At 60.4% G+C, this 91,907-nt stretch carries 81 protein-coding genes and 1 tRNA gene (1 of these 82 cut by a window edge); 38 read left to right on the plus strand and 44 right to left on the minus strand.

Annotated features, from left to right (window positions below; genetic code table 11):
* Window positions 1-2,024, minus strand: the 5' portion of a protein-coding gene (locus tag JBE38_RS25195) for a malate synthase G (RefSeq protein ID WP_205345396.1). It extends 154 nt beyond the left edge of the window; only the first 2,024 of its 2,178 coding nucleotides appear in the window; the start codon lies at window positions 2,022-2,024; the stop codon falls past the left edge of the window.
* 267 nt (window positions 2,025-2,291) lie between these two features.
* Between JBE38_RS25195 and JBE38_RS25200 the strand changes: the two genes are divergently transcribed.
* Window positions 2,292-2,804 (plus strand): glycine cleavage system protein R, encoded by a 513-nt coding sequence (locus JBE38_RS25200; RefSeq protein WP_060753339.1) that lies wholly within the window; start codon window positions 2,292-2,294, stop codon window positions 2,802-2,804.
* 223 nt (window positions 2,805-3,027) lie between these two features.
* Here JBE38_RS25200 and rarD read toward each other — a convergent pair whose 3' ends face one another.
* From rarD to JBE38_RS25225, 5 genes are all read right to left on the minus strand, one after another.
* Window positions 3,028-3,912, minus strand: coding sequence for an EamA family transporter RarD (gene rarD, locus JBE38_RS25205; RefSeq protein ID WP_205345397.1), 885 nt, complete (start codon window positions 3,910-3,912; stop codon window positions 3,028-3,030).
* Between the two features lie 175 nt (window positions 3,913-4,087).
* Window positions 4,088-5,062, minus strand: coding sequence for a serine/threonine protein kinase (locus JBE38_RS25210; RefSeq protein ID WP_090368385.1), 975 nt, complete (start codon window positions 5,060-5,062; stop codon window positions 4,088-4,090).
* Window positions 5,063-5,228: 166 nt separating this feature from the next.
* Window positions 5,229-7,127 (minus strand): PhoX family protein, encoded by a 1,899-nt coding sequence (locus JBE38_RS25215; protein ID WP_205345398.1) that lies wholly within the window; start codon window positions 7,125-7,127, stop codon window positions 5,229-5,231.
* 81 nt (window positions 7,128-7,208) lie between these two features.
* Window positions 7,209-7,973 carry a TOBE domain-containing protein gene (locus tag JBE38_RS25220; RefSeq protein WP_205345399.1) on the minus strand — a complete coding sequence of 255 codons (765 nt, stop codon included), beginning with the start codon at window positions 7,971-7,973 and terminating at the stop codon, window positions 7,209-7,211.
* Window positions 7,974-8,030: 57 nt separating this feature from the next.
* Window positions 8,031-8,768, minus strand: a complete 738-nt coding sequence (locus JBE38_RS25225) for a ComF family protein (RefSeq protein WP_205345400.1) — start codon at window positions 8,766-8,768, stop codon at window positions 8,031-8,033.
* Window positions 8,769-8,860: 92 nt separating this feature from the next.
* Between JBE38_RS25225 and bioB the strand changes: the two genes are divergently transcribed.
* The 10 genes from bioB (at window position 8,861) to JBE38_RS25275 (ending at window position 21,235) form a co-directional block, all read left to right on the plus strand.
* The gene (gene bioB / locus JBE38_RS25230; RefSeq protein WP_060753333.1) at window positions 8,861-9,916 is read left to right on the plus strand and encodes a biotin synthase BioB; all 1,056 of its coding nucleotides are present in this window, start codon (window positions 8,861-8,863) and stop codon (window positions 9,914-9,916) included.
* Window positions 9,917-10,066: 150 nt separating this feature from the next.
* Entirely contained in the window at window positions 10,067-11,248 is a 1,182-nt protein-coding gene (gene bioF / locus JBE38_RS25235) for an 8-amino-7-oxononanoate synthase (RefSeq protein WP_205345401.1), read from the plus strand.
* The gene (locus JBE38_RS25240) at window positions 11,241-11,972 is read left to right on the plus strand and encodes an alpha/beta fold hydrolase (protein ID WP_090368396.1); all 732 of its coding nucleotides are present in this window, start codon (window positions 11,241-11,243) and stop codon (window positions 11,970-11,972) included. The genes bioF and JBE38_RS25240 overlap by 8 nt, the downstream gene beginning before the upstream one ends.
* A complete protein-coding gene (gene bioC / locus JBE38_RS25245; protein WP_205345402.1) occupies window positions 11,965-12,777 on the plus strand; it encodes a malonyl-ACP O-methyltransferase BioC in 813 nt (270 codons plus the stop codon). Before JBE38_RS25240 ends, bioC begins: the two co-directional genes overlap by 8 nt.
* Window positions 12,774-13,454 (plus strand): dethiobiotin synthase, encoded by a 681-nt coding sequence (gene bioD, locus JBE38_RS25250; RefSeq protein ID WP_205345403.1) that lies wholly within the window; start codon window positions 12,774-12,776, stop codon window positions 13,452-13,454. The genes bioC and bioD overlap by 4 nt, the downstream gene beginning before the upstream one ends.
* A 105-nt stretch (window positions 13,455-13,559) precedes the next feature.
* Window positions 13,560-13,841: a hypothetical protein gene (locus JBE38_RS25255; RefSeq protein WP_060753328.1), complete on the plus strand. Its 282-nt coding sequence runs from the start codon at window positions 13,560-13,562 to the stop codon at window positions 13,839-13,841.
* Window positions 13,842-14,171: 330 nt separating this feature from the next.
* Window positions 14,172-15,977: a phenylacyl-CoA dehydrogenase gene (locus JBE38_RS25260; RefSeq protein ID WP_060757251.1), complete on the plus strand. Its 1,806-nt coding sequence runs from the start codon at window positions 14,172-14,174 to the stop codon at window positions 15,975-15,977.
* Window positions 15,978-16,183: 206 nt separating this feature from the next.
* A complete protein-coding gene (locus JBE38_RS25265; protein WP_060757252.1) occupies window positions 16,184-17,473 on the plus strand; it encodes a GGDEF domain-containing protein in 1,290 nt (429 codons plus the stop codon).
* 90 nt (window positions 17,474-17,563) lie between these two features.
* Window positions 17,564-19,336 carry an acyl-CoA dehydrogenase C-terminal domain-containing protein gene (locus JBE38_RS25270; RefSeq protein ID WP_205345404.1) on the plus strand — a complete coding sequence of 591 codons (1,773 nt, stop codon included), beginning with the start codon at window positions 17,564-17,566 and terminating at the stop codon, window positions 19,334-19,336.
* Between the two features lie 120 nt (window positions 19,337-19,456).
* Complete coding sequence (locus tag JBE38_RS25275; protein WP_090368405.1) at window positions 19,457-21,235, plus strand: acyl-CoA dehydrogenase C-terminal domain-containing protein; 1,779 nt, start codon at window positions 19,457-19,459, stop codon at window positions 21,233-21,235.
* A 226-nt stretch (window positions 21,236-21,461) separates the two neighbouring features.
* Here JBE38_RS25275 and JBE38_RS25280 read toward each other — a convergent pair whose 3' ends face one another.
* On the minus strand, window positions 21,462-22,361 hold the full coding sequence (locus JBE38_RS25280; protein WP_090368407.1) for a LysR family transcriptional regulator: 900 nt from the start codon (window positions 22,359-22,361) through the stop codon (window positions 21,462-21,464).
* 209 nt (window positions 22,362-22,570) lie between these two features.
* On the opposite strand from JBE38_RS25280, the gene JBE38_RS25285 reads away from it, so the two are divergent.
* From JBE38_RS25285 to JBE38_RS25295, 3 genes are all read left to right on the plus strand, one after another.
* Complete coding sequence (locus JBE38_RS25285; RefSeq protein WP_205345405.1) at window positions 22,571-23,833, plus strand: aminotransferase class III-fold pyridoxal phosphate-dependent enzyme; 1,263 nt, start codon at window positions 22,571-22,573, stop codon at window positions 23,831-23,833.
* A gap of 289 nt (window positions 23,834-24,122) precedes the next feature.
* Entirely contained in the window at window positions 24,123-24,443 is a 321-nt protein-coding gene (locus JBE38_RS25290) for a helix-turn-helix domain-containing protein (RefSeq protein WP_060757257.1), read from the plus strand.
* Between the two features lie 95 nt (window positions 24,444-24,538).
* Window positions 24,539-24,697, plus strand: a complete 159-nt coding sequence (locus JBE38_RS25295; RefSeq protein WP_003228885.1) for a YqaE/Pmp3 family membrane protein — start codon at window positions 24,539-24,541, stop codon at window positions 24,695-24,697.
* 5 nt (window positions 24,698-24,702) lie between these two features.
* Here the strand turns inward: JBE38_RS25295 and pqqE are convergent, their stop codons facing one another.
* The 14 genes from pqqE to rpsU all read right to left on the minus strand — a co-directional run bounded on the left by pqqE (window position 24,703) and on the right by rpsU (window position 42,287).
* Window positions 24,703-25,833, minus strand: a complete 1,131-nt coding sequence (gene pqqE / locus JBE38_RS25300) for a pyrroloquinoline quinone biosynthesis protein PqqE (RefSeq protein WP_060757258.1) — start codon at window positions 25,831-25,833, stop codon at window positions 24,703-24,705.
* Window positions 25,826-26,101 carry a pyrroloquinoline quinone biosynthesis peptide chaperone PqqD gene (gene pqqD, locus JBE38_RS25305; protein ID WP_060757259.1) on the minus strand — a complete coding sequence of 92 codons (276 nt, stop codon included), beginning with the start codon at window positions 26,099-26,101 and terminating at the stop codon, window positions 25,826-25,828. The genes pqqE and pqqD overlap by 8 nt, the downstream gene beginning before the upstream one ends.
* Window positions 26,098-26,835, minus strand: coding sequence for a pyrroloquinoline-quinone synthase PqqC (gene pqqC, locus JBE38_RS25310; protein ID WP_205345406.1), 738 nt, complete (start codon window positions 26,833-26,835; stop codon window positions 26,098-26,100). The genes pqqD and pqqC overlap by 4 nt, the downstream gene beginning before the upstream one ends.
* Before the next feature lie 120 nt (window positions 26,836-26,955).
* Window positions 26,956-27,867, minus strand: a complete 912-nt coding sequence (gene pqqB / locus JBE38_RS25315) for a pyrroloquinoline quinone biosynthesis protein PqqB (protein WP_205345407.1) — start codon at window positions 27,865-27,867, stop codon at window positions 26,956-26,958.
* A gap of 71 nt (window positions 27,868-27,938) precedes the next feature.
* Window positions 27,939-28,013 carry a pyrroloquinoline quinone precursor peptide PqqA gene (pqqA, locus tag JBE38_RS25320; protein WP_003194766.1) on the minus strand — a complete coding sequence of 25 codons (75 nt, stop codon included), beginning with the start codon at window positions 28,011-28,013 and terminating at the stop codon, window positions 27,939-27,941.
* Window positions 28,014-28,171: 158 nt separating this feature from the next.
* Entirely contained in the window at window positions 28,172-30,541 is a 2,370-nt protein-coding gene (gene pqqF / locus JBE38_RS25325; RefSeq protein ID WP_205345426.1) for a pyrroloquinoline quinone biosynthesis protein PqqF, read from the minus strand.
* 59 nt (window positions 30,542-30,600) lie between these two features.
* Complete coding sequence (locus JBE38_RS25330) at window positions 30,601-31,395, minus strand: carbon-nitrogen hydrolase family protein (RefSeq protein WP_205345408.1); 795 nt, start codon at window positions 31,393-31,395, stop codon at window positions 30,601-30,603.
* 10 nt (window positions 31,396-31,405) lie between these two features.
* Entirely contained in the window at window positions 31,406-33,112 is a 1,707-nt protein-coding gene (locus tag JBE38_RS25335; RefSeq protein WP_161548718.1) for a flavin monoamine oxidase family protein, read from the minus strand.
* A 146-nt stretch (window positions 33,113-33,258) separates the two neighbouring features.
* Window positions 33,259-33,705: an Lrp/AsnC family transcriptional regulator gene (locus JBE38_RS25340; protein ID WP_060757265.1), complete on the minus strand. Its 447-nt coding sequence runs from the start codon at window positions 33,703-33,705 to the stop codon at window positions 33,259-33,261.
* Window positions 33,706-33,792: 87 nt separating this feature from the next.
* Window positions 33,793-33,869 (minus strand) — tRNA-Ile (locus JBE38_RS25345).
* A 15-nt stretch (window positions 33,870-33,884) separates the two neighbouring features.
* Window positions 33,885-37,625, minus strand: a complete 3,741-nt coding sequence (locus JBE38_RS25350) for a bifunctional diguanylate cyclase/phosphodiesterase (RefSeq protein WP_060757266.1) — start codon at window positions 37,623-37,625, stop codon at window positions 33,885-33,887.
* Window positions 37,626-37,746: 121 nt separating this feature from the next.
* Window positions 37,747-39,594: an RNA polymerase sigma factor RpoD gene (gene rpoD, locus JBE38_RS25355; protein WP_060757267.1), complete on the minus strand. Its 1,848-nt coding sequence runs from the start codon at window positions 39,592-39,594 to the stop codon at window positions 37,747-37,749.
* Window positions 39,595-39,661: 67 nt separating this feature from the next.
* Window positions 39,662-41,635, minus strand: coding sequence for a DNA primase (dnaG, locus tag JBE38_RS25360; RefSeq protein ID WP_205345409.1), 1,974 nt, complete (start codon window positions 41,633-41,635; stop codon window positions 39,662-39,664).
* A 436-nt stretch (window positions 41,636-42,071) separates the two neighbouring features.
* The gene (gene rpsU, locus JBE38_RS25365; protein WP_002551877.1) at window positions 42,072-42,287 is read right to left on the minus strand and encodes a 30S ribosomal protein S21; all 216 of its coding nucleotides are present in this window, start codon (window positions 42,285-42,287) and stop codon (window positions 42,072-42,074) included.
* 202 nt (window positions 42,288-42,489) lie between these two features.
* Between rpsU and tsaD the strand changes: the two genes are divergently transcribed.
* Complete coding sequence (gene tsaD, locus JBE38_RS25370; protein WP_060757269.1) at window positions 42,490-43,515, plus strand: tRNA (adenosine(37)-N6)-threonylcarbamoyltransferase complex transferase subunit TsaD; 1,026 nt, start codon at window positions 42,490-42,492, stop codon at window positions 43,513-43,515.
* A 33-nt stretch (window positions 43,516-43,548) separates the two neighbouring features.
* On the opposite strand, the gene plsY is transcribed toward tsaD, so the two are convergent.
* Window positions 43,549-44,118, minus strand: coding sequence for a glycerol-3-phosphate 1-O-acyltransferase PlsY (gene plsY, locus JBE38_RS25375; RefSeq protein ID WP_060757270.1), 570 nt, complete (start codon window positions 44,116-44,118; stop codon window positions 43,549-43,551).
* Window positions 44,119-44,192: 74 nt separating this feature from the next.
* Here plsY and folB point away from each other — a divergent pair, with 74 nt between their 5' ends.
* Together folB and folK are read left to right on the plus strand one after the other, a co-directional pair.
* Window positions 44,193-44,546 (plus strand): dihydroneopterin aldolase, encoded by a 354-nt coding sequence (gene folB / locus JBE38_RS25380; protein ID WP_060757271.1) that lies wholly within the window; start codon window positions 44,193-44,195, stop codon window positions 44,544-44,546.
* Entirely contained in the window at window positions 44,537-45,055 is a 519-nt protein-coding gene (folK, locus tag JBE38_RS25385; protein ID WP_090368488.1) for a 2-amino-4-hydroxy-6-hydroxymethyldihydropteridine diphosphokinase, read from the plus strand. Before folB ends, folK begins: the two co-directional genes overlap by 10 nt.
* 75 nt (window positions 45,056-45,130) lie before the next feature.
* On the opposite strand, the gene JBE38_RS25390 is transcribed toward folK, so the two are convergent.
* The 11 genes from JBE38_RS25390 to JBE38_RS25440 form a co-directional block, all read right to left on the minus strand.
* Window positions 45,131-46,360: a multifunctional CCA addition/repair protein gene (locus JBE38_RS25390; protein WP_090368490.1), complete on the minus strand. Its 1,230-nt coding sequence runs from the start codon at window positions 46,358-46,360 to the stop codon at window positions 45,131-45,133.
* A gap of 63 nt (window positions 46,361-46,423) precedes the next feature.
* The gene (locus JBE38_RS25395; RefSeq protein WP_060757274.1) at window positions 46,424-47,989 is read right to left on the minus strand and encodes a SpoVR family protein; all 1,566 of its coding nucleotides are present in this window, start codon (window positions 47,987-47,989) and stop codon (window positions 46,424-46,426) included.
* Window positions 47,986-49,257, minus strand: coding sequence for a YeaH/YhbH family protein (locus JBE38_RS25400; protein WP_060757275.1), 1,272 nt, complete (start codon window positions 49,255-49,257; stop codon window positions 47,986-47,988). The genes JBE38_RS25395 and JBE38_RS25400 overlap by 4 nt, the downstream gene beginning before the upstream one ends.
* A 113-nt stretch (window positions 49,258-49,370) precedes the next feature.
* Window positions 49,371-51,293 carry a PrkA family serine protein kinase gene (locus tag JBE38_RS25405; RefSeq protein WP_090368492.1) on the minus strand — a complete coding sequence of 641 codons (1,923 nt, stop codon included), beginning with the start codon at window positions 51,291-51,293 and terminating at the stop codon, window positions 49,371-49,373.
* A 284-nt stretch (window positions 51,294-51,577) separates the two neighbouring features.
* Window positions 51,578-51,907, minus strand: coding sequence for a thiosulfate sulfurtransferase GlpE (gene glpE, locus JBE38_RS25410; protein ID WP_205345410.1), 330 nt, complete (start codon window positions 51,905-51,907; stop codon window positions 51,578-51,580).
* A gap of 9 nt (window positions 51,908-51,916) precedes the next feature.
* Window positions 51,917-52,768 (minus strand): symmetrical bis(5'-nucleosyl)-tetraphosphatase, encoded by an 852-nt coding sequence (locus JBE38_RS25415; protein WP_090368496.1) that lies wholly within the window; start codon window positions 52,766-52,768, stop codon window positions 51,917-51,919.
* Window positions 52,768-53,148 (minus strand): Co2+/Mg2+ efflux protein ApaG, encoded by a 381-nt coding sequence (apaG, locus tag JBE38_RS25420; protein ID WP_060757279.1) that lies wholly within the window; start codon window positions 53,146-53,148, stop codon window positions 52,768-52,770. The genes JBE38_RS25415 and apaG overlap by 1 nt, the downstream gene beginning before the upstream one ends.
* Before the next feature lie 129 nt (window positions 53,149-53,277).
* Window positions 53,278-54,090 carry a 16S rRNA (adenine(1518)-N(6)/adenine(1519)-N(6))-dimethyltransferase RsmA gene (gene rsmA / locus JBE38_RS25425; protein ID WP_090368498.1) on the minus strand — a complete coding sequence of 271 codons (813 nt, stop codon included), beginning with the start codon at window positions 54,088-54,090 and terminating at the stop codon, window positions 53,278-53,280.
* Window positions 54,087-55,076 carry a 4-hydroxythreonine-4-phosphate dehydrogenase PdxA gene (pdxA, locus tag JBE38_RS25430; protein ID WP_090368499.1) on the minus strand — a complete coding sequence of 330 codons (990 nt, stop codon included), beginning with the start codon at window positions 55,074-55,076 and terminating at the stop codon, window positions 54,087-54,089. The genes rsmA and pdxA overlap by 4 nt, the downstream gene beginning before the upstream one ends.
* Entirely contained in the window at window positions 55,073-56,413 is a 1,341-nt protein-coding gene (locus tag JBE38_RS25435; protein WP_081087108.1) for a peptidylprolyl isomerase, read from the minus strand. Before JBE38_RS25435 ends, pdxA begins: the two co-directional genes overlap by 4 nt.
* Window positions 56,388-59,231, minus strand: coding sequence for an LPS-assembly protein LptD (locus tag JBE38_RS25440; RefSeq protein ID WP_205345411.1), 2,844 nt, complete (start codon window positions 59,229-59,231; stop codon window positions 56,388-56,390). The genes JBE38_RS25435 and JBE38_RS25440 overlap by 26 nt, the downstream gene beginning before the upstream one ends.
* 130 nt (window positions 59,232-59,361) lie before the next feature.
* On the opposite strand from JBE38_RS25440, the gene JBE38_RS25445 reads away from it, so the two are divergent.
* From JBE38_RS25445 to JBE38_RS25455, 3 genes are read left to right on the plus strand one after another with little or no spacing between them, the layout of a single operon-like run.
* On the plus strand, window positions 59,362-60,387 hold the full coding sequence (locus tag JBE38_RS25445; protein ID WP_205345412.1) for an aminoglycoside phosphotransferase family protein: 1,026 nt from the start codon (window positions 59,362-59,364) through the stop codon (window positions 60,385-60,387).
* Window positions 60,384-61,058, plus strand: a complete 675-nt coding sequence (gene murU, locus JBE38_RS25450; protein ID WP_205345413.1) for an N-acetylmuramate alpha-1-phosphate uridylyltransferase MurU — start codon at window positions 60,384-60,386, stop codon at window positions 61,056-61,058. The genes JBE38_RS25445 and murU overlap by 4 nt, the downstream gene beginning before the upstream one ends.
* A gap of 1 nt (window position 61,059) precedes the next feature.
* On the plus strand, window positions 61,060-61,827 hold the full coding sequence (locus JBE38_RS25455) for a TerB family tellurite resistance protein (RefSeq protein ID WP_090368507.1): 768 nt from the start codon (window positions 61,060-61,062) through the stop codon (window positions 61,825-61,827).
* A gap of 3 nt (window positions 61,828-61,830) precedes the next feature.
* Here the strand turns inward: JBE38_RS25455 and JBE38_RS25460 are convergent, their stop codons facing one another.
* A complete protein-coding gene (locus JBE38_RS25460) occupies window positions 61,831-62,802 on the minus strand; it encodes an alpha/beta hydrolase family protein (protein ID WP_060757287.1) in 972 nt (323 codons plus the stop codon).
* Window positions 62,803-62,879: 77 nt separating this feature from the next.
* Here JBE38_RS25460 and JBE38_RS25465 point away from each other — a divergent pair, with 77 nt between their 5' ends.
* The 10 genes from JBE38_RS25465 (at window position 62,880) to trpE (ending at window position 74,450) form a co-directional block, all read left to right on the plus strand.
* Entirely contained in the window at window positions 62,880-64,874 is a 1,995-nt protein-coding gene (locus JBE38_RS25465; protein WP_205345414.1) for a PAS domain-containing sensor histidine kinase, read from the plus strand.
* A gap of 18 nt (window positions 64,875-64,892) precedes the next feature.
* Window positions 64,893-65,522, plus strand: a complete 630-nt coding sequence (locus tag JBE38_RS25470; protein WP_060757289.1) for a response regulator — start codon at window positions 64,893-64,895, stop codon at window positions 65,520-65,522.
* Between the two features lie 226 nt (window positions 65,523-65,748).
* The gene (locus JBE38_RS25475; protein WP_060757290.1) at window positions 65,749-66,861 is read left to right on the plus strand and encodes an ABC transporter ATP-binding protein; all 1,113 of its coding nucleotides are present in this window, start codon (window positions 65,749-65,751) and stop codon (window positions 66,859-66,861) included.
* Between the two features lie 43 nt (window positions 66,862-66,904).
* Window positions 66,905-67,945: an ABC transporter substrate-binding protein gene (locus tag JBE38_RS25480; protein WP_060757291.1), complete on the plus strand. Its 1,041-nt coding sequence runs from the start codon at window positions 66,905-66,907 to the stop codon at window positions 67,943-67,945.
* Between the two features lie 78 nt (window positions 67,946-68,023).
* Window positions 68,024-69,256, plus strand: a complete 1,233-nt coding sequence (locus tag JBE38_RS25485) for an ABC transporter permease (RefSeq protein ID WP_161548729.1) — start codon at window positions 68,024-68,026, stop codon at window positions 69,254-69,256.
* A 12-nt stretch (window positions 69,257-69,268) separates the two neighbouring features.
* Window positions 69,269-70,093, plus strand: coding sequence for an ABC transporter permease (locus tag JBE38_RS25490; RefSeq protein ID WP_060757293.1), 825 nt, complete (start codon window positions 69,269-69,271; stop codon window positions 70,091-70,093).
* An 85-nt stretch (window positions 70,094-70,178) separates the two neighbouring features.
* Window positions 70,179-71,327 (plus strand): iron-containing alcohol dehydrogenase, encoded by a 1,149-nt coding sequence (locus tag JBE38_RS25495; RefSeq protein WP_060757294.1) that lies wholly within the window; start codon window positions 70,179-70,181, stop codon window positions 71,325-71,327.
* Window positions 71,328-71,410: 83 nt separating this feature from the next.
* Window positions 71,411-72,085 (plus strand): ribulose-phosphate 3-epimerase, encoded by a 675-nt coding sequence (gene rpe, locus JBE38_RS25500; RefSeq protein ID WP_205345415.1) that lies wholly within the window; start codon window positions 71,411-71,413, stop codon window positions 72,083-72,085.
* Entirely contained in the window at window positions 72,082-72,900 is an 819-nt protein-coding gene (locus tag JBE38_RS25505) for a phosphoglycolate phosphatase (protein WP_205345416.1), read from the plus strand. The genes rpe and JBE38_RS25505 overlap by 4 nt, the downstream gene beginning before the upstream one ends.
* A gap of 68 nt (window positions 72,901-72,968) precedes the next feature.
* Window positions 72,969-74,450 (plus strand): anthranilate synthase component I, encoded by a 1,482-nt coding sequence (trpE, locus tag JBE38_RS25510; RefSeq protein ID WP_060757296.1) that lies wholly within the window; start codon window positions 72,969-72,971, stop codon window positions 74,448-74,450.
* Between the two features lie 135 nt (window positions 74,451-74,585).
* On the opposite strand, the gene estP is transcribed toward trpE, so the two are convergent.
* Window positions 74,586-76,505: an esterase EstP gene (gene estP / locus JBE38_RS25515; protein ID WP_205345417.1), complete on the minus strand. Its 1,920-nt coding sequence runs from the start codon at window positions 76,503-76,505 to the stop codon at window positions 74,586-74,588.
* A 422-nt stretch (window positions 76,506-76,927) separates the two neighbouring features.
* Between estP and JBE38_RS25520 the strand changes: the two genes are divergently transcribed.
* The 4 genes from JBE38_RS25520 to JBE38_RS25535 are packed head-to-tail and all read left to right on the plus strand — an operon-like array spanning window position 76,928 to window position 80,111.
* Entirely contained in the window at window positions 76,928-77,521 is a 594-nt protein-coding gene (locus tag JBE38_RS25520; protein ID WP_205345418.1) for an aminodeoxychorismate/anthranilate synthase component II, read from the plus strand.
* A 9-nt stretch (window positions 77,522-77,530) separates the two neighbouring features.
* Complete coding sequence (gene trpD, locus JBE38_RS25525; protein ID WP_060757299.1) at window positions 77,531-78,580, plus strand: anthranilate phosphoribosyltransferase; 1,050 nt, start codon at window positions 77,531-77,533, stop codon at window positions 78,578-78,580.
* Window positions 78,577-79,413, plus strand: a complete 837-nt coding sequence (trpC, locus tag JBE38_RS25530) for an indole-3-glycerol phosphate synthase TrpC (protein ID WP_205345419.1) — start codon at window positions 78,577-78,579, stop codon at window positions 79,411-79,413. Before trpD ends, trpC begins: the two co-directional genes overlap by 4 nt.
* Entirely contained in the window at window positions 79,413-80,111 is a 699-nt protein-coding gene (locus tag JBE38_RS25535; RefSeq protein WP_205345420.1) for a lipoate--protein ligase family protein, read from the plus strand. Before trpC ends, JBE38_RS25535 begins: the two co-directional genes overlap by 1 nt.
* Here the strand turns inward: JBE38_RS25535 and crp are convergent.
* The gene (gene crp, locus JBE38_RS25540; protein ID WP_060757312.1) at window positions 80,108-80,752 is read right to left on the minus strand and encodes a cAMP-activated global transcriptional regulator CRP; all 645 of its coding nucleotides are present in this window, start codon (window positions 80,750-80,752) and stop codon (window positions 80,108-80,110) included. The genes JBE38_RS25535 and crp overlap by 4 nt on opposite strands.
* 247 nt (window positions 80,753-80,999) lie before the next feature.
* Here crp and JBE38_RS25545 point away from each other — a divergent pair, with 247 nt between their 5' ends.
* A complete protein-coding gene (locus tag JBE38_RS25545; RefSeq protein WP_005792019.1) occupies window positions 81,000-81,422 on the plus strand; it encodes an OsmC family protein in 423 nt (140 codons plus the stop codon).
* Between the two features lie 64 nt (window positions 81,423-81,486).
* Here JBE38_RS25545 and coq7 read toward each other — a convergent pair whose 3' ends face one another.
* From coq7 to hemJ, 6 genes are all read right to left on the minus strand, one after another.
* Window positions 81,487-82,134 (minus strand): 2-polyprenyl-3-methyl-6-methoxy-1,4-benzoquinone monooxygenase, encoded by a 648-nt coding sequence (coq7, locus tag JBE38_RS25550; protein WP_123717337.1) that lies wholly within the window; start codon window positions 82,132-82,134, stop codon window positions 81,487-81,489.
* A 117-nt stretch (window positions 82,135-82,251) separates the two neighbouring features.
* On the minus strand, window positions 82,252-82,590 hold the full coding sequence (locus tag JBE38_RS25555) for a histidine triad nucleotide-binding protein (RefSeq protein ID WP_060757303.1): 339 nt from the start codon (window positions 82,588-82,590) through the stop codon (window positions 82,252-82,254).
* A gap of 46 nt (window positions 82,591-82,636) precedes the next feature.
* Entirely contained in the window at window positions 82,637-83,425 is a 789-nt protein-coding gene (locus tag JBE38_RS25560) for an SDR family NAD(P)-dependent oxidoreductase (RefSeq protein ID WP_205345421.1), read from the minus strand.
* 64 nt (window positions 83,426-83,489) lie between these two features.
* Window positions 83,490-84,452, minus strand: coding sequence for a DUF805 domain-containing protein (locus JBE38_RS25565; protein ID WP_205345422.1), 963 nt, complete (start codon window positions 84,450-84,452; stop codon window positions 83,490-83,492).
* A 69-nt stretch (window positions 84,453-84,521) separates the two neighbouring features.
* Window positions 84,522-85,484: an NAD(P)H-dependent flavin oxidoreductase gene (locus JBE38_RS25570; protein WP_060757306.1), complete on the minus strand. Its 963-nt coding sequence runs from the start codon at window positions 85,482-85,484 to the stop codon at window positions 84,522-84,524.
* 25 nt (window positions 85,485-85,509) lie between these two features.
* Entirely contained in the window at window positions 85,510-85,938 is a 429-nt protein-coding gene (gene hemJ, locus JBE38_RS25575) for a protoporphyrinogen oxidase HemJ (RefSeq protein ID WP_060757307.1), read from the minus strand.
* 135 nt (window positions 85,939-86,073) lie between these two features.
* Between hemJ and argC the strand changes: the two genes are divergently transcribed.
* Together argC and erpA are read left to right on the plus strand one after the other, a co-directional pair.
* Complete coding sequence (gene argC, locus JBE38_RS25580) at window positions 86,074-87,108, plus strand: N-acetyl-gamma-glutamyl-phosphate reductase (protein ID WP_003210935.1); 1,035 nt, start codon at window positions 86,074-86,076, stop codon at window positions 87,106-87,108.
* Between the two features lie 165 nt (window positions 87,109-87,273).
* Entirely contained in the window at window positions 87,274-87,624 is a 351-nt protein-coding gene (gene erpA / locus JBE38_RS25585) for an iron-sulfur cluster insertion protein ErpA (protein ID WP_003176443.1), read from the plus strand.
* 75 nt (window positions 87,625-87,699) lie between these two features.
* Here the strand turns inward: erpA and JBE38_RS25590 are convergent, their stop codons facing one another.
* Together JBE38_RS25590 and JBE38_RS25595 are read right to left on the minus strand one after the other, a co-directional pair.
* Window positions 87,700-88,791 carry an anhydro-N-acetylmuramic acid kinase gene (locus tag JBE38_RS25590; RefSeq protein WP_205345423.1) on the minus strand — a complete coding sequence of 364 codons (1,092 nt, stop codon included), beginning with the start codon at window positions 88,789-88,791 and terminating at the stop codon, window positions 87,700-87,702.
* A 3-nt stretch (window positions 88,792-88,794) separates the two neighbouring features.
* Entirely contained in the window at window positions 88,795-90,207 is a 1,413-nt protein-coding gene (locus tag JBE38_RS25595) for a peptidoglycan DD-metalloendopeptidase family protein (protein ID WP_205345424.1), read from the minus strand.
* A gap of 209 nt (window positions 90,208-90,416) precedes the next feature.
* Here JBE38_RS25595 and tyrS point away from each other — a divergent pair, with 209 nt between their 5' ends.
* Window positions 90,417-91,616: a tyrosine--tRNA ligase gene (gene tyrS / locus JBE38_RS25600; protein WP_205345425.1), complete on the plus strand. Its 1,200-nt coding sequence runs from the start codon at window positions 90,417-90,419 to the stop codon at window positions 91,614-91,616.
* Window positions 91,617-91,907 lie beyond the last annotated feature (291 nt).

The raw sequence follows: 91,907 nt of genomic DNA on the forward strand, positions 1-91,907 counted from the left end.
GCATCCCCGGCGTTCTGGCGGTCGACCACCGGCGCCATGCGCTTGAGGCTTTCCAGCACCTGGGCTTCATTGACGATGCCGTGGCGCAACCAGTTGGCGATGTGCTGGCTGGAGATACGCAGGGTGGCGCGGTCTTCCATCAGGCCCACATCGTTGATGTCCGGCACTTTCGAACAACCGACGCCCTGGTCGATCCAGCGGACTACATAACCCAGGATGCCCTGGGCGTTGTTGTCCAGCTCGTTGCGGATTTCTTCGTCGGACCAATCGGTATTGGCTGCCAGAGGAATGGTCAGGATATCGTCCACCGAAGCGCGCTCGCGCTTGGCCAGTTCGGCCTGGCGTGCGAACACATCAACCTTGTGATAGTGCAGCGCGTGCAGCGCCGCCGCCGTCGGCGACGGCACCCAGGCGGTGTTGGCACCGGCCAGTGGGTGGGCGATTTTCTGTTCGAGCATCGCCGCCATCAGGTCGGGCATCGCCCACATGCCTTTACCGATCTGCGCACGCCCTTGAAGGCCGGTGCTCAGGCCGATATCGACGTTCCAGTTCTCATAGGCGCCGATCCATTTTTCCGCCTTCATGGCCGCCTTGCGCACCATCGCGCCGGCTTCCATGGAGGTGTGGATCTCGTCGCCGGTGCGGTCGAGGAAGCCGGTGTTGATGAATACCACGCGCTCGCTGGCCGCCTTGATGCAGGCCTTGAGGTTGACCGTGGTGCGGCGTTCCTCGTCCATGATCCCGACCTTGAGGGTGTTGCGCGGCAGGTTCAGCACGTCTTCGATGCGGCCGAACAGCTCGTTGGTGAACGCGGCTTCTTCCGGGCCGTGCATCTTCGGCTTCACGATATAGACCGAACCGGTGCGGCTGTTCTTGCGGCTGCTGTTGCCGTTGAGGCTGTGGATCGCCGCCAGGCTGGTGATCAGCCCGTCGAGGATGCCTTCGGGTACTTCATTGCCGGCTTTGTCGAGAATCGCGTCGATGGTCATCAGGTGGCCGACGTTGCGCACGAACAGCAGTGAACGGCCGTGCAAGGTCACGTCCTGGCCATTCACGCCGGTATAGACGCGGTCAGGGTTCATCGTACGGGTGAAGGTCTTGCCGCCCTTGGCCACTTCTTCGGCCAGGTCGCCCTTCATCAGGCCGAGCCAATTGCGGTAGATCACCACTTTGTCATCGGCATCGACGGCGGCGACGGAGTCTTCGCAGTCCATGATGGTGGTCAGCGCCGCTTCCATCAGCACGTCTTTGACGCCGGCGGCGTCGGTCTGGCCGACCGGCGTGCCGGCGTCGATCTGGATCTCGAAGTGCAGGCCGTGGTGTTTGAGCAGCACGGCAATCGGCTGGGCGCTGTCGCCCTGGAAGCCGATGAGTTGCGAGTCGTCGCGCAGGCCGCTGTTGCTACCGCCCTTGAGGCTGACGATCAGCTTGCCATCGACGATCTTGTAGCCAGTGGAGTCGACATGGCTGCCCGCCGAGAGTGGCGCGGCTTCGTCGAGGAACGCGCGGGCAAAGGCAATCACCTTGTCGCCCCGCACTTTGTTGTAGCCCTGGCCCTTCTCGGCGCCATTGGCTTCGCTGATGGCGTCGGTGCCGTACAGCGCGTCATACAGCGAGCCCCAACGCGCATTGGAGGCGTTGAGGGCGAAGCGGGCGTTCATCACTGGTACGACCAGTTGCGGGCCGGCCATGCGGGCGATTTCGTCATCGACGTTTTGGGTCGTGGCCTGGAAGTCTGCGGCTTCTGGCAGCAGGTATCCGATGTCTTGCAGGAAGGCTTTGTAAGCCACCGGGTCGTGGGCCTGGCCGGCGTGGGTCTGGTGCCAGGTGTCGATCCGCGCTTGGAAATCATCGCGTTTGGCGAGTAGGGCTTTGTTCTTCGGTGCCAGGTCGTGGATAACCTTGTCGGCACCGGCCCAGAACTGGTCGGCAGTGATGCCGGTACCGGGAATGGCTTCGTTGTTCACGAAGTCGAACAGGACTTTGGCGACCTGCAGGCCACCGACTTGAACGTGTTCAGTCATTGCTTGCCTCACTCTGCGGAGCTTATGCGCTTTTTCAGATTTTCATTATGTAGTGCACGGGTTTGCATACTACATGATGACTTGCGGTTGTGAAAATTAGACTAAATACGTCGTTTAGCGACCCACTTTGGTCGTACGGTCACAGCGGAGAACGTGATGTTCTCAAAAAACGATTGGATTGTTCCAGATAAATATAAAAATGGTACACGATTTGTTTTCGAGGGCGCCTGCGTCCACCTTGTAGATTGAATTCCTGAGGGCTTCGCCATGGACCATCTTGTACTCACAATTATCGCCGCCGACAAACCCGGCGTCGTGGAACGCATCGCGCATACCATCGCCACCCACGGCGGTAGCTGGCAGGAAAGCCGAATGGCGCATATGGCCGGGCAATTCGCCGGTATCCTGCGGGTCAGTGTGCCTGCTGAAAACCGTCAGCACCTGATCAATGCGCTGGAGGACTTATCCACACACGGCATTCGCGTGCTGGTGGGTGAGGGCAGTAGCGGGCAGGCAGCGACGTCCAAGTCGATCGTGATGACCCTGGTGGGCAATGACCGCTCGGGCATCGTGCGCGAGATCACAGCGTTGTTGAGCCGGCAGGGCGTGAACCTGGAGAGCCTGAGCACGGACGTACGCCCGGCCCCCATGAGCGGTGACCCGTTGTTCACGGCCGAGGCGCTGTTGCAGGTGCCGTCGACGTTATCCCTGGATACCTTGCAGGCGTCGCTGGAAACCTTGGCGGATGACTTGATGGTGGAATTGCACAACGAGGAATGATCAACCCACAGGGTTATGCATGGAAAACTTGCATGGGCTTGTGGATAACCTGTAGAGACTCGACGCCAGGCCGCGCCGGCGTTGGCTCTCCGCCTTCTGCGCAAAAAACGAGCAGTTTCAAGGGCTTGTGCACAAATGGCGGGGATCAGGTTGTGGATAACCTTGGGGTTGATGGCTGCAAGCCACGTGCTGCATGGCTTGCAGAGGTTTGTACGTTATTTGATCAGCGCTTGCGCACGCTCATCCAGGCATCCAGGCTGTACACCACCAGCCCCGCCCAGATAAAGGCGAAGGCAAGCAGGGTGCTCGACGCCAGGTGTTCGCCAAACAGCAGCACGGCTTCCAGCAGCACGAGAGTCGGTGCCACGTACTGTAAAAAGCCCAGTGCGGTGTAGGGCAAATGCCGAGCGGCAGCGTTGAAACATACCAGCGGGATCAGCGTCACCGGGCCGGCCGCCACCAGCCACCAGGCTTCGGGGGTGCCCCAGAACTCCAGTTGTGCGCTGTGGGCCGAGGGGTTGAACAGCAGCCATGCGATGGCGATCGGCACCAGCATCCAGGTCTCTACGACCAGCCCAGGCAGCGCTTTGACGGGCGCCTGTTTGCGGATCAGCCCGTAGAAGCCGAAGGTCAGCGCCAGCGCCAAGGACACCCACGGCAAACTGCCCACCTGCCACACCTGTTGCGCCACACCCACCGCCGCCAGCCCGACGGCGACCCACTGCAGGCGGCGCAAGCGCTCGCCCAGGATCAACATGCCCAGCAGTACATTGACCAGCGGGTTGATGTAGTAGCCCAGGCTCGCTTCCAGCATGCGCCCGCTGTTCACCGACCATACGTAAGTCAGCCAGTTGGCCGCAATCAATGAGCCGCTGAGTGCCAGGATAGCCAGGCGCTTGGGGTTGTCGCGCAGTTCGCGCAGCCACCCCGGGTGTTTCCACACCATCAACAGCAAGCCACCGAACAGCGCCGACCACAACACGCGGTGCACGATGATTTCGGCGGCGGGGACGCTGGCGATGGCTTTGAAGTAGAGCGGGAACAGACCCCAGATGACATAGGCGCTCAGGCCCAGGATGTACCCCTTGCGGGGGTTGGCGGCTTGCATTGCAGAATCCTTGCTTAGGCAGCTAACAAAGGTGTGATTGTAAGGACATTTGCCTGCCAATGGGATCGGCTTCACTTTTGTGGGAGGGGGCTTGCTCCCGATAGCGGTGTGTCAGATATCTATTCATCAACTGACAGACTGTCATCGGGAGCAAGCCCCCTCCCACATAAGGCGGTCAGAACAGCTTCAGGGGTTCTTCGTTGAGGGCGGCCAGTTGCTCGCGCAACGCCAGCACCTGATCGCCCCAATACCGTTCGCTGCCAAACCAGGGGAAGCTGTGGGGGAACGCCGGGTCATCCCAGCGCCGTGCGAGCCAGGCGCTGTAATGCATCAGGCGCAGGGCACGCAGGGGTTCGATCAGGGCCAGTTCCCGTGGGTCGAAGTCGTGGAACTCCTGGTAGCCGTCCATCAGTTCCGACAGTTGGCCAAGGCATTCTTGCCGGTCACCGGCGAGCATCATCCACAGGTCCTGCACCGCCGGGCCCATACGGCAGTCGTCGAGGTCGACGATATGGAACATCTCATCGCGGCACATCATGTTGCCGGGGTGGCAATCCCCGTGCATGCGGATGTTCGTGTGCGGGGTGGCTTTGTATACCTCTTCCACGCGCTTGAGCAGGTCGCGGGCGACGGACTCATAGGCCGGCAGCAGGCTTTTGGGAATGAAATTGCCTTCGAGCAGCGTGGTGAGGGAGTCGTGGCCGAAGTTCTTCACACTCAGGGCTTCGCGGTGTTCGAACGGGCGGGTGGAGCCTACGGCATGCAAACGGCCGAGCAGTTGCCCGAGGCGATAGAGTTGGTCGAGATTGCCCGGCTCCGGCGCGCGGCCACCCCGCCGGGGAAACAGGGTGAAACGGAAGCCTGCATGTTCGAACAGGCTTTCACCGTTGTGGATCAATGGGGCGACCACCGGCACCTCGCACTCGGCCAGTTCGAAGGTGAAGCGATGTTCTTCGAGGATGGCCTCGTTGCTCCAGCGCTGGGGGCGATAAAACTTGGCGATCAGCGGCTCAGAGCCTTCGATGCCCACCTGATACACGCGGTTTTCGTAGCTGTTGAGCGCCAGCACACGGGCGTCGCTGAGGAAACCGATGCTCTCGACCGCGTCGAGGACCAGGTCAGGGGTGAGTGTTTCAAACGGGTGGGCCATACGAACTCCTGCGCGCAGCAGGGCGCCGCGTCCGGCCGGGTATGGTAACGCACCAGGCTTGAGATAGGGCGCCTGTGCCATCGCTATCGGGAGCAAGCCCCCTCCCACAATTGCCGGCGTACACGCGGTCAACTGTGGGAGGGGGCTTGCTCCCGATGACATTTTATCAAGCGCCGATAATGCCGCCGTCATCCCGCCGAATCGCCATCACCGAAGACCTCGGCTTGCCGTTGGGCAGATGTTCCGGCCAGGTCGAACCGCCGGTTTCGCCGGGATGCTGGATCCCCACAAACAGCGTCTTCTGGTCCGGCGAAAAGCTGATCCCGGTGACTTCACACGCCACCGGCCCGACCATGAACCGGCGGATTTCTCCGGTGGCCGGGTCGGCACACAGCATCTGGTTATTGCCCATGCCCGCGAAGTCACCGGCATTGCTGTAGTCGCCGTCGGTCAGGATCCACAAGCGCCCGGCCTGGTCGAACCCCAGGCCGTCGGGGCTGTTGAACATGTTCTGCGGGTTGATGTTGGAGGAACCGCCCTTGGGCGTACCGGCGTGTACGCCTGGGTTACCGGCGACCACAAACAGGTCCCAGGTGAATTCGTGGGCGCCGTGGTTATCCTGATCAGCTTTCCAGCGCAGGATCTGACCGTAGACGTTTTTCTCCCGTGGGTTGGGCCCGCCCACTGGTTGGCCGTCTTCCCCGCGTTTGGCATTGTTGGTGAGTGTGCAATAGACCTGGCCATCAATGGGGCTGACCACGATCCACTCCGGGCGGTCCATGCGGGTGGCTTTCACCACGCTGGCGGCCAGGCGCGCATGGATCAGCACCTCGGCCTGGCTGGCGAAACCGCTGCCGGCATCAATACCGTTTTTGCCATGGGTCAGCTCCACCCATTGGCCCTTGCCCTTGGGGTGGTCGGCGTTGCCATCGCCCGCGTCGAAGATCGCCACATATAAGGTGCCGTGGTCGAGCAGGTTTTTGTTGGCCTTGGGGTTGTTGTGGTTGATCGGGTCACGGCTGACGAACTTGTAGATGAACTCACCGCGCTCATCGTCGCCCATGTACACCACGGCGCGGCCGTCGCGGGTTTCAGCCAGCGCCGCGTTCTCGTGTTTGAAACGGCCCAGGGCGGTGCGCTTGACTGGGGTGGATTGCGGGTCGAACGGGTCGATTTCCACCACCCAGCCGTGACGATTGAGTTCGTTGGGGTTCTTGGCCATGTCGAAGCGCGGGTCATGCTGATGCCAGTTGATGTCTTTGCTGGCCGCTGCCACGCCATAGCGTTTTTGCCCGGCGTCGAAGCTTTGTTGTGGGTTGCTGCTGCCGAAGCAGTCGGTGAAGTTCTCTTCGCACGTCAGATAAGTGCCCCACGGTGTCTTGCCGTTGGCGCAGTTCTGAAAGGTACCGAGGACTTTTTTGCCCGACTTGTCGGCACTGGTTTGCAACCAGGCATGACCCGCGGCCGGGCCGCTCAGGCGGATTGGCGAGTTGCCGTGGATGCGGCGGTTATAGCGCGAGTCCTGGACGAACTGCCAGGTGTCACCTTTGCGCCGCACTTCGATGACCGAAACGCCTTCGCTGGCCTGGGCCTTGCGCACCTCTTCAGCCGATTGCGGCGCGCCGCCGTGGGCGTAGAGGTAGCGATAGTTGGTGTATTCGTTGTTGATCGCCATGAGCGCACGGTTGTTGTCGCCGGGGAAGGCGAACAGGCTCATGCCATCGTTGTTGTCACCGAACTGTTGCTCCTGGGCTTTGGCGGTCCCGTTGCCGGAAGGGTCGAAAGCCGGCGCGCCCTTGTGCAACGGCTGGCCCCAACTGATCAGCACCGACGCGCTGTAGCCCGGCGGCAAGGTGATGGTGTCGCTGCTGGCGGCGGCGATGCCGGTAAACCCCAGCAACGGGCTGGCGGTGGTCGCGTTAATGGCCAGGGCACTGCGGCTGAGCAGGTTGCCGCCCAGGAACATCGCGGCACCGCAGAGGGCACCGGCACCGATGAAGCGGCGGCGGGTGAGGCCGACCATCTGTTCCAGGTCGGTGGCTTGGTTTTCTTCTAACAGGCTCATTTCAGGCTCCCTCTGCGGTTTTTGCAGACACCTTAAGGAGCCCTCATGACGAATTTGTTGCAGTTTGAGGGCGTGGCCGCGTTATACCGGCGTGCCCAGCAATACATTGTTCGGGGCGAACTGCACCTGGATGGGCTGGTTCTCGGAAGCGCCCAACGCTTCGAGCGCGGCAGGCTGCGCCAAAGCGCATAACACCAGGCCGTTGGGCAAGGTGATGCGCACTTCGCTGGGGCCGTCATCGGCGGCGAGAATCGTGTCGATAATGCCGCTCATGCAATTGTGTCCAGGTGTTGCAGCTTGCCCGATAGCGAGCACTTCCAGCCAACCGGCCTTGATCAACGCGACCACTTCCACACCCACCGCCAGTTCCAGCCGCCGGGTACTGTCGTGAGTGATCTGCGCGTCGATATTCAAGCCAGCGGCCAGTTGCAGGCGAATGGTGTCGTTGCGGCCATGCTGTTCAATGGCGATCACCTGGCCATGCAATTGGTTACGTGCGCTGGTGCGCAGCATCAAGCGTCCCAGCAGATTGAAGTCGCTGGCGTCCTCGTCGGAGCCGAGCACTTGGGCCTGCAGCGCCTGCAAGCGCTGGTAGAGGCGCAATACGCGTTCACCTTCGGCGGTCAACTTGGCTCCGCCGCCGCCTTTACCACCGACGCTGCGTTCCACCAGCGGCTTTTGCGCCAAGTTGTTCAGCTCATCGATGGCGTCCCAGGCGCCCTTGTAACTCAGGCCGGCGCTCTTGGCGGCGCGGGTGATTGAGCCTTGCTCGGCGATATGCGCCAGCAAGGCAATGCGCTGTGGACGGCGGACAATGTGTTGGCTGAGCAGGGTGGGTAGCGACATGGGAACACACTTCGATGGAATGGGTGGACGTTGCCGCCCCGGTGCCAGGGAGTCAAGTTACGCGCCCGGTTTGGGGGTGCGGGCCAGGCAGTACACGTCGACCTGACGCGCCCCGGCGTCCCTCAACAATTGTGCGAGGCTGTGCGCGGTAGCGCCGGTCGTCAGTACGTCGTCCACCAGGGCGAAATGCCGGCCTTGCACCTGGGCGTCAGCGGCCAAGGCGAAGGCGCGAAACAGGTTGCGCTTGCGCGCCTTGGCGTCGAGCGCCTGTTGCGCCACGGTTTCATGGGGGCGCAATAACAGGTGTTCGTCGCAGCTGAGGTTGAGGGCGTTACCGAGCCAGCGGGCCAGCAACAACGCCTGATTGAAACCGCGCTCGCGCAAGCGGTGACGTGCCATCGGCACGGGCAGCAGGCAGTCGGGCCGGATGATTTCAGCGTTGTCGAGACGATGTTGCACGTGGTGCCCCAGCAAGCGCGCAAGCATATGGCCCAGTGGCCATCGCGACTGGTGCTTGAAGCGGCTGATCAAGGTGTCTACCGGGAAGCCGTAGGTCCAGGGCGCAATCACCTGTTTAAAGGCGGGCGGATGTGTCTGGCATTGGCCGCAGGTCAGCCCCTCCATCGACAGCGGCAGGGCGCACACGTTGCACTGTTCCATCAGCCACGGCAGCTGGGTTTCGCAGGCGTTGCACACACAATCGGCTGATTCGGTCGCCTCATCGCAGATTAAACAGGTGTGTATGTTTTTTGACCAGATGTAAACTTGGTGTTTGTGGTCTGGTTGACAGTGCATGATTCTTCCTTAAATATGCCGAGCATCCGTGTCGCGCCTGTGGGTATTGCCCTTCCCGCAGCGCTTGCCAAAGCATAATCAAGGAATCGCCCATGAGCGCCAGCACCTCTGCCACCCTGCGTCACGACTGGTCTTTAGCCGAAGTTAAAGCACTGTTCGTGCAACCATTCAATGACCTGTTGTTCCAGGCGCAGACCGTGCACCGCGCGCATTTCGATGCCAACCGCGTGCAGGTGTCGACCCTGCTGTCGATCAAGACCGGCGCCTGCCCGGAAGATTGCAAATATTGTCCGCAGTCGGGCCACTACAACACCGGCCTGGAAAAAGAAAAACTGATGGAGGTGCAGAAGGTCCTTGAAGAGGCCGCCCGCGCCAAGGCCATCGGCTCCACGCGCTTCTGCATGGGCGCCGCGTGGAAGCACCCGTCGGCCAAAGACATGCCCTACGTGCTGCAGATGGTCAAAGGCGTGAAGGCCATGGGCCTGGAAACCTGCATGACCCTCGGTCGTCTCGACCAGGACCAGACCCAAGCCCTGGCCCAGGCCGGCCTTGACTACTACAACCACAACCTCGATACCTCGCCGGAGTTCTACGGCTCGATCATCACCACCCGCACCTACAGCGAGCGCCTGCAAACCCTGGCCTATGTACGTGATTCGGGGATGAAGATCTGCTCGGGCGGCATCCTCGGCATGGGCGAGTCCCTCGATGATCGTGCCAACCTGTTGATCCAACTGGCCAACCTGCCGGAGCACCCGGAGTCGGTGCCGATCAACATGCTGGTGAAGGTGGCCGGTACGCCGTTGGAAAACGCTGACGACGTCGACCCGTTCGACTTCATCCGCATGCTCGCCGTGGCACGCATCCTGATGCCGCAGTCCCATGTGCGGCTGTCGGCCGGGCGTGAGGCGATGAACGAGCAGATGCAGGCCCTGGCGTTTTTCGCTGGCGCCAACTCGATCTTCTACGGCGACAAACTGCTGACCACCGCCAACCCGCAGGCCGACAAGGACATGCAACTGTTCTCGCGCCTGGGCATCCTGCCGGAAGCCCGCGAAGAGCACGCCGATGAAGTGCATCAGGCGGCGATCGAGCAGGCGCTGGTCGAGCAAAAGAGCAGCGAACAGTTCTATAACGCTGCCGTCTGATTGAAATGCAATCCAAATGTGGGAGGGGCTTGCTCCCGATAGCGGCCTGTCAGTAGCAGATGTGCTGGCAGACCCACCGATATCGGGAGCAAGCCCCCTCCCACATTTGATCGCGCTCAGTCTCCAGTCTTTGAGTCTACCGAGGCCTGCATGTCTTTCGATCTCGCCGCGCGCCTCGCTGCCCGCCGTGCCGAACACCTCTATCGCCAACGCCCGCTGCTGGACAGCCCCCAAGGCCCGCAAGTGGTGGTCGACGGCCAGCCGCTTCTGGCGTTCTGCAATAACGATTACCTGGGCCTGGCCAACAACCCTCAAGTGATCGAAGCCTGGCGCGCCGGAGCGTCCCGCTGGGGCGTGGGCGGCGGCGCTTCGCACTTGGTGGTTGGCCACGCCACACCTCACCATGCATTGGAAGAAGCCTTGGCCGACCTCACCGGTCGCCCACGGGCCTTGCTGTTTACCACCGGCTACATGGCCAACCTCGGCGCGGTCACGGCGCTGGTGGGGCAAGGCGATACGGTGCTGGAAGACCGCCTCAACCACGCTTCGCTGCTGGATGCCGGCTTGCTCTCGGGTGCGCGTTTCAATCGTTACCTGCACAACGATGCCGATAGCCTTGCCAAGCGCTTGGAGAAGGCGACCGGCAATACCCTGGTGGTCACCGACGGCGTGTTCAGCATGGACGGCGATCTGGCGGACCTGCCCGCATTGGCCCGTGCAACCCAGGCCAAGGGCGCCTGGCTGATGGTGGATGACGCCCATGGCTTCGGCCCGTTGGGCGCCCACGGCGGTGGGATCGTCGAGCATTTTGGCTTGAGCCAGGCAGACGTGCCGGTGTTGGTGGGCACCCTGGGCAAGGCGTTCGGCACTGCCGGGGCTTTTGTGGCCGGTAGTGACGACCTGATCGAAAGCCTGATCCAATTCGCCCGCCCGTACATCTACACTACCAGCCAACCGCCGGCCCTGGCTTGCGCCACCTTGAAAAGCCTCGAGCTGCTGCGCACCGAACATTGGCGGCGTGAGCACCTCAACGGCTTGATCCGTCAGTTCCGCCAGGGCGCCGAGCAGATCGGCCTGGCGTTGATGGACAGCTTCACGCCGATCCAACCGATCCTGATCGGCGACAGCGCCAAGGCCATGCGCCTGTCGCAGATGTTGCGCGAGCGCGGCTTGATGGTCACCGCGATCCGCCCACCCACCGTGCCGGTCGGCAGTGCACGTTTACGCGTCACGTTGACGGCGGCCCACAGCGAGGCCCAGGTGCAGCTATTGTTAACGGCGTTGGAAGAGTGTTTCCGCTTGTTAGGCGCCACGGAGCCCGACCATGCGTGATCGACTGATATTGCTGCCCGGTTGGGGCCTCGGCGTGTCACCGCTGGAGCCTCTGGCCGCCGCTTTGCAGGGCCTCGACGAGCACCTGCAGGTGCAGATCGAACCGTTGCCGGTACTGGACTCCAGCGAGCTGGATGACTGGCTCGACGAACTCGACGCCACGCTGGCGGACAACGCCTGGCTGGGCGGTTGGTCCCTGGGCGGCATGCTGGCTTCCGAATTGGCGGCGCGGCGCGGTGAGCGCTGCTGTGGTTTGCTGACGTTGGCGAGCAACCCGTGTTTTGTCGCCCATGCCGGCTGGCCGAGCGCGATGCCCGGCGAAACCTTCGATGCGTTCCTCGCCGGTTGCCATGCCGACTCCCAAGTCACCCTCAAACGCTTCGGCCTGTTGTGCGCCAAGGGCGCCGAAGACCCTCGCGGGTTGTCGCGTTTGCTGGTCAGTGGCGCGCCGCATACACCTTCCAGCGTGTTGATGCCCGGTCTTGAACTGCTCGCCCGGCTTGATACCCGCGCCGCTTTGCAGGCTTTTCGCGGTCCGCAGTTACACCTGTTTGCCGGCCTGGACGGGCTGGTACCGGCCGAAGCGGCCGGCGATCTATTGGCCTTGCTGCCCGATGTTGAAATCGGCCTGATTGAACAGGCCGGCCACGCTTTTCTTCTGGAAGACCCTCACGGTGTTGCGGGGGCCATCCAGGCTTTTTTGCATGAGTGCGTTGATGACTGATTTATCCCTGCCCCCATTGCCGGGCGGCTTGCCGGACAAGCGCCAGGTGGCCGCGTCGTTTTCCCGCGCAGCCGCCAGTTACGACAGCGTGGCCGAGTTGCAGCGTGCGGTGGGCACCGCATTGTTGGCTCGCCTTCCGCTGGCCCTAACGCCACAGCGCTGGCTGGACATGGGTTGTGGCACCGGTTTTTTCAGCCGTGTGTTGGCTGAGCGGTTGCCCGACAGCCAGGGCGTGGCGCTGGATATCGCCGAAGGTATGCTCAATCACGCCAGGCCCTTGGGCGGCGCGGGGTATTTCATTGCCGGGGATGCCGAGCGCTTGCCGCTTAAAGCTCAGAGCCTGGGGCTGATCTATTCCAGCCTGGCGGTGCAGTGGTGTGCGAATTTCGACGCGGTGCTCAGCGAGGCCCATCGCGTGCTGCAACCCGGCGGCGTGCTGGCGTTCGCGAGCCTGTGTGTGGGCACATTGCATGAGTTGCGCGAAAGCTGGCGAGCGGCGGATGGCCTGGTGCACGTCAACCGTTTCCGTGCCTTCGAGACGTATCAACAGCTCTGCGCCGCCAGCGGCCTGCGCGTCGTCAGCCTGGAGCGCCAACCCCATGTGCTGCACTACCCGGACGTACGTAGCCTGACCCACGAACTCAAAGCGTTGGGCGCGCACAACCTCAACCCGGGCCGCCCGGGAGGGTTGACGGGCCGCGCGCGGATTGCTGCACTGGTGAACGCTTACGAGCAGTTCCGTCAGGCCCAGGGCCTGCCTGCCACGTATCAAGTGGTGTACGCCGTACTGGAGAAACCTCTATGAACGCCGCTTACTTCATCGCCGGTACCGACACGGATGTGGGCAAGACCACCATTGCCGCGGGCCTTTTGCATGCCGCCCGCCTCGCGGGCAAAAGCACCGCTGCGGCAAAGCCGGTCGCCTCGGGTTGCCAGATCACGCCCAAAGGGCTGCGCAATAGCGACGCCCTGGCGCTGTTGGCTGAATGCTCGTTGCCGCTGACCTATGCCGAGGTCAACCCGGTGGCATTCGAACCGGCCATCGCGCCCCATCTGGCGGCGCGGGAGGCCGGTGTTGCGCTGACGGTGCAGTCGCTGTTGCAACCGATGCAGCACATACTGGCGCAGCAGGCGGATTTCACCTTGATCGAGGGCGCGGGTGGCTGGCGGGTGCCCTTGGCCGATCAGGCCAACCTGTCGGACTTGGCCATGGCCCTGAAGTTGCCGGTGATCCTGGTGGTGGGGGTGCGTCTGGGCTGCATCAGCCACGCCTTGCTCACCGCCGAGGCGATTGCCCGCGATGGGTTGCCGCTGGCGGGGTGGGTAGCGAATATCATCGATCCGAAGACCTCTCGTCTGGAAGAGAACCTTGCCACCCTGGCTGAACGCTTGCCGGCGCCATGCCTGGGGCGGGTGCCGAGACTCAAGCAGGCCGGGGCCGAAGCGGTTGCCGCGCACCTGGAACTGGATCTGCTTGACTGATTTTGGCTATAACAGGGCAATAGGCCATTAGTGTTTTTGACGGGCCTTTTGCCGGAATGTCTGCTTCAATTCATCTTCACGATTCTCTAAAGGCAGGCTTACGCCATGGAAATCTCCGGAAGCAGCGCGTTTTATTCGGGACTGAGCACCATCCAGACCGGGCAGAACCGTGTCGACCAGGCCGCCGGCAACATTGCCAGCGCCGCGACGACCCAGCCCTCGGACGCCCAACGCGACCGTTTGCAAGCCAACGGTCGTGCCCAGCCCACCAACTCGGCGAGCGATATGGTCGAGATGGCCCAAGGCAAGTTTCAAGTGGAACTGGGCGTGAAAGTCGCCAAGGCTTCGGACGAAATGCTCGGCACCTTGATCGATACCTACGCTTAATCCTTGTGCCTATCTGCTCTTCTGTGGGAGCGGGCTTGCTCGCGAAAGCGGTGGATCAGTCTTTGATGGATTGACTGACACACCGCTTTCGCGAGCAAGCCCGCTCCCACATTTGTTCTGCGTCATCCTGACGAACTTCTAAACTCCTTTGACAGTGGCAACACGCCGCAGGCCCTGCCGTGCGTGTCGTTGATGCGTGTCATGACAAATGGCGCCTGGACGATGCTTGACAACCCCAGGTCGTAAACGTATGTTTCAAACACCTGTTTGACCGCCACAACAAATCCACGCGGTTGTTCATCCCAGATACATCAGCAGAGGTTTATCGCTATGCCTGACTACAAGGCCCCCTTGCGTGATATTCGCTTCGTTCGTGACGAACTGCTCGGTTATGAAGCGCACTATCAGAGCCTGCCGGCTTGCCAGGACGCTACCCCGGACATGGTTGACGCCATTCTTGAAGAAGGCGCCAAGTTCTGTGAGCAAGTGCTGGCACCGTTGAACCGCGTGGGTGACATCGAAGGGTGTACCTGGAGCGAGTCAGGCGTTAAGACCCCTACTGGTTTCAAGGAAGCCTACAAGCAGTTCGTCGAGGGCGGCTGGCCAAGCCTGGCCCATGATGTGGAGCACGGTGGCCAAGGCCTGCCGGAGTCCCTGGGCCTGGCCGTGAGCGAAATGGTCGGTGAGGCCAACTGGTCGTGGGGCATGTACCCTGGCCTGTCCCACGGTGCGATGAACACCATCTCCGAACACGGCACGCCTGAGCAGCAAGAGGCTTACCTGACCAAGCTGGTATCGGGCGAGTGGACCGGCACCATGTGCCTGACCGAACCGCACTGCGGCACCGACCTGGGCATGCTGCGCACCAAGGCCGAACCTCAGGCTGATGGTTCCTACAAAGTTTCCGGCACCAAGATCTTCATCTCGGCCGGTGAGCACGATATGGCCGATAACATCGTCCACATCGTCCTGGCGCGCCTGCCGGATGCACCGGCAGGTACAAAAGGTATTTCGCTGTTTATCGTGCCCAAGTTCCTGCCGAATGCAGACGGCTCGATCGGTGAGCGCAACGCCGTGACCTGTGGTTCTCTGGAACACAAGATGGGCATCCATGGCAACGCTACCTGCGTGATGAACTTCGACGCGGCCACCGGTTTCCTGATCGGCCCGGCGAACAAAGGCCTGAACTGCATGTTCACCTTCATGAACACCGCTCGCCTGGGGACCGCACTGCAGGGCCTGGCCCATGCTGAAATCGGCTTCCAGGGCGGCCTGAAATATGCGCGTGATCGCCTGCAAATGCGCTCCCTGACCGGCCCGAAAGCGCCGGACAAAGCGGCCGACCCGATCATCGTGCACCCTGACGTGCGCCGCATGCTGCTGACCATGAAAGCCTTCGCCGAGGGTAACCGTGCGATGGTGTACTTCACCGCCAAGCAAGTGGACATCGTCAAGTACGGCACCGACGACGAAGCCAAGAAACAGGCCGATGGCCTGCTGGCCTTCATGACTCCAATCGCCAAGGCGTTCATGACCGAAGTCGGTTTTGAAGCGGCCAACCACGGCGTGCAGATCTACGGTGGCCACGGCTTCATCGCCGAGTGGGGCATGGAGCAGAACGTTCGCGACAGCCGCATCTCGATGCTGTACGAAGGCACCACCGGCATCCAGGCGCTGGACCTGCTCGGCCGTAAAGTGCTGATGACCCAAGGCGAAGCGCTCAAGGGTTTCACCAAGATCGTGCACAAGTTCTGCCAGGCCAACGAAGGCAACGAAGCCGTCAAAGAGTTCGTCGCACCGCTGGCTGCACTGAACAAAGAGTGGGGCGAGTTGACCATGAAGGTCGGCATGGCCGCGATGAAAGACCGTGAAGAAGTCGGTGCCGCCTCGGTGGACTACCTGATGTACTCCGGTTACGCGTGCCTGGCTTACTTCTGGGCCGACATGGCGCGCCTGGCCGCCGAAAAACTGGCTGCCGGCACCACCGAAGAGGCGTTCTACACCGCCAAGCTGCAGACTGCGCGCTTCTACTTCCAGCGCATCCTGCCGCGTACCCGCACTCACGTTGCAACCATGCTGTCGGGCGCCAACAACCTGATGGACATGAAAGAAGAGAACTTCGGCCTGGCTTACTAAGCCTTACCGGGTTCTGCTGAAAACCGCCGCTCCTTCGGGAGTGGCGGTTTTTTATTGGGTGCGATAAAAAACACAGCGCAGCACTTAGGGATTGGGGTTGGCTGCCGTTACAGTGATGGCAATGTGATACAGGTCACATTGAATGTGCTTAACTGTGCGCAGTGAAGGCACTGTGCCATCTTTATCGGCGGGTCGGAGCTTTACCCTTGTCACGCGTGTCCGCTGTACGTTTCAGCCATTTTCTCCCCTCGTTGCTGCTATTGCTGGCCGGGCTCTCGGCTGCGTATGTCAAAGACCTCAATGTCTTCTTCACTTCGCTGTTCAACGTGCTGCCGACCTTGGTGCTGTTGCTCGGTGGTTCGTATTGCGCGGTGTATCGGCGTCAGCGTGAACTGTTCCTGATGATCACGGTGTATATCACCTACTTCTTGCTGGACACCCAGACGGACTTTTACCGCGATAATGGCCGCGTGCGTGAAGATGCCGCCGTGGTGTTTCATCTGTGTTGCCTGCTGTTGCCGCTGTTGTTCAGCATCTACGCGCTGTGGCAGGAGAAGACCCACCTGTTTCGCGACTTCGTTGCCCGGTGTGCGGTGCTGATCGCCGTGGGCAGCGTTGCGCTGGCCCTGGAGCAGAGTTTCCCGCAGGCCTTGCTGAACTGGCTGGCAGAAATTCGTTGGCCGGCGCTGCATGGCAGCTGGATGAGCCTGATCCAACTCTCTTACCCGATGTTCCTGGTCGGCTTCCTGACCCTGGCCGCCCAGTACTGGTACCAGCCGCGTCCGTTGCACGCCGCGCAGTTGGTCGGGTTGTTGGGAATGTTCTGGATGTTGCCGCAAACCTTCATCCTGCCGTTCACCCTGAACATCATGTGCAGCCAGGTGATGTTGATGATTGCCGCCGGTGTGGCCCATGAGGCCTATCAAATGGCGTTTCGCGATGAGCTGACCGGCTTGCCCGGGCGGCGCGCGCTCAACGAACGCATGCAGCGACTGGGGCGCAACTATGTGTTGGCGATGAGCGACGTCGACCACTTCAAACGCTTCAACGACACCCATGGCCACGACGTGGGCGACCAGGTCCTGCGGCTGGTCGCCAGCAAGCTGTCCAAGGTCAATGGCGGCGGGCGTGCCTACCGTTATGGCGGTGAAGAATTTGCCGTGGTGTTTGCCGGCAAGACCCTGGATGAGTGCATGCCGCACCTGGAAGAGATCCGCGAGATCATTGCCAACTACGACATCAAGCTGCGCAACCCGGACCGTCCCCATGACGATCATCAGGGCCGTCAGCGTCGCACAGGCAGCGGGGCGTCCAGTGTGTCGGTGACCGTCAGCATCGGCGTGGCCGAGCGCCAGGCCGAGCAGCGCACGCCGGAAGAGGTGCTCAAATCCGCCGACGAAGCCCTGTACTCCGCCAAGGGGGCCGGGCGTAATTGCGTGGTCGCGGCCGGGCAGACCCGGCGTGGCGCGGTGCGTATGGAGCGCGCTGCCGGTTGAGTGATGGCGCTGTATTCAGCGGTTCTACAGTGATTGTTTGCAGTCTTGGCCGGCAGTAGGTTGAAAGTATCTGCTGCCGGAGACATCGCCATGCCTGACTACAAAGCTCCCCTGCGCGACATGCGCTTTCTGATCGACAACGTGTTTGATTTCCATGGCCACTATGCGGCGCTGGGGGCTACGGATGCCACGCCGGACATGGTCAGTGCGATCCTCGAAGAAGGCGCCAAATTCTGCGAAAACGTGCTCGCACCGCTCAACCGCAGCGGTGATGAAGAAGGCTGCCATTTCGACAATGGCGTGGTCACCACCCCCAAGGGCTTCAAGGAAGCCTTCGCCCAGTACGTGGACGGCGGCTGGCACGGCGTGGCGGCCGATCCGGCCTACGGCGGCCAGGGCCTGCCGCCATCCTTGGGCCTGGTGCTGAGCGAAATGATCGGCTCCAGCAACACGTCCTGGGGCATGTACCCCGGCCTGACCCATGGTGCCATGACGGCGATCCACGCCCATGGCACCGACGAGCAGAAAGCCACTTACCTGAACAAACTCACCGCCGGCGAGTGGACCGGCACGATGTGCCTCACCGAAGCCCACTGCGGCACCGACCTGGGCCTGATCAAGACCCGCGCCGTGCCGCAGGCGGACGGCAGCTATGCGGTCACCGGCAGCAAGATCTTCATCTCGGCCGGCGAGCACGACATGAGCGCCAATATCATCCATCTGGTACTGGCCAAGCTGCCGGATGCGCCAGCGGGCACTAAGGGTATTTCCTTGTTTATCGTGCCCAAGTTCCATGCGGAATCGGGTGAGCGTAACGCGGTGCACTGCGGCTCCATCGAACACAAGATGGGGATCAAGGGCTCGGCCACGTGTGTGTTGAACTTCGACGGTGCCAGGGGCTTTCTGATTGGCGAGGCCAACAAAGGCCTCAACTGCATGTTCACCATGATGAACCACGCACGGCTGGGCACCGGCATGCAGGGCTTGTGCAACGGTGAAGCGAGTTTCCAGGGCGCGATCAAATACGCCAACGACCGCCTGCAAATGCGCTCGCTGACCGGCGCCAAGGCACCGGACAAGGCCGCCGACCCGATCATCGTGCACCCCGACGTGCGGCGCATGCTGCTGACCATGAAAGCCTTCAACGAGGGCAACCGCGCATTGACCTACTTCACCGCGCAATTGCTCGACACCGCGCATCTGAGCCACGACGCCGAGCAGCGCCAGGCCGCTGAAGACCTGCTGGCCTTCCTTACCCCGATCTGCAAAGCCTTCATGACCGAGACCGGGCTGGAGGTGACCAACCACGGTATGCAGGTGTTCGGCGGCCATGGCTACATCCGCGAGTGGGGCATGGAGCAATTGGCGCGGGATGCGCGGATTGCACCGATCTATGAAGGCACCAACGGCATCCAGGCGCTGGATTTGCTGGGGCGCAAGGTGCTCGGCAGCCAGGGCAAGTTATTGCGTGGCTTTACCCGGATCGTGCATCAGTTCTGCGCGGCGCATGCCGAACATCCGCAGCTCAAGGCCCATGTGGAGCAACTCGACCAGTTGAACCAGCAGTGGGGCGAGTTGACGATGAAGGTCGGTATGGCGGCGATGAAAAACCCGGATGAAGTGGGCGCTGCGGCCGTGGATTACCTGATGTACAGCGGTTACATCATTCTGGCGTACCTGTGGCTGCGTATGGCCATTGCCGCGCAAGCGCAAGACGACATCGAGTTCGCCAAGGCCAAGCTGGGCACCTGCGACTTCTACTTCAAGCGCCTGCTGCCCCGTACAACGGGCCACCGCGCCGCCGTGGAAGCCGGCAGCGAGTGCCTGATGAGTCTGTCTGCGCAAGCATTTGCATTGGAGTGACTTAAAAATACCAATCAGTCACAAGTGGACCCTATGTGTCTTAAAAGTTGTTCGGGTACACTCGGGGCTCATAAAACCGATCCCTATCGAATCACTTTTCACGTTCTCACGAGGTTTGCCATGGCTGATTACAAAGCGCCGCTGCGTGATATGCGCTTCGTCCTCAACGAAGTGTTTGAGGTCGCCAATACTTGGGCCCAATTGCCGGCATTGGCGGACACCGTGGATGCCGAAACCGTTGAGGCCATTCTCGAAGAGGCCGGCAAGGTGACCGCCAAGTCCATCGCGCCGCTCAGCCGGGGTGGCGACGAGCAAGGCTGCCGCTGGGCGGACAGTGCGGTGAGCACGCCGGATGGATTCCCACAGGCCTACAAAACCTACGCCGAAGGCGGCTGGGTGGGTGTCGGGGGTGACCCTGTCTTCGGCGGCATGGGCATGCCCAAAGCCGTGTCGGCGCAAGTCGAAGAAATGATCAACTCGTCGAGCCTGGCGTTCGGCCTGTATCCGATGCTGACTTCCGGCGCCTGCGTGTCGATCAATACCCATGCCAGTGAAGAGCTGAAAGCCGCTTACCTGCCGAAGATGTATTCCGGTGAGTGGGCCGGCTCCATGTGCCTGACCGAAGCCCATGCCGGTACGGACCTGGGGATGATCCGCACCAAGGCCGAGCCTCAGGCGGACGGTTCCTACAAGGTCAGCGGCACCAAGATCTTCATCACCGGTGGCGAGCACGATCTCACCGAAAACATCATCCACCTGGTACTGGCCAAGCTGCCGGATGCACCGGCGGGGCCCAAGGGGATTTCGCTGTTCCTGGTGCCGAAGTTCATGGTCAATGCCGACGGCAGCCTGGGCGCGCGTAACCCGGTGACTTGCGGCTCGATCGAACACAAGATGGGCATCCAGGCGTCTGCGACCTGCGTGATGAACTTCGACGAAGCCGTGGGCTACCTGGTCGGCGAGCCAAACCGTGGCTTGGCGGCGATGTTCACCATGATGAACTACGAGCGTCTGGGCGTGGGTATCCAGGGCCTGGCGTCCGGCGAGCGCTCCTACCAGAACGCGATCGAATACGCCCGCGATCGCCTGCAAAGCCGTGCACCGACTGGCGCCCAAGCCAAAGACAAGGCCGCCGACCCGATCATCGTGCACCCGGACGTGCGGCGCATGCTGCTGACCATGAAGGCCGCGAACGAAGGCGGCCGTGCGTTCTCCACCTATGTGGCGACGCAGTTGGATATCGCCAAATTCAGCGAAGATGCCGCCGCTCGCGAACGCGCCGATAACCTGGTGGCGTTGTTGACCCCGGTTGCCAAGGCGTTTCTCACCGACCTGGGCCTGGAAACCACCGTACTCGGCCAGCAAGTGTTCGGCGGCCATGGCTACATCCGCGAGTGGGGCCAGGAACAATTGGTGCGCGACGTACGCATCACCCAGATCTACGAAGGGACCAATGGCATTCAGGCCCTGGACCTGATGGGGCGCAAGATCGTGGGCAGCGGTGGCAAGTTCTACAGCCTGTTCGCCGACGAAGTCCGTCAGTTCATCGCCACGGCGAATGCCGAACTGGCCGAGTTCACCCGCCCACTCAGCGCAGCGGTGGATAACCTGGATGAATTGACCGCCTGGGTGCTGGACCGCGCCAAGACCAACCCGAATGAGATCGGCGCGGCGTCGGTGGAATATCTGCACGCGTTTGGGTACATGGCCTACGCCTACATGTGGGCACGCATGGCCAAGGCAGCGCTGGGCAAGGAGGCTGAGGAAGATTTCTACGCCAGCAAACTGGGCACGGCGCGCTTTTACTTTGCACGCCTGTTGCCGCGTATCCACTCATTGAGCGCGTCGGTAAAAGCGGGCAGCGAATCGCTGTATTTGCTGGATGAGGCACAGTTCTAAAGGCTTGGAGGGCGTGTAAGCAATCTCTTACATGACGTGCTGCTATTCGTCCTCTATCGCCAAATTGGATCCACCGATAATCTACTTCACATGGACGTCGCGCAGGAAGCGCAAAGCAACAACACGGACACGTAGGATTCTGCCAGGACGGCGGAGTGAAATGGATGTCAGGGAAACAGTCTGCAAAGCCCCGCTTCGGCGGGGTTTTCTTTTGCCCGCGAAAAAGTCAGGCGCTTGCCTGCGGGGCATTCATCACGCCTTCCAGCAGCGTGCGCAGCAAGGCCACGGTCGCCTGCTGTCGTTGTAGATCACGGCACACCAAGCCCACTTTCAGTGGCACCCTGGGTTCACTCAAGGGTTTCCACAACAAGGCCTTGCTGTTGTGCTCGTCCTGGGAGCGCCCTGGCAGCACCGTGGCCAATTTACTGTGGGGCAGGCTGTCGAGAATGCCCACCATGGTGTTGAGCTCTGCCTGCACTTGCGGGCGCCGCCCAAGGTTGGACAGTTGGCCTTGCCAGATCTGGCGCACTTGAAACTCTTCGCCCAACAGCAACATTGGCAATTCGGCCGCCTGCTTCAGCGAGACTTTCTTGAACTCGCGCAGCGGGTGGTCCTCGGGGATCACCACCTTCAATTCATCCTCATACAGCAGCGTGCCGTGCAGCCCCGGCTGGCGTGGCGGCAGATAGCTGATGCCAATGTCCAGCGAACCGTTGAGCAGGCGCCGTTCAATTTCAAGCCCCGTCAGTTCGTAGATTTGCACGACCAAATGAGGCTGCGCCTTGCGCACACGCTCCAGCATTTGCGGAACCAGGCTGGTGTGCACCGTCTGCAGCACGCCGATGGCCAAGGTACGCATCGCCTGGCCCTTGAAGTTGCCCAAGGCTTCAACGGCTTGCTGCATGCCATCGATCAGCGGCAAGGCATGGTTGTACAACGTATGAGCGGCCAAGGTAGGTAACAGGCGCTTGCTGCTGCGCTCGAACAGGCCCACATCCAGGTTCTGTTCCAGCTGGCGGATTTGTTGCGACAACGCCGGTTGAGAGATCGAAAGGCGTTCAGCGGCACGGCCTACGTGGCCTTCCTCATACACCGCGACGAAATAACGCAGTTGCTTGAAATCCATAAGACTTACTTATCGAAAAAGCTGGAAAATCGAAATGGCCGTCGGCCCTGCAGACGCCTAGTCTAGCGCCTATTCACAGGGCGTACAGGGCCGGATCGGGCAATGAACAGCGTTTATGTTGATAGCGTTTACATAGGCAAGACAAAAAACCGCAAGGCAGTGTCGGCACCCTGCACCGATCAAGGTCGGGTTGCTATTGGAGGTGAGCTGTGAATCTGTTCCGTCGCCCCGCGCCGAGCCTGGACGATCTGATTCTGGACACTGCCGGCAATGACCTTTCCAGCGCGCGCCTGATGCCCACCGTTGCGCGCCCGCCACAGGTGTTCGTGCGTGGCCAGGGCTCCTGGCTCTGGGACAGTGATGACCGCGCCTACCTCGATTTCAGCCAGGGCGGTGCCGCCAATAGCCTCGGCCACAGCCCGCAGGTATTGATCAAGGCGCTCTCGGATCAGGCTCAAGCACTGATCAACCCGGGTAATGGCCTGTACAACCGCCTGCAACTCAACCTCGTCGAGCGCCTGTGCGAACACACCGGCAGCGACCAGGGCTACCTGCTCAACAGCGGCGCGCAAGCCTGCGAAGCGGCGATCAAGCTGGCACGCAAATGGGGCCAACTGCATCGGGGTAGTGCTTACCGCATCATCACCGCGGGCAACGGCTGCCATGGCCGCAGCTTCGCGGCCATGTCGGCGTCGTCGGGCGGCTGTGACAACCGTTTCGAACCGCAGTTGCCTGGGTTCAGCCATGTGCCGTTCAACGATCTACCCGCGCTGCACGCCGCGGTGGATGCAGGGACCGTCGCGATAATGCTGGAACCTATCCAGGCCGAAGCCGGCGTAATTCCCGCCACCGAGCACTACCTCAAGGGGGTTGAGCGGTTATGCCGTGAGCTGGGCATCCTGCTGATTCTTGATGAAGTGCAAACGGGCATCGGTCGCTGTGGCGCCTTACTTGCCGAACAGCAGTACGGTATACGCGCCGACATCATCACCCTCGGCAAGGGCTTGGGCGGTGGCGTGCCGCTGGCGGCCTTGTTGGCGCGCGGCAAAGCCTGCTGCTTCGAAGTCGGCGAGCTGGAGGGCACCCATCATGGTAATGCGTTGATGGCATCGGCCGGTCTGGCGGTTCTCGATACGGTGCTGGAGCGCGGTTTCCTGGAGCATGTGCATGAATCTGGCTGTTACCTCGGCGAAGGTCTCGCCCGCCTGGCTTACCGTTACGACCACGGCCAATTACGCGGCCAGGGCCTGATGTGGGGCCTGACGTTGTCGGATGATTCCGCGGATGCCGTCGTAAAGGCCGCCCTGCACGAAGGTCTGATCCTCAATGCCCCGCAACCCAACTGCCTGCGCTTCACTCCGGCGCTGACGGTGAGCAAAAGCAACATCGACGAAATGCTCCTGCGCCTGGCCCGCGCCTTTTCTCGCGTGCGTACCGCACAACTGCAATGCCGCAAGGGCATCGCCGTTTAATCCCTTATTCCTGAACCGTCTCGCGGCCTACGCGGCGCCTCCAGCCTGATTCTTTTGGCTGGGGGCGTTTTTTTGTCTGCGAAATTTTTGGACTGAAATTGTTGATTGAGCATCAGTGAAAACAATGGCTTTTTGGCAAGCGTCGGCAAGGACTGCCGACGAGGGGGCAGAGAGATTTTGCGTGCCCGCGTTTCTAGTCTATACCACTGAGTGGTATGTTTGTGGGAAGCTTTAAGCGCGGCACAAGTCCAGCAACTACTGGACCTCAAGGAGTTTGTGGAGATACATCATGATCAAAAAGTATGAAAGTGAAGCGCTGGAATCTGTTCATAAATCGGCCCAGGCGCTGCACTCGATAGGGGCAATCAGCAAAACCACTCTACGTGAGTTCGACGAGATGTGCCTTGCAACGGTCCCGGCGCAAATTCCAGCCGAACAGATCAAGCAGCTGCGTGAAAGCAGCCATGTGAGCCAACCTGTTTTCGCGCGTTACTTGAACACCAGTGCCTCCACGGTCAAAAAATGGGAATCTGGTGAGAAACAGCCCAGCGGCATGGCGCTCAAGTTGCTGAGCATCGTAAAGAAGCACGGGTTGGAAATTCTGGCTTGAAGATGGCCCAATGCCAGAACCCACTGAACCCTCGCAAACCCCCACGGTCGATTAGCTACACGGCTCACACGAGCCGATTTTCTGGAGCTGACCCTATGGATTTCATTCGTATCATCATTGCCATCCTGTTGCCGCCACTGGGCGTGTTCCTGCAAGTGGGGTTCGGTGGCGCGTTCTGGCTGAATATCCTGCTGACCCTGTGCGGCTACATCCCGGGCATCGTGCATGCGGTGTACATCATCGCCAAGCGCTGAGGCCGTCAGCCTTTGGCGATGAGTCGTGAGTTGCGCTCGTTGCGAAAGGCCAGTTGCTCAATGGTCTGAGTAGCGTGTTCGGCCTCCTCCCGCGCCTGCAGGATGATGCCGTGCTGCTCGGACTTGCTGCATACCGGGTCGGCATTGCTCGCATCCCCGGTCAGCATAAAGGCCTGGCAGCGGCAGCCGCCGAAGTCCTTTTCCTTTTCGTCACACGAACGGCACGGTTCGGGCATCCAGTCATAGCCGCGAAAGCGGTTGAAGCCGAACGAGTCGTACCAGATGTGCTGCATGCTGTGATCGCGCACATTCGGAAATTGCACCGGCATCTGTCGGGCGCCGTGGCAGGGTAGGGCGGTACCGTCCGGTGTCACCGTCAGAAAGAGACTGCCCCAGCCGTTCATGCAGGCTTTTGGGCGCTCCTCGTAGTAGTCCGGGGTCACGAAGATCAGCTTGCAGGGGTGCCCTTGGGCTTCAAGCTTGGCACGGTATTCGTTAGTGATGCGCTCGGCGCGCACCAACTGCTCTTTAGTCGGCAGCAACCCCACGCGATTGAGTTGTGCCCAGCCATAGAACTGGCAGGTGGCGAGTTCGACGAAGTCGGCTTCCAGCGCGATGCACAGCTCGATGATACGGTCGATCTTGTCGATATTGTGCCGATGGGTGACAAAGTTCAGCACCATCGGATAGCCATGGGCCTTGACCGCACGGGCCATTTCCAGTTTTTGCGCGAAGGCTTTTTTCGAGCCGGCCAGCAGATTGTTCACCTGTTCATCGCTGGCCTGGAAGCTGATCTGGATATGGTCCAGGCCGGCTTTTTTGAAGTCGCTGATTTTCTGTTCGGTGAGGCCGATGCCGGAGGTGATCAGGTTGGTGTAGAACCCCAACTGGCGTGCCTCGGCGATCAGCTCTGCGAGATCCTGGCGCACCAGCGGTTCACCGCCGGAAAACCCCAATTGTGCCGCACCCATTTCCCGCGCTTCGCGAAACACCTTGATCCACTGCTCGGTGCTCAGCTCCTTGCCCTGCTCGGCGAAATCCAGCGGGTTGGAGCAATACGGGCATTGCAACGGGCAGCGGTAAGTCAGCTCGGCGAGCAGCCATAGCGGCAGGCCGACAGCGGGTTTTTCAGGCAAGGTTGATCCAGTGCTCAGCACGGGCGACCTCCATGAATTGCTCGATGTCTTCACCGAGTTCAGGCACACCGGGAAATTGTTTTTCCAGCTCGGCGATGATGGCCGCGACGTCGCGCTCACCGTCGATCAAGCCACCGATCAAGGCGGCGCTGTCGTTGAGCTTGATCATGCCTTCAGGATAGAGCAACACATGGCCTTTTTGCGCAGGCTCGTACTGGTAGCGATAGCCTTGGCGCCAGGTCGGTTTTTTGCTGCGATCAAAGCTCATAGGGTGATCCCTTTATGCCACACCCGTTGCTCGGTCACGCTGTGATAGGGCGGGCGGTTGAGTTCATAGGCCATGCTCATGGCGTCCAGCATGCTCCACAAAATATCCAGTTTGAACTGGAGTATTTCCAGCATGCGCTCCTGGCCTTCGCGAGTCGTGTAGTGCTGCAGGGTGATCGCCAGCCCGTGCTCCACATCGCGACGGGCCTGGCCCAGGCGCGTGCGAAAATATTCGTAGCCGGCTGGATCAATCCACGGGTAATGCTGCGGCCAACTGTCGAGGCGCGACTGGTGGATCTGCGGGGCGAACAGCTCGGTCAGCGAACTGCTGGCGGCTTCTTGCCAGCTGGCGCGACGGGCGAAGTTGACGTAGGCATCCACCGCAAAACGCACACCGGGCAACACCAATTCCTGGGAGCGCAGTTGATCGGGGTCGAGGCCGACCGCCTGGCCCAGGCGCAACCAGGCTTCGATCCCGCCGTCTTCGCCGGGTGCGCCGTCGTGGTCCAGCAGGCGTTGAATCCACTCGCGACGGATCTCGCGGTCCGCGCAGTTGGCCAGGATCGCCGCGTCTTTCAGCGGGATATTCACCTGATAGTAGAAGCGGTTGGCGACCCAGCCCTGGATCTGCTCGCGAGTGGCTCGGCCTTCATACATCGCCACGTGGTACGGGTGATGGATATGGTAGAAGGCGCCCTTGGCCCGCAGGGCCTTTTCAAATTCTGTGGTGCTCATCGGTCTTTCAGTCACAAGAGTTCTCCTGCAGGAGCGAGCTTGCTCGCGAAGGTGGTTAATGAGGACGGGGCATTCTGAATGAGCGCATTGCCCTTGAATTTTTCGCGGGCAAGCCCGCTCCTACAGTTCGATGCTCATGCCGTCGTAAGCCACTTCGACATTGCGCCGCGCCAACTCGGCCCGCTCGGGGGAATCCTCATCGAGAATCGGGTTGGTGTTGTTGATGTGGATAAGTACCTTGCGCTGTTCAGGCAACTGCGCAAGCACTTCGAGCATGCCGCCGGGGCCGTTCTGCGCAAGGTGGCCCATCTCGCGGCCGGTGCGAGTGCCGACGCCACGGCGTTGCATTTCATCGTCATCCCACATCGTGCCATCCACCAACAGGCAATCGCTACCGGCCATGATCTCCAGCAACGGCGCGTCGACCTTGCCCAGCCCCGGGGCGTAGAACAGTTTGCCGCCGGTGCGCAGGTCTTCGACGATCAGGCCGATGTTGTCGCCTGGGTGCGGGTCGAAGCGGTGTGGCGAGTAGGGCGGCGCAGCGCTGCGCAGTGGCAACGGGGTAAAACGCAGGTTTGGGCAGGCCGGGATGGTGAAGCCGGTGTCCAGCTCGATGCGGTTCCTGACCAGGCCGCCGTTCCAATGGGTGAGCATGGTGAACAACGGGAAACCGGTGCTCAGGTCCTCAAAGACCATGTCGGTGCACCACACCTGGTGCGGGCAGCCTTCACGCAGGCTCAGCAGGCCGGTGGTGTGGTCGATCTGGCTGTCCATCAGGATGATCGCGCTGATGCCGGTGTCGCGCAGGGCACGGCCGGGTTGCATCGGGGCAAAGCCTTGCAGTTGCGCCCGGATATCCGGCGAGGCATTGCACAGTACCCAGTTCACGCCATCGTCGGAGATCGCGATGGACGACTGGGTGCGGGCCTGGGCCTTTAAGCTGCCATCACGAAAACCTGCGCAGTTCACGCAGTTGCAGTTCCACTGTGGGAAACCACCGCCGGCGGCGGAACCTAGAATCTGGACAAACATGGTCGCTCCATCAAGCAAAGCTCAAAACAAAAACGCCCCGGGCGAACCGAGGCGTTGTATTACCCAGCGGATTAACGGCTGGCGAAGTACATGGTGACTTCGAAACCGATGCGCAGATCAGTGTAAGCAGGTTTGGACCAGGTCATATTCATACTCCTACCAAAGGATGGGACGTTCACTACCAACTACTACATATAGTCCACCTCCTGTCGGAGATGTTCAGATACTGCGTATGAATATTACGCAATTCTTCTCAAGTTAGCGCTGTCTCGAAAGAAAAAGCCTTTTGCAGGCCTGGCAATGATCAGCCTGCGGCTTGCCAGTGATCGCTGATACGTGGGCCGTTGGCGACACAGCGCCAGCCGCCCGAGGCATTGTTGAGTTGCCGGGCGGCCTGCAGTAAATCTTCACGCGTGCGAGATTGGATGAGTTGTTCAAGCCGCTCCAGATATCCCGACGAATGGCCGGCCAACTGCGCGTGCCAAAGCTGCTCGGCGGCTAGGGCGACAGAAAGTGCCGTGAGCTGCCGGGCCAGGTCCTGGCCCCCCAGGTCGGCGCTGCCCTCGATCAACGACGGCAGTTGTGTCAGAAAGGTTTGCAGGTGTTCGACGATACCGGCGAGGGAAACGCTGGGGGACTGCACGCCAAACAGCAGCCCGGTTTGCCCGTTGATCTGTCGCACGCCGCTGAATACGGCGTAGCCGACTTGCAGCTCGACGCGCAAGCGTTGGTAGAAAGGCCCCTGCAACAGATGCCCGAGCAGGCGCCACGCGGCCTCGTCCTCCAGGGATTGTGTGGGTGCCGGGCAAAACAGCAGTAATGCCGCTTCGTCGGACGCCGTTGCCATCGCGTGCCAGAGACGTTGACCACCGATGGGCGGGTGTTGGTACTCGATGCTCGCGGGCTGCCCAGGCAAACGAGCGGCAGCGGTTTTGATCGCGGCTTCGCATGCGGCAGGCAACCCCAGGCCCAACCCTTGCCAGCGGGCGGTGTTCCACGCTGCCGGCGTCACGCGGGGTTCGCTGCGTGCACCGGCACAGCAAGCCGGGAGCGCCTTGAGCAGTGCTCGGATAGCAATCAGCGGCGCTGCGTTGGAGGGCGTCTCATGGGCCACGGGCAGGTTAAGGTTATGCGCCAAGGCTTCGAGCACGGCCGGCATCGGCTCGTGGAGGCCGGTCATTTTCACCCACCAGTCATTGGCGAGGGTTTCGAACGATAACTCGACGCCCGCCTGATGGGCGTTGTCCCGCAACGGCTGCAATGCGCTTTCCAGCCCGGCAGGGAGGCTTGAATCAAACTGCCAATGCAGATAGAGCGCACCTTCCTCGGTGTCATCAGCCAAGGCTTTGCTGAACGTCAGCGCGGAGGCTTCGCGTCGGCCTCGGGAACGATCCTGGGCAAAGGTGCGCAGGCCGCGATGGGCGCTGGTTTGGCCGCGAATCAGGCCGGCGCGTTCTTCTTTGACGGGCGGGCGCAGGAACGGGTTGCCGGGTGGCAACTGCCAAGTGTGCTGGGCGGGCTTCAGCTGAAGTGAATCAAGCAGGGCCTTCAAGGCACTGACGCTGTGCTCCGACAGCGCTTGGCTTTCGTACCGCGCCAACGCCAGGGCGCCTTGGACCTGAAGTTGACGCGCCGCCAGCAGGGCGAATTCTTCGCGCAGTGACGTCCAGTCACTGTGGGCGAAAAAGCTCAGCCAGTCGTGCAACAACATCTCGATCAGCGCCGCCGAATCAGCGTGGGTGTCGAGAGCAAAGTCGATATCCAGCAGTGCTTGCCCAGCGAACTGATAAAGCACCGAGGCCTGCAATGTGCTGGCCAGCTTTCGAGTTTTCAGTTCAGCCAGCAACCCGCCGGGCGCTGCGCTGTTGAGCCAGGTACAGAGAAACTCCAGGGCTTCGCGTGGTACATCGCAGGCAATGACGTGGTGCAGGTGACCATTGGCAGTGTGCTGATAACTCATGGCCTGGTCGCGCATCAGCGCCGGCGGAGCGGCCTGTGGGTGGCCAGCCCCGGCGGCCAGCTGTTCGCTGAACCGCCGCGCCTGCGCTTCGAGTTCGTCCCACGGCTGGGGGCCGACAAGGCTCAGGGTCATCTGCCCACTCTGATAGAAGTCGGTGTGGAATGCCCTCAGCGCTTGCTGAAACAGCTCACTTTCCACGGGCAGGCTGTCGCGATTACCGGCATGAAAACCCCGCAGCGGATGATCATCGGCCAGACCTTCGAGCAGTGCGACCTGCCGTTGCGCTTGGGCATCCTGCGACCAGGCGACGAACTCCGCGTGCAGCACTTCGCGTTCACGCAGTTGATCTTCAATTGCCAGGCGTGGATGAGCGAGCATCTCGGCCAGTCGCTCAAGCCCCTCGGCGAAGGTCGACACCGGCAACTCGAAAAAGAAGTCGGTGGTGCGCTCCCGGGTACTGGCGTTGACCTGGCCGCCGTGACGCTGCACGTACGCCATCAAGGCGTCGTTCGCGGGAAAACGCTTGGTGCCCAGAAACAACAAATGCTCCAGAAAATGCGCCAATCCCGGCCACGCCAAAGGCACATCATGGCTGCCGACGGCCACCCGCAAGGCTGCGGCGCAACGCTTCAAGCGCGGTGCATGGCGTAGAGAAACCTGCAGGCCATTGGCCAGGGTCAGATGACGATGATGAGGGTGGGCCGGGGCAGGCATGGACACTTCCGAAACGTAGGGTGTGGCCATGTTAACAAACCGCCGGCAAACCGGCTGGCTCAGGGTTTGTTCAGCACGCCGTAGAGCTCCGGGCGACGGTCTTGCAGGTAGTGATTGGCGGCGCGGGCGTCCAGGATTGAGCGGCGATCCAGCTCGCCCACAATCAAGGCTTCATCCAGCTCGGCCTGGGCGATTCGCTGACCGTTCGGCGCCGCAATGCTGCTTTGCCCGCAATATTGAATCTCGTCTTCATGCCCGCAATAGTTGGCGTAAGCCACATAGCATTGGTTTTCGAAGGCCCGCGCCCGCACGGTGACGTCGGCGACAAAGTCGAATGGCACCATATTGGCGGTGGGCACCAGGATCAGCTCGGCGCCGGCCAGGGCCAGACGCCGAGTGTTTTCCGGAAACTCCAGGTCGTAGCAGATCAGAAACCCCAGCTTCCAGCCATTCAGTTCCACCACCGGGAAATCATCCTCCCCGGCACTGAACATCGAGTGGTCCAGATCACCGAACAGGTGAGTCTTGCGGTAGTTGCACAGGCGCTGGCCGTGGGCGTCGATCAACTGCACGGCATTGTAGATCTGCCCGTCATCGGCGCGCTCCGGGTAGCCATACAGAATCGCCAGCCCGGCGCTTTTGGCCAGTGCGGCGATTGCCTGTGCCGACGCGCCGTCCTGGGCTTCAGCCAGTGCGCCAACGGCTTCGGCGCCGATGTTGTAGCCGCTGAGAAACATCTCCGGCAACACCAGCACATCGGCGCCCGAGGCCTCGTGTGCCACTTGGTGCAGGCGCTTGAGATTGGCGGCCACATCCAGCGGTCGTGGTGGGCATTGGTACAGGGCGACACGCATGCTTGACTCCTTAATCCGCTAAAGCAATCGGTCCGATTTCATCGAACACATCACCCGGGCCTGGGTTTTCCGGATGAGTGCGGCCGCCGAAGTGAGTCATGATGCCCCACACCGCGTTCAGCGAGGTCTGAACCGCGCCTTCCACCCAGGCCGGGGTCCAGGATACATCGTCGCCGGCGATAAAAATCCCACGTTGTTCGGCGGGCATGTCCTTCTGCATGAAGTGCGCATACATGCGCTGGTTGTAGCGATAGTGGCCGGGCAACGCGCCTTTGAAGGCCCCGAGGAAATGCGGGTCGGCTTCCCAGGACACGGTAATCGGGTCGCCGATGATGCGCGCCTTGATGTCGACCTTCGGGTAAATCTTCTTCAGGGCGTCGAGGGCCAGTTTTACGCGCTTATCGATGGGCTGCGGGAGCATTTTCAGCGCGTCGCTCATCCAGGAGTACGACAGGCAGATAACCCCCGGTTTATCGTCGCCGTTATCGAACAGGTAAGTGCCCCGGGTCAGGCGGTCGGTCAGGGTCATGCTCATCAGGTCGCGGCCGGTTTCCGGGTCTTTGTCTTTCCAGAACGGGCGGTCGACCATGACGAAGGTTTTCGACGATTGCATGTAGCGGGTGCGGTCCAGGGCCATCCACATTTTTTGCGAGAACAGGCTTTCGTCGCACTCGATCTGGGTGGTCAACAGCCAGCTTTGGCAGGTGGTCAGCACCGCCGCGTATTCGCGGGTGTCGCCGTAGTTATCCGTGACGGCGAAACGGCCATCGGCGGCGTGGGCAATACGCTTCACCCCGGCCCGTGGCGCGCCCCGGTGCAGCGAGCTGAGGCTGGTACCCGCCGGCCAGTGGGCGCAGCGCTCCGGTACATGACGCCAGATACCCATGGGCACCTGCGCCACACCACCGACCACCAAGTGTTGGTGATCGTCGCAGTTGGTCATGACCACACGGAAGATTTCCAGCATGGAGTTGGGAAAGTCCGAGTCCCAGCCACCGGTGCCGAAGCCCACTTGGCCGAAGACTTCGCGATGCAGGAACGACAGCTTGGCGAAGGCCTTGGAGGTGGCGACGAAGTCGTAGAAAGTGCGGTCGTCCCACAGCGGCACCAGCTTATTCCACAGCTCCTTGAGACGCGGTACGTCGCGATCACGGATAGCTTGTTGGATATCACCGAACTGCGAGCCGGCTTCCAGGGCATCGGCCCAGGCGTCGGCAACTTCCTGGAACAGCACCGGCAGGTCGGAGAGTTTTTGCGCGTAGTGGGTCTGGCCTTCGAGGTCGATCACGGTGCTGCCGGAGGCCGGAGTCAGCGGGTTGGGGAAGGGTTTGGTTTCCAGGCCCAGTTTGTCCACATAGTGGTAGAACGCGGTGGAGGACACCGGGAAACGCATGCCGCCCAGTTCGGCGATGATGCCCTCGGCGCCTTCAAACGCTTGGGAGCGCAGGCGGCCGCCCATCTTCGAGGCTTCGTATACCACGGGTTTCAGGCCCAGTTTCATCAGCTCGTAAGCGGCCACCAGCCCGGCGATCCCGGCGCCGACAATGGCGACTTCAGCCCCATGCTGGGCGGCGGGAATACTGCCCAGCCCGGCGGGGTGTTCGATCCAGTCGTCAAAGGCAAACGGGAAGTCCGGGCCGAAGATGGTGATGGGCTTTTTGCCGTCTGCAGGGTGGCGATTGGGCTTTTGGAAAGTCTTTTGGTTGGCTTCGTTCATGGCACACCTGGCTGGCGACTCGGCGGGGCACGTCCCGTGGAGTATAGGAAAAGATGGCAGCCAGTTTAGGGAGCGCAGTGTTCGTTAATAAGACCCAAAGTGTCGTCGGATTGAATTGTTTTTAGTCAAGGTGACGAAGCAAGTGGTCAGATTGGCTGGCCGCGGTCCAATTTACTGCTGAGGATGATGGAGGTGGTGGTTTTCTCGACACCGTCGACGCTGCCGATCTGGTCCAGCAATTGATCCAGTTGTTCCGGCGAATCGGTGCGCAGCCACGCCACGTAATCGAACTCACCGCTGACCGCACACAACTGCTGGACCTGCGCCATGGCACTCAGCCTGCGCAACACATCCTTGCCCGAGCGCGCTTGCACAGTAATCCCCACATAAGCCTGCAAACCGCCGTCCACTACCCGCTGGCCCAGGCGCACGCCATAACCAGTAATCACTTGGGTCTTCTCCAGGCGTGCCAGGCGCGACGTCACCGTGGTGCGCGCGATACCCAGCTGCCGCGCAAGCATCGCCACGCTTTCACGAGCGTTGATCTGCAGGGCGGCGATCAGTTGGCGGTCGATTTCATCGAGGACGGGCAAAGTGGGCACTCCAGTGCTGACGGCAGTGGGCTACATGTTACAGACTTCCAGACACACAAAAGCCGCGCAATGCGCGGCTTTTGGAGTTGGTGGGCCCACACGGACTTGAACCGTGGACCAAAGGATTATGAGTCCTCTGCTCTGACCAACTGAGCTATAGGCCCTTAACAGGTCGCGGATTATAACGATGGATTCTCCGCTGTGCCATCCGAAAACTCTGAAACACGCAGGTGAAGGTGGCTTGCGGCAAAAAGCTCCGGCGGCAGGGGTAGGCTGACGATGTAGCCTTGCATTTGCTCACAGCCCTCGGCGGCCAGGAAGGCTTGCTGCGCGGGGTTCTCCACGCCCTCGGCGATGATGGTGAATTGCATGCTGTGGCCCAGGGCAATGATGGCGCGCACGATGGCGGCATCGTGAGGGTCATCGGGCAGGCCGCGCACGAAGGACTGGTCGATTTTCAGGAAGTCCAGCGGCAGGCGCTTGAGGTAGCTGAGGGACGAGTAGCCGGTGCCGAAGTCATCAATGGCCAACTGTACGCCCAGGCGCTTGAGTTGATGCAGCACCTCCAGCGCTTCTTCGGCCTGGCTCATGATGAAGTTCTCGGTGATCTCCAGTTGCAGGCGCCCCGGCTCCAGGCGGTAGTCGCGTAGCAGCTGTTCAATGCGCCCCAGCAGGTTGGGATGGCGCAACTGTGCGCCGGCAAGGTTGACCGAGAGTGGGCCGAAGTCTTCGAAGGCTTCTTTCCACAGATGCATCTGGCGGCAGGCTTGCTCCAGGACCCAATCGCCGATCTGCAAGATCATGCCGTTCTCTTCGGCCAGGGCGATGAAGTGTTCAGGCGGGACATCGCCGAAGGTCGGGTGGTGCCAGCGAATCAGCGCTTCGGCGCCGATCACTTCTTGCGTCGAGAGGCTGAGTTTTGGTTGGTAGTACAGGCTCAGTTCGTCGCGCTCCATGGCGCGGCGCAATTCGTGTTCCAGCGCCACACGTTCGTTGGCCTGTGCGGTCAGGTCGCGGGTATAGCTTTCGACCCGGTTGCGCCCCTTGGCTTTGGAGCGGTACATCGCAGCATCGGCGTTCTTGACCAGGGTGGCGACATCAGTGCCGTCCTGGGGGTACAGGCTAGTGCCGATGCTGGCGGTAATAAAGAACTCGTGCTCACCGGCCTGGAACGGTGGGGTAAAGCAGGCCAGCAGTTTATTGGCCAGATGCTCGGCATCGCTGGCTTGCTGCAGGCCGGGCAGCAGGATGATGAATTCGTCGCCGCCTAGCCGGGCGACGGTGTCGATATCGCGCAGTTGTTCCTTGAGGCGTACGGCGATGTCCTTGAGCAGCAGGTCGCCGATGGGGTGACCGAGGCTGTCATTGATGTGCTTGAAACGGTCCAGGTCGAGGAAAAGCACTGCGCCCTGGTTGCCGATTTCCTGTTGGGTGTTGAGCGCCGCCTGCAGGCGGTTTTCAAACAATGTGCGGTTGGGCAGGCCGGTCAGCGGGTCATGGTGCGCCTGGTAGTCGAGGCGGGCCTGGGCGTGCTTGAGGCTGGAAATGTCAGCAAACACCGCGACGAAATGCGTGATCAGTTGCTCGCGGTTGCGCACGGCACTGATGGTCAGCCAACTGGGGTACAACTCGCCGTTCTTACGGCGGTTGGAAATCTCGCCCTGCCAATGCCCATGCGCGGTCAACTGATGCCACATCGCCGCGTAGAACGCGCTGTCGTGCAGGCCGGAGGCGAGCAGGCGCGGAGTCTGGCCCAGGGCTTCGGCTTCGCTGTAGCCGGTGATTTCGCTGAAAGCACGGTTCACGGCGCTGATGTTCTGTCGGGTGTCGGTGATCAATACCCCTTCGGCGGTGCTTTCGAACACGGTGGCAGCCTGTTGCAGTTTTTCCTGCATCAACTGGCGCTCGGTGATGTCGCGGGCGATGGTCAGCATGCAGTCTTCACCGCCGATGGGCAGGGGCCGGCTGGATAATTCACATAGGCGAATCAAACCGTCGGCGCGGCGGATGTGGCAGATAAAGTCGCGCACAAACCCGTCACGCTGCATGAGCTCCAGCATGTGCTTGCGTTCGTTGAGGTCGACCCAGATGCCCAGGTCCAGGGATGACTGGTCAAGCGTCGCGCTGGTGAAACCGGTCAACCGGCTGAAGCCTTCGTTCACTTCAATCAACACACCATCGCGCTGGCGGCTCAACAGCAAGCCATCTGGAGAGGCGTGGAATGCCTTGGCGAATTTCTCTTCAGAGGTTTGCAGTTGTTGTTGAGTTTCTTTGAGTTGGCTGATGTCACGCACCACCACCACCAGGGCTGCGGTGGTGTCGAGTTGGAAGGGTTCGGCCGAGATCAGCCCGGTAAACGCCTGGCCATTGCTGCGCAGGAAGGTCATCTCCAAGTTGCGGATGCTGGTGTTCTGCGCCCTTTGCAGCAGGTCGGGACCGACGCCTTGGACGCCCCAGATATTCAGCTCGGTGGCGGTTTTGCCCACGACCTCTTCGGCCGTCAGGCCAATTTGGTCCTCGAACGCCTTGTTGACCTCCAGCAGGCAGCCATCGGACATCCGTGCGATCACCAGGATGTCCGGGCATTGCTGGAACACAGAGGCAAACTTTTGCTCAGACAGCTGCAGCGCTTCTTCGGTGCGCTTGGCTTCGCTGATGTCGATCATCAGGCCGCGCAGTACTGGCTCATGGCCGTGTTCGATCAGGCTGACAATGTCACGCACCCACAGGCAGCGGCCGTCGGCGGTGATCACGCGATAATCCACGCTATGGTCGCGGTTGGCGCGGGTTTCGCGGTAGCAATAGGCTTCGGCGCGTGTCAGGTCGGCGGGGTGGATGATGTTGCGCCAGAAGCCGGGGATCAGCCAGTGGGCGCGGGGGTAACCCAACAGGTCTTCGGCATGGGGCGATACGTAGCTGTAGGTGAAGTCGGTGATGCTGGCTTCCCAGGCAATGGCGGACAGGCTCTCCACCAGGCCGCGATAGTGGTATTCGCTGCTGCGCAGTTCTTGTTCAAGGGCGACTCGCCGGGAAATTTCCGAACTGAGCCGACGATTGATCCGAATCACGATGGCCAGGACTGTGCTCAGCAGCAGCACGGCGGGCAGGCCGTACGTCAGCAAGTCGACCCAGAAAGTCCGGTGATCGGCGACGCTGCCTACCCAATGTTGCTGGATCGCGTCGGTTTCATCGGGACTCAAGTCGGCGAGCACCTTGTCGAGTATGCCCACCAGTATTTTTTCATCCCGTGGTACGCCCATCGCCAGTTGATAGCGGTAGGGCGTTTCGCCGCTGACGTACAAGCCGTCAAGCTTGAGCTGGCGCAGGCTCCAGACGCTGGAAGCCAGATCGCCGACCACGGCATCCACTTCGTCGGTGGCCAGGGCCTGCAGTGTCGAGCTGACGTTGGGCATCGCCACCAGGTTGAGGTCGGGGTGGTGGGTACGCAGCAGTTCGTGGGGCGCATAGTTTTCCACCACGGCAATCTTCAGCCCGTACAGACCCTTGAGGTCGCGTGGTTTGGCACCCCCTACATGGGCGAGGATGACGATGGGGAAATCCAGATAGGGGCGCGTAAAGGCCATGTAGCTTTGCCGCTCCGGGGTGGACATGATGCCGGGCAGCAGGTCGAGCTGGTTGTGTTTGGCCTGTTCAAGCACGGCGGTCCAGTTCGCCGGCTCAATCAGATTGATCCGCACGCCCAGGCGGTCCTGGATCAGGCGCACATAGTCGGCAGCCAGTCCCTGGTAGCGACCGTTTTCGTCGCGATATTCGAAGGGGGGCCAAGAGGCATCCACCCCAAGGCGCAGCTCCTGATGGTCCGCCAGCCAGCTACGCTCATCATCAGAAAGAGTCAACGCGCCAGCCGTTGCGGTCCAGGTCAGCAGCGACAGCAGTAACACAGTCGGCAGTCTGGGCATAACGGTCTCGTTATGGCACGGGGAATGTTTCGAGTGTAGACGGGCATTGCGGGGGAGGGAGGAGACAGAGTGTTTTATCTGTAGAAAGCAAAACCCCCGGCCTGGGCCGGGGGTTCTGGCATCACTCGTCGAGGAAGGAGCGCAGATGCTCGCTTCGCGTCGGGTGGCGCAGCTTGCGCAGCGCCTTGGCTTCGATCTGACGGATCCGCTCACGGGTCACGTCAAATTGCTTACCGACTTCCTCAAGGGTGTGGTCGGTATTCATGTCGATGCCGAAACGCATGCGCAGTACCTTGGCTTCACGGGCAGTAAGGCCGGACAGTACGTCGCGAGTCGCTTCTTTGAGGCTCTCAACGGTGGCGACATCGATTGGCGACTGCATGGTCGAGTCTTCGATGAAGTCACCCAGATGGGAGTCTTCGTCATCACCAATCGGCGTTTCCATGGAGATCGGCTCTTTAGCGATCTTCAATACCTTGCGGATTTTATCCTCAGGCATTTCCATGCGTTCGCCCAGCTCTTCCGGGGTCGGTTCGCGACCCATTTCCTGCAACATCTGCCGGGAAATGCGGTTGAGCTTGTTGATGGTCTCGATCATGTGCACCGGAATACGGATGGTGCGGGCCTGGTCGGCGATCGAGCGAGTGATCGCCTGACGGATCCACCAGGTGGCATAAGTCGAGAACTTGTAGCCGCGACGGTATTCGAACTTGTCCACAGCCTTCATCAGGCCGATGTTGCCTTCCTGAATCAGGTCGAGGAATTGCAGGCCGCGGTTGGTGTACTTCTTGGCGATCGAGATCACCAGACGCAAGTTCGCTTCAACCATCTCTTTCTTCGCGCGGCGGGCCTTGGCCTCGCCGATCGACATGCGACGGTTGATGTCCTTGATTTCAGCAATGGTCAGGCCGGTTTCGGTCTCAAGCGCGGTCAGCTTCTGCTGGCAGCGAATGATGTCCGGTTGCACGCGACCAATGGCTTCAGCGTATTTCGCCTTGCCCTTGGCCAGTGCGTCGGACCAGCTTTCGTCAACTTCGTTGCCTGGGAACTGGCGCAGGAAGTCGGCGCGCGGCATGCGTGCATCACGTACACACAGTTGCATGATTGCGCGTTCTTGAGCACGCAGACGCTCAAGTGCACTGCGAACACGTTCAACCAGACCTTCGAATTGCTTCGGTACCAGCTTGATCGGCATGAACAGCTCAGCCAGCGCCAGCAGCTCGGCAATTGCCTGCTTGTTGGTGCGACCGTGCTTCTTCAGGGCCTTGCGGGTGATTTCCATTTGATCGGAAACCGCACCGAAACGCTGGGCAGCGATGATCGGGTCTGGACCGCTTTCGGCTTCTTCTTCGTCGTCGCTGGATTCAGCTTCGTCGTCGTCGGAGTCGTCGTCCGCTTTTGCAACCTTGGCATCGACAGGCGGCGGCACTTCGGCAGCCGGCGGCGCAATGCCGTCGTCCGGGTCGATATAACCGCTCAGGACGTCCGACAGGCGGCCACCTTCGCTGGTAACGCGGTTGTACTCGGAGAGAATGTGGTCAACCGTGCCAGGGAAGTGCGCGATTGCGCCCATCACTTCACGGATACCCTCTTCGATACGCTTGGCGATTTCGATTTCGCCTTCACGTGTCAGCAGCTCGACGGTACCCATTTCACGCATATACATGCGCACAGGGTCGGTGGTACGACCGATATCGGTCTCCACAGCAGCCAGCGCGGCAGCCGCTTCTTCAGCGGCAGCCTCGTCGGTATCGGCGTCGGCCAACATAAGGGCGTCCGCATCCGGAGCACTCTCGTGTACGGGGATCCCCATGTCGTTAATCATGCGGATGATGTCTTCCACCTGCTCAGGATCTGAAATATCCTCGGGCAGGTGGTCGTTGACCTCGGCGTAAGTCAGATACTTCTGCTCACGACCCAGTTTGATCAACTCAATAATACGAGACTGCTGTTGCGCTTTTCCGGACATAACACCCTATCCACTGAAGGTCTTGGCGGGCAAAAAACAAGCCGAGGATTATACCCGAGCTATGACCTCACACGCCAGCTGAGGTCGGGTTTGATGCGCAAACGTTCTGTTTTAAGAGGTCGCGCATCTGTTTTGCTATCTGAATTTGCTCTTCAGCCGACAATCCCGGCTGCCTTGCTCTTTTGATGAGGTCATCGAGGGTCTGCGTGTGCTGACCCGCAGATAACCTAGTAATGGTGTCTAAAAATTGTTGTTCAAGGTTATCGCCGTCAATTAGCCACTCCTTTTCCGCGAGTGCTCTCAAGAGGCGCCCCTGTTCGGTGCCATGCCAACGAGCCATCAATTGAATTGAGTTTAGCTTGGGATTTTTCTGCACCGCCTCGATCAAGGCGATCAGTACCTGAGCATAGCTGTTACTTTCATTGGCGAAGTGGTCGGCGCTTTCAACCTTTCCCGCCAGTTGCGGGTGATGAATAAGCGTGCGCAACGCGATAAGCATGGGCGCCTCAACCGCTACCGGAGTACGTGGCGCATAGGCTTCATCGCGGTCGCCGCGCTTGCCGTTCTTGCTCCAGGGTTTCTTGTTGTCCCATTTCTTGCCGCCGGCGCCGGGTTTCTTCGGTGTCCACTCCTGCTGGGGCGTGTAGGCCTCCTGCGGTTGGTGGAAATCGGAATAATCCGGCATGGCGTCGTAATCCATGCCTGGGTCATAGGCCGGCGGTGCGTCCGGTGGCGCGCTGTGCACCAGCTGACTGACGGCATCCCCGCTCAATCCGGTGATTTCCAGCAGGCGCATGCGCATCAGTGATTTCAGGTTGGCGCCTGGGACTTTGTCGATCAGCGGTGCCGCGAGGGTGGCCATGTGCGCCTTGCCTTCGAGGGAGCGCGGGTCGGCTTCTTCGGTCAGTTGCTGGAAGAAATAATCCGCCAGTGGCTGGGCGTGCTGATTGATGCGTGCGCGAAACGCGTCGGTGCCTTCGGAGCGAACCAGTGTGTCCGGGTCTTCGCCTTCGGGCAGGAACAGAAAGCGCGCCCTACGCCCATCCTGCAAGCTCGACAGCGTGGCTTCGAGTGCGCGCCAGGCGGCATTGCGCCCGGCTTGGTCGCCGTCGAAGCAGAACAGCACGCTGGGCACGACGCGAAACAGGCGTTTCATGTGTTCTTCGCTGGTGGCGGTGCCCAGTGTCGCCACGGCATTGCGCAGGCCTTGCTGGGCCAGGGCGATGACGTCCATGTAGCCTTCAACCACGATGATTTCATCAAGGTTGCGGTTGTGCTTGCGCGCTTCGAACAGGCCGTACAGCTCCTGGCCTTTGTGGAATACCGGCGTTTCCGGCGAGTTCAGGTACTTGGGTTTGTCGTCCCCCAGTACCCGGCCACCAAAGGCGATGATCCGGCCGCGGCTGTCGCGGATCGGAAACATCACGCGGTCGCGGAAGCGGTCGTAACGCTTGCCGGTCTCGGCGTTTTCCACCAGCAGGCCAGCATCAATCATGGCCTTTTGCTGCAGCGTATCGCTGCTCAGGTGCTTGTACAGATTGTCCCAGCCGGGGGGGGCAAAGCCCAGGCCGAAATCGCGGGCGATCTCGCCGGTGAGGCCGCGCCCCTTGAGGTAATCGACGGCGGCCTTGCGCTGCGGGTGGCTTTTAAGTGCCTGGCGATAGAAGTCGGCAGCGGCGGTCAGCAGCGGGTAGAGCGGTGAGTCTGTAGGCTGTCGGGGTTTGTGCGCGCGGCCACTTTCTTCACGGGGGATTTCCATGCCGGCGGCTTTCGCCAGTTCCTCGACGGCCTGGGGGAAGTCCAGGTTGTCGTGGTCCATGATGAAGCCGAGGGCGTTGCCGCCTGCGCCGCAGCCGAAACAGTAGTAGAACTGTTTGTCGGGGCTGACGCTGAACGACGGAGTCTTTTCTTTGTGGAACGGGCAGCAGGCGGTGTAGTTTTTACCCGCCTTCTTCATTTGCAGGCGCGAGCTGACAACATCGACGATGTCGGTGCGGTTCAGAAGGTCGTCAATAAAGCTCTGGGGAATTAGCCCGGCCATGGCGTTCTCGTCATCACTGCGTGTAAATGAGGGTCCATCAAGCGCTCAAGCACAGGGATTCACGGCTTGATCAACAATTGTCTGCTTGGGCTGTCAGGGAGTGTATCTGCCGAGCATTCACTGACGTTAATTTCTATCAGTCTTCGGCTTGGAAATGTTGCCCGGGTTTCCGGTCTTGGCCAATGACGGGCCTCGGAAAAGGGGCGCAGCCGATACGATTGATCGTCTGTTGAAAAATAAGTGTGCTCGTCAGTAGCCTTGTTAGGCTCGTCAGAAGAGACGTGCACCGCTGGCAAAAGAGCCAGTCCTGACGTGTGAAGCTATGTATCGGTCGCGTGTGCGGCGTCAACAGTGAAGCATCAAGCGATATCCGCAAATGCCAGCAGCCCGGCTGAAGGCCGGGCTTTGGCAGAAGCTTGCTACGATCGTCTGTGTATTAGTACAGACGAACGGCGCGGCGCTGTTCGCGCTGAACTTTCTTGGCGTGACGCTTAACAGCGGCTGCTGCTTTGCGCTTACGCTCAGAAGTTGGCTTCTCGTAAAATTCGCGGCTACGAACTTCAGCCAGTACACCGGCTTTTTCGCAGGAGCGCTTGAAACGACGCAGAGCTACGTCGAAGGGTTCGTTCTCTTTAACTTTGACGGCTGGCATCCAGAGCTACCTTCTTTCATTACCGGGATCAACGTTCTCGTCGCAAAACATTCGCGGCTGAGGTCGTCGGTTTTTAAGGGTTGCGGATGTTAACCCCTCATTGCCCGGAATGCAAAGCCTCTGATCGAAAACCGCTAGTCGGGAGGGGGAGTGGCGACTATTATGCGCGCCTTCGAATTCAGCCTCTACAAGGCGCAAACCCATGCTAGTACTGGGACTTGAAACCTCCTGCGACGAAACCGGCGTCGCACTTTACGACAGTGAACGCGGGCTTTTGGCCGATGCACTGTTCAGTCAGATCGACCTGCATCGTGCCTATGGCGGCGTGGTGCCGGAGCTGGCCAGCCGCGATCACGTCAAACGCATGCTGCCGTTGATTCGCCAGGTGTTGGATGAGGCCGGCTGTGTGCCGACCGAGATCGACGCAATTGCTTACACCGCAGGCCCCGGATTGGTTGGAGCCTTGCTGGTTGGGGCTTCTTGCGCTCAGGCGCTGGCCTTTGCCTGGGGCATTCCAGCCCTCGGTGTGCACCACATGGAGGGCCATTTATTGGCCCCCATGCTGGAAAAAACACCGCCAGAGTTTCCGTTCGTCGCTTTGTTGGTTTCCGGCGGCCATACGCAGCTGGTTCAGGTCGATGGCATCGGCCAATACACGCTTTTGGGCGAATCGCTGGATGATGCTGCTGGTGAGGCTTTCGACAAGACCGCGAAGATGATGGGCCTCAACTATCCCGGTGGCCCTGAAATTGCGCGTCTGGCCGAAAAGGGCGTACCGGGTCGTCATACGTTTCCGCGCCCGATGTGCGATCGCCCTGGCTTGATGTTCAGCTTCAGCGGCTTGAAAACCTCTGCGCTCAATACCTGGCAGCAAAGCGTCAGCGCCGGGGACGACAGTGAACAAGCCCGTTGCGACATTGCGCTGGCGTTCCAGCAGGCCGTGGTGGAGACTTTGACCATCAAGTGCAAGCGCGCCCTGAAACAGGCAGGGATGAAGCGCCTGGTGATTGCAGGCGGCGTCAGCGCCAACAAGGCATTGCGTATCTCGCTGGAAAAAATGCTCGGCGACATGCAGGGCGACGTGTTCTATGCGCGGCCAGAGTTCTGCACCGACAACGGCGCGATGATCGCCTATGCCGGTTGCCAGCGTCTGCAGGCCGGGCAGCATGAGAGCCTGGCCATCAGCGTGCAGGCGCGTTGGCCGATGGAGCAGCTTTCACCGTTGTAAGGGGGCGGTGCGAGCCGGGTTCATCGACAGCATTTAAAAATGCCGTTCGCGCCCGGCAAACAGGTCGCGTAAATTGCCGCGGTGACGCCAGACAATCAGCAGCGTCAACACGCTCATCGGCAACAGCGCCGCAGGCTCCTGCCATGCGAGCAGGGGCAGGGTGAGCGGTGTGGCGATCAGCGCGGCCAGCGAGCTGGTGCGGGTCAGGTAGAAGGTCAGTAGCCAGGCCAGTACGGCCAGCAACGCAGCCGGCGGGTAGATCCCCAGCAGCATGCCGGCTGCCGTGGCAACACCTTTACCGCCGCGAAAACGAAAGTACAGTGGAAACAGATGGCCCAGCACGGCACACACGCCTACCCAGGCTTGCTGTTGCAGGGAAAGACCGACAAGGCTGGCGATCAGCACGGGCAACAGGCCCTTGCAGAGATCGCCGAGCAACGTCAGCACGGCGAGTTTCTTGCCGGCCAGGCGCAACATATTGGTGGCACCGGCATTGCCTGAGCCACTCATTCGCGGGTCGGGATTTCCCGTCAGGCGGCTGAGCAAAATGGCAAAGGACAGCGAGCCGAGCAGGTAGGCGAGAATCGCCAGTGACCAAAACATGCTAACTATTCCGGGCGAGGACGCCCTGATTCTAACGGGGCATCGCGCCCTTGTCGTGCTGCGGAGAAGAGTGCTTGGACAGAGTGTTTATCGAAGGCCTGGAAGTCGACACCGTGATCGGGGCCTACGACTGGGAGCGCGGCATCAAGCAATGCCTGCGCCTGGACCTGAGCTTCGCCTGGGATAACCGCCCGGCTGCGGCCGGCGACGACCTGACCCTGGCGCTGGATTACGCCAGCGTATCCGCACGTATCCAGGCATTTGCCGAGCAGGCTCAATTCCAGCTGGTGGAAACCTTTGCCGAGCGCTTGGCCGAAGTGCTGATGAGCGAGTTCCAGATTCCCTGGCTGCACCTCAAACTGACCAAGCCGGGTGCCGTGCCGGCCGCCAAGGGCGTGGGTGTGGAGATCGAGCGCGGATGTCGCTAACTCAGGTTTACCTTGGTCTTGGCAGCAATATCGAGCGCGAAACCCACTTATGCGCCGGCCTGGACGCGCTGGCGGGTTTGCTGGTCGATATGCGTTGTTCGGCGGTGTTCGAAAGCCAGCCGGTGGGTATCAAGAGCGGGCCGTTCTTCAATCTGGTGGTGTCGGGCTACACCGATCTGCCATTGATGGAGCTGGACCGTCGTTTGAAATTCATCGAGGCCGACAATGGCCGCTATGCGCCTGATCGCAAGGGCTTGCCGTTAGATATTGACGTGCTGCTGTATGGCGAGCTGGTGGGTAATTTCGATGGTTTGATCCTGCCGCGGGCAGAAATACTGAAAAACGCCTTTGTATTGTGGCCGTTGTCGTTGATGGCCCCCGATCGTGTGCATCCGGAGGCGGGCAAGCCGTTGGCTGAGCTGTGGCGTGATGCGCGGATCGAGCAGGTACTGGCGCCTGTCGGGTTTGAATGGCAGGGCCAGCAACTCACTTCGGACGTTCTTCTGTAAGCGCCGAGCTTGCTCGCGCAAGAGGCGAGTTAATCCAGGCAGTCGGTGTGACGATCCTCACGGGCAAGCTCGCTTCTACACTGAATATTGCTCTTTGTAGTGCTTCAACGCCTTGAGCCGTTCGCGCTTGAGGGCTTCGCCCAGCTCCGGGCCCTTGAAACCTTTCTCCAGCAGGGGCGCTACCGCCACTTCGCGCGCTGCCTTTGCCGCGCCGCGTAAGTAGTCGGCCTGTGGATAACTACGCTGCTCGAAACCCTTGCGGCCGCGCGCATCCATTTCACATGCCACCACAAACTCCTCGAAGCGCTGGGGTCGACGGTACACATCGAAACTTTGCAGCAACTCCAATAACGTCGAGGCTTTCAGCTCAAGTGCACGATGTCCGTGAGTGTGGTACTGGCCAACCAGCAGCGCCAAATCCTGGCAATCCCTCGGCACTTTGAAACGTTCGTTGACCGCCTTGATCAACTTCAGGCCCTTGTGCTCGTGAGCGATATGCTGTGGCAACTTATCCACAGGCGTCAGGCCCTTGCCCAGGTCATGCAGCAGGCAGGCCCAGCGCACCGTCAGGGGTTGTTGATGCCGGGCGGCCTGTGCCAGCACGCTCAAGGTGTGTACGCCGGTGTCAATTTCGGGGTGATGGGCTTCAGGCTGTGGTACGCCGAACAACGCGTTCACTTCCGGCATCAAGGTTTTCAGCGCATCACAGTCGCGCAGTACCTGGATAAACACCTCTGGCTGATCCTCCATCAGCGCCCTGGATATTTCCTTCCAGCTACGCTCCGGGGTCAGCGCTTGCAGTTCGCCGGACTCGCTGAGCTGACGCATCAGTTCCAGTGTGTGCGGCGCCACGGTAAAACCCAAATGAGCGTAACGCGCGGCAAAGCGTGCAACACGCAGCACACGGAGGGGATCTTCAGCAAAAGCTGGGGAAACGTGACGCAGGATGCGCGCAGCAAGATCGCTTTGGCCGCCGTAGGGGTCGGTCAGGTTGCCTTCATCGTCCTCTGCCATGGCATTGATGGTCAGGTCGCGCCGAATCAGGTCTTCTTCCAGCGTGACCTCGGGGCTGGCGTGAAACACAAAGCCGCCGTAGCCCCGGCCGCTTTTGCGCTCGGTGCGGGCGAGGGCATATTCGTCACCGTTTTTCGGGTCCAGGAACACCGGAAAGTCAGCGCCCACAGGCTTATAACCCTTGGCGAGCATTTCTTCGGCGGTTGCGCCCACCACAACGCGGTCGATGTCGGTGACCGGTATGCCCAGCAAGCGGTCACGTACCGCACCGCCGACTTTGTAGATTTTCATGAAAAAGCCTCCATTAGCCGCACAGGATACCGCCTGTGCCGGACCAATGGAGGCTTTGCCGTTTCAGAGGTGAACGACGGCCAGGTCCAGGCGGCCGTAGTCGTTGTCGTTGTGATCGGTGCGCGGAGGCACATGGTGAGTCTTCATCACTTGATCGCCCTGCAGGGTTTCCAGGTGAATGTCGAAGCCCCACAGCCGATGCAGATGCTTGAGCACTTCTTCGGTGGACTCGCCCAAGGGTTTGCGATCGTGCTGCTGGTGACGCAGCGTCAGCGAGCGGTCACCGCGCACGTCGATGCTGTAGATCTGCACGTTAGGTTCGCGATTGCCCAGGTTGTACTGCGCCGCCAGGGTTTCGCGGATGGTGCGGTAACCCGGTTCATCATGGATGGCCGGGACTACCAGGTCATCCTTGAGGTCGTCATCGAGAATGCTGAACAATTTGAGGTCACGAATCACCTTGGGTGACAGGTACTGCAGGATAAAGCTCTCATCCTTGAAGCTGCTCATGGCGAACTTGATGGTCGACAGCCAGTCGCTGCCGGCGATTTCCGGGAACCAGCGGCGGTCCTCCTCGGTGGGGTGCTCGCACATGCGGCGGATGTCGCGGTACATGGCAAAACCCAGCGCATAGGGGTTGATGCCGTTGTAATACGGGCTGTCGAAGCCCGGCTGGAACACCACGCTGGTGTGCGAGGTGAGGAACTCCATCATGAAGCCGTCAGTGACCAGCCCCTCGTCGTACAGGTCGTTCATCAAGGTGTAGTGCCAGAACGTTGCCCAGCCCTCGTTCATCACCTGGGTCTGGCGCTGTGGATAAAAATACTGGGCGATCTTGCGCACGATGCGCACGATTTCCCGCTGCCACGGCTCCAGTAGCGGCGCATGTTTTTCCAGGAAATACAGGATGTTTTCCTGAGGTTCGGCGGGGAAGCGCGCATTGTCTTTGTCGCTGTTTTTACCGGCACGTTTGGGAATGGTGCGCCACAGGTCGTTGATTTGCTTCTGCAGGTGCTCTTCGCGCTCTTTCTGGCGCAGGCGTTCTTCTTCGGCGGAGATCGGATACGGGCGTTTGTAGCGATCAACGCCGTAGTTCATCAGGGCATGGCAGGAGTCGAGCAAATCCTCTACCGCATCGATGCCATGGCGTTCCTCGCACTGCATGATGTACTGCTTGGCGAACACCAGGTAATCGATGATCGAGCTGGCATCGGTCCAGGTGCGGAACAGGTAGTTGCCCTTGAAGAAGCTGTTGTGCCCGTAGCAGGCGTGAGCCACCACCAGCGCCTGCATGCAGATGGTGTTTTCCTCCATCAGGTAGGCGATGCACGGGTCGGAGTTGATGACGATCTCGTAGGCCAGCCCCATCTGGCCACGGGTGTAGGATTTCTCGGTGCTAAGGAAGTGCTTGCCGTAGGACCAATGGTGATAGCCCAAGGGCATGCCCACCGAGGCATAGGCATCCATCATCTGTTCGGCGGTGATCACTTCGATCTGGTTGGGGTAGGTGTCCAGGGCATAGCCCGCCGCGATACGGCTGATTTCCCGGTCATAGGCCTGGATCAGTTCAAAGGTCCACTCGGAGCCCGTGGATATGGGTTGGCGTTTTTGCTCTTTTTTGGCGGTCATGTCACTAACCTGCGCTGGAAGAGTTCACGGAAGACCGGGTAGATATCGCCGGCCGAGACCAGTTGCTGCTGGGCGAAAGTGTCGGCAAAGGCTTCGCCGATGCGTTCGTATTCGAACCACAGGGCCTGATGCTCACGGGGGGTGATTTCAACATAAGTGTAGTACTGCACGAACGGCATGATCTGGTTGATCAGGATGTCGCGGCAGATTGGCGAGTCGTCATTCCAGTTGTCACCGTCGGAGGCTTGGGCGGCGTAGATGTTCCACTCATTGGCTGGATAGCGCTCGGCCATGATCTCCTGCATCAGTTTCAAGGCGCTGGACACGATGGTGCCGCCGGTTTCCCGTGAGTAGAAAAACTCTTCTTCGTCCACTTCCCGCGCGCTGGTGTGATGTCGAATGAACACTACGTCGATCTTGTCGTAGTTCCGCTTGAGAAACAGATACAGCAGGATGAAGAAACGTTTGGCGATGTCCTTGGTGGCCTGGGTCATGGAGCCGGACACGTCCATCAGGCAGAACATCACGGCCTTGGAACTGGGGTTGGGCTGTTTCACCAGCAGGTTGTATTTGAGGTCGAACGTATCGAGAAACGGCACACGGTGAATACGCGCGCTGAGTTTCTCGATTTCCGCCTCGATTTCCTGAATATCGCCGAAGTTGTCTGGCTCTTCACGCTTAAGACGAGCCAGTTCCTCCTTGGCTTCCTTCAGTTTTGCGCGACTGCTGCCCGACAGGGCAATACGCCGGGCATGTGCCGAGCGCAGGGTGCGAATGATATTGATGCGGGACGGGTTACCTTCGTTACTGACGCCGGCGCGCACGGTCTTGAAGGTGTCGGTGCCGGTCAGGTTGCGTTTGACCAGGTTAGGCAGTTCCAGGTCTTCGAACATGAATTCGAGGAATTCTTCCTGGGTGATCTGGAACACGAACTCATCCATGCCTTCGCCGGAGTTACCGGCTTTGCCCGGCCCCTTGCCGCCGCCTCCGCCCTGGGGGCGCTGGATATGTTCGCCGGTGGTGAATTCCTTGTTGCCGGGGTGAACCACGGTCTGCTTGCCGCCACGACCGTGGTGCAGCACCGGTTCGTCGATGTCCCGTCCGGGAATGCTGATTTGTTCACCATGCTCCATGTCGGTGATGGAGCGACGGCTGACGGCCTCTTCAACGGCCTTTTTGATGTGGTCACGGTAACGCCGCAGGAAACGTTGGCGGTTTACCGTGCTTTTGTTCTTGCCATTGAGGCGTCGGTCGATCACATAGCTCATGGGGAGCCCTCCGGGCAGCTTCACGTTACAAGCTTCAAGCCGTGAGCTGGAAGCTTAGAGACAAGCGGTCAGCTGCCAGGCCAAAGGCCTGGCAGTGTGCGCCCGTCGCTGCCTTACTGCGATTTGCGAACCCGCAGGTACCACTCGGAGAGCAGTCGCACCTGTTTGTCGGTGTAGCCACGCTCGACCATTCGTGTGACGAAATCGTTGTGTTTTTGCTGATCCTCCTTGCTGGCCTTGGCATTGAAGCTGATGACCGGCAGCAGATCCTCGGTGTTGGAGAACATTTTCTTCTCGATGACTACCCGCAGCTTCTCGTAGCTGAGCCACGTTGGGTTCTTGCCATTGTTGTTGGCACGGGCGCGCAGCACGAAGTTGACGATTTCGTTGCGGAAATCCTTCGGATTGCTGATGCCGGCCGGTTTTTCGATCTTCTCCAGTTCTTCGTTGAGAGCCACGCGGTTGAGGATCTCGCCGGTTTCCGGGTCGCGGTATTCCTGGTCCTGGATCCAGAAGTCGGCGTACAGCACGTAGCGGTCGAAGATGTTCTGGCCATATTCGCTGTAGGACTCCAGATAGGCGGTCTGGATTTCCTTGCCGATGAACTCGATGTAGCGCGGCGCCAGGTATTCCTTGAGGAAGCGCAGGTAGCGTTCGCGGGTTTCCGCCTGGAACTGTTCCTGTTCGATCTGCTGTTCGAGAACGTAGAGCAGGTGGACCGGGTTGGCGGCGATCTCGTGAGGGTCGAAGTTGAAGACCTTGGAGAGGATCTTGAACGCAAAGCGTGTCGACAGGCCGTTCATGCCTTCGTCCACGCCTGCCGCATCACGGTATTCCTGAATAGACTTGGCCTTGGGGTCGGTGTCCTTGAGGTTTTCGCCGTCGTATACGCGCATCTTCGAATAGATATTCGAGTTTTCCGGCTCCTTGAGACGTGACAGTACGGTGAACTGCGCCAGCATCTTCAAGGTGTCGGGCGCGCAGTGGGCCTTGGCCAGCGAACTGTTGAACAGCAGCTTGTCGTAAATCTTGATTTCATCGCTGACCCGCAGGCAGTAAGGCACCTTGACGATATAGATACGGTCGATGAAGGCTTCGTTGTTCTTGTTGTTACGGAAGGTGTGCCATTCCGATTCGTTGGAGTGGGCCAGCAGGATGCCGTTGAACGGAATCGCGCCCAGGCCTTCGGTGCTGTTGTAGTTGCCTTCCTGGGTGGCGGTCAGCAGTGGGTGCAGCACCTTGATCGGTGCCTTGAACATCTCCACGAACTCCATCAAACCCTGGTTGGCCCGGCACAGGGCGCCCGAGTAGCTGTAGGCGTCGGCGTCGTTCTGCGGGAATTCTTCGAGTTTACGGATATCGACTTTACCCACCAGCGCGGAAATGTCCTGGTTGTTCTCATCCCCTGGCTCGGTTTTCGCTACGCCGATCTGGTTGAGGATCGACGGGTAGAGTTTCACCACGCGGAACTGGCTGATGTCCCCGCCAAATTCGGACAGGCGCTTGGTGGCCCAAGGCGACATGATGGTGTTGAGATAGCGACGTGGGATGCCAAAGTCTTCTTCGAGGATCGCGCCATCTTCCGTGGCGTTGAACAGGCCCAAAGGCGACTCGAAGACCGGCGAGCCCTTGATGGCGTAGAAGGGCACCTTCTCGATCAGTTGTTTGAGTTTTTCCGCCAGGGACGACTTGCCGCCGCCGACCGGACCCAGCAGATAGAGGATCTGTTTCTTCTCTTCCAGGCCTTGGGCGGCATGGCGGAAGTAGGAGACGATCTGGTCGATGCATTCTTCCATGCCGTGGAAGTCTTCAAAGGCCGGGTAGCGCCGGATCACCTTGTTGGAGAATATTCGCGACAGGCGCGAATTGCTTGAGGTGTCTATCAGTTGCGGCTCGCCGATCGCCAATAGCAGGCGCTCGGCGGCGGATGCATAGGTGCTGCGGTCCTGTTTGCACAGCTCAAGATACTCTTGCAGCGTGAGTTCTTCCTGCTGTGTGGATGCGAAGCGTTGTTGGAAGTGGCTGAAAATACTCATGACGTCGTCACCTCGCTCGATACGTGGAGCCGACGCCGGATCAATCAGTCGATGCTGGCAGACATTGGCGGACGCCAATGACCGTTTCCCCCCAGAACACCCTGAAACGCTACCGATGACCCGCACGCCGGTGTACCGGCTCTCCCCTGATTTGGATGGCCTGCGCTTAAGGATAGTTCGGAATCCGGGAGGTCAAGGTGAGATGCGCAATTAGTTTGGCTGCGCCGTTCGTCAGAAACGGCGCGAGCCCAAGCGTCACGCGGGGTAGCGGGGTGAGAAAAAAATTATTGCGAATCGCCTGAGGAAATTTCCGCAGGATAGGTCGTACGCCACAACTCGAAGCCACCGTCCAGGCTATAGACGTCGGAGAAGCCCTGGCTGATCAGGTAGGCGGCGGCACTCTGGCTGGAATTGCCGTGGTAGCAGGCCACGATCACTGGCGCGTCGAGGTCGGCCGCACGGATGAAATCGGCGATGTTGTGGTTGTCCAGGTGCTGGGCGCCCTTGATATGACCCGCGGCGTACGCCTGGGGATCACGGATATCCACGACCACTGCGGCCTGCTCGCGCAACGCCTGGGCTCGTTCGGGGGGGATACGTTTGAATTCGCTCATGGCGGGCTCCTATGGCTTGGCGGCGGTCGGCTGTGTGACGGGCACGGGGGGTGGGCACTGGCAGCTCAGGCGCTCGCCGGTGTCGATGTTCATCAGGGTCATGGCGCCGCCCCACACGCAACCGGTGTCGAGGGCATACACGCCAGGTTCTTCGCACTTACCTTCCAGGGCTGCCCAGTGACCGAAGACGATCTTCGTGTCGCGGGTCTTGCGCTCCTTATGGGCAAACCAGGGTTTGTACCCAGGCAGCGCGGTATCGACGCCTTCCTTGCTCTTGAGGTCCAGCTTGCCCTCGGCGGTGCAGAAGCGCATACGTGTGAAATAGTTGGTGATCACTCGCAGGCGGGTGACGCCGCTGAGGTCGTTGTCCCACTTCACCGGCTCGTTGCCGTACATGCCATCGAGATAGGCGGTGTAGAGGTTGTCGTCGGCCAGCGCCGCTTCTACTTCGGCGGCACACTTGAGGGCTTTCTTCAGCGACCACTGCGGCGCGATGCCGGCGTGGACCAAGGCCGTGTTGCGGGCTTCGTCATAATGCATGAGCTTTTGTCGGCGGAGCCAGTCGAGCAGCTCGATACGATCGGGCGCTTCGAGAATTTCCCGCAGGGTGTCGCTCTTTTTCAGGCGCTCGATGTTATTGCCCGCCGCCAGCAGGTGCAGGTCGTGGTTGCCCAGTACGCACACCAGTGAGTCGCGCAAACGATAGAGGTAGCGCAGGGTTTCCAGTGACTGTGGGCCACGGTTGACCAGATCACCCACCAACCACAGGCGATCATTCACCGGGTCGAAGCCCACTTGTTCAAGCAGGCACTTGAGAGGCTCCAGGCAGCCTTGCAGGTCGCCGACCGCGTAGGTCGCCATCAGTGCAGGGCTCCCGGCACCGCGAGGCGAAAGGGCGCAATGATGGCGTCGAACAACTTCCCATCGGTGGCTTTCATTTGATACGAGCCTTGCATGGTACCGACCTTGGAGGTCATGACCGTGCCGCTGCTATAAGTGTGGCTGGCGCCGCTGTCGATCAATGGCTGTTGGCCGACAACGCCCGCGCCGCGTACTTCCTCTACCTGGCCGTCACCGTCGGTGATAACCCAATGACGCGACAGCAGCTTGGCCGGCACCAGCCCGTTGTTCTTCACCGTGACGGTATAGGCGAAGGCGAAACGGTTGTGTTCAGGTTGCGATTGGTCCGCGAGGAAGCGGGTGACGACGCTGACGTCGATCTGGTAGCGAGGATCGGACATGCGAGAGGCCTTACCTTAAAAGCAAAAGCGGAGGACAGCAGATGCGGATCAGTCTAGGCCATGAGGCGGGCACTAGGCCAGACTCGCTGTCTGCGGGAGCGGGTAAACCGGCTCCCACAGAGGCAGGCTTCAGTCTGCGGCGGGCGGCGGTTGGATGGCAAGCTGGTCGGCCAGGCGCACGAACGCAGCCAGGTCCAGTTGCTCCGGGCGCAGGCTGCCATCGACGCCGGCGGCTTCGATCTCGGCGTTGCTCAGCAGCGCCTTGAGCGTGTTACGCAAGGTCTTGCGACGTTGGTTGAATGCTTCACGCACCACGCGCTCCAGCAACCGATGGTCCTTGGCGGGATGCGGTAGTACGGCGTGAGGCACCAGCCGCACAATGGCCGAGTCGACCTTCGGTGGCGGATTGAACGCCCCAGGGCCGACGTTGAACAAGTGCTCTACGCGGCAGTGGTACTGGACCATGATCGACAGGCGACCCCAATCACCCCCACCCGGACCTGCTGCCAGACGCTCAACCACTTCCTTTTGCAGCATGAAGTGCATGTCGCGGATGATCCCTGCGTTGTTCAGCAGGTGGAAAATCAGCGGTGTGGAAATGTTGTACGGCAGGTTGCCGACCACACGCAGGCTGTTAGGCGCGGCATTGAGACTGTTGAAGTCGAACTTGAGCGCGTCGCCCTGGTGCAGGTTGAAGTTGGACTTGCCGGCAAACTGCTGGTTGAGGATCGGGATCAGGTCCTTGTCCAGCTCAACTACGTCCAGTTGAGCGCCGCTGGCCAACAGACCCTGGGTCAGTGCGCCCTGGCCCGGGCCGATTTCCAGCAGGCGGTCTTCGGGCTTGGCATGGATGGAGCGCAGGATGCGGTCGATTACACCCGCATCGTGCAGGAAGTTTTGCCCGAAGCGCTTGCGCGCCCGGTGTTGGTAATGCTCAGTCATATACGGGTCTCGGCCATCTGATAGGCGGTTTCCAGGGCCACGTGCAGGCTGCCGGTATCGATCTTGCCGCTGCCCGCCAGGTCCAGGGCAGTGCCATGGTCGACGGAGGTACGGATTATCGGCAGGCCCAATGTCACGTTGACTGCGGCGCCGAAGCCTTTGTATTTCAGCACGGGCAGCCCCTGGTCATGGTACATCGCCAGCACTGCATCGCAGTGCTCCAGATATTTGGGGGTAAACAGAGTGTCCGCAGGCAGTGGGCCACGCAGGTCCATGCCCTCTTGGCGCAGGCGCTCTAATGTCGGTTCAATGATGTCGATTTCTTCATGGCCCAAGTGGCCGCCTTCACCGGCGTGGGGGTTGAGCCCGCAGACCAGGATGCGCGGTTGGGCGATGCCGAATTTCTGTTGCAGGTCGGCGTGCAGGATGCGTGTGACACGCTCCACCCGTTCGGCGGTGATGGCATCTGCAATCTCACGCAGCGGCAGATGCGTCGTCACCAAGGCAACGCGCAGGCCGCGAGTCGCCAGCATCATCACAACTTGAGCGGTGTGGGTCAGTTCGGCGAGGAATTCGGTATGGCCGGAGAAGGCGATGCCGGATTCGTTGATCACACCCTTGTGTACAGGGGCGGTGATCATGCCGGCGAAGTCACCGTCCATGCAGCCTTGCCCGGCGCGGGTCAGTGTTTCCAGCACAAAGGCCGCGTTGGCCTTGTTCAGTTGCCCCGCAACCGCCTTGGCCGGCAACGGGGTATCCCATACATACAGGCTGTCTTTGGGGGCCGGCAGATCAGGCCAGTTGCCCGGCGCCACATCCAGCAGGTTGACGGCCACGCCCAACTGCGCAGCCCGCTCAAGGAGCAGGTCGCGGTTGGTAATGGCAATCAGGGGGTGTGGCTGTGGCTGCGAGGCGAGCAGCAGGCAGAGGTCTGGACCAATGCCGGCCGGCTCGCCGGGTGTGACTGCAAAGCGTTGGGGTTTCACTGGCTTGCCTGGTTGGTGCCTGTTTGCTCGGCGCCTGGCAGCTTGTTCTCAACGTAGGCTTCGTCACGGATCTGGCGCAACCAGGTTTGCAGCTCTTCGTCGTATTTGCGGTTACGCAGCACGGTCAGGGCTTGTTGCTCGCGAGCCTGGGTGGTGTTGTCGGTGGCGCGACGGCCCAGGACTTCCAGTACATGCCAGCCATATTGGGTCTTGAACGGCTTGGACAACACGCCTTGCGGGGTCTTGGCCATCACGTCCTGGAACTCCGGCACCAGTGCTTTCGGGTCGATCCAGTTCAGGTCGCCGCCGTTGAGGGCCGAACCCGGGTCTTCCGAGAAGCTCTTGGCCAGTGTTGCGAAGTCTTCACCGCCTTCGATGCGGTCATAGATCTTCTGCGCCAGCTCCTTGGTTTGTGCCTCGGTGCGGATTTCACTTGGCTTGACCAGGATGTGACGAACATGGACTTCGTCTTTCAGCGAGGTCTCGCCGCCACGCTTGCCCAACAGCTTGAGGATGATGAAGCCGCCTGGCGTGCGGGCAGGCTGGGTGATATCACCCACTTGCATTGCACTGAGTTCGCGGTCGAACGGAGGCGGCAACTGAGCGGCTTTACGCCAGCCCATGTCACCACCGTCCAGGGCGTTATCGCTACCGGATACGGCGATGGCGGTCTGGGAAAAGTCAGCGCCAGCCTTTAGGCGGTCGTAAACGGCCTGGGTTTTTGCCGCGGCGGCATTGAGTTGCTCTGCGTTGGCGCTGTCCGGCGTCGGGATCAGGATATTGGCCAGGTGCAGTTCCTCGGAGAGCTGCATCTTGCCCAGGTCCGAAGCCAGGAAGTTCTTCACTTCCTGTTCGGAAACCTGGACCCGCTCCGCCACACGACGCTGACGCACACGGCTGATGATCATTTCACGTTTGATCTGGTCACGAGCGTCCTCATAGGACAGGCCATCGTGAGCCAGGGCGGCGCGAAACTGATCGATGCTCATGTTGTTGCGCTGAGCGATGGTGCCGACGGCCTGGTTCAACTCTTCGTCCGAAATACGGATGCCGGAACGTTCGCCGATCTGCAGTTGCAGGTTTTCGACGATCAGGCGCTCCAGCACCTGAGGCTCCAGAACGCTGGTCGGTGGCACACCGCCGCCACGCTTGGCGATGGTTTGCTGCACTTCCTTGACCCGTTGGTCCAGCTGGCTCTGCATGATCACGTCGTTATCGACAATGGCCGCAACTTTGTCCAGCTGTTGAACGGCCGCGTGTGCCGATACGGTACCCAGGAACAGCGCGCCCAGCACGAGCGGGCGCAGACAATCAGAAAGCTTGATCTTCACGTTCACGATAACCTTGAATGCCTTTGTCGAGGAAGCTCTCTACCTTGGAGCCGGTCAGGCCGCCGAGTCCTTTAAGGACGATCTGGAAGAAGAGCCCGTGGTCACCCTTTTCGTTAAGGGGGGCGATCTGGGTATATTCGTCGTTGGAAACCCAGTAACGATTGATAACGCGCAGTTTCCAGCAGCAGTTGTCGTACTCGAAACCACCGAAGGCTTCCAGGGTACGGTTGCGGGCGTAGTCATACTGCCAGCGGGTGATCAGGTTCCACTGCGGAATGATCGGCCACATCATCGAGAAGTCGTGTTGCTGGATTTTGTAGTAATCCTTCACGAAGTTCGCGTCGCCTGGCTGCCCGTAGTCACCACCGAACTGCCATTTGCCGGTCAGCTGGTTGTACACCACCTGGTCGTTGCGATAGCGATAACCCAGGTTGACGACCTTGTTCGGGTTGTCTTCCGGTTGGTAGTGGAACATGGCGCTGCCGGAGCGAGGGCTGTGGCTGTCAGGGTCCCAGTTGTAGTCGGCAGTCGCACGCCAATCGCGATTGAAGCGGAACTCATAGTCCAGAGCGATAGGCGATACGTTCGACTGTGCGTCGGCACGGTCGGCAGCCAAGACGCCGGGCAGTTGGACTTCACGGTCCTTGAAATACAACGCCTGGCCCACGGACACACGTTGACGTTCGAAGCCGTTTTCTTCGATCCAGCGGCTGGTCACACCCAGAGACAGCTTGTTCTCGTCACCGATCCGGTCACTGCCGCTGAATCGATTGTCACGGAACAGCGAGGCGTAGCTGAACGAGTACTCACCTGAGTCGAATACCGGGATATCGCTCTGGTCCTTGTTAGGTACGTAGAGGTAGTAGGCACGCGGTTCCAGGGTTTGGCGATAGTCTTTTCCGAACCAGTTGGTATCACGGTCGAAGTACAGGCCGCTGTCAATGCTCGCAACTGGAATTGCACGGTCTTGTGAGCTTTTGAACACCCCGCCTGCGTACGGAGAAGCTCCCGGCTGAGTAGCGGCCAGTTGTGCAGCCACAATGTCATTCTTACCTTTGCTATCCAGGTCAAGATCGTACTTGGTATAGACATACTTGAGCTTCGGCGTGATAAACCCGTAAGTCCAGTTCATCGGGTATTCAACAGCTGGTGCGACGGTCAGGCGCGTACCGTTTGCACGGGTAAGGCCGCTTACGTATTCATCCAGGCGCTTCTCGCCAACGGGCAGGCCATTCGCATCGAACGGGCCACCTTCTTTGTCAAAGACGTTACCGCTTCTGAGATCGCGATCGAATCGAACCGCTTCGGTCTCATAAGTAAAATTCAATCCGCCCGGATGGTATGGCAGTGCCCCGTTGAAGGTGATTTGCGGCAAGCGGTCATACGGAGTGATCTGAGAGATCGTCGCCAGCTGGTACGCTTGAACGTTCAGGCGAGCCTGATAGTTGTCACCGTTATAGGTCAAAGCGCCCTGTTGGTTGAGGAAATCTTGGCTTTGGACTCCCTCCTGGTACGTCTTGAGATCTTGGAAGTAAAACGGATCACTGATCTTGGTGTAATCCACTCGAGTTGACAGACGCGAATCGAGACCGCCACGGTGCTGCCAATTGAGCATATAGCGGGTTTTTTCGTAGTCGGTCTGTTTCGTCCGCTCATCGCTGTCATCATTCAGGTACGCGCCCCCAAACTGACCTTCACTGGACTTGGTGAGGTAGCGGAACTCGCCTTCCATCAACAGGCCGCGCTTGGTCATGTATTGCGGGTACAACGTGGCGTCATAGTTCGGCGCCAGGTTGAAGTAGTACGGCGTAACTAGGGTAAAACCAGACTCGCTACCCGTGCTGAAGCTCGGCGGCAGGAAGCCGGATTGACGACGGTTGTCGATCGGGAAATAAATGTAAGGGGTGTAGAGGATCGGGATGTTCTTGACCCGCAACGTCGCGTTGGTTGCCGTACCGAAACCGGTGGCAGGGTTCAACGTGATGTTGTTGCCCTTGAGCTGCCAGGCGTTGCTGTCTGGCTCGCAGGTGGTGTACGTACCGTCTTTGAGACGGATGATCGCGTTTTCGGCACGCTTGGCGTACAGGGCGTTACCGCGGATGCGCGACTTGTGCATCACGTATTCGGCGTTGTCGATCTGCGCCGCACCGGTATCGAGCTGTACCTGGGCATGGTCACCCACGATCAGGGCGCCGTTGTCGCGCAGGCGAACGTTGCCGTTCAGCTCGCCACGGTTTTCCGCCTGATACAGGCTGGCTTCCTGGGCTTCCATCTGCATGCTGCCCTGGCGCATGACGACGTCACCGGCCAAGGTCGCGATCTGTTGTTCCTGCTCGTAACGAGAAGCCTTGGCGCCGATGAACGTCGGTGCGTCGCTCTTGGCCGTTTTGTCGTTCATGCCAGGACGCATCGGCTCGATGTACGCACCGCCGCAATAAGGGCCAGTTTCGGCCAGCTGGGCTGCGGTCAGCTTCTCGCGAGGCACCCAGTCCAGGTGGCTGTAGTCGGCGCTGCGCGAACGCAGGCCACGGCCCTTGGCTTCGGTGACCAGCATGGTCTTGGGTTCGGCGTCGGCGCTGCTGCCGGTTTCGCCTTGTGGCGTACCGTTTGCCGAGCTGACGGCAGAGCCATCATGCACCGGGCGTGGCGGCAATGGGGCTGCGGCGGTTTTCGGCGCGCAATCCCAGGCACCCGAAGCAGAGACTGAGCAGTCATACTGTTCCGCGGCGACCACGAATGAGGTGGCGAAAGGTTGCATGGCCAGCAGACTGCCGGTTACCAGCAACGGAAATTTTCTACGAAACGCGGGGGATTTCAATGCCATCTTATTAGTCCGGGCTTCCTGCGTGCCATCTGCCCGCGGTTTGGGCCGCACGCCTCTCGATGGTCTGAAAAAGATGCGTGATAATAAAGCATGCCCCGCTTGACGGCTAGCGCCGTCGGAGACCCTTGTAATGCCCGAGCAAGATCTACGTTTACAACAGCTGGAAGTCTGGCTGGATGAGCAATTGCCAATCCTTTTCAATGCCCAGGGTTGGGGTGCCGTACCCCCGGCCACATTGACCGCGGCCAGTAGCGACGCGAGTTTCAGGCGTTATTTCCGCTGGGAGGGAGGGGCGCATACGTTCGTGGTCATGGACGCGCCACCGCCCCAGGAAAACTGCAAACCTTTCGTCGAAATTGCGCATCTACTGGCGAAATCGGGGATAAACGTACCCAAAATTTATGCAGAAGATTTGCCACGCGGCTTCCTTTTGCTCAATGACCTGGGCAGAAAAACCTATCTGGACGTGATTGACGCCGACAACGCCGATCAATTGTTTGCCGATGCCATCGATGCGCTGCTGGCTTTTCAGCAGTTGCCGATGGATGCGCCACTGCCCAGCTATGACGTTGCCTTGCTGCGTCGCGAGCTTGAATTGTTTCCTGAGTGGTACGTTCGCCGGCACCTGGGTATCGAGTTCGATACTCGCCAGCGCGATCTCTGGCAACGCGTCAGCGAGCAACTGATCGACAGCGCCCTGGCCCAGCCGAAGGTGCTGGTACACCGCGACTACATGCCGCGCAACCTGATGATCAGCGAGCCCAACCCTGGCGTGCTGGATTTCCAGGATGCGGTCTACGGCCCGGTGACCTACGACATTACCTGTCTGTTCAAGGATGCATTCCTCAGTTGGCCCCAGGCGCGCGTGCGCGAATGGCAGCGCGGCTACTGGGAGCGTGCCGTGCAGTTGGGCATTCCCGTGCACGCCGATTTCGAGGCTTTCCTGCGTGCCAGCGACCTGATGGGCGTGCAGCGCCACCTCAAGGTCATCGGCATCTTTGCGCGCATTTGCCACCGCGACGGCAAGCCGCGCTATCTGGCGGATGTGCCGCGCTTCTTTGCTTATATAGAAGCGGTGCTTGCAGACCGGCCCGAACTGCGCGAACTGGGTGAGTTGCTTGCCAGCCTGCGCGAGCCGGTCGAGGCGAGCCTATGAAAGCGATGATCCTGGCCGCCGGCAAAGGCGAGCGCATGCGCCCGCTGACGCTGCATACGCCCAAGCCGCTGGTGCAAGCGGGCGGCAAGCGCTTGATCGAGTATCACCTGGAGGCACTGGCGAAGGCCGGTTTCACCGAGATTGTGATCAACCATGCGTGGCTCGGTCAGCAGATCGAAAGTTATCTGGGTGACGGCGCGCAGTTTGGCCTGCGTATCCAGTACTCGGCCGAAGGTGAACCGCTGGAAACCGGCGGTGGGATTTTCCAGGCCTTGCCGTTGCTGGGGAATGAGCCGTTCCTGGTGGTCAATGGTGATATCTGGACCGATTACGACTTCACCCGGCTACGTCAGCCGCTTCAGGGCCTGGCCCATCTGGTGATGGTGGATAACCCGGCGCACCACCCTTCGGGTGGTGATTTCTACCTGGACCAGGGTTTGCTTCATGATGCCGCGCCCGGTGCCGATAACCTGACCTTCAGTGGCATTTCGGTACTCGACCCCCAGCTGTTCGCGGGTTGCAGTGCCGGTGCCTTCAAATTGGCGCCGCTGCTGCGGGCGGCCATGAGCAAAGGTCTGGTAACGGGGGAGCACATGGCGGGACGCTGGATTGATGTGGGGACATTGGAGCGCCTGGCGCAGGTCGAAACCCTGCTGACTGCGGAGCAATAAGATGTTGTGGCCAGGGACGCTGATCGGCGCCGGGGCTGGCTTTGCCATTGCCAGCATTCCGGGGGCTTTGTTGGGGGCATTATTGGGGCAGGCGCTGGATCGCCGCTTGCAACTGCAGAGTTGGGCGCAATTGCGCGAACGCCTGGGCGGCCGGCCGGCGCTGCGCAATGACGAATTGCTGTTTGTGCTGCTGGGCCGACTGGCCAAAAGCAATGGCCGGGTGGTGGATGGGCATATCCAGCAGGCGCGCCTGGAAATGCGTGCACTGGATATGAACGAACCCGCCCAGCGCCGCGCTATCACGGCGTTCAACCGGGGCAAGTCCGGTAGCGATCGGGTGCGTAGCTATCTGCGCGTGCTCAAGGCGCAGCCCCATGCGGCAGAGGGCGTGCTGCGCGCCTGCTGGCGCATGGCCTGGGCCGATGGCAGAGCGGATGACGCCGAGCGCGACCTGATTGACCAGTGGGGCAAGTGGCTGGGGTGGACACCGCAACAACTGCACGCACTGGCGTCCGATTACACCCCTGAGCGCAAGCCGTTGGTGAACCGAGGGGGGGCTTATCAGGAGGCGTTGCGAATCCTGGGGGTCACCGCAACTACGGAGCCGTCAGTGATCAAGCGTGCCTATCGCCGCCTGCTCAGTCGTCACCATCCGGACAAGGTTGCCGGCACCGGCGCCAGCCCTGCGCAAGTGCGCGAGGCAACCGAGCGAACCCGCGAGTTGCACAACGCCTATGCGTTGATTCGCGAACGGCGCGATTTCCGGTAAGCCTCAGTCGACGGTTTGCGGGCTCAACCAGCCGCGAACCCGCCGATACAACTGCTCCTGCTCGGCCGAGCTGTTGCCGGGCAGGGTCTTGAGTGACACCTGCTTATAGCCTTCATTCTTCCCACGCTTGGCCGCCTGAAGCCGCGCCAGGGCGTTTTTACGGTCCAGGGCATTGTCCTGATAGAAGATATCCGCCGTCGGCACTTTCAAGGCCGGGGCCACTTGTTGCAGATCCGGTTGGCGGCCCACCGGGGTTTTGCCGGCCACCAGCACCAGCTTCTGAACCTGCGCCGGTTGCTTTTCGCTCAGGTAACGTGCGGCCCACCAGGCGCCAGTGCCGTGGCCGAGCAGCACCACACTGCGCGCGCTCTGGGTCTGGGCAAAAGCCACGGCTGCGTCGATCCGGTCGAAAATACGCTTGGCGTCGGTCTTGTCCTGTTCATCCGCCCCCGGCACTACCGCAGGGTCGGTGCCTTCGGCTTCGGCGCTGGCGGCTTGTTCGATGGGCTTGGCGGCCGTGCTGCCGTCTTTGCTGCTGGTGTCGACGGTTGCCTTGGGCGCTTCGATCACCCGTGGCGGCAGGGTGTCCATGCTCACGTCCGGCAGCGACAGGCTGAGGCTGCCCCAGTTGGCATCCGGCAATTTGCGGCGCAACGGGCCGATTGCTTGCGGCCAGTCAGCATTTTCGCCGGCGCCGGGGACGATAATCACCACCCCTTCCGGTTCTGCACTGTTGGCGGGTTTCCATAAGGCCAGGAACGAATCGGTGCCGGCCTGCAATTGTTGTTGCTCGTGTTGTGGAATATTGCGCTCCAGCGCGCTGGCCTCTTCCTGGCTGCGCTCGGGCAGCGCTTGGCGCTCCGCAGGTTTTTCGGCGGCGGGCGCGGGGGCGTCAGCGGCCTGAACAGAAAAGGCGCTGGTAAATAGCAGCGACAGGCACAATGCTGGCAGTGCCGAACGGTGGTGAAAGGGCATCGTTAATTCCCGGCCAGAAATGATTCCAGCAGCCTAATGGGTTGGTCAGTATTTGTCAGTGATGTGAGACGTGGATCATGGGTTTTCGCTGTCTGCTGATTATCGGCGGTTTGTGCTGTGCCTTGATGGCAACGGCCGCGCCTGCGCCCGTTGCGCCGAAAGCACAGCTCAATGCGCAGCAGCGTGAGTGGCTGAGCCTGCATCCGGAGCTGCGCGTGGGGCTGGTGCTGCAGGCGCCTTACGCGCAATACGATCGGCGCCTGCAACGCTTGTCCGGGGCCAATGTGGAGTTGATGCAGTGGCTGGCCAAGGCGCTGAATATCGAACTGTTGTGGCGCAACTTTCCCGATCAGGAGCAGTTGGAGGCCGCCGTGCGCGACGGCGAAGTGGATATTGCGCCCGGCCTGCAGCAAACCCCGGCGGGTTTGCGCCTGTGGTTATTCACCGACCCTTACATGCGCGTGCCCCAGCATATTGTCGGCGTCCGCGAAGGCGGCGGCGCAGTGGAGCTGGAGAAACTCGACGAACAATCGCGCATTGCCGTGCGCATGCCCAGCGCCGTGGCCGATTACCTGCGCAGCACCTATCCCAACCTCAACCTGCAAGGGGTGCCCATGGAGCGCCAGGCCCTGCAGCTGCTGGTAAGCCAACAAGCGCGGTATGCCGTGGTGGATGAGGCGCAACTGAGCCGCTTGTCCGGCGAAGCAGAATTTGCGGGGCTGGCGGTGGTCGGTGATATCGGCTTGCCACAGTTGCTGCGGGTGGGCACGCGTCGCGATTGGCCGGAACTGGCAAACCTCATGCAGAGCGCCTTGCGGGCGATACCCGCGCGAGACTTGGACCAGTTGCACAATCGCTGGCTGCAACCCCAGTACCCGCGATTGTCGGAATTCCCGGGTTTCTGGAAGAACCTCAGCCTGTTGCTGGGAATCTGCCTGCTGGCCTGCCTCGCGATGGTCGCCTGGCAGCGTCGCCAGCAACGCGGCCTGGAACACGACTTGCTGGCGGCACGGGAAGAAAGCGCCGCCCGCGCTGCCGGTGCCGAAGCCTTGCGGTTGACGCAGTTTTCCATCGATCAAAGTACGGTCGGCATCCTGTGGGTCAATTGGGACAGCCATGTGCGTTACGCCAATCGTGCGGCAGAAAGCATGCTCGGCTACGCCCCGGGCGCGCTGATCGAGCGGCCGCTGGTCGAGGTCGACCCGACCTTGAACATGGATCGCTGGCTCAACCTGTGGCGACGCGCCCGCGCCAGCGAGGAGGGCGGGCAAACCTTCGCCACCGATTGCGTGCGCGCCGACGGCAGTATCCTGCCCGCCGATGTGTCTTTGAGTTTCCTGCGTTTTGCTCAGGGCGAATACCTGGTGGTGTACCTCAACGATGTCACCGAACGCCGCCGTTACGTGGCCGCCTTGCTGCAAAGCGAAGCGCAGTTGCGCGAATTGTCCGCCCACCTGGAAACCGTGCGCGAAGAAGAGAAAGCCCGCATCGCCCGCGAGGTACACGATGAGTTGGGCCAGATGCTCACGGTGCTCAAGCTGGAAACCTCGATGTGCGAATTGGCCTATGCGCAGCTCCACCCCGGCCTGAATGAACGGCTCAACAGCATGAAGCGCCTGATCGCCCAGTTGTTCCAACTGGTGCGCGATGTGGCCACCGCGCTGCGCCCGCCGATCCTCGACGCCGGCATCGCCTCGGCCATCGAATGGCAGGCCCGGCGCTTCGAAGCCCGCACGCAAATCCCCTGCCTGGTGCAGGTTCCGGATAACCTGCCGGCCCTGAGCGACGCCAAGGCCATTGGTTTGTTCAGGGTCCTGCAGGAGGCACTGACCAATGTGATGCGCCATGCCCAGGCGCATACCGTCGAGCTGACCCTGGTGATTGAGGGGGCAGACCTGCGGTTGACCATCAGCGATGATGGCGTCGGTTTCATCGAAACCCCCGGCCGCCCTGTTTCTTTCGGCGTGGTCGGTATGCGCGAGCGAGTGCTGATGATGGGCGGGCAGCTGAGTCTGCATAGCGAAGTGGGGGAAGGCACCACCCTGAGCGTCACGGTGCCGTTGGATGCCTGACAACAAGAGGAAAAACCTGTGATTCGCGTATTGGTAGCCGAAGACCACACCATTGTCCGAGAGGGCATCAAGCAATTGATCGGCCTGGCCAAAGACCTGCAGGTGGTCGGTGAAGCCAGTAATGGCGAGCAGTTGCTGGAAACCTTGCGCCATGTGACGTGCGAGGTGGTGCTGCTGGATATCTCGATGCCGGGCGTGAACGGCCTGGAGGCCATTGCGCGCATCCGGGCGTTGGGCAATCCGCCGGCGATTCTGGTGTTGTCGATGCATGATGAAGCGCAAATGGCTGCCCGCGCCCTCAAGGTCGGCGCGGCGGGTTATGCCACCAAGGACAGCGACCCGGCGCTGTTGCTGACTGCTATTCGCAAGGTGGCGGCGGGTGGGCGATACATCGACCCCGACCTGGCCGACCGTATGGTCTTCGAAGTCGGCCTGACCGATACGCGGCCGCTGCATTCGTTGCTGTCGGAGCGCGAGTTCTCGGTGTTCGAACGCCTGGCCCAGGGGGCCAACGTCAATGATATTGCCCAGCAACTGGCGCTGAGCAGCAAGACCATCAGCACGCATAAGGCGCGGTTGATGCAAAAGCTCAATATCACTTCGCTGGCGGAACTGGTGAAGTACGCCATGGAGCACAGGCTGCTCTGACGACATGCCCATCAGCGACACCCTGCAAAACATCACCGAGCCCATTCTTGCCGCTTGCAGCTCACCCCTTGTAGCTGCACCGTCCTGTGCCCGCCATCGCTGTAGGGCAATCCCTACCCCCAACCTTCCAACCGGCTGATGCAATTCTCTCCCAGCCCCCGATTTCCGGGGGCTTGCGCCTGGACTACGCTTGTTCCATTGCGGTCCAAAACACAAAGGTGCGGGTATGAGCGAGGCGGATACAAATGATGTGCTGGTCAGCTTTCGTGGCGTGCAGAAGAGCTACGACGGCGAGAACCTGATCGTCAAAGACCTCAACCTGGAGATTCGCAAGGGCGAGTTCCTCACACTGCTTGGGCCGTCGGGTTCCGGCAAGACGACCAGCCTGATGATGCTCGCCGGCTTTGAGACACCGACCGCCGGTGAAATCCTCCTGGCCGGGCGTTCCATCAATAACGTGCCGCCGCACAAGCGCGATATCGGCATGGTGTTCCAGAACTACGCGCTGTTCCCGCACATGACGGTTGCCGAGAACCTGGCGTTCCCGCTCTCGGTGCGCTCGTTAAGCAAGACCGACATCAGTGAGCGGGTCAAACGCGTGCTGAGCATGGTCCAGCTCGATGCTTTCGCCCAACGCTACCCGGCGCAACTTTCCGGTGGTCAGCAACAGCGCGTGGCCCTGGCCCGTGCGCTGGTGTTCGAACCGCAACTGGTGTTGATGGACGAACCCCTCGGTGCTCTCGACAAGCAACTGCGTGAACACATGCAGATGGAAATCAAGCACCTGCATCAGCGTCTCGGCGTGACCGTGGTGTACGTGACCCACGATCAGGGCGAGGCCTTGACCATGTCCGACCGCGTAGCGGTGTTTCATCAGGGCGAGATCCAGCAGATTGCTGCGCCGCGGACCTTGTATGAAGAACCGAAAAATACCTTCGTCGCCAACTTCATCGGCGAGAACAACCGTCTCAACGGCCGCTTGCACAGCCACACCGGCGAGCGCTGCGTCGTGGAGCTGGCGCGCGGCGAGAAGGTCGAGGCGCTGGCGGTGAACGTGGGTCAGGTCGGCGGGCCGGTCACGCTGTCGGTGCGTCCGGAGCGGGTCAGCCTCAATGGTTCCAGCGAAAGCTGCATCAATCGTTTTTCGGGGCGGGTGGCGGAATTCATCTACCTGGGCGACCACGTGCGCGTGCGTCTGGAAGTCTGCGGCAAGACCGATTTTTTTGTGAAACAACCGATCGCCGAGCTGGACCCGGCCCTGGCGGTCGGCGACGTGGTACCGATTGGCTGGCAAGTCGAGCACGTTCGCGCACTCGACCCACTTCTAGAGGCGAATTGATCGCCCCATGGCTTCACCAACCCTGCACGTGGAGAGCACAACAATGTTGAGATCCCTTAAGTATTCAGCGCTGGTTATCGGCTTGTTCGGCGCGACCCAGGCCATGGCCGGCCCGGACCTGACCGTCGTGTCCTTTGGTGGCGCGAACAAGGCCGCTCAGGTCAAGGCGTTTTACGCACCGTGGGAAAGCGCGGGCAACGGCAAGATCGTCGCCGGCGAGTACAACGGTGAAATGGCCAAGGTCAAGGCCATGGTCGATACCAAGAGTGTGTCCTGGGACCTGGTGGAAGTGGAATCGCCGGAGTTGTCCCGGGGGTGTGACGAAGATATGTTCGAACCTCTGGACCCCAAGCTGTTCGGTAATGCTGCGGACTACGTAAAAGGCGCGATCCAGCCGTGCGGCGTGGGTTTCTTCGTGTGGTCCACGGTGTTGGCCTACAACGCCGACAAATTGGCTTCCGCGCCAACCAGCTGGGCGGATTTCTGGGATACCAAGAAATTCCCCGGCAAACGCGGCCTGCGTAAAGGTGCCAAGTACACCCTGGAATTCGCCCTGATGGCCGACGGCGTAGCGCCCAAGGACGTTTACAAAGTGTTGGCCGGCAAAGATGGCCAGGACCGTGCATTCAAGAAGCTCGACGAACTCAAGCCGTCGATCCAGTGGTGGGAAGCGGGCGCCCAACCGCCACAGTACCTGGCCTCGGGTGATGTCGTGATGAGTTCGGCCTACAACGGCCGTATCGCTGCCGTGCAGAAAGAAAGCAACCTCAAGGTGGTGTGGAACGGCGGCATCTACGACTTTGACGCATGGGCCATTCCTAAAGGCCTGGCGAAAGACCGTGCCGAAGCCGCGAAGAAATTCATCGCCTTCTCGGTACAGCCGCAGCAGCAGAAGACCTACTCGGAAAACATCGCCTACGGCCCGGCCAACACCCAAGCGGTCCCGTTGCTGGCCAAGGACATCCTCAAGGATATGCCGACCACCCCGGAAAACATCGCCAACCAGGTGCAGATCGATGTGAGCTTCTGGGCGGATAACGGCGAGCAGTTGGAGCAGCGCTTCAATTCCTGGGCTGCCAAATAACACCGCTTACCCCAGTGGGAGAGGCGTTGCTCTCTCCCACCAGGGTTCTGCATTTCCTTTCAAGATCCGGAGTCAGCCATGGCTATCGCCATTCCCAGCCCCACCCTCAAGCAGCGCCTGGCGCGTGCCGAACGGCTCAACCGCTGGAAGGCCCAGGCATTGATTGCACCGCTGGTGCTGTTTTTGCTGCTGGTGTTCCTGGTGCCAATCATTGCGCTGCTCTACAAAAGCGTCGGCAACGAGGAAGTGGTGGGCGGTTTGCCGCGTACCGTGGTGGCGGTCAAGGCCTGGGATGGCCGTGGCCTGCCCGGCGAACCGGTGTATCAGGCGCTGAGCGAAGACTTGGGCGAAGCGCGCAAAAACCAGACGCTGGGCGACTTGTCCAAGCGCTTGAATATGGAGTTGGCCGGCTATCGCAGCCTGCTGACCAAAACCGCGCGGGCACTGCCCTTTACCGAGGCGCCCGCCTCTTACAAAGAAGCGTTGGAAAGCCTCGATGAACGTTGGGGCGACCCGGCGTACTGGCAGGCGATCCGGCGCAATACCAGCAGCCTCACACCGTTCTACCTGCTGGCGGCTGTCGACCACCGTATCAATGACCTGGGCGAACTGGCCCCGGCTACGCCGGACCAGGCCATTTACCTGGACATTTTCGCGCGTACTTTCTGGATGGGCCTGGTGATTACCTTCATCTGCCTGCTGCTGGCCTATCCCTTGGCGTACCTGCTGGCCAACCTGCCGGCGCGCAAAAGCAACCTGCTGATGATTCTGGTGCTGCTGCCGTTCTGGACCTCGATCCTGGTGCGGGTCGCCGCGTGGATCGTGCTGCTGCAATCCGGTGGCCTGATCAACAGCGCCTTGATGAGCATGGGCTTGATCGACAAACCCCTGGAGCTGGTGTTCAACCGTACCGGGGTCTACATCTCCATGGTGCACATCCTGTTGCCGTTCATGATTCTGCCGATCTACAGCGTGATGAAAGGCATCTCACCCACCTATATGCGTGCAGCGATTTCCCTGGGCTGCCATCCGTTCGCCAGCTTCTGGCGCGTGTATTTCCCGCAGACCTACGCCGGCGTCGGCGCCGGCTGCCTGTTGGTGTTCATCCTGGCGATTGGTTACTACATCACCCCGGCGCTGCTCGGCAGCCCGAACGACCAGATGGTCAGCTACTTCGTGGCGTTCTACACCAACACCAGCATCAACTGGGGCATGGCCACGGCGCTGGGCGGCTTGCTGCTGCTGGCGACGGTGTTGCTGTACCTGATCTACAACCGGCTGGTAGGCGCCAGCCGCCTGCGCCTGAGCTGAGGAGACCTTGCGATGCTGAGCCCTTATATGTCGCCCGTCGAACGCCTGTGGTTCTACAGCCTGCGGATCCTGTGCGGCTTGATCCTGTTGTTCCTGATATTACCTGTGCTGGTGATCATCCCGCTGTCGTTCAATAGCGGCAGTTTCCTGGTGTACCCGCTGCAAGGTTTTTCGCTGCATTGGTACCAGGATTTCTTCGCCTCGGCCGAATGGATGCGTGCGTTGAAGAACAGCATCATCGTCGCGCCGGCCGCCACGGTGCTGGCCATGGTGTTCGGCACATTGGCCGCGATAGGCCTCACGCGCGGCAATTTCCCCGGCAAGGCGCTGGTGATGGCCCTGGTGATTTCGCCGATGGTGGTGCCGGTGGTGATTATCGGCGTGGCGAGTTACCTGTTTTTTGCGCCACTGGGCCTGGGCAACAGCTTCTTCTCGCTGATCGTTGTGCATGCGGTGCTGGGTGTGCCGTTTGTGATCATTACCGTGTCGGCGACCTTGCAGGGTTTCAACCATAACCTGGTGCGGGCGGCGGCGAGCCTGGGCGCTTCGCCATTGATCGCGTTTCGCCGGGTGACCTTGCCGTTGATCGCGCCGGGGGTGATTTCCGGGGCGCTGTTTGCCTTTGCCACCTCGTTCGATGAAGTGGTGGTGACGCTGTTCCTCGCCGGCCCCGAGCAAGCGACCCTGCCGCGCCAGATGTTCAGCGGCATCCGCGAGAACCTCAGCCCGACCATTGCCGCTGCCGCCACCTTGCTGATTGCCTTCTCGGTGCTGCTGTTGCTCACTCTGGAATGGTTGCGCGGGCGTAGCGAGAAGCTGCGCACTGCGCAGGTATGATGACCATTCAGCTGCTGAATGGCTGACAACCCCGTATAGAGAGCTACTCTTGTGCCAGCCCATCCTTCAATAAGAGGCCGCGCACATGAGTACTTCCTCATTCAAGATCGCCCACAAGTTGCTCACCGGCGCAGGTGCCATCGAGCAACTGGCCGCCGAACTCACACGCCTGGATGTGGATAACCCGCTGATCGTCACCGATGCGGCGTTGGTCAAGTCCGGCACCGTGGCGCTGGCGCTCGAGCATTTGGGCGAGCGCGACTATGAAATCTTCGACCGGGTGCAGCCCGACCCGGAAATCGCCATCGTCGAAGACTGTATGCAGGCCTACCGCGACGGCGGGCATGATGGCTTGATTGGTGTCGGCGGGGGCAGTTCCATCGATATCGCCAAATGCGTCGGCGCGTATGCCGGCTACCACGGTGCGCTGGCCGATCTGTTCGGCATCGACCAGGTGCCACGCAAGGGGCCGCCGTTGATCGCCATACCGACCACGGCCGGTACCGGCTCGGAGGTGACCAATGTGGCGATCCTTTCCGACAAGGTCGCGCAATTGAAAAAAGGCATCGTCAGCGATTACTTGCTGCCGGATGTTGCACTGATGAGCCCGCAAATGACCCTCACGTGCCCGCGCAGCGTGACAGCCGCCAGCGGTGTGGATGCGTTGGTGCATGCCATTGAAGCCTACCTGTCGCTGAATGCGTCGCCGATTACCGATGCCCTGGCGATAGGCGCGGTCAAGTTGATAGCCAACGCATTGCCCAAGGCGTACGCCAACCCGGGGCATCTGCAGGCCCGTGACGACATGGCCACCGCCAGCCTGATGGCGGGCATGGCGTTCGGTAACGCCGGGGTGGGCGCCGTGCATGCATTGGCGTATCCGTTGGGCGGTCGTTTTCATATCGGGCATGGCGTGAGCAACTCCCTGTTGCTGCCCTATGTGATGCAGTGGAACAAGCTGGCGTGTGTCGAACGCATGCGCGACATCGCCGAGGCCATGGGCGTGAATGTCACCGGCTTGAGTCTGGTTGACGCGGCCGATCAGGCCGTCGCGGCGATGACGCGGCTGTGCGCGGCCGTGGAAATCCCCACGGGCCTGCGCAGCTTCGGGATTCCCGAAGACGCAATTCCGGCCATGGCTGCCGAAGCTGCAGGCATTGAACGCCTGATGCGCAATAACCCGCGCCAGCTCAGCACAGCGGATATCGAGAAAATCTACCGCGCGGCGTACTAGCCATTGAGCCAGGTCACGGTGCGCGCGGCAAAGCATGAGGTATACAATGCGCGCCATCGTGATTTAGCTCAAAAAGGTGCGTCATGCAGCCCTTCGTCATTGCTCCATCGATTCTCTCCGCCGACTTCGCCCGCCTGGGTGAGGAAGTGGACAAGGTATTGGCCGCCGGTGCGGACTTCGTGCACTTCGATGTCATGGACAACCACTACGTACCCAACCTGACTATCGGGCCGATGGTCTGCGCGGCGTTGCGCAAGTACGGCATCACCGCGCCGATCGATGCGCACCTGATGGTCAGCCCGGTGGATCGCATCATCGGCGACTTCGTCGAGGCCGGCGCGACCTACATTACCTTCCATCCGGAAGCCTCGCTGCACGTCGACCGTACCCTGCAACTGATCCGCGAAGGCGGCTGCAAGGCCGGCCTGGTGTTCAACCCGGCCACCCCGCTGAGCGTGCTCGAGTATGTGATGGACAAGGTCGACATGATCTTGATGATGAGCGTCAACCCAGGCTTTGGCGGGCAGAAGTTCATTCCCGGCACGCTGAACAAGCTGCGCGAAGCCCGTGCGCTGATCGATGCGTCCGGCCGTGATATCCGCCTGGAAATCGACGGTGGGGTCAACGTCAACAATATCCGCGAAATCGCTGCCGCAGGTGCCGATACCTTTGTGGCCGGCTCGGCGATCTTCAACGCCCCGGACTACCAGGAAGTCATCGACAAGATGCGTGCCGAACTGGCGCTGGCGCGTCCATGAGCGGCTTTGAGCGGCTGTTCCCCGGCAAACTGCCACGGCTGGTGATGTTCGATCTGGACGGTACCTTGATCGACTCGGTGCCTGACCTGGCGGCGGCGGTGGACGAGATGCTGCTCAAGCTGGGGCGTAAGCCGGCGGGCATTGAGTCGGTGCGCGAATGGGTGGGTAACGGTGCACAGATGCTGGTGCGCCGGGCCCTGGCCAATCATCTCGACGCCGACGGTGTGGACGATGTCGAGGCCGAACACGCCTTGGAGCTGTTTAACGCCGCCTATGAGAGCAGCCACGAACTGACCGTGGTTTACCCAGGCGTGCGCGACACCCTCAAGTGGCTGAGCAAGCAGGGTGTGGAAATGGCGCTGATCACCAACAAGCCGGAGCGTTTCGTCGCGCCGTTGCTGGACGAGATGAAGATCGGCCGCTATTTCCGCTGGATCATCGGCGGCGATACCCTGCCGCAGAAGAAACCTGACCCGGCGGCGCTGTTCTTCGTGATGAAAATGGCCAACATCCCCGCGTCCCAGTCGTTGTTCGTCGGCGATTCGCGCAGTGATGTGCTGGCGGCGAAAGCGGCGGGGGTGCAGTGCGTGGCCCTGAGCTACGGCTATAACCATGGCCGGCCGATTGCCGAAGAGTCGCCGGCGCTGGTGATTGATGACCTGCGCCAGTTAATCCCCGGTTGCTTGGGAGCGGGCGCTGAGATAACGTTGCCCGACGTCGATTCAAACCCTTCTGGAAATTCCATCGTGGTGGTCACTCGCAAACTCTGGATGAAAGTCATCAAGGCCCTGGCCCGCTGGCGTTGGCGCGCCTGACTGATCCTGGCCGCGCTGCGGCACGTTTGCCTATCTGACCGTTTGACCCTCAAGCCACGAGGCACCTCATGATCCGCGAAGAATTCCTGCGTTTGGCCGCTGCCGGCTATAACCGTATTCCCATGGCCTGCGAAACCCTGGCCGACTTCGATACGCCGCTGTCGATCTACTTGAAACTGGCCGACCAGCCCAATTCCTATCTGCTGGAATCGGTACAGGGCGGTGAGAAATGGGGCCGTTACTCGATCATCGGCCTGCCGTGCCGTACCGTGCTGCGGGTACACGACCATCGGGTGAGTATCACGCATGATGGCGTCGAGATCGAAAGCCATGATGTGGAAGACCCGCTGGCCTTCGTCGAGACCTTCAAGGCGCGCTACAACGTACCGACCATTCCCGGCCTGCCGCGTTTCAACGGCGGCCTGGTGGGTTACTTCGGCTACGACTGCGTGCGCTACGTGGAAAAACGTCTGGGCAAATGCCCGAACCCCGACCCATTGGGCGTGCCGGACATTCTGCTGATGGTCTCCGATGCCGTGGTGGTGTTCGACAACCTCGCCGGCAAGATGCATGCGATCGTGTTGGCCGACCCGTCCCAGGCGGACGCGTTCGAACAAGGCCAGGCCAGTCTCGAAGCCCTGCTGGATAAACTGCGCCAGCCGATCACTCCGCGGCGCGGGCTGGACCTCAGCCGTCCGCCTGCCGCTGACCCGGTATTCCGCTCCAGTTTTACCCAGGATGACTACGAGCGCGCAGTCGACACCATCAAGGAATACATCCTCGCCGGTGATTGCATGCAAGTCGTGCCGTCGCAACGTATGTCCATCGACTTCAAGGCGGCGCCGATTGATCTGTACCGTGCGCTGCGTTGTTTCAACCCGACGCCCTACATGTATTTCTTCAACTTTGGCGACTTCCACGTGGTGGGCAGCTCGCCGGAAGTGCTGGTGCGTGTCGAGGACAACCTGATCACCGTGCGCCCGATCGCCGGTACTCGCCCGCGTGGCGCGACCGAAGAGGCGGATCTGGCGCTGGAAGAAGACCTGCTGAGCGACGACAAGGAAATCGCCGAGCACTTGATGCTGATCGATCTGGGCCGCAACGATACCGGGCGTGTCTCGGAAATCGGCTCGGTGAAACTCACTGAGAAGATGGTGATCGAGCGCTATTCCAACGTCATGCACATCGTCTCCAACGTGACCGGCGAGTTGAAGGCCGGTTTGACCGCGATGGACGCGCTTCGGGCGATTTTGCCGGCGGGCACTTTGTCGGGTGCGCCGAAGATTCGTGCGATGGAAATCATCGATGAGCTGGAGCCCGTCAAGCGCGGCGTCTACGGCGGCGCGGTGGGCTATTTCGCCTGGAACGGGAACATGGACACCGCCATCGCGATCCGCACCGCGGTGATCAAGGACGGTGAGCTGCATGTGCAGGCCGGTGGCGGCATTGTGGCTGACTCGGTGCCGGCCCTTGAATGGGAAGAAACCCTGAACAAGCGCCGCGCCATGTTCCGCGCGGTGGCGTTGGCTGAGCAAACCCCGCAGGGGTGAAGCCAGCTGTAGATCAAAGTGTGGGAGGGGGCTTGCTCCCGATTGCAGAGTGTCAGTTGCCAATGAGCTGGCTGATCCACCGCAATCGGGAGCAAGCCCCCTCCCACTTTGGTTTTGCGCCATTTCAAGACTTGATCAGAAGTCCAGGCTCACCCCCACACTCACCCCTTGCTGGGTCAGGTTGTCATCCTTTCTTACGTTATACGCAGCCCTCAGCGCCAGCTCTTGTGTCAGCTTGTGGCTGACTCCCAGGCTCAAGCGGTCCGAGTTGCTGCGGGGCGTGTAGCCATCCAGTTTGAAGTCGATGCCCGGCACGCTGTTGAGTGAAATCTTCACCTTCTGGGTGTCGTTTTCGAACTCGTGCTCGTGGGCGACCTCGCCAAATACCTGGGTTTGCGGCGTCACGCGGTAGCTGCCCTGCAGGCCGACGCCGAGGCGTTTGGAGTCGCGTTGTTGATCGGCGAAGGTCAGTGCGGTGGAGCGGCTGTCTTTTTCCGAGTAACCCTCTACTTCGACCCGCGAGTAATCGGCGCTGACAAAGGGCGACAGGTGCCAGTCGCTGCCTGGAGCGGCGATGTCATAGCCTGCGCGGCCGCTCAAGGCCCATAGCCAGCCGTCGGTGTCACCTTTCTCCGAGCCTTCGCTGACGCCCAGGGCGAACTTGCGCTTGAGACTGTCGAAGTCCAGCTTGCCGCCGGTCAGTGCGGCATCGGCCCACCAGTGGTTTTGCTGGTATTGCGCGAAAGCACTGCCCATGTAGCTGTTGAGTTTGTAGTCCGAATCGCGGGCGCCGGCTTCGAGAGTCTGTCGATACAACCCGGCTGCAACGCCTACACGCCAGCTCTCGTTGAGCCGGTAGCTGCCGCCGACATTCACGTTGTAGCCATTGCCGTCACCGCTGGCCGAGCTGCCTTGACGATCGAAGTCCAAGTGCTGGCCTCCCCCCGCCACAATCGCCCGCCATTGGCCCACCGCCTGCCAGTGGCCGTTGTCGGCCTGCCACTGATTGCGCAGTTCATCCTGGTGCGCACGCAGGGTGCCTTGGGCCATCTCCGGCAGCAGGCTCAATTCCCATGGCGCCGCGAGCAGCGAATAGGCGTAGTCGGCGATCAGCTGTTGCCCAGTGATGGTGGGGTGTACCGAATCGTTGTAGATCAGCTTGGTCGGATCGGGGTTGGTGCCGCCAAGCCCATAGGTCGGGTTGGCGCAGCTGGGGTCGGTGAAGCAGGTGCCCGTGAGGTTTTGTCCGGTGGCCAGGCCGAAGCGGGCAGGGTCGGCGAAGGTTTCCTTCAACAGCAACGGGATGTTCAGCGGGATGATCTGGGCGTCGATCTGCGACAGGCGCTGGACCAGCGCCTGGTTGAAAAGGTTACTCAGGGCAGTACTCGCCCCTTGTGCCGGCGTACCGTTAATCGCCGGTGTCAGCCCCAGGTCGGGCAACATCCACACCATGATGTAGCGCGCCCCCGCTTGTTGCAGAGCTTGTGCGCTGTCGGCCAGACGCCCGCCTGCGGCAACGGCTTGGCCGGGGCTGAGTACACGGCCTTGCAAAAAGTCATTGCCGCCCCCGGAGAGGAAATACAGCGCATTGGGGTCGGCTCGCCCGCCGTTGGCCGGTAGATAACCCTGGCGGCTGCGCAGTACGGTACCGCCACCGGCGTTGCCGGGTGGAATCGCCGCGTTGGAGACGGAGGTGATGGAATCCAGAATATTGTCGGTACGGTAGCCGCCGACCGCCCAGTTGTTCCCGTCAGGCAGACCTTGTGCTGCACGAACCGGTGAGGTGGAGGCATTCAGGTCATTGGGCGCGACACCCAGCCTGGTACCCAATAAGGTCGATGAAACCAGGCCGTAGCCGCCCTGGAACGTCGGCCCGGTGCGGTTGGTAAAGCGCAAGGTGGCGCCGGCGTTGCCATCGGGGAACTGGCCGGCGTCGGCGAGGCTGTCGCCAAAAACCACCATGGTTGAGTAGGGAGAGGAGGCTGCAAATGCCTGCGCGCAGGCCAGTGACAGGAGGCAGCCGGCCAATGGAGCGAAGAAAGTCGGTCTGAACATGCAAAATTCCATTTAGTTGTTTTTGTATCGCAGGTGAAACACTAGCAATGTTTTCCGGCTTTTCTTCGACGATTACGGTTTTTTCCTACAAAGAGGCGGTGGTGACGCCCCCGTATTCGTTGCTCCATATTGCACCGCTGGCGAGGCTACGTTACTGTGCCAGAACGTATGAATGAGACCCTCCCCGTGTTGATCATCAGCAAACTCTTGATGCGAGTAGTCAAGGCACACGCCCGTTGGCGTTGGCGCGCCTGACATTTTTCTCTGCCGGCCTGGCCGGACCTGTACCGATTTGCCTTCTGCACCCTCTGTTTGACGCCCTTGCCCGCTCACCCCGGCAACCGGAACGTGCGTCTGGCAGCGGGACACTCTTTTGGAAGGCGGTCATTCGAAATCAGTGAATTCAAGAGGTTTGAACCCACATGTTGCTGATGATTGATAACTACGACTCCTTTACCTACAACGTTGTGCAGTACCTGGGGGAACTCGGCGCCGAGGTCAAAGTGGTGCGCAACGATGAACTGACCGTGGCCGAAATCGCCGCCTTGAATCCGGAACGCATTGTGGTTTCGCCGGGGCCCTGCACGCCGACCGAAGCCGGCGTCTCCCTGGAAGCGATCAAGTACTTCGCCGGCAAATTGCCGATTTTGGGCGTATGCCTGGGCCATCAGTCCATCGGCCAGGCGTTTGGCGGTGACGTAGTGCGTGCGCGCCAGGTGATGCACGGCAAGACCAGCCCGGTGTTCCATAAGAACCTGGGGGTGTTCCACGGGCTTAACTTGCCGGTGACCGTGACCCGTTACCACTCGCTGGTGGTCAAGAGCGAGACGCTGCCCGAATGCCTGGAGTTGACCGCCTGGACCCAGTTGGAAGACGGCTCGGTCGACGAGATCATGGGCCTGCGCCACAAGACGCTGAACATCGAAGGGGTGCAGTTTCACCCCGAATCAATCCTGACCGAGCAGGGCTACGAGCTGTTCGCCAACTTTCTCAAGCAGAGCGGCGGCACGCGCTAAGGACTTTCCATGGATATCAAGACTGCCCTGAGCCGTATCGTCGGCCATCTGGACCTGAGCACCGCTGAAATGAGCGATGTGATGCGCGAAATCATGACCGGTCAATGCACCGATGCGCAGATCGGCGCTTTCATGATGGCGATGCGCATGAAGAGCGAGAGCATCGACGAAATCGTGGGCGCCGTGTCGGTCATGCGTGAGCTGGCGGACAAGGTCGAACTCAATACCCTCGACGGTGTGGTCGACGTGGTAGGCACCGGCGGTGACGGCGCCAATATCTTCAACGTGTCGACGGCTTCATCCTTTGTCGTCGCCGCCGCCGGCTGCACCGTGGCCAAGCACGGCAACCGTGCGGTTTCCGGCAAGAGCGGCAGTGCCGATTTGCTGGAAGCGGCCGGGATCTACCTGAACCTGACACCGGTGCAAGTGGCGCGCTGTATCGACAGCGTGGGCATTGGCTTCATGTTCGCCCAGTCCCATCACGGTGCGATGAAACACGCAGCCGGCCCGCGCAAGGATCTTGGCCTGCGTACCCTGTTCAACATGCTCGGCCCGCTTACGAATCCGGCCGGTGTGAAACATCAGGTGGTGGGCGTATTCAGCCAGGCGCTGTGCCGGCCGTTGGCCGAAGTGCTGCAGCGTCTGGGCAGCAAGCACGTGCTGGTGGTGCACTCCAAGGATGGCCTGGATGAGTTCAGCCTGGCGGCACCGACCTTTGTCGCGGAGCTGAAGAATGACCAGGTCAGCGAATATTGGGTCGAGCCCGAAGATCTCGGCATGAAGAGCCAGAGTCTGCACGGCCTTTCGGTTGAGAGCCCGGCGGCGTCGCTGGAGCTGATTCGTGATGCCTTGGGGCGTCGCAAGACTGAAAATGGCCAAAAAGCTGCGGAAATGATTGTCCTGAATGCTGGCGCGGCACTTTACGCAGCGGACCATGCCTATAGTCTTAAAGAGGGTGTCGCTTTGGCCCACGATGCGTTGCACACCGGCCTGGCTCGCGAGAAGCTCGAAGAGCTGGGAGCATTCACCGCAGTGTTCAAGATGGAGAATGAAGGATGAGTGTTTCGACCGTGCTGGAAAAAATCCTCGCGCGCAAAGCCGAAGAAGTCGCCGAGCGCCGCGCGCGCGTGAGCCTGGCGGAGCTTGAGGCTCAGGCGAAAGTCGCCGATGCCCCGCGTGGTTTTGCCAATGCCTTGATCACCCAGGCCAAGCTCAAGCAACCGGCGGTGATTGCCGAAATCAAGAAGGCTTCTCCAAGCAAAGGCGTGATCCGCGAACATTTCGTGCCGGCGGAAATCGCCGGCAGCTATGAGAAGGGCGGCGCTACTTGCCTGTCTGTGCTGACCGATATCGACTACTTCCAGGGTTGCGACTTGTATCTGCAGCAGGCGCGCGCCGCGTGCAAGCTGCCGGTGATCCGCAAGGATTTCATGGTTGACCCTTACCAGATCGTCGAAGCCCGTGCCCTCGGCGCCGACTGTGTGCTGTTGATCGTTTCCGCGCTGGATGACGTGAAGATGGCTGAGCTGGCCGCCGTGGCCAAAAGCGTCGGGCTGGATGTGTTGGTTGAAGTGCACGATGGCGACGAGCTGGAACGCGCTCTGAAAACCCTCGACACACCGCTGGTGGGGGTCAACAACCGTAACCTGCACACCTTCGAAGTCAGCCTGGAAAACACCCTCGACCTGTTGCCGCGCATTCCACGGGACCGCCTGGTGGTTACCGAGAGCGGCATCGTCAACCGAGCTGACGTTGAACTGATGGAAATCAGCGGCGTGTATTCGTTCCTGGTCGGCGAGACATTCATGCGCGCCGAGAACCCGGGGGCGGAGCTGCAACGCCTGTTCTTCCCGGAGCGTGGCGTGACGATCAGCGGTTCGACCCTGGACTGATGTTGACCCTGCCCGCAAGGATGACCGTTGAAGCAGGGCTTGCCGCCGAGCAGGCGTTGTTGGCGGCCGTGTGTGCGGGTGAGCAGGCGTTCGGGCTGTTGTTTTGGCAGCCCAGCGATCAAGCCTTGGTCATGCCGCGCCGTTTGAGCCGGCTGCCGGCTTTCGCAACCGCCAGCCAGGTTTCAGCGGATGCCGGGTGGCCGGTACTGCTGCGTGAAACCGGCGGAGAACCGGTGCCGCAGTCGAGTGCGACGGTCAATATCGCCCTGGTCTATGCACCGCCGCGCAGCGAAGGTGACCAGAATCGTATCGAAACCGGTTACTTGCGTTTGTGCCAGCCGATCTGCGATTTACTCAGCGAGTTGGGGGGCGATGCTTCTGTCGGTGAAATCGACGGCGCGTTTTGTGACGGTCGCTACAACGTCAATCTGAACGGCCGCAAAATGGTCGGCACCGCCCAGCGCTGGCGACAGAGTGCTGGCCGCCCGGTGGGGTTGGTGCACGGTGCATTGCTGCTGGATAACGACCGTGAGGAACTGATCGCGGCGGTCAATCGCTTCAATCAAGCCTGCGGTCTCGACCAGCGGGTGCGTGCCGACAGCCATATTGCCCTGCACGAAGCTTTTCCCGCGCCGGATGCGATCGCTCGGCTGGACGCGCTGTACCGTCAAATGTTGGCCAGTTTCCTGCCGGGTTAACGGGTACCGAACACCACCATTGTCTTGCCTTTGACGTGCACCAGGTTGCGCTCTTCCAGGTCCTTGAGCACGCGACCGACCATTTCCCGTGAACACCCGACAATGCGCCCGATTTCCTGGCGTGTGACCTTGATCTGCATGCCGTCGGGGTGGGTCATCGCGTCAGGCTGTTTGCACAGCTCAAGCAGGCAGCGAGCCACGCGGCCGGTGACATCAAAGAATGCCAGGTCGCCCACTTTACGCGTGGTGTCACGCAGGCGCTGGGCGATCTGACCACTCAGCGCGTACAGAATGTCGGGGTCATGCTGGGCCAGTTCGCGGAATTTTGTATAGCTGATCTCGGCCACTTCACATTCGACCTTGGTCCGCACCCACGCGCTGCGTTTCTGCTCTTTACCCGCCTGTTCGAACAGCCCGAGTTCCCCAAAGAAATCCCCGGTATTGAGGTACGCGATGATCATTTCGCGACCGTCGTCATCCTCGATCAAGATGGTGACTGAGCCCTTCACAATGAAGAACAACGTTTCCGAGCGTTCGCCTGCGCAGATGATGTTGTGTTTGGCCGGATAGCGACGGCGCTGGCAATGCATCAACAACTTGTCGAGATTCTTGATCTTGGGTGTGGGAGTAAGAGCAACCATGGTTGTATCCCGAAAGAACTGCAGGGTGTGATTGGATTTGTTTTTATCCAGCGGTGTCGGCATAGATACGCGCTGCACAAAAGATGGCAATGCGCCATTGGATTGGCGCCAGCTTACCAGACGCATTCTGATTCGATTGATGATTTTGCCTGGCAAATGCTGTCATTGATCGCTTTCATGCGGGGCGCTGCTGTTTCGAGGCCCTGTGCTAAGCTTACGGCCCTTTTTTAGCAGTGGAGTCTGGATGATGAAGGCACGCATCCAATGGGCGGGCGAAGCCATGTTCCTCGGTGAGTCGGGCAGTGGCCATGTTGTGGTCATGGACGGCCCGCCGGAGGCCGGTGGCCGTAACCTGGGTGTACGCCCGATGGAAATGCTCCTGCTCGGCGTAGGCGGTTGCAGCAATTTCGACGTGGTCAGCATCCTGAAGAAATCCCGCCAGGCCGTGGAGAGCTGCGAAGCCTTCCTGGAGGCCGAGCGTGCCACTGAAGATCCCAAGGTGTTTACCAAGATCCATATGCATTTCGTGGTGAAGGGACGAGCGCTGAAAGAGGCTCAGGTCAAACGTGCCATCGAGTTGTCGGCCGAGAAGTATTGCTCGGCGTCGATCATGCTCGGCGCGGCCGGTGTGGCGATCACCCACGACTACGAAATCATCGAGCTGGGCTGACGGGACACGCAAAAGAAAAAGGGCGCTCGATAGCGCCCTTTTTTGTGGGTCAGGCTCTAGGTACTTATAGGCGGTAGGTGCTTTTGGTCATGACCTTGGCCAAAAGGCTCATGCCGAACCTCACCGGCGCCGGGAAGCGGAAACCGCCGGCATCCAGTGCGCTTTCTGCGTGGTGTTCTTCATCGATGCGCATTTGCTCAAGAATGGCCCGGGACTTTTCGTCCTCCGCCGGCAATTGCTCCAGGTGTTCATCCAGGTGTTTGCATACCTGATGTTCTGTCGCTGCGACAAACCCCAGGCTGACCTTGTCGCTGATCAAGCCGGCAGCGGCGCCGATGCCGAACGACAAACCGTAGAACAATGGGTTGAGTACGCTGGGGTGGCTGCCCAGTTGGCGAATGCGCTGTTCGCACCAGGCCAGGTGGTCGATTTCTTCTTCGGCCGCATGTTCCATCGCCGCGCGTACTTGCGGCAGCTTGGCGGTCAGCGCCTGGCCCTGGTACAGCGCCTGGGCACACACTTCACCGGTATGGTTGATACGCATCAGGCCGGCAACGTGGCGGGTGTCGGTCTCGCTCATCTGCGCATCAGGTTGCACAATGGCGGGCGATGGACGGTAAGGTTGGCCGCTGAATGGCAGCAGCGTGCGCATGGCCATGTCGGCTTGCAGCAACAGACGGTCAATCGGCGAGTAGTGACGTTGGGTAGTCATGCTGACCTCCGGGAAGAATCTCGGCGGCCAGTTTACCGCAAGAGAGGACAAAGCGTTTGTGCTGAGTCAGGGGCATGGGGTCGCAGCCTTGGGCCGCGACCTGTACCGCGAGGCTGATCAGCCCGGTGGCCAGTTCATCTGGCGCTGGCCGAGTACATGCATATGGATGTGATAGACGGTCTGCCCGCCATCTTCATTGCAGTTCATCACCACGCGAAAGCCTTTTTCGCAGCCTTGCTCTACCGCCAGGCGCTGGGCAGTGAACAGGATATGGCCGGCCAGGCTCTTGTCTTCTTCCGTCAGGTCATTGAGCGTACGGATCGGCTTCTTCGGGATTACCAGGAAATGCACGGGTGCCTGAGGCGCGATGTCGTGGAAGGCGAGGACCTGGTCATCCTCGTAGATGATCTTCGCGGGTATTTCTCTGTTGATGATCTTGGTGAACAGAGTATCCACAGCTGTTTCTCCATTATGAAAGTGCGGGGTGAGTGTACCCAGGCGGTCAGCGCGGGCAATAGACCTTGTTGATCGCACCGGCGATCTTGCGGGTCAGCCAGCGTGGGCTGAAACGCGGGCTGAAGGCCAGCCAGCGGTTGCGTCGCCCGGGAATGATGATGGCTTTGTTCTTTTCCAGTGCTCGCACGGTATAGAGCGCCACTTCCTCAGGGCTCATCAATTGTCCGCTGCGGTCGATCTTTGCGGCGTCCATTTGCGCGGTGCCGAAGAACGCCGTGCGTGTAGGTCCGGGGCACAAGACTGAAACTTTGATGCCGCAGGTTTTCAACTCTTCGCGCAACCCTTCGGAAAAGTGCAGTACATAAGCCTTACTGGCGTAGTAGCTGCTCATCCACGGGCCGGGCTGGAAGGCGGCGACTGAGGCGACGTTGAGAATCTGCCCGCCCCCATGCAGGGCCATCGCGTTGCCAAGGGCATGGCACATGCGGGTCAGGGCCAGGATGTTGACTTCGATCAGGTCTTGTTCGGTCATCCAGTCCTGGGCCAGAAATGGCCCGCTGGTGCCGATGCCGGCGCAGTTCACCAGCAAGTCGATCTGACGTTCGCCTTCTTCCAGTTCCAGCAGGAACCCGGACAAACGCAGGGGCTCGCCCAGGTCACAGGCACGAAACAGCACCTCGACGCCAAAGCGTTGAGTCAATTCGATTGCAATGCTTTCCAACTGATCACGCTGACGGGCCACCAGAATCAGGCTGCGGCCGCGCCGGGCCAGGGCTTCGGCCAAAGCCAGGCCGATGCCGCTGGAGGCGCCGGTGATCAGAGCGTAACGGGTCATGCCTTTCTCCATCGCAACGCCGCCGAGCCTGTGACAGGGACATCACAGGCGGGCGGGCGTTTCTTCACTGTTCTGGAGAGTCTACAGGTTCGGCTGCTTCATCAGCACTTTGCGCGTCTTCTTCATCAACGATAACGCTCTGATCGGCAGCGTCATCGGAGGTGATCGAGCTGTTTTCGTAGCCGCTGTCCATGTTGGCTTCGAGTTGATTCAGGTAACCGTTCATACCCAGCGTAACCACGATAGCCAGCATCACCGGAATAAACGCCAGCCACAAGGTCGCCAGGACTTTTACCGCAGTGGAGTTGCGCGGTGGTGGCGCACCGTATTGGTTGGCGCCAGCGTTCCCCGGCAATACCAGCAACAAGATCGGGAAGACGCTGTTCACCAGCGGGACCAGGTTGAGGAACCATAACCAGCCGGACCAACCCAGGTCGTGCAGCCGCTGCACGGCGATTTGCACGCTGACCCAGAGCATGGCCACGAACAACGCAAAGCCCAGCAGCGAGCCCAGAATGATACCCGCGGTCGGCGAAGCGGTTGCCACGGCAAAGCCGGCAGTGGCGATGATGCCGGAGGCGACGAGCATCGCAACGGTCAACACCAGTGTCCAGGCCAGGTACCGCAGGCGGCCGATACGTCCATGGATGGTGAACACGTTGAGGGGGGCGTATTCCGGCAACTCATCGCCTACGGCTGCGCGCGGTGGGGCATAGGGCGAGGCGGCTGGTTGCGAGAAGTCTGAGGTGTGGGACGATGTTTCGTGGGTTTCTGCCAGGCTGAAGGCTACCGGCTGTTCGGCTTCGATACGTGCGTCGACGCCGGCGTTTTTCAGTGCGTTGAGATAGGCTTCTGCGTCCGGGCGGGACAGGTCACGTTTCAGCGCAACGGGGCGGCCGGTGAAGAGTTTCTCGATGGCCTCGACTTCACTCTTGAACAGCTCGGCGAGGTTCAGCTTGGCAGTGGTGCTTTCGACACCCGGGAGCAATGCTCCATCAAACACTATCTTGAAACGGTTGTCGCTCATGCGGGCATCCTTGTCATTTGTAGTGGGAGGGTTGCAGGCCGGCTGCTGCCAGCCGGTCCGGCAATTGTATCAGCGTGGCCAGCGTAACTGTGTCACCTGCTCGCGGGCCTTGCGGTATTCGGCATCCAGGCGAGCAACGAGTTCGTCCACAGTGGGCAAATCATTGATTTCCCCGACACCTTGGCCGGCAGACCATACGGTTTTCCAGGCTTTGGCCTCGTCATTCAACGGCTTGAGCTTGGAGCCGAAATTGACTTGCGCCTTGCCTTGAAGGGCTGCGAGGTCGAAGCCGGCGTTTTCCAGGCTCTGGCGCATGAAGCTGGCGGGTACGCCGGAGACTGCTGGAGTGTGCACGATGTCGGCGGCCCGCGATGTGAGCAGCATCTCTTTATAGGCATCCGGCGCATGACTTTCGGTGGTGCCGATAAAGCGCGTGCCGAAATACGCAAGGTCGGCTCCCAACAGCTGGGCGGCGAGGATCTCGTGCCCATGATTCAGGCAGCCGGCCAGCAGCAGCGTTTTATCGAAGAACTGGCGTATTTCAGCGATCAGCGAGAATGGGCTCCAGGTGCCTGCATGGCCTCCGGCGCCGGCCGCCACGGCGATCAGGCCGTCAACACCCGCTTCTGCGGCTTTCTCGGCATGGCGCCGCGTGGTGACGTCGTGAAACACCAGTCCGCCATAGCTGTGCACGGCGTCGACCAGTTCCTTCACCGCGCCGAGGCTGGTAATGACGATGGGGACCTTGTGTTCGATACAGATCGCCAGGTCGGCCTGCAGACGTGGGTTGCTGTTGTGCACGATCAGGTTGACGGCATATGGCGCGGGGTTGTCCAACTGTGCCAGGCCCGCTTCGATTTCCTCCAGCCAGGCCTTGAAGCCGCTGCTTTCGCGCTGGTTGAGCGCCGGGAAGCTCCCGACCACCCCGTTGCGGCAACACGCCAGGACCAGTTGCGGGTTGGAAATCAGGAACATCGGCGCAGCCACTACCGGCAAGCGCAGACGTTGTTCAAGCAGAGCGGGCAGCGACATTGGAGGTACCCCGTGTGATGTGAAGTTAGAACGGTTTGACCACGACCAAAATTACGATAGCCAGCAATATCAGAACCGGCACTTCATTGAACCAGCGATAAAAGACATGGCTGCGGGTGTTTTCGCCACGGGCAAAACGCTTCACCTGTGCGCCGCACATGTGGTGGTAGCCGATCAACAGTACGACGAGCGTGAGCTTGGCGTGGATCCAGGCACCCGATTGAAAGATGCCGGGGTTAAGCGCCAGCATCCAGATACCGAATATCAATGTGGCGAGCATCGCCGGCCCCATGATGCCGCGGTAAAGCTTGCGTTCCATCACGCTGAAGCGTTCCTTGCTGACGGTGTCCTCACTTTGAGCGTGGTAGACGAAGAGGCGGGGGAGGTAGAACAGCCCGGCAAACCAGCAGACGATGCTGACGATATGAAAGGCTTTGACCCATAGATAAAGCATTTTTGATTATTCCCAGGTTCACGGTAGCCAAGATAGTAGTGGTTGACGCGGCCGTACGTCACGTTGGCGGTTGTCGCAGGACGATACGGCCCCTATTATCGACGCCTTTCCAGTGGGTTCGTTGAGGGCAGGTTTATGGTCAAGGTCGGTATCGTCGGCGGCACGGGTTACACCGGTGTCGAATTGCTGCGTCTGTTGGCCCAGCATCCGCAGGCAGAGGTGGTCGTCATCACTTCCCGATCAGAGGCCGGGCTGGCCGTGGCCGATATGTACCCGAACCTGCGAGGCCACTATGACGGCCTGGCATTCAGTGTTCCGGACATCAAGACCCTGGGCGCCTGTGATGTGGTGTTTTTCGCCACGCCCCACGGTGTGGCCCATGCGTTGGCTGGCGAACTGCTGGCGGCCGGCACCAAGGTGATCGACCTGTCCGCAGACTTCCGCCTGCAGGATGCCGATGAGTGGGCCAAATGGTACGGCCAGCCGCACGGCGCACCGCAATTGCTGGAGGAGGCGGTGTATGGCCTGCCGGAAGTCAATCGCGAGCAGATCAAACAAGCGCGCCTGATTGCCGTGCCGGGCTGCTATCCGACTGCGACCCAGCTGGGTTTCCTGCCATTGCTGGAGGCCGGGCTGGCAGATGCTTCGCGTTTGATCGCGGACTGCAAGTCGGGCGTGAGTGGCGCCGGTCGTGGCGCGGCAGTAGGTTCGCTGTACTCCGAGACGTCGGAAAGCATGAAAGCCTACGCAGTCAAAGGGCATCGCCACCTGCCGGAAATCCGCCAAGGGCTGCGCCGTGCTGCCGGTAAGGATGTGGGCCTGACTTTCGTGCCACATCTGACGCCGATGATCCGTGGTATTCACTCCACGCTCTACGCCACCGTGGTCGATCGCTCGGTTGATCTGCAGGCGCTGTTTGAAAAGCGTTACGCCAACGAGCCGTTCGTCGACGTGATGCCCGCCGGCAGCCACCCGGAAACCCGCAGCGTGCGTGGTGCCAATGTATGCCGTATTGCCGTGCACCGTCCGCAGGATGGCGACTTGGTGGTGGTGCTGTCGGTGATCGACAACTTGGTCAAGGGCGCGTCGGGCCAGGCGGTGCAGAACATGAATATCCTGTTTGGCCTGGATGAAAAGCTGGGCTTGTCTCACGCAGGCATGCTGCCTTAAGACGGCTTTGTCGCTGTGCAAAAGGCCCGTTGATCGGGCCTTTTGTGTTTTTAATGGCGCTTGAGCAGATTGATATACCGTAACAATAGTTGACCGCTTTTCTAGGAGAAGCGGATAATGCCGTCCATTACGCATAGGGCGGCGCTACGCCGGGAGATTATCAGCATGAGCGTTGAATCCTTCACCCCCACGGCTTTGCAATTCACCCACGGTGCTGCGCACAAGGTGAAGAGCCTGGTCGATGAAGAGGGTAATGATCGCTTGAAGCTGCGCGTATTCGTTACGGGCGGCGGTTGTTCAGGGTTTCAGTACGGTTTTACCTTCGATGAAGATGTGGCCGACGACGATACGATCGTCGAGCGCGAGGGCGTCAGCCTGGTCGTTGACCCGATGAGCTTCCAATACCTGGCAGGTGCCGAGGTGGATTATCAGGAAGGTCTGGAAGGTTCGCGTTTTGTGATCAAGAACCCTAATGCCACGACTACCTGTGGTTGCGGGTCTTCGTTCTCGATCTGATCGATAGCGCATAAAAAACGCCGCTTGGCCTTGATTGGCCAAGCGGCGTTTTGCTGTCTGCGATTCTCAGTGTCGTCAGGCGGGGTAGATCGCGCCCAGGACCCGAAGCCCGCGTGCACCGGTGACACTCGGGCGGTTGGCGGCGATGCCTTCGAGGCAGCAATGGGCCAGCCAAGCGAAGGCCATGGCCTCAACCCAGTCGGGGCTTACACCGTAAGAAGCGGTGCTATCGACCTGGGTGTTGGGCAGCAGTGCGGCCAATCGCTTCATCAGCGTAGCGTTATGGGCGCCGCCGCCGCAGATCAGCAGGGTCTGCGTCCCGGATTGTGCCGCTTGTAGAGATTCGACGACGGTCAGGGCGGTCAGCTCAAGCAGGGTGGCTTGCACATCCTGAGGTTGGAACGCAGGCAATTGACCGAGATGCTGTTGCAGCCATTTCAGGTTGAACACTTCGCGTCCGGTACTTTTCGGGCCTTTGGTCTGGAAGAAGGGGTCGCTGAGCAGCGCGTTGAGCAACTGCGGCTCGACCTTGCCACTGGCCGCCCATTGGCCGTCGCGGTCAAAGTGCTCACCGCGTTGCTGATGAATCCAGGCGTCCAGCAATACGTTGCCCGGGCCGCAGTCGAAGCCCGCTACGGGCTTACCGGTTTCAATCAGGCTGAGATTGCTGAACCCGCCGACATTCAATACGGCGCGCTGACCGGTCTGCTCGCCGAACAACGCTTCATGAAAGGCGGGTACCAAGGGGGCGCCCTGGCCCCCGGCTGCTACATCACGGCTGCGAAAGTCGCTGACCACGGTGATACCGGTCAGCTCGGTGAGCAGGGCGGGGTTGCCGATCTGAACGGTGAAGCCCCGTGCAGGTTCATGGCGGATGGTCTGGCCATGGCTGCCAATCGCGCGGATATCCTGAGGCTTGAGATTTTGCTGGTCCAGCAAGGCGTGGATGCCCTGAGCGGCCAGTGTCACCCAGTGTTGCTGGGCAATGGCCGAGCGGGCTATCTCATCCGGGCCGCTGGCGCACAGGTCAAGAAGCTCGGCGCGCAGCGTGTCCGGCATGGGAATGTAGTGGTTGGCGATCAATTTGATCGTCGGGTCTTGTTCGATCAGGGCGATATCCAGGCCATCGAGACTGGTCCCGGACATCACGCCTATATAGAGCGACATACCTTAACGCTTCGCCGAAGCCAGCAAGGTGGACCGTTCCTGATCCATGCGCGCCATCAGCGGCTGGCTCTGTTGCAGGAAGCGTGCGCGCTCGGCCTTGGCGATTGGGTCGGCCATTGGCAGCTTCTGGCCCAGCGGATCTACGTGAACGCCGTTGACCTGAAACTCATAGTGCAAGTGCGGTCCAGTCGACAGGCCGGTGGTACCGATATAACCGATCACCTGGCCCTGCTTCACGTTACTGCCTGTCGATACGCCCTTGGCGAAACCTTGCATATGACCATACAGGGTGCGGTAAGTGTTGCCGTGCTGGATGATCACGGTGTTGCCGTAACCGCCACGACGGCCGGCCAGCAGGACTTTACCGTCACCGGCGGCCTTGATAGGCGTGCCGCGAGGGGCTGCGTAATCGACGCCTTTGTGGGCGCGGATTTTGTTCAGAATTGGATGCTTGCGACCCATGGAGAAACGCGAGCTAATACGAGCGAAGTCGACGGGCGTACGAATGAAGGCCTTGCGCATGCTATTGCCGTCGGCTGTGTAGTAGCTGCTATTGCCCTGTTTGTTGGTATAACGAACGGCGGTGTAGGTCTTGCCGCGGTTGGTAAAGCGCGCGGAAAGAATGTTGCCGGTGCCGACGACTTTACCGTTGGCGACTTTCTGTTCGTAGATCACGTCGAATTCGTCACCCTGGCGGATGTCCTGGGCGAAGTCGATGTCGTAGCCGAACACCTTGGCCATGTCCATGGTCATGCTGTGGGACAAGCCGGCGCGGGCGGCTGATTGAGACAGGGAGCTATTGATTACGCCGTGTACGTAGGCTGAGCGCATTACGGGCTTGGCGGTTATGCGGTTGAAGGTGAAGCCTTTGGCGCCCCGGGTCAGGGCAATGCTTTCCAGGTCGCTGGTGCTGCTGTGCAGGTTGTTCAGTTGGCCGTTTGGCGCCATTTCGAACTCAAGCTTCTGGCCGTGCTTGAGCTGGGTGAATTGCTTGGCTTGTTTATCGCTGGCCAACACCTCATTAACGGTGGCGGCGGGCAAGCCGACCTTCTCGAACAGGGTTGATAGTGTGTCGCCTTTCGCCACGATCACTTCGCGATGCAGTGGGTTCTTGGCAGGGGCGGCTGCAGGCGGCTCCTGTTCGGCCTGTTGAGTCTCTTCAGGCGTGTTTTCTATCTGTGCAAAGGGTGATTCAACTGGTGCATTTGTGGCTTGTTGGGCGTCGGAAGCGTCTTGATCTTGTGTCAGTTGTTCAACTGGGCTTTCCAGGTCAAGGCTCAGGGATGTTCGTTTGGCTTCTACGTCACTGGAAGGGAATACCAGGAGTGCCAGGCTGAGAAGAGCGGCGATGCCACTTGCGGCGAGCAAGTGGGTCTTCGGGTAAAGCGGCGGCGCTTTAGACGGTTCATTGGTCATAAGTAATTTTGACTTTGAAGATGAAATGGAAAAGATGAATGACATGATGAAGATGAAATAACTGTATAAAATATAACCAAATCATCTGTGGCGCAAGCTCGCGAACGCTGGGCTTGCTGAGTGGTGTCCGTACGTAGGGCAAAACTTGTAATTAGTCACTGATCTTGTATGGTTGGTTCCCTTTTGAATTCGAGCCTTGCGGGTCTGTTATGAAGTCGGTTGAAGAGCAGCTAGCGCTGATAAAACGTGGTGCGGAAGAATTGTTGGTCGAGGCCGAGCTGATTGAAAAGCTCAAGCGTGGCCAGCCCCTGCGTATCAAGGCTGGCTTTGATCCGACAGCACCGGATCTGCACTTGGGGCATACCGTGCTTATTAACAAGTTGCGTCAGTTCCAGGAGCTGGGGCATCAGGTCATTTTTCTGATCGGTGATTTCACCGGGATGATCGGTGATCCGAGCGGCAAGAGCGCAACGCGTCCGCCGCTGACTCGTGAGCAGGTTCTCGAGAATGCCGAGACCTATAAGACACAGGTGTTCAAGATTCTCGATCCGGCCAAGACCGAGGTGGCGTTCAACTCCACCTGGATGGATCAGATGGGGCCGGCGGACTTTATTCGTCTGACCTCTCAGTACACTGTCGCACGCATGCTTGAGCGCGATGACTTTGATAAGCGCTACTCCACCAATCAGCCGATTGCCATTCACGAGTTCCTGTATCCGCTGGTCCAGGGTTATGACTCGGTGGCGTTGCGTGCGGACGTCGAGCTGGGCGGTACTGATCAGAAGTTCAACCTGCTGATGGGGCGCGAGCTGCAGCGTGCGTATGGGCAAGAGGCTCAATGCATTCTGACTATGCCTTTGCTGGAAGGGTTGGATGGCGTCAAGAAGATGTCCAAATCTTTGGGTAACTACGTGGGTATCCAGGAAGCTCCCGGCGTGATGTACGGCAAGCTGGTGTCTATTCCGGATGCGCTGATGTGGCGTTACTTCGAGTTGTTGAGCTTCCGCTCGATGGATGAGATCAACGCATTGCGTGCCGATGTAGAGGCGGGTGCGAATCCGCGGGACATCAAGATCAAGTTGGCAGAAGAGATCGTTGCGCGTTTCCATGGTGAAGAGGCTGCGGCCAGTGCTCACCGTGCGGCGGGTAACCGTATGAAGGATGGCGAGCTGCCGGACGATCTGCCTGAGATTGAATTGGCTGCTGCAGAGGCAATGCCGATCGCGGCTGTCCTTAACAAGGCGGGCCTGGTGAAGAACTCGGCGGTGGCACGTGATCTGCTGGGTTCCGGCGGTGTGCGTATAGATGGTGAGGTGGTTGATCGCACCTTTATATACGAGCTCGGTGCTACCCATGTCTGTCAGGCAGGGAAGAAGGCATTTGCGCGTATTACGCTCAAGGCTGAATAAAGCTGAAATTAGTGGTTGACGGCGAATTATATCTGCCTATAATTCGCCCCACTTCCGGCGCAGTCGAAACTGAAAACCCCTTGGTAAACAAGAAGTTACGAAGATTCAGGCAGCGAATAGCTTCAGTTCATCGAAGCCCATAAGGAGTTGATAGGGCGATGTTATTTGGCTCTATCAACGGTTCGATCTTCTCGGTCGAAAGCGGAGAAAAAGAGGTGTTGACAGCAGCGTGTAACGCTGTAGAATTCGCCTCCCGCTAACGAGAGATCGGAAGCGCAAGTGGTTGAAGTT

The sequence above is a fragment of the Pseudomonas sp. ICBG1301 genome (assembly GCF_016918385.1).
Taxonomy (GTDB): Bacteria; Pseudomonadota; Gammaproteobacteria; order Pseudomonadales; family Pseudomonadaceae; genus Aquipseudomonas; species Aquipseudomonas palleroniana.

Excerpts from the sequence above, each read along its gene's own strand:
- JBE38_RS25200 (WP_060753339.1), top strand. The coding sequence starts at position 2,292 with ATGGACCATCTTGTACTCACAATTATCGCCGCCGACAAACCCGGCGTC.
- rarD (WP_205345397.1), bottom strand. The coding sequence starts at position 3,912 with ATGCAAGCCGCCAACCCCCGCAAGGGGTACATCCTGGGCCTGAGCGCC.
- JBE38_RS25210 (WP_090368385.1), bottom strand. The coding sequence starts at position 5,062 with ATGGCCCACCCGTTTGAAACACTCACCCCTGACCTGGTCCTCGACGCG.
- JBE38_RS25215 (WP_205345398.1), bottom strand. The coding sequence starts at position 7,127 with ATGAGCCTGTTAGAAGAAAACCAAGCCACCGACCTGGAACAGATGGTC.
- JBE38_RS25220 (WP_205345399.1), bottom strand. The coding sequence starts at position 7,973 with ATGTCGCTACCCACCCTGCTCAGCCAACACATTGTCCGCCGTCCACAG.
- JBE38_RS25225 (WP_205345400.1), bottom strand. The coding sequence starts at position 8,768 with ATGCACTGTCAACCAGACCACAAACACCAAGTTTACATCTGGTCAAAA.
- bioB (WP_060753333.1), top strand. The coding sequence starts at position 8,861 with ATGAGCGCCAGCACCTCTGCCACCCTGCGTCACGACTGGTCTTTAGCC.
- bioF (WP_205345401.1), top strand. The coding sequence starts at position 10,067 with ATGTCTTTCGATCTCGCCGCGCGCCTCGCTGCCCGCCGTGCCGAACAC.
- JBE38_RS25240 (WP_090368396.1), top strand. The coding sequence starts at position 11,241 with ATGCGTGATCGACTGATATTGCTGCCCGGTTGGGGCCTCGGCGTGTCA.
- bioC (WP_205345402.1), top strand. The coding sequence starts at position 11,965 with ATGACTGATTTATCCCTGCCCCCATTGCCGGGCGGCTTGCCGGACAAG.
- bioD (WP_205345403.1), top strand. The coding sequence starts at position 12,774 with ATGAACGCCGCTTACTTCATCGCCGGTACCGACACGGATGTGGGCAAG.
- JBE38_RS25255 (WP_060753328.1), top strand. The coding sequence starts at position 13,560 with ATGGAAATCTCCGGAAGCAGCGCGTTTTATTCGGGACTGAGCACCATC.
- JBE38_RS25260 (WP_060757251.1), top strand. The coding sequence starts at position 14,172 with ATGCCTGACTACAAGGCCCCCTTGCGTGATATTCGCTTCGTTCGTGAC.
- JBE38_RS25270 (WP_205345404.1), top strand. The coding sequence starts at position 17,564 with ATGCCTGACTACAAAGCTCCCCTGCGCGACATGCGCTTTCTGATCGAC.
- JBE38_RS25275 (WP_090368405.1), top strand. The coding sequence starts at position 19,457 with ATGGCTGATTACAAAGCGCCGCTGCGTGATATGCGCTTCGTCCTCAAC.
- JBE38_RS25280 (WP_090368407.1), bottom strand. The coding sequence starts at position 22,361 with ATGGATTTCAAGCAACTGCGTTATTTCGTCGCGGTGTATGAGGAAGGC.
- JBE38_RS25290 (WP_060757257.1), top strand. The coding sequence starts at position 24,123 with ATGATCAAAAAGTATGAAAGTGAAGCGCTGGAATCTGTTCATAAATCG.
- JBE38_RS25295 (WP_003228885.1), top strand. The coding sequence starts at position 24,539 with ATGGATTTCATTCGTATCATCATTGCCATCCTGTTGCCGCCACTGGGC.
- pqqD (WP_060757259.1), bottom strand. The coding sequence starts at position 26,101 with ATGAGCTTTGATCGCAGCAAAAAACCGACCTGGCGCCAAGGCTATCGC.
- pqqC (WP_205345406.1), bottom strand. The coding sequence starts at position 26,835 with ATGAGCACCACAGAATTTGAAAAGGCCCTGCGGGCCAAGGGCGCCTTC.
- pqqB (WP_205345407.1), bottom strand. The coding sequence starts at position 27,867 with ATGTTTGTCCAGATTCTAGGTTCCGCCGCCGGCGGTGGTTTCCCACAG.
- pqqF (WP_205345426.1), bottom strand. The coding sequence starts at position 30,541 with ATGCCTGCCCCGGCCCACCCTCATCATCGTCATCTGACCCTGGCCAAT.
- JBE38_RS25330 (WP_205345408.1), bottom strand. The coding sequence starts at position 31,395 with ATGCGTGTCGCCCTGTACCAATGCCCACCACGACCGCTGGATGTGGCC.
- JBE38_RS25335 (WP_161548718.1), bottom strand. The coding sequence starts at position 33,112 with ATGAACGAAGCCAACCAAAAGACTTTCCAAAAGCCCAATCGCCACCCT.
- JBE38_RS25350 (WP_060757266.1), bottom strand. The coding sequence starts at position 37,625 with ATGCCCAGACTGCCGACTGTGTTACTGCTGTCGCTGCTGACCTGGACC.
- rpoD (WP_060757267.1), bottom strand. The coding sequence starts at position 39,594 with ATGTCCGGAAAAGCGCAACAGCAGTCTCGTATTATTGAGTTGATCAAA.
- dnaG (WP_205345409.1), bottom strand. The coding sequence starts at position 41,635 with ATGGCCGGGCTAATTCCCCAGAGCTTTATTGACGACCTTCTGAACCGC.
- rpsU (WP_002551877.1), bottom strand. The coding sequence starts at position 42,287 with ATGCCAGCCGTCAAAGTTAAAGAGAACGAACCCTTCGACGTAGCTCTG.
- tsaD (WP_060757269.1), top strand. The coding sequence starts at position 42,490 with ATGCTAGTACTGGGACTTGAAACCTCCTGCGACGAAACCGGCGTCGCA.
- plsY (WP_060757270.1), bottom strand. The coding sequence starts at position 44,118 with ATGTTTTGGTCACTGGCGATTCTCGCCTACCTGCTCGGCTCGCTGTCC.
- folK (WP_090368488.1), top strand. The coding sequence starts at position 44,537 with ATGTCGCTAACTCAGGTTTACCTTGGTCTTGGCAGCAATATCGAGCGC.
- JBE38_RS25390 (WP_090368490.1), bottom strand. The coding sequence starts at position 46,360 with ATGAAAATCTACAAAGTCGGCGGTGCGGTACGTGACCGCTTGCTGGGC.
- JBE38_RS25395 (WP_060757274.1), bottom strand. The coding sequence starts at position 47,989 with ATGACCGCCAAAAAAGAGCAAAAACGCCAACCCATATCCACGGGCTCC.
- JBE38_RS25400 (WP_060757275.1), bottom strand. The coding sequence starts at position 49,257 with ATGAGCTATGTGATCGACCGACGCCTCAATGGCAAGAACAAAAGCACG.
- JBE38_RS25405 (WP_090368492.1), bottom strand. The coding sequence starts at position 51,293 with ATGAGTATTTTCAGCCACTTCCAACAACGCTTCGCATCCACACAGCAG.
- glpE (WP_205345410.1), bottom strand. The coding sequence starts at position 51,907 with ATGAGCGAATTCAAACGTATCCCCCCCGAACGAGCCCAGGCGTTGCGC.
- JBE38_RS25415 (WP_090368496.1), bottom strand. The coding sequence starts at position 52,768 with ATGGCGACCTACGCGGTCGGCGACCTGCAAGGCTGCCTGGAGCCTCTC.
- apaG (WP_060757279.1), bottom strand. The coding sequence starts at position 53,148 with ATGTCCGATCCTCGCTACCAGATCGACGTCAGCGTCGTCACCCGCTTC.
- rsmA (WP_090368498.1), bottom strand. The coding sequence starts at position 54,090 with ATGACTGAGCATTACCAACACCGGGCGCGCAAGCGCTTCGGGCAAAAC.
- JBE38_RS25440 (WP_205345411.1), bottom strand. The coding sequence starts at position 59,231 with ATGGCATTGAAATCCCCCGCGTTTCGTAGAAAATTTCCGTTGCTGGTA.
- JBE38_RS25445 (WP_205345412.1), top strand. The coding sequence starts at position 59,362 with ATGCCCGAGCAAGATCTACGTTTACAACAGCTGGAAGTCTGGCTGGAT.
- murU (WP_205345413.1), top strand. The coding sequence starts at position 60,384 with ATGAAAGCGATGATCCTGGCCGCCGGCAAAGGCGAGCGCATGCGCCCG.
- JBE38_RS25455 (WP_090368507.1), top strand. The coding sequence starts at position 61,060 with ATGTTGTGGCCAGGGACGCTGATCGGCGCCGGGGCTGGCTTTGCCATT.
- JBE38_RS25460 (WP_060757287.1), bottom strand. The coding sequence starts at position 62,802 with ATGCCCTTTCACCACCGTTCGGCACTGCCAGCATTGTGCCTGTCGCTG.
- JBE38_RS25465 (WP_205345414.1), top strand. The coding sequence starts at position 62,880 with ATGGGTTTTCGCTGTCTGCTGATTATCGGCGGTTTGTGCTGTGCCTTG.
- JBE38_RS25475 (WP_060757290.1), top strand. The coding sequence starts at position 65,749 with ATGAGCGAGGCGGATACAAATGATGTGCTGGTCAGCTTTCGTGGCGTG.
- JBE38_RS25480 (WP_060757291.1), top strand. The coding sequence starts at position 66,905 with ATGTTGAGATCCCTTAAGTATTCAGCGCTGGTTATCGGCTTGTTCGGC.
- JBE38_RS25485 (WP_161548729.1), top strand. The coding sequence starts at position 68,024 with ATGGCTATCGCCATTCCCAGCCCCACCCTCAAGCAGCGCCTGGCGCGT.
- JBE38_RS25490 (WP_060757293.1), top strand. The coding sequence starts at position 69,269 with ATGCTGAGCCCTTATATGTCGCCCGTCGAACGCCTGTGGTTCTACAGC.
- JBE38_RS25495 (WP_060757294.1), top strand. The coding sequence starts at position 70,179 with ATGAGTACTTCCTCATTCAAGATCGCCCACAAGTTGCTCACCGGCGCA.
- rpe (WP_205345415.1), top strand. The coding sequence starts at position 71,411 with ATGCAGCCCTTCGTCATTGCTCCATCGATTCTCTCCGCCGACTTCGCC.
- JBE38_RS25505 (WP_205345416.1), top strand. The coding sequence starts at position 72,082 with ATGAGCGGCTTTGAGCGGCTGTTCCCCGGCAAACTGCCACGGCTGGTG.
- trpE (WP_060757296.1), top strand. The coding sequence starts at position 72,969 with ATGATCCGCGAAGAATTCCTGCGTTTGGCCGCTGCCGGCTATAACCGT.
- estP (WP_205345417.1), bottom strand. The coding sequence starts at position 76,505 with ATGTTCAGACCGACTTTCTTCGCTCCATTGGCCGGCTGCCTCCTGTCA.
- JBE38_RS25520 (WP_205345418.1), top strand. The coding sequence starts at position 76,928 with ATGTTGCTGATGATTGATAACTACGACTCCTTTACCTACAACGTTGTG.
- trpD (WP_060757299.1), top strand. The coding sequence starts at position 77,531 with ATGGATATCAAGACTGCCCTGAGCCGTATCGTCGGCCATCTGGACCTG.
- trpC (WP_205345419.1), top strand. The coding sequence starts at position 78,577 with ATGAGTGTTTCGACCGTGCTGGAAAAAATCCTCGCGCGCAAAGCCGAA.
- JBE38_RS25535 (WP_205345420.1), top strand. The coding sequence starts at position 79,413 with ATGTTGACCCTGCCCGCAAGGATGACCGTTGAAGCAGGGCTTGCCGCC.
- crp (WP_060757312.1), bottom strand. The coding sequence starts at position 80,752 with ATGGTTGCTCTTACTCCCACACCCAAGATCAAGAATCTCGACAAGTTG.
- JBE38_RS25545 (WP_005792019.1), top strand. The coding sequence starts at position 81,000 with ATGAAGGCACGCATCCAATGGGCGGGCGAAGCCATGTTCCTCGGTGAG.
- coq7 (WP_123717337.1), bottom strand. The coding sequence starts at position 82,134 with ATGACTACCCAACGTCACTACTCGCCGATTGACCGTCTGTTGCTGCAA.
- JBE38_RS25560 (WP_205345421.1), bottom strand. The coding sequence starts at position 83,425 with ATGACCCGTTACGCTCTGATCACCGGCGCCTCCAGCGGCATCGGCCTG.
- JBE38_RS25565 (WP_205345422.1), bottom strand. The coding sequence starts at position 84,452 with ATGAGCGACAACCGTTTCAAGATAGTGTTTGATGGAGCATTGCTCCCG.
- JBE38_RS25570 (WP_060757306.1), bottom strand. The coding sequence starts at position 85,484 with ATGTCGCTGCCCGCTCTGCTTGAACAACGTCTGCGCTTGCCGGTAGTG.
- hemJ (WP_060757307.1), bottom strand. The coding sequence starts at position 85,938 with ATGCTTTATCTATGGGTCAAAGCCTTTCATATCGTCAGCATCGTCTGC.
- argC (WP_003210935.1), top strand. The coding sequence starts at position 86,074 with ATGGTCAAGGTCGGTATCGTCGGCGGCACGGGTTACACCGGTGTCGAA.
- erpA (WP_003176443.1), top strand. The coding sequence starts at position 87,274 with ATGAGCGTTGAATCCTTCACCCCCACGGCTTTGCAATTCACCCACGGT.
- JBE38_RS25590 (WP_205345423.1), bottom strand. The coding sequence starts at position 88,791 with ATGTCGCTCTATATAGGCGTGATGTCCGGGACCAGTCTCGATGGCCTG.
- JBE38_RS25595 (WP_205345424.1), bottom strand. The coding sequence starts at position 90,207 with ATGACCAATGAACCGTCTAAAGCGCCGCCGCTTTACCCGAAGACCCAC.
- tyrS (WP_205345425.1), top strand. The coding sequence starts at position 90,417 with ATGAAGTCGGTTGAAGAGCAGCTAGCGCTGATAAAACGTGGTGCGGAA.